At 44.0% G+C, this 115,343-nt stretch carries 105 protein-coding genes, 2 tRNA genes, 1 pseudogene and 3 other annotated features (2 of these 111 cut by a window edge); of the genes and pseudogenes, 15 read left to right on the forward strand and 93 right to left on the reverse strand.

The features are described 5' to 3' along the window. The 13 genes from F6X55_RS15855 to F6X55_RS15915 all read right to left on the reverse strand — a co-directional run. On the reverse strand, positions 1 to 384 hold the 5' portion of the coding sequence (locus F6X55_RS15855; RefSeq protein WP_035426671.1) for a hypothetical protein. It extends 225 nt beyond the left edge of the window; 384 of the gene's 609 nt are visible here — the first part of the coding sequence; it begins with the start codon at positions 382 to 384; its stop codon lies off the left edge, out of view. Continuing rightward, complete coding sequence (locus tag F6X55_RS15860) at positions 374 to 925, reverse strand: PilN domain-containing protein (protein ID WP_153464677.1); 552 nt, start codon at positions 923 to 925, stop codon at positions 374 to 376. The genes F6X55_RS15855 and F6X55_RS15860 overlap by 11 nt, the downstream gene beginning before the upstream one ends. Positions 926 to 950: 25 nt before the next feature. Then, on the reverse strand, positions 951 to 1,907 hold the full coding sequence (gene pilM, locus F6X55_RS15865; RefSeq protein ID WP_026569805.1) for a type IV pilus biogenesis protein PilM: 957 nt from the start codon (positions 1,905 to 1,907) through the stop codon (positions 951 to 953). 12 nt (positions 1,908 to 1,919) lie between these two features. Then, a complete protein-coding gene (locus F6X55_RS15870; RefSeq protein WP_153464680.1) occupies positions 1,920 to 2,675 on the reverse strand; it encodes a prepilin peptidase in 756 nt (251 codons plus the stop codon). A gap of 57 nt (positions 2,676 to 2,732) precedes the next feature. Beyond that, complete coding sequence (locus F6X55_RS15875; protein ID WP_153464682.1) at positions 2,733 to 3,098, reverse strand: prepilin-type N-terminal cleavage/methylation domain-containing protein; 366 nt, start codon at positions 3,096 to 3,098, stop codon at positions 2,733 to 2,735. 151 nt (positions 3,099 to 3,249) lie between these two features. Further along, a complete protein-coding gene (locus F6X55_RS15880; protein ID WP_153464684.1) occupies positions 3,250 to 4,452 on the reverse strand; it encodes a type II secretion system F family protein in 1,203 nt (400 codons plus the stop codon). Positions 4,453 to 4,458: 6 nt separating this feature from the next. Beyond that, positions 4,459 to 5,493, reverse strand: coding sequence for a type IV pilus twitching motility protein PilT (locus tag F6X55_RS15885; protein ID WP_026569802.1), 1,035 nt, complete (start codon positions 5,491 to 5,493; stop codon positions 4,459 to 4,461). 12 nt (positions 5,494 to 5,505) lie between these two features. After that, positions 5,506 to 7,137 (reverse strand): GspE/PulE family protein, encoded by a 1,632-nt coding sequence (locus F6X55_RS15890; protein ID WP_153464686.1) that lies wholly within the window; start codon positions 7,135 to 7,137, stop codon positions 5,506 to 5,508. Then, on the reverse strand, positions 7,121 to 8,605 hold the full coding sequence (locus tag F6X55_RS15895) for a pilus assembly PilX N-terminal domain-containing protein (protein ID WP_153464688.1): 1,485 nt from the start codon (positions 8,603 to 8,605) through the stop codon (positions 7,121 to 7,123). Before F6X55_RS15895 ends, F6X55_RS15890 begins: the two co-directional genes overlap by 17 nt. Before the next feature lie 7 nt (positions 8,606 to 8,612). After that, positions 8,613 to 9,026, reverse strand: a complete 414-nt coding sequence (locus tag F6X55_RS15900; RefSeq protein ID WP_161993100.1) for a prepilin-type N-terminal cleavage/methylation domain-containing protein — start codon at positions 9,024 to 9,026, stop codon at positions 8,613 to 8,615. Further along, a complete protein-coding gene (locus F6X55_RS15905) occupies positions 9,016 to 9,465 on the reverse strand; it encodes a type IV pilus modification PilV family protein (RefSeq protein WP_026771106.1) in 450 nt (149 codons plus the stop codon). The genes F6X55_RS15900 and F6X55_RS15905 overlap by 11 nt, the downstream gene beginning before the upstream one ends. A gap of 111 nt (positions 9,466 to 9,576) precedes the next feature. After that, on the reverse strand, positions 9,577 to 11,298 hold the full coding sequence (locus F6X55_RS15910) for a sensor domain-containing diguanylate cyclase (RefSeq protein WP_161993101.1): 1,722 nt from the start codon (positions 11,296 to 11,298) through the stop codon (positions 9,577 to 9,579). Between the two features lie 94 nt (positions 11,299 to 11,392). Further along, entirely contained in the window at positions 11,393 to 12,670 is a 1,278-nt protein-coding gene (locus F6X55_RS15915; RefSeq protein WP_161993102.1) for a bifunctional folylpolyglutamate synthase/dihydrofolate synthase, read from the reverse strand. A gap of 167 nt (positions 12,671 to 12,837) precedes the next feature. Between F6X55_RS15915 and F6X55_RS15920 the strand changes: the two genes are divergently transcribed. The 3 genes from F6X55_RS15920 to F6X55_RS15930 are packed head-to-tail and all read left to right on the forward strand — an operon-like array spanning position 12,838 to position 15,111. Beyond that, positions 12,838 to 13,734, forward strand: coding sequence for an ATP-grasp domain-containing protein (locus F6X55_RS15920; RefSeq protein WP_153464696.1), 897 nt, complete (start codon positions 12,838 to 12,840; stop codon positions 13,732 to 13,734). A 1-nt stretch (position 13,735) separates the two neighbouring features. Further along, positions 13,736 to 14,602 carry an ATP-grasp domain-containing protein gene (locus F6X55_RS15925; protein WP_153464698.1) on the forward strand — a complete coding sequence of 289 codons (867 nt, stop codon included), beginning with the start codon at positions 13,736 to 13,738 and terminating at the stop codon, positions 14,600 to 14,602. Next, a complete protein-coding gene (locus F6X55_RS15930; protein WP_161993103.1) occupies positions 14,602 to 15,111 on the forward strand; it encodes a GNAT family N-acetyltransferase in 510 nt (169 codons plus the stop codon). The genes F6X55_RS15925 and F6X55_RS15930 overlap by 1 nt, the downstream gene beginning before the upstream one ends. A 678-nt stretch (positions 15,112 to 15,789) precedes the next feature. On the opposite strand, the gene F6X55_RS15935 is transcribed toward F6X55_RS15930, so the two are convergent. Next, positions 15,790 to 18,441 carry a valine--tRNA ligase gene (locus F6X55_RS15935; RefSeq protein WP_153464702.1) on the reverse strand — a complete coding sequence of 884 codons (2,652 nt, stop codon included), beginning with the start codon at positions 18,439 to 18,441 and terminating at the stop codon, positions 15,790 to 15,792. A gap of 155 nt (positions 18,442 to 18,596) precedes the next feature. Further along, positions 18,597 to 18,827, reverse strand: a binding site (T-box leader). A 183-nt stretch (positions 18,828 to 19,010) separates the two neighbouring features. On the opposite strand from F6X55_RS15935, the gene F6X55_RS15940 reads away from it, so the two are divergent. Further along, on the forward strand, positions 19,011 to 19,199 hold the full coding sequence (locus F6X55_RS15940; RefSeq protein ID WP_026569791.1) for a hypothetical protein: 189 nt from the start codon (positions 19,011 to 19,013) through the stop codon (positions 19,197 to 19,199). Here the strand turns inward: F6X55_RS15940 and F6X55_RS15945 are convergent. The 8 genes from F6X55_RS15945 to hemA form a co-directional block, all read right to left on the reverse strand. Then, a complete protein-coding gene (locus F6X55_RS15945; protein WP_161993104.1) occupies positions 19,196 to 20,215 on the reverse strand; it encodes a phosphotransferase in 1,020 nt (339 codons plus the stop codon). The genes F6X55_RS15940 and F6X55_RS15945 overlap by 4 nt on opposite strands. A 146-nt stretch (positions 20,216 to 20,361) precedes the next feature. Beyond that, a complete protein-coding gene (gene spoVID / locus F6X55_RS15950) occupies positions 20,362 to 21,516 on the reverse strand; it encodes a stage VI sporulation protein D (protein WP_153464706.1) in 1,155 nt (384 codons plus the stop codon). A 616-nt stretch (positions 21,517 to 22,132) separates the two neighbouring features. Further along, positions 22,133 to 23,431: a glutamate-1-semialdehyde 2,1-aminomutase gene (gene hemL / locus F6X55_RS15955; protein ID WP_026569788.1), complete on the reverse strand. Its 1,299-nt coding sequence runs from the start codon at positions 23,429 to 23,431 to the stop codon at positions 22,133 to 22,135. Between the two features lie 19 nt (positions 23,432 to 23,450). After that, the gene (hemB, locus tag F6X55_RS15960; protein ID WP_026569787.1) at positions 23,451 to 24,428 is read right to left on the reverse strand and encodes a porphobilinogen synthase; all 978 of its coding nucleotides are present in this window, start codon (positions 24,426 to 24,428) and stop codon (positions 23,451 to 23,453) included. 9 nt (positions 24,429 to 24,437) lie between these two features. Further along, the gene (locus F6X55_RS15965; protein ID WP_153464708.1) at positions 24,438 to 25,229 is read right to left on the reverse strand and encodes a uroporphyrinogen-III synthase; all 792 of its coding nucleotides are present in this window, start codon (positions 25,227 to 25,229) and stop codon (positions 24,438 to 24,440) included. Continuing rightward, positions 25,229 to 26,158 (reverse strand): hydroxymethylbilane synthase, encoded by a 930-nt coding sequence (gene hemC / locus F6X55_RS15970; protein WP_153464710.1) that lies wholly within the window; start codon positions 26,156 to 26,158, stop codon positions 25,229 to 25,231. Before hemC ends, F6X55_RS15965 begins: the two co-directional genes overlap by 1 nt. Positions 26,159 to 26,215: 57 nt before the next feature. Further along, complete coding sequence (locus F6X55_RS15975; RefSeq protein ID WP_026569784.1) at positions 26,216 to 27,034, reverse strand: cytochrome C assembly family protein; 819 nt, start codon at positions 27,032 to 27,034, stop codon at positions 26,216 to 26,218. A 64-nt stretch (positions 27,035 to 27,098) separates the two neighbouring features. After that, positions 27,099 to 28,469: a glutamyl-tRNA reductase gene (gene hemA, locus F6X55_RS15980; RefSeq protein WP_026771101.1), complete on the reverse strand. Its 1,371-nt coding sequence runs from the start codon at positions 28,467 to 28,469 to the stop codon at positions 27,099 to 27,101. A gap of 304 nt (positions 28,470 to 28,773) precedes the next feature. Between hemA and F6X55_RS15985 the strand changes: the two genes are divergently transcribed. Further along, positions 28,774 to 29,256, forward strand: coding sequence for a LiaI-LiaF-like domain-containing protein (locus F6X55_RS15985; protein WP_026771100.1), 483 nt, complete (start codon positions 28,774 to 28,776; stop codon positions 29,254 to 29,256). 345 nt (positions 29,257 to 29,601) lie between these two features. Here F6X55_RS15985 and yihA read toward each other — a convergent pair whose 3' ends face one another. The 11 genes from yihA to F6X55_RS16040 all read right to left on the reverse strand — a co-directional run bounded on the left by yihA (position 29,602) and on the right by F6X55_RS16040 (position 40,919). Beyond that, entirely contained in the window at positions 29,602 to 30,183 is a 582-nt protein-coding gene (yihA, locus tag F6X55_RS15990) for a ribosome biogenesis GTP-binding protein YihA/YsxC (protein WP_026569781.1), read from the reverse strand. Continuing rightward, entirely contained in the window at positions 30,170 to 32,518 is a 2,349-nt protein-coding gene (gene lon, locus F6X55_RS15995) for an endopeptidase La (protein WP_037329105.1), read from the reverse strand. The genes yihA and lon overlap by 14 nt, the downstream gene beginning before the upstream one ends. A gap of 275 nt (positions 32,519 to 32,793) precedes the next feature. Beyond that, positions 32,794 to 34,074, reverse strand: coding sequence for an ATP-dependent protease ATP-binding subunit ClpX (clpX, locus tag F6X55_RS16000; RefSeq protein WP_026569779.1), 1,281 nt, complete (start codon positions 34,072 to 34,074; stop codon positions 32,794 to 32,796). A 444-nt stretch (positions 34,075 to 34,518) separates the two neighbouring features. Next, positions 34,519 to 35,805 carry a trigger factor gene (gene tig, locus F6X55_RS16005; protein WP_026771098.1) on the reverse strand — a complete coding sequence of 429 codons (1,287 nt, stop codon included), beginning with the start codon at positions 35,803 to 35,805 and terminating at the stop codon, positions 34,519 to 34,521. 178 nt (positions 35,806 to 35,983) lie between these two features. Further along, positions 35,984 to 36,979 carry a tetratricopeptide repeat protein gene (locus tag F6X55_RS16010; protein WP_026569777.1) on the reverse strand — a complete coding sequence of 332 codons (996 nt, stop codon included), beginning with the start codon at positions 36,977 to 36,979 and terminating at the stop codon, positions 35,984 to 35,986. A gap of 370 nt (positions 36,980 to 37,349) precedes the next feature. Next, positions 37,350 to 37,423: transfer RNA gene (locus F6X55_RS16015), tRNA-Arg, on the reverse strand. A 37-nt stretch (positions 37,424 to 37,460) separates the two neighbouring features. Beyond that, positions 37,461 to 37,534 (reverse strand) — tRNA-Gly (locus F6X55_RS16020). A gap of 186 nt (positions 37,535 to 37,720) precedes the next feature. After that, positions 37,721 to 38,239 carry a metallophosphoesterase family protein gene (locus F6X55_RS16025; protein ID WP_026771097.1) on the reverse strand — a complete coding sequence of 173 codons (519 nt, stop codon included), beginning with the start codon at positions 38,237 to 38,239 and terminating at the stop codon, positions 37,721 to 37,723. Between the two features lie 16 nt (positions 38,240 to 38,255). After that, the gene (locus F6X55_RS16030; protein ID WP_026771096.1) at positions 38,256 to 38,849 is read right to left on the reverse strand and encodes an XTP/dITP diphosphatase; all 594 of its coding nucleotides are present in this window, start codon (positions 38,847 to 38,849) and stop codon (positions 38,256 to 38,258) included. A gap of 20 nt (positions 38,850 to 38,869) precedes the next feature. Continuing rightward, on the reverse strand, positions 38,870 to 39,622 hold the full coding sequence (gene rph, locus F6X55_RS16035; protein WP_026569775.1) for a ribonuclease PH: 753 nt from the start codon (positions 39,620 to 39,622) through the stop codon (positions 38,870 to 38,872). Between the two features lie 181 nt (positions 39,623 to 39,803). Then, positions 39,804 to 40,919, reverse strand: a complete 1,116-nt coding sequence (locus tag F6X55_RS16040) for a GerMN domain-containing protein (RefSeq protein WP_153464712.1) — start codon at positions 40,917 to 40,919, stop codon at positions 39,804 to 39,806. A 233-nt stretch (positions 40,920 to 41,152) separates the two neighbouring features. On the opposite strand from F6X55_RS16040, the pseudogene F6X55_RS16045 reads away from it, so the two are divergent. Continuing rightward, a pseudogene (locus F6X55_RS16045) lies at positions 41,153 to 41,338 on the forward strand (hypothetical protein); the annotation flags it as partial. Between the two features lie 344 nt (positions 41,339 to 41,682). Here F6X55_RS16045 and racE read toward each other — a convergent pair. The 8 genes from racE to F6X55_RS16085 all read right to left on the reverse strand — a co-directional run bounded on the left by racE (position 41,683) and on the right by F6X55_RS16085 (position 48,836). Then, on the reverse strand, positions 41,683 to 42,486 hold the full coding sequence (racE, locus tag F6X55_RS16050) for a glutamate racemase (protein ID WP_026569773.1): 804 nt from the start codon (positions 42,484 to 42,486) through the stop codon (positions 41,683 to 41,685). Between the two features lie 17 nt (positions 42,487 to 42,503). Continuing rightward, positions 42,504 to 42,956: a MarR family winged helix-turn-helix transcriptional regulator gene (locus tag F6X55_RS16055; RefSeq protein WP_153464714.1), complete on the reverse strand. Its 453-nt coding sequence runs from the start codon at positions 42,954 to 42,956 to the stop codon at positions 42,504 to 42,506. Positions 42,957 to 43,029: 73 nt separating this feature from the next. Continuing rightward, positions 43,030 to 44,523: a potassium/proton antiporter gene (locus tag F6X55_RS16060; protein WP_051382005.1), complete on the reverse strand. Its 1,494-nt coding sequence runs from the start codon at positions 44,521 to 44,523 to the stop codon at positions 43,030 to 43,032. A 188-nt stretch (positions 44,524 to 44,711) separates the two neighbouring features. After that, complete coding sequence (locus F6X55_RS16065; protein WP_026569771.1) at positions 44,712 to 44,936, reverse strand: helix-turn-helix domain-containing protein; 225 nt, start codon at positions 44,934 to 44,936, stop codon at positions 44,712 to 44,714. A 138-nt stretch (positions 44,937 to 45,074) separates the two neighbouring features. Beyond that, entirely contained in the window at positions 45,075 to 45,524 is a 450-nt protein-coding gene (locus tag F6X55_RS16070) for an acyl-CoA thioesterase (protein ID WP_153464716.1), read from the reverse strand. Between the two features lie 109 nt (positions 45,525 to 45,633). After that, positions 45,634 to 46,395 carry a succinate dehydrogenase iron-sulfur subunit gene (gene sdhB / locus F6X55_RS16075; protein WP_026569769.1) on the reverse strand — a complete coding sequence of 254 codons (762 nt, stop codon included), beginning with the start codon at positions 46,393 to 46,395 and terminating at the stop codon, positions 45,634 to 45,636. Between the two features lie 17 nt (positions 46,396 to 46,412). Continuing rightward, positions 46,413 to 48,164 carry a succinate dehydrogenase flavoprotein subunit gene (sdhA, locus tag F6X55_RS16080; protein ID WP_026569768.1) on the reverse strand — a complete coding sequence of 584 codons (1,752 nt, stop codon included), beginning with the start codon at positions 48,162 to 48,164 and terminating at the stop codon, positions 46,413 to 46,415. 51 nt (positions 48,165 to 48,215) lie between these two features. Further along, on the reverse strand, positions 48,216 to 48,836 hold the full coding sequence (locus tag F6X55_RS16085) for a succinate dehydrogenase cytochrome b558 subunit (RefSeq protein ID WP_026569767.1): 621 nt from the start codon (positions 48,834 to 48,836) through the stop codon (positions 48,216 to 48,218). A gap of 279 nt (positions 48,837 to 49,115) precedes the next feature. Here F6X55_RS16085 and F6X55_RS16090 point away from each other — a divergent pair, with 279 nt between their 5' ends. Further along, positions 49,116 to 49,556 (forward strand): YslB family protein, encoded by a 441-nt coding sequence (locus F6X55_RS16090; protein WP_026569766.1) that lies wholly within the window; start codon positions 49,116 to 49,118, stop codon positions 49,554 to 49,556. 327 nt (positions 49,557 to 49,883) lie between these two features. On the opposite strand, the gene uvrC is transcribed toward F6X55_RS16090, so the two are convergent. The 12 genes from uvrC to zapA all read right to left on the reverse strand — a co-directional run bounded on the left by uvrC (position 49,884) and on the right by zapA (position 63,444). Beyond that, a complete protein-coding gene (gene uvrC, locus F6X55_RS16095; protein WP_026569765.1) occupies positions 49,884 to 51,677 on the reverse strand; it encodes an excinuclease ABC subunit UvrC in 1,794 nt (597 codons plus the stop codon). A 232-nt stretch (positions 51,678 to 51,909) separates the two neighbouring features. Beyond that, positions 51,910 to 52,224 (reverse strand): thioredoxin, encoded by a 315-nt coding sequence (gene trxA, locus F6X55_RS16100; protein WP_026771093.1) that lies wholly within the window; start codon positions 52,222 to 52,224, stop codon positions 51,910 to 51,912. Between the two features lie 313 nt (positions 52,225 to 52,537). Beyond that, on the reverse strand, positions 52,538 to 53,518 hold the full coding sequence (locus F6X55_RS16105) for an electron transfer flavoprotein subunit alpha/FixB family protein (RefSeq protein WP_026569764.1): 981 nt from the start codon (positions 53,516 to 53,518) through the stop codon (positions 52,538 to 52,540). Between the two features lie 26 nt (positions 53,519 to 53,544). After that, positions 53,545 to 54,318: an electron transfer flavoprotein subunit beta/FixA family protein gene (locus tag F6X55_RS16110; protein ID WP_026569763.1), complete on the reverse strand. Its 774-nt coding sequence runs from the start codon at positions 54,316 to 54,318 to the stop codon at positions 53,545 to 53,547. A gap of 13 nt (positions 54,319 to 54,331) precedes the next feature. Then, positions 54,332 to 55,105, reverse strand: a complete 774-nt coding sequence (locus tag F6X55_RS16115; protein ID WP_153464718.1) for an enoyl-CoA hydratase — start codon at positions 55,103 to 55,105, stop codon at positions 54,332 to 54,334. Between the two features lie 28 nt (positions 55,106 to 55,133). Next, positions 55,134 to 55,718: a TetR/AcrR family transcriptional regulator gene (locus F6X55_RS16120; RefSeq protein ID WP_026569761.1), complete on the reverse strand. Its 585-nt coding sequence runs from the start codon at positions 55,716 to 55,718 to the stop codon at positions 55,134 to 55,136. 148 nt (positions 55,719 to 55,866) lie between these two features. Further along, positions 55,867 to 57,564, reverse strand: a complete 1,698-nt coding sequence (locus F6X55_RS16125; RefSeq protein ID WP_153464720.1) for a long-chain-fatty-acid--CoA ligase — start codon at positions 57,562 to 57,564, stop codon at positions 55,867 to 55,869. A 209-nt stretch (positions 57,565 to 57,773) separates the two neighbouring features. Next, positions 57,774 to 58,181, reverse strand: coding sequence for a DUF350 domain-containing protein (locus F6X55_RS16130; RefSeq protein ID WP_026569759.1), 408 nt, complete (start codon positions 58,179 to 58,181; stop codon positions 57,774 to 57,776). 99 nt (positions 58,182 to 58,280) lie between these two features. Further along, positions 58,281 to 60,620, reverse strand: a complete 2,340-nt coding sequence (locus F6X55_RS16135; RefSeq protein ID WP_153464723.1) for an endonuclease MutS2 — start codon at positions 60,618 to 60,620, stop codon at positions 58,281 to 58,283. A 44-nt stretch (positions 60,621 to 60,664) separates the two neighbouring features. Then, on the reverse strand, positions 60,665 to 62,383 hold the full coding sequence (gene polX, locus F6X55_RS16140; protein WP_153464725.1) for a DNA polymerase/3'-5' exonuclease PolX: 1,719 nt from the start codon (positions 62,381 to 62,383) through the stop codon (positions 60,665 to 60,667). Between the two features lie 235 nt (positions 62,384 to 62,618). Then, complete coding sequence (locus tag F6X55_RS16145) at positions 62,619 to 63,176, reverse strand: CvpA family protein (RefSeq protein ID WP_026569756.1); 558 nt, start codon at positions 63,174 to 63,176, stop codon at positions 62,619 to 62,621. Continuing rightward, complete coding sequence (gene zapA, locus F6X55_RS16150) at positions 63,169 to 63,444, reverse strand: cell division protein ZapA (RefSeq protein ID WP_153464727.1); 276 nt, start codon at positions 63,442 to 63,444, stop codon at positions 63,169 to 63,171. The genes F6X55_RS16145 and zapA overlap by 8 nt, the downstream gene beginning before the upstream one ends. 267 nt (positions 63,445 to 63,711) lie before the next feature. On the opposite strand from zapA, the gene rnhC reads away from it, so the two are divergent. Continuing rightward, entirely contained in the window at positions 63,712 to 64,656 is a 945-nt protein-coding gene (gene rnhC / locus F6X55_RS16155; protein WP_153464729.1) for a ribonuclease HIII, read from the forward strand. 311 nt (positions 64,657 to 64,967) lie between these two features. Here rnhC and F6X55_RS16160 read toward each other — a convergent pair whose 3' ends face one another. The 4 genes from F6X55_RS16160 to F6X55_RS16175 form a co-directional block, all read right to left on the reverse strand. Next, entirely contained in the window at positions 64,968 to 65,228 is a 261-nt protein-coding gene (locus F6X55_RS16160) for a DUF6199 family natural product biosynthesis protein (RefSeq protein WP_051382004.1), read from the reverse strand. An 887-nt stretch (positions 65,229 to 66,115) separates the two neighbouring features. After that, entirely contained in the window at positions 66,116 to 68,545 is a 2,430-nt protein-coding gene (gene pheT, locus F6X55_RS16165; RefSeq protein WP_026569753.1) for a phenylalanine--tRNA ligase subunit beta, read from the reverse strand. A 16-nt stretch (positions 68,546 to 68,561) separates the two neighbouring features. Next, the gene (gene pheS, locus F6X55_RS16170) at positions 68,562 to 69,596 is read right to left on the reverse strand and encodes a phenylalanine--tRNA ligase subunit alpha (RefSeq protein WP_153464731.1); all 1,035 of its coding nucleotides are present in this window, start codon (positions 69,594 to 69,596) and stop codon (positions 68,562 to 68,564) included. 162 nt (positions 69,597 to 69,758) lie between these two features. Continuing rightward, positions 69,759 to 69,990, reverse strand: a binding site (T-box leader). A 64-nt stretch (positions 69,991 to 70,054) separates the two neighbouring features. Then, positions 70,055 to 70,807, reverse strand: coding sequence for a TrmH family RNA methyltransferase (locus F6X55_RS16175; protein WP_337189843.1), 753 nt, complete (start codon positions 70,805 to 70,807; stop codon positions 70,055 to 70,057). A gap of 99 nt (positions 70,808 to 70,906) precedes the next feature. Between F6X55_RS16175 and sspI the strand changes: the two genes are divergently transcribed. Further along, the gene (gene sspI / locus F6X55_RS16180) at positions 70,907 to 71,122 is read left to right on the forward strand and encodes a small acid-soluble spore protein SspI (RefSeq protein ID WP_026569751.1); all 216 of its coding nucleotides are present in this window, start codon (positions 70,907 to 70,909) and stop codon (positions 71,120 to 71,122) included. A 458-nt stretch (positions 71,123 to 71,580) separates the two neighbouring features. Then, entirely contained in the window at positions 71,581 to 72,210 is a 630-nt protein-coding gene (locus tag F6X55_RS16185) for a lytic transglycosylase domain-containing protein (RefSeq protein WP_026569750.1), read from the forward strand. 55 nt (positions 72,211 to 72,265) lie between these two features. Here F6X55_RS16185 and F6X55_RS16190 read toward each other — a convergent pair whose 3' ends face one another. Both F6X55_RS16190 and F6X55_RS16195 read right to left on the reverse strand, forming a co-directional pair. Further along, complete coding sequence (locus tag F6X55_RS16190) at positions 72,266 to 73,351, reverse strand: M42 family metallopeptidase (protein ID WP_026569749.1); 1,086 nt, start codon at positions 73,349 to 73,351, stop codon at positions 72,266 to 72,268. An 88-nt stretch (positions 73,352 to 73,439) separates the two neighbouring features. After that, positions 73,440 to 73,925 carry a dUTP diphosphatase gene (locus F6X55_RS16195; protein ID WP_026569748.1) on the reverse strand — a complete coding sequence of 162 codons (486 nt, stop codon included), beginning with the start codon at positions 73,923 to 73,925 and terminating at the stop codon, positions 73,440 to 73,442. Positions 73,926 to 74,046: 121 nt separating this feature from the next. Here F6X55_RS16195 and F6X55_RS16200 point away from each other — a divergent pair, with 121 nt between their 5' ends. Then, positions 74,047 to 74,433: a sigma-w pathway protein gene (locus F6X55_RS16200; RefSeq protein ID WP_026569747.1), complete on the forward strand. Its 387-nt coding sequence runs from the start codon at positions 74,047 to 74,049 to the stop codon at positions 74,431 to 74,433. A gap of 189 nt (positions 74,434 to 74,622) precedes the next feature. On the opposite strand, the gene F6X55_RS16205 is transcribed toward F6X55_RS16200, so the two are convergent. The 24 genes from F6X55_RS16205 to F6X55_RS16320 all read right to left on the reverse strand — a co-directional run bounded on the left by F6X55_RS16205 (position 74,623) and on the right by F6X55_RS16320 (position 99,615). After that, a complete protein-coding gene (locus tag F6X55_RS16205; protein WP_153464735.1) occupies positions 74,623 to 75,210 on the reverse strand; it encodes a TVP38/TMEM64 family protein in 588 nt (195 codons plus the stop codon). 111 nt (positions 75,211 to 75,321) lie between these two features. Further along, positions 75,322 to 75,588 (reverse strand): DUF1294 domain-containing protein, encoded by a 267-nt coding sequence (locus F6X55_RS16210; RefSeq protein WP_026569745.1) that lies wholly within the window; start codon positions 75,586 to 75,588, stop codon positions 75,322 to 75,324. 233 nt (positions 75,589 to 75,821) lie between these two features. Beyond that, the gene (gene rplT, locus F6X55_RS16215; RefSeq protein ID WP_026569744.1) at positions 75,822 to 76,178 is read right to left on the reverse strand and encodes a 50S ribosomal protein L20; all 357 of its coding nucleotides are present in this window, start codon (positions 76,176 to 76,178) and stop codon (positions 75,822 to 75,824) included. 46 nt (positions 76,179 to 76,224) lie between these two features. Beyond that, complete coding sequence (rpmI, locus tag F6X55_RS16220) at positions 76,225 to 76,422, reverse strand: 50S ribosomal protein L35 (protein ID WP_026771086.1); 198 nt, start codon at positions 76,420 to 76,422, stop codon at positions 76,225 to 76,227. 339 nt (positions 76,423 to 76,761) lie between these two features. Further along, entirely contained in the window at positions 76,762 to 77,265 is a 504-nt protein-coding gene (gene infC / locus F6X55_RS16225) for a translation initiation factor IF-3 (RefSeq protein ID WP_026569743.1), read from the reverse strand. 79 nt (positions 77,266 to 77,344) lie between these two features. Then, positions 77,345 to 77,465 (reverse strand) — a sequence feature (ribosomal protein L20 leader region). Between the two features lie 277 nt (positions 77,466 to 77,742). Beyond that, positions 77,743 to 79,686: a threonine--tRNA ligase gene (gene thrS, locus F6X55_RS16230; RefSeq protein WP_153464738.1), complete on the reverse strand. Its 1,944-nt coding sequence runs from the start codon at positions 79,684 to 79,686 to the stop codon at positions 77,743 to 77,745. A gap of 361 nt (positions 79,687 to 80,047) precedes the next feature. After that, the gene (gene ytxC, locus F6X55_RS16235) at positions 80,048 to 80,899 is read right to left on the reverse strand and encodes a putative sporulation protein YtxC (RefSeq protein ID WP_153464740.1); all 852 of its coding nucleotides are present in this window, start codon (positions 80,897 to 80,899) and stop codon (positions 80,048 to 80,050) included. A 316-nt stretch (positions 80,900 to 81,215) separates the two neighbouring features. Next, positions 81,216 to 82,148, reverse strand: a complete 933-nt coding sequence (gene dnaI, locus F6X55_RS16240) for a primosomal protein DnaI (protein WP_153464742.1) — start codon at positions 82,146 to 82,148, stop codon at positions 81,216 to 81,218. Positions 82,149 to 82,201: 53 nt separating this feature from the next. After that, complete coding sequence (locus F6X55_RS16245; protein ID WP_237648694.1) at positions 82,202 to 83,584, reverse strand: replication initiation and membrane attachment family protein; 1,383 nt, start codon at positions 83,582 to 83,584, stop codon at positions 82,202 to 82,204. 37 nt (positions 83,585 to 83,621) lie between these two features. Beyond that, a complete protein-coding gene (gene nrdR, locus F6X55_RS16250) occupies positions 83,622 to 84,083 on the reverse strand; it encodes a transcriptional regulator NrdR (RefSeq protein ID WP_026569739.1) in 462 nt (153 codons plus the stop codon). A gap of 35 nt (positions 84,084 to 84,118) precedes the next feature. Then, positions 84,119 to 84,526, reverse strand: a complete 408-nt coding sequence (locus F6X55_RS16255; RefSeq protein WP_026771085.1) for a hypothetical protein — start codon at positions 84,524 to 84,526, stop codon at positions 84,119 to 84,121. 184 nt (positions 84,527 to 84,710) lie between these two features. After that, positions 84,711 to 85,088: an adenosylmethionine decarboxylase gene (speD, locus tag F6X55_RS16260; protein ID WP_026569738.1), complete on the reverse strand. Its 378-nt coding sequence runs from the start codon at positions 85,086 to 85,088 to the stop codon at positions 84,711 to 84,713. A gap of 368 nt (positions 85,089 to 85,456) precedes the next feature. Further along, entirely contained in the window at positions 85,457 to 86,488 is a 1,032-nt protein-coding gene (locus F6X55_RS16265; protein ID WP_153464744.1) for a glyceraldehyde-3-phosphate dehydrogenase, read from the reverse strand. Between the two features lie 273 nt (positions 86,489 to 86,761). Further along, positions 86,762 to 87,364, reverse strand: a complete 603-nt coding sequence (gene coaE / locus F6X55_RS16270) for a dephospho-CoA kinase (protein ID WP_026771084.1) — start codon at positions 87,362 to 87,364, stop codon at positions 86,762 to 86,764. Positions 87,365 to 87,377: 13 nt separating this feature from the next. Next, positions 87,378 to 88,007 carry a sporulation membrane protein YtaF gene (gene ytaF, locus F6X55_RS16275; protein WP_026569736.1) on the reverse strand — a complete coding sequence of 210 codons (630 nt, stop codon included), beginning with the start codon at positions 88,005 to 88,007 and terminating at the stop codon, positions 87,378 to 87,380. 70 nt (positions 88,008 to 88,077) lie between these two features. Beyond that, complete coding sequence (gene mutM, locus F6X55_RS16280; protein ID WP_026569735.1) at positions 88,078 to 88,902, reverse strand: DNA-formamidopyrimidine glycosylase; 825 nt, start codon at positions 88,900 to 88,902, stop codon at positions 88,078 to 88,080. 17 nt (positions 88,903 to 88,919) lie between these two features. Beyond that, positions 88,920 to 91,559, reverse strand: coding sequence for a DNA polymerase I (gene polA, locus F6X55_RS16285; protein WP_153464746.1), 2,640 nt, complete (start codon positions 91,557 to 91,559; stop codon positions 88,920 to 88,922). Between the two features lie 348 nt (positions 91,560 to 91,907). Next, on the reverse strand, positions 91,908 to 93,296 hold the full coding sequence (gene pnpS / locus F6X55_RS16290) for a two-component system histidine kinase PnpS (RefSeq protein ID WP_153464748.1): 1,389 nt from the start codon (positions 93,294 to 93,296) through the stop codon (positions 91,908 to 91,910). Continuing rightward, positions 93,283 to 93,990, reverse strand: coding sequence for a response regulator transcription factor (locus F6X55_RS16295; protein ID WP_153464750.1), 708 nt, complete (start codon positions 93,988 to 93,990; stop codon positions 93,283 to 93,285). Before F6X55_RS16295 ends, pnpS begins: the two co-directional genes overlap by 14 nt. 156 nt (positions 93,991 to 94,146) lie before the next feature. Continuing rightward, positions 94,147 to 94,623, reverse strand: coding sequence for a MaoC/PaaZ C-terminal domain-containing protein (locus F6X55_RS16300; protein ID WP_026569732.1), 477 nt, complete (start codon positions 94,621 to 94,623; stop codon positions 94,147 to 94,149). A gap of 323 nt (positions 94,624 to 94,946) precedes the next feature. After that, positions 94,947 to 95,885 (reverse strand): malate dehydrogenase, encoded by a 939-nt coding sequence (gene mdh, locus F6X55_RS16305; RefSeq protein WP_153464752.1) that lies wholly within the window; start codon positions 95,883 to 95,885, stop codon positions 94,947 to 94,949. 25 nt (positions 95,886 to 95,910) lie between these two features. After that, a complete protein-coding gene (icd, locus tag F6X55_RS16310) occupies positions 95,911 to 97,182 on the reverse strand; it encodes an NADP-dependent isocitrate dehydrogenase (protein WP_026569730.1) in 1,272 nt (423 codons plus the stop codon). 114 nt (positions 97,183 to 97,296) lie between these two features. After that, positions 97,297 to 98,412 carry a citrate synthase gene (gene citZ / locus F6X55_RS16315; protein WP_153464754.1) on the reverse strand — a complete coding sequence of 372 codons (1,116 nt, stop codon included), beginning with the start codon at positions 98,410 to 98,412 and terminating at the stop codon, positions 97,297 to 97,299. A gap of 732 nt (positions 98,413 to 99,144) precedes the next feature. Then, the gene (locus F6X55_RS16320) at positions 99,145 to 99,615 is read right to left on the reverse strand and encodes a DUF441 domain-containing protein (protein ID WP_026569727.1); all 471 of its coding nucleotides are present in this window, start codon (positions 99,613 to 99,615) and stop codon (positions 99,145 to 99,147) included. A 145-nt stretch (positions 99,616 to 99,760) separates the two neighbouring features. On the opposite strand from F6X55_RS16320, the gene ytvI reads away from it, so the two are divergent. Beyond that, on the forward strand, positions 99,761 to 100,867 hold the full coding sequence (gene ytvI, locus F6X55_RS16325; protein WP_161993105.1) for a sporulation integral membrane protein YtvI: 1,107 nt from the start codon (positions 99,761 to 99,763) through the stop codon (positions 100,865 to 100,867). Between the two features lie 210 nt (positions 100,868 to 101,077). Here ytvI and F6X55_RS16330 read toward each other — a convergent pair whose 3' ends face one another. The 8 genes from F6X55_RS16330 to dnaE all read right to left on the reverse strand — a co-directional run bounded on the left by F6X55_RS16330 (position 101,078) and on the right by dnaE (position 111,888). Next, positions 101,078 to 101,470 carry an FxsA family protein gene (locus tag F6X55_RS16330; RefSeq protein ID WP_026569725.1) on the reverse strand — a complete coding sequence of 131 codons (393 nt, stop codon included), beginning with the start codon at positions 101,468 to 101,470 and terminating at the stop codon, positions 101,078 to 101,080. 94 nt (positions 101,471 to 101,564) lie between these two features. Continuing rightward, complete coding sequence (pyk, locus tag F6X55_RS16335; protein WP_153464758.1) at positions 101,565 to 103,325, reverse strand: pyruvate kinase; 1,761 nt, start codon at positions 103,323 to 103,325, stop codon at positions 101,565 to 101,567. A gap of 40 nt (positions 103,326 to 103,365) precedes the next feature. Further along, the gene (pfkA, locus tag F6X55_RS16340; protein WP_026569723.1) at positions 103,366 to 104,325 is read right to left on the reverse strand and encodes a 6-phosphofructokinase; all 960 of its coding nucleotides are present in this window, start codon (positions 104,323 to 104,325) and stop codon (positions 103,366 to 103,368) included. A gap of 191 nt (positions 104,326 to 104,516) precedes the next feature. After that, entirely contained in the window at positions 104,517 to 105,482 is a 966-nt protein-coding gene (gene accA / locus F6X55_RS16345; RefSeq protein WP_153464760.1) for an acetyl-CoA carboxylase carboxyl transferase subunit alpha, read from the reverse strand. Next, a complete protein-coding gene (accD, locus tag F6X55_RS16350) occupies positions 105,479 to 106,339 on the reverse strand; it encodes an acetyl-CoA carboxylase, carboxyltransferase subunit beta (protein ID WP_153464762.1) in 861 nt (286 codons plus the stop codon). The genes accA and accD overlap by 4 nt, the downstream gene beginning before the upstream one ends. Positions 106,340 to 106,386: 47 nt before the next feature. Then, complete coding sequence (locus F6X55_RS16355) at positions 106,387 to 107,049, reverse strand: FadR/GntR family transcriptional regulator (RefSeq protein WP_237648695.1); 663 nt, start codon at positions 107,047 to 107,049, stop codon at positions 106,387 to 106,389. A gap of 132 nt (positions 107,050 to 107,181) precedes the next feature. Continuing rightward, entirely contained in the window at positions 107,182 to 108,420 is a 1,239-nt protein-coding gene (ystJ, locus tag F6X55_RS16360) for an NADP-dependent malic enzyme (protein ID WP_026569719.1), read from the reverse strand. A gap of 144 nt (positions 108,421 to 108,564) precedes the next feature. Further along, positions 108,565 to 111,888, reverse strand: a complete 3,324-nt coding sequence (dnaE, locus tag F6X55_RS16365) for a DNA polymerase III subunit alpha (protein WP_026569718.1) — start codon at positions 111,886 to 111,888, stop codon at positions 108,565 to 108,567. 166 nt (positions 111,889 to 112,054) lie between these two features. Between dnaE and ytrH the strand changes: the two genes are divergently transcribed. Together ytrH and ytrI are read left to right on the forward strand one after the other, a co-directional pair. Then, positions 112,055 to 112,387 (forward strand): sporulation membrane protein YtrH, encoded by a 333-nt coding sequence (gene ytrH / locus F6X55_RS16370; RefSeq protein ID WP_026569717.1) that lies wholly within the window; start codon positions 112,055 to 112,057, stop codon positions 112,385 to 112,387. Continuing rightward, a complete protein-coding gene (ytrI, locus tag F6X55_RS16375; protein WP_026569716.1) occupies positions 112,388 to 112,891 on the forward strand; it encodes a sporulation membrane protein YtrI in 504 nt (167 codons plus the stop codon). It begins immediately after the preceding gene. 64 nt (positions 112,892 to 112,955) lie between these two features. Here the strand turns inward: ytrI and F6X55_RS16380 are convergent, their stop codons facing one another. Continuing rightward, positions 112,956 to 113,906: a DHH family phosphoesterase gene (locus tag F6X55_RS16380; protein WP_153464764.1), complete on the reverse strand. Its 951-nt coding sequence runs from the start codon at positions 113,904 to 113,906 to the stop codon at positions 112,956 to 112,958. A 102-nt stretch (positions 113,907 to 114,008) separates the two neighbouring features. Between F6X55_RS16380 and F6X55_RS16385 the strand changes: the two genes are divergently transcribed. After that, positions 114,009 to 114,299: a YtpI family protein gene (locus F6X55_RS16385; protein ID WP_026569714.1), complete on the forward strand. Its 291-nt coding sequence runs from the start codon at positions 114,009 to 114,011 to the stop codon at positions 114,297 to 114,299. Between the two features lie 65 nt (positions 114,300 to 114,364). Here the strand turns inward: F6X55_RS16385 and F6X55_RS16390 are convergent, their stop codons facing one another. Then, on the reverse strand, positions 114,365 to 115,343 hold the 3' portion of the coding sequence (locus F6X55_RS16390; RefSeq protein WP_026569713.1) for a DRTGG domain-containing protein. The gene runs 335 nt beyond the window's last position; the window shows 979 of its 1,314 coding nt (coding positions 336-1,314); its start codon lies off the right edge, out of view — the gene reads right to left on this strand; its stop codon occupies positions 114,365 to 114,367.

Here is a 115,343-nt window from a genome sequence, read left to right on the forward strand (position 1 = left end):
GGCAAAGCTATCAATCTCCGCCATCGCCTCTGATTCTCCCTGTCCTTCTGCGCTCTCTTCACTTTCTTGAATTTCGACCAGCTCTTTGAGCGTTACTCCAGTAGATTCAGCTATAGCTTCTAAGGTGACAAGGATTTGGTCCATTTCCTTGTCAATCGGAAGCTTCGATTGCAACGCGCCCGCTCCTTCTGGAAGGTTCGCTCCACTTGCTCCAGACTCAAGACTTCGCAAAGCCTGATCCTGTATTCGTATTTCTTCCTCCAGCTCGTTCTTTTTATCTTTTGCCGGAGCTACATAAAAATGATAACCAATAGCATAAAAACTCCCGATGGCAATGAAGGCTGCAAGGATTGTCACTGGAAGGAAACGGTGATTATCCGCCACCACTGATCACCTCCTTGAATCTCGCGGTATCCACTTGGAATCGGAAACTAGATTGATAGATTTGTCCATCTTTCGTTTTCTGGGGATAAACATCGACCAAACTTGCCTCCTCGACATACGGCTGATTAGTCAGTGCTTCTGAAAAAGCAGCAGCTCCTGAGAGCGAGTCGGATTCCATGGTCAGTTTCACACCTTCCATCGAATCATAAACAAAATTTGACAAATAGCCACTTTCCGGTAAAAGGCCGTTCATTTCCTCCATTAACGCCCTTGGTGAAAACAAGGATGACTCTACTATTTCCACCCGTTCAGCCAGTTCTTTCCGCTGTCGTTGAATATTGTGACTGCTCGTCCGATCACTGAGTGAGGAATTGTTTTTCTTCCACTGTACTTGCATATCATCCACCTGGCTATTTAAATAAGCATGCTGCCAATAAAGAAATCCGATACAGGCAAACAAAAAAACAAGCACCACGACAGCAATAAGAGAAACAAAACTTTTTTTCTTTTGTTGTGCAATAAAATTGATTTCGATTGTCATCGGCAGTCCCCACCTTGATTTACCATCACTTTTTTATCGATAATCCCAATACATCAGCAAATTTTCCCGGCATCTGCATGTTCTTTTCCAAATCATCCAGGATGATGATAGGCATCCGATAATTTTCCTTCAGGTTAGTCTCGACTTCCTCCAAAAAAGGAAAATCGCCGCAAAGCAGCAGTTTATTGATTTGTTTCTCTCCGTCCATTACAGAATACTGATAAAAATCTAAAAACCTTTCCAGCATTGTCAGCTGTTCGTCAATCGATTCGGCGATTTCTGTCTGGCTTCCATGCCAGATTATCTCTTCCGATTCCTCGTTTAACTCCCACGAATCCTGCGATAGGACAGATTTAATTTGACGGGTGAAAACGGGCTTGTTTTCGTTGAAAGCCGTCAGCACTGCTGCATCCCTTCCCCACTGTGCCAGCAGCAAATGATCGCCTTCCTCTGCATAGTCGAGCTCGTTATAAAGACGATACAGCGATAAAGAGGAAAGATCCGCCACCACCGGTACCAGCCCAGATTGCTTGAAAGCATACAAATATTCATTTATCCGTTCTTTCGGATAAGCAAATAATAGTATCTTCACTTGGTCATTTTCTTCACCTATGATGACAAAGTCAAAAACCGGGTCGGAAAAAGGGAGACGGATGTTTTCTTCTAATTCCATTTTGATAAAGCTTTTTATTTCCGCTTTTTTCAGTTGTTTTGGTACCAAATGCTCGCGGATGGTTACTGAAGCATCAGGTACACAAAAAGACAGCCGGTTATTTTTCCATTTTTTATTGGATACAAGCATACGCAAGACAGACGCAAAGCTTTCCGGTTCAGAAATTTTCCCGTCGATGATGACTCCGGCTTCCAGCTGTATCTCTCCATAATCGACTACCCCGGTGAGCGTCGGCTGACTTGTGACCATGTATCGAATCGCTCGATCTTTGATTATCAAATTGACTTGCTTTTTATTTTTCTGAAACATGATCCACCTACTTTAAAAAAATGAGGTTAAGTACCAGTTGAATAATTTATCACCAAAGAAATAGACCGTAATGCTTCCGAGTACGATAAAAGGACCGAAGGGAACTGGTTTTTCCCGTTCTATCCGTTTAAATGCAAGTAAAATCAGCGTGATCACCGCTCCATACACCGTCGAAATAAAAAATGCCAACAACACTTTTTTCCAGCCCAGTACTATTCCCAATACGCCGAATAGTTTCATATCCCCGCCGCCCATTCCGCCACGGCTGGCAAAGATGATGGCTGCGAGAAGCACGAGCCCGGTGAAACCGCCAATGATTGTTGTCCACCATGGATCAAGCGGACTAATGATTCTTCCCGCTAAGAAAAGCGGCAAAAAAAATAACAGTACACGATCAGGTATTTCCATATATCGCAAGTCTGATACCAGTATGATGGCGAGCATCGAGCTTAATAGCAAGGCGACTAAAAGTTCTGCTTGAAATCCAACATGCCAGAAGCATGCTGCAAACAACAGGCCGGTTCCCGACTCAGTCACAGGATATATCGGGGAAATGCAGCCGCGGCAATGACGGCAGCGGCCCTTTTGCCACAGATAGGACAGGACGGGAATCAGCTCATACCACTTTAAGAAATGACCGCAATGCGGGCAATAGGAGCGATTCTTTGCGAACAACTGCTGCCTGGGGACCCGCATGCCGACAACATTGAAAAACGAGCCAAAAATCAATCCGAGGATGAAAAAATAACAGAGGTAAAAGATTGTCATCATGTTCTCCTATATGCAGAGAGATCCCTCAGCGGGGATCCCTCGGTATTCTTCATTCTATTCCGTAGTAGTGGTGGTTGGTGTAAACTCGAAATTTTGTTCATCTGCACCTGGATTGCTCTTATACACAACTTTACCAGTAGGGAGCTCCGTACCGTCTTTCTCTTCCAGGTAATTTTTGGTTACCAGATCAGCAACTGTAATTTCCGTTTCGAATTCTTCGGCTGCATAAGCAATACGGGCAGCCTCGATAATCATATCGATTTCTGCCTCATCCGCTTTATGCTCTGTGTTTCCGATTATTCCACCGATAGCCGGCACCGCGATGGCCGCAATGATTCCTAAAATAACAATGACTGCGAGCAACTCGACCAACGTAAACCCTTTTTCTTCCTTGCACTTCTTCCATAATCTTCTTAACATCAATGATTCCTCCTTGACTATGTATTTTGTCGACAAGCCTGCGACTACCATGGTTTCCGGCGGTTCTCCCATTGTTCTCTCAACTAACCCTATTATACTATATAAACCGGCTTTGAACAGGACCTTTTTACTAGAATCCGTATATTTTCTGTTAAATACTTTCAAAAATAGAAAACATCGGTATGATGATAGCCAACACGATGGCGCCGACCATCACAGCCAAAAACACGATCATGATCGGTTCGATCAGCGATTTCAGTTTATCAGAAGCCTCATCCAACTCCTGTTCGTAAAAATCGGCGACTTTTTTCAGCATTTTGTCCAAAGAACCTGAACTTTCTCCGACGGCGATCATTTGGGTCACCAGCTTCGGAAAAGCCCAGTGTTCTTTCATCGGGCCTGCAAACGATTCCCCTTCTTCCAAAGCATCCCGACTTCTTTTCAACACTTGCTTGAACATCTTGTTGCCGATTACTCGTTCAGTAATACTGATAGCCTGCAAAATCGGAACCGAGCTGGCCAAAAGCGAGCTCAACGTCTGGGTCATCCGGGCTAATAAAGCTTTTTGTAAGAACTTGCCGAACAACGGAAGTTTTAGTTTAGCACGGTCCAACCGATCTGCGATATAAGTCTTTTTGCTTAAGTATGGGTAGAGGACGGAAAATAAAACAGCCAACATGACTATTACCCACCAATAACCTTGGGCCAAACTACTTATTTTTAATACGGCTGCCGTATAAGCAGGAATATCTTCTCCAAAAGAGGCAAACATTTCCGTAAAAATCGGAACAATGAAAACTAGCAGAAAAATGGAAACCAAAATAGAAATCGCGCCTACTGCCAATGGATAAGCAAGCGATGAAGCGATCTTCTGTTTCAGCCTATATTGCTTCTCGTAATAGGCCGCCATATTATCGAGAATGTCGTCCAGACTGCCGCTGATTTCCCCTGCATGGACCATACTGACCAATAATTCCGGAAATATTTTTGGATATTTCTCCATTGCATCAGTTAACGGGACACCTGTCTCCAAATCTTGTTTGACGTGTTCCAGAGCTGCTTTCAGGTATTTGTTATCAGCCTGTTCAGCCAGGATTGATGTGGCAGCAACCAGTGAAATGCCTGCATCGACCAAGGTAGCGAATTGCCGCAAAAACAAAACGAAATCACGGTTTTTCACCTGTCGTCCCAAATGAATATCTCTGTACAGGAAACTGTTGAGCTCTTCCACATCATAAACAACCACACCCTGACTCCTTAGGTAAGTCAGTGCTTCCTGCTTCGATTCGGCACTCACTTTTCCCGTCCTAGCCTTTCCTTCCTTGCTTCTCGCCCGGTATCGGTAATACGCCATTCAGCCTCACCCTCTTTCCTTGAGGTAAGGAAGGGCGAGTTCTTCGGAAATTTCTCTTGTTCGCAGCAATTTTTTTATATCCATTGTCATCGTGTGCATCCCTTGCTCGCGGGACACCTGCATGGTATTCGGAATTTGGTGCATCTTTTCGTTTCGGATCAAATTCTTTATCGCTGCAGTATTCCGCAAGATTTCTGTTGCTGCTTTCCGCCCCTGCTTATCAGGGGTCTGAAACAAACGCTGCGAAATGATCGCCTGCAGTACGTTTGCCAGTTGTATACGAATCTGTCCCTTTTGATGGGAAGGAAACACGTCGATGATTCTGTCCATCGTGGAGGAAGCATCGGTCGTATGCAAAGTTCCGAGGACAAGATGACCGGTCTCGGCGGCTGTGATAGCGGTCGCTATCGTTTCCAAATCGCGCATTTCTCCGACGAGTATGACGTCTGGGTCCTGCCGCAGGCAAGCACGCAAACCATTTTGGAAGTTTTGCGTGTCGAATCCTACTTCCCGTTGGTCAATAATGCAATTTCCGTGGGAATGTAAGTACTCAATCGGATCTTCCAACGTAATGATGTGTTTATGCATCGTCTTGTTCATATAATCAATCATGGCAGCAAGTGTCGTGCTTTTGCCACTTCCCGTCGGCCCTGTAACCAGCACCAGTCCCTGGGTGCTGGCAGCGATTTCTTTAATCACCCCGGGCAGTTGGAGCTCTTCCAGAGTGGGAATGACCTTGGGAACGACGCGTATAGCAAGCGAAAGACAATTCCGTTGATGAAAAATGTTCATCCTGAATCGTGATATTCCAGGTAGGCCATAAGACAAATCTATTTCTCTCTTCTCCTGCAGTCTATCCCATAACTTGTCATTTATCGCGGATTTGACCATATTCTCCGTATCCTCTGGTGTAAGCATTTCCTGTCCGAACGGCTTTAACTCCCCATGGATACGGAAAACCGGCGGCGTCCCTACTGTGAGATGAATATCAGAAGCATTTCGGGAAAAAGCTTCCTCCAATAAAGAATCCAATCGATTCATGTTGATTCCCCCTTACTCTTCAGTTGCAACACGTAAGACTTCTTCCAGGCTGGTGGTTCCTTGCATCACTTTTTCCAGACCGTCATCCATCAAAAACTTCATGCCTCTCTGCTTCAAGTACTTTTTCATTTCGGACATCGTGCTGTTTTCCATCATCATTTGCCGGACAGCGTCATCGATCACGAGCAGTTCCTGAATGGCTGTCCTGCCTTTATATCCGGTCTGTCTACAGCTGTTACAGCCTATTCCTTCATAAATCCTGTCTATTGCAATGTTATGTCTTTGGAAAATTTCTTTTTCCATTTCATTCAATTCCCTGCTTCTTTTACAGTTCTTGCACAGTTTTTTTACCAGTCGCTGTGCCATGATTCCGGATAGCGACGATACGACCAAATATGGTTCTACTTTCATATCAAACAGTCTCGGTATCGCAGCCATCGCACTATTCGTATGGAGGGTGCTGAACACCATATGTCCGGTGAGGGATGAGCGGACGGCTATTTCGGCAGTTTCTGTATCGCGGATTTCTCCTACCATGATGATATTGGGATCCTGTCGTAGTATCGACCGGAGTCCGGCGGCGAAGTCGAGACCGATTTTTGCATTCACTTGCACTTGGTTGATTCCTTCCAACTGATATTCCACTGGATCTTCCACTGTGATGATATTGACATCTTCCCGATTCAATTGATTGATTGAAGCATATAGAGTAGAAGTTTTTCCTGACCCAGTAGGTCCTGTCAATAGAATCAGTCCGGAGGGCTGCTGAATAAGCTTGTTATAAGCATGATGATTTTCTTCACTGAAATCCAGATCATTTAGCTTTTTAACAATATTGTTAAGGTCGAGGATCCGAATAACGATTTTTTCTCCGAAAACTGTCGGCAAAATCGAAATCCGTAAATCGATCGGCTTTTCGTCGATAATAACCCGGATTCTTCCATCCTGCGGAAGCCTCGTCTCGGTAATATTCAAGTTAGCCATGATTTTCACCCGGGCAGTCAGCGAGTTTTGCAACCGTTTCGGAATTGTTCTTTCCTTATGCAATACGCCGTCGACCCGATACCGGACCGATAGACTGTCTTCCGCCGGGTCAATATGGATGTCGCTCGCCTTTAAATGGACCCCTGTTTGAAGCAGTTGATCCATTAACCGGACTGCAGGAGCGTCATCAGCGAGGTCCGCTTCATCTTCTTCCAGGGTGAAATCCTCCAGATCGTAATACTTGTTGATCGCCTGCAAAATATCATCCTTCGAAGCGATCACCGGCTTGATATCGAACCCGGTCGACAACTCTAAATCATCGATTGAAAAGTAGTCGATCGGGTCATTCATCGCAACTGTCATGGTATTTTCTCTCAAATTCAAAGGCATCAACACGTTGCGCTGTGCCATTTCCTTTGGCACGAGCTCGGTAAGTTTTTGATCAATGGGATAGCGATATAACGACACACTTTGGATACCAAGCTGCAGCTCCAATACTTCAAGCAACTGCTGCTCGGTAATATAACCGTGTTCCAATAAGGCATCCCCGAGTTTCTGACCTTGTTTTTTTTGGTCGAGTGTTTCTACGATTTCCGTTTCCGTTAATACTCCCGCCTCTTTCAATAAGTCGCCCAGCTTCTTTTTATTGCGAATTGCCATGTTCTTCCTCCTGTTCGTCCGTTTCCCTGATTGGTTCTTTGGTGATGATTTCCTCTATATCCAACGTCCGGCCAGAAACAAACGGAAGCTCATCGAGATTGAATTCTTCATACTCAATCCTGCCGCCCCCATCTCCGGTCAGCGAGTCGGAAACAACCATCCCTTTCAATTGGCCGCCTCCTGTAAAATGAAAGTCTGCATTTGGAGCATATATAAGGTAAGCACTCCTTGCTCCACCATCAACTTTTACACTTGAGCCGCCAGTGAAAATATGTCCGGTGAAGCCCCCGCCGCCCGTTAACTCGATATTAGCCCGTTCCGCAAAAAGGGAGCCTTTTATCACTTGTGATCCGGCCAGTCTCACTTTATCCAACCCTTTGTAATATACACCGACAATTCCTGTCTCCCCTGCTCCATTCAACGTACTCCCCGAACCTAACGTGATTTTATCCCGAACATAAAACGTCAGCTTACCCGGGTTCTTCAATTCAATGTGGCCATTCTCTATATTTAAATGGTCAACGACTATAGAAAGATTGTTGCCATGCAAGTCTATGGTTAATTTATTGTTACTGCTGATTTTGATTTCTTTGAAAAAAGCGCTCCGTTCCAAGGACAGGGAATAATTTCCTCCGCCCCTGATTTTCAGCCTTCCTTCCTGGATGTATCCTGTTTCACCACCTTGCAACCGTCGGTCATCTACCTGCGGATATTCAGGAAATGCAGGAAACTCAGGCATTTCCATCGAACCTTTTGCTTGTCCTTGAAGACTTGGCAAGTTATCAAGCATCCATTTCGGAGCATCAAGTGCACGGTCTTCCAATCCAAAAGGTACATAGATGTTTCCTTCCACTGTGGCTCCCCCATCAAGACGGATGGAGCCATCCTGATCTGAATTCGTTTTGATGCCTCCCTTGATTGTCGCACCACCTGATAAATCGATACTCGTATTGGTATATACCGCTGTCCCGTCAGGTAAATCGACGCCTCCGCTGTCTTTAGGAATCCAGTTTACGGTGAACGGGCGTTCCACCGTTCTGGAACGCTGGCCGATTGTACCAGTGGAAACAAGTCTATACTGGATGGTTTGTCCATCGTCCGGCGAATCTACCTCGATTTGCACGATGGCTTCAGGCTGTTTTCCGTACGCCTGTTCAAAATTGTTGTATGTCCGTTCCGCTTGGACCAGTTCCTTTATTTCTGCTTCAGACCCTTCTTCCTCCTCATAATAACGTTCGATCGCTGTTTCGATTTCAGCATATTTCAAGGCAGCACCTGCTTCAGCGATATAATAGGCTGACTGATCGCTCCGTTCACTTGAGCTCAGCTTTGTATGGTTCACTATCACACCGAGCAAGCTCAACCCTAGCACCGAAAGAATGACGAGTACAATCAACGTGAAAATGAGAGCAGACCCTGACTGATTATTCCATTCACCTTTTCCGTTCCATTTTTTTCTCGGTATCATAATATCCCTACTCCCTGATATACAGAACGGTTGATACTTCGGACAATTGATGTGCGTCACTAGCACCCTTTATTTTCAGCTTCACACCAGTGCCTCGTTCCGTTGACTTAACTAGAAAATCCGCAATCCCTTCGGCAACCATTCGCCCGTCCCGTAATAGCAGACCGTCTTCCAACCGGTAAACAATCTCATCAAGTTCCAGTTGATTGTTCGTTACCGTTAAAGAATCGGCTTGACGCACGTCCTTGGTTATTTGCTTTAAGGCCAACCTGACTTCCGATTGCTGTTTTGTCTCCTCTAACTGGTTTGTATATTGTTTTTGCCCGAACCAGGAAACAGAGCCGGCAAGCGTGATTATCAAACCCAGCAAAGCCAGTACAGCCAGTAACTCTACCAGCGTAAAACCTTTGTTATTGGTCATCTTGCTGCACCTTCCAATCAATTGTCGTTTCCATTTGAGCTTCCAGTTGGGAAATATCAGATTCATAGACTTTGACCACCACATTTCCGATATTACTGTCCTCAATCAACGGTTTCAGCTCTATCCTCACCTGATAACCATCCGAAGTATCCGTGAAGATCCGATTATCTGCTCCATCTCCATATTCGTCGGCCAGTTTATTTTTGCATTCAGTGTAACCTGGACAGTCGACACTTATTTGATAAACTTCTTCCATGTAACTTTCAGCCACGTAAGTAGCAGTAACAATCGAGCCCGCATTTTTATTGGTCTTGGCTGCCTGAGCAAAAAAAGCGAAAAAACTCGTAATGATGATTGATAATATTGCAATGGAAACAACTACTTCAATAAGCGTCATGCCGTTTTCTTCCATCATAATCCGCTGCTTCCACCTGTTCACAAACACTCCCCCTCATTCCTCGTGATTCCGGCCCTATCAATCCGGAAAGGATAAGCTTCCACAAAAAAGCTGCGGCCGCTTCCCGGCAACAGCGAATTCTTAGAAAAGTTCCTATTTCTCATAAACGGCCACGCGGTTTCGGCCTTTTTGTTTTGCGCCAACGTACATTGCCCTGTCCGCATGCCGGATGAGTTCCATCGGTTCTTCACATTCATCAGGATAGGAAGCTATACCGATGCTTGCGGTCAGAGATACTTTTATCGTTTCTTCCCCGTCCATGATGTGGTCGGAAAGATAAAAAGGGTCTTCTGATATAGACTTGCGAATAACTTCTGCAAGGAACAATGCCGCCGATTTATCGGCATTGGGAAGAAAAATGATAAATTCCTCTCCACCATATCGGGCAGTTATCCCCTTCTGTCCGATTATCCTTGTAAGTCTTGCAGCAAGTTCCCGCAATATTTCATTTCCACTTTGATGGCCGTATGTATCGTTGAAAGCTTTGAAGTGATCGAGATCAAGCAATATCAAGGAGGATGGATCTGTGATACTTTCCGGCCGCTGTCTTGTAAAGTACCTATGCAAGTAATCTTCAAAATAACGGAAGTTGTATAAACGGGTAAGAGCGTCCCGTTCACTCCTCATTTTCGTCTCTTCGTAATTTTTCGCATTTTGCAACGATACCGCCAAATAATTAGTCAGAATAGAAAGCATCATGAACTGAGATTTTTCAAATGCCCGCTTTTGTTTCGAAATCAGTGTAATGACGCCGACAACTTCGTTATCCCTTTCCAAGGGTACAGACATCAAACTTTCTCCCGGCATCTCCAAGTGTTTGGCGACCATATCTGCCCACTGGCTCCTTCGATGATAATGGACTCCTTGTTTACTCGCCCAAACCCGACCGCTTACAGCTTCATTTTTAAAGAGCCGGTCATATTCCGGAAAGTCCATTCGTCTTTCCATGTCGATAAAGCGGACTAGCCGCATGCTGGATCCATCTTCCACCTCATAGACCATCGTATAATCCACGGGCAACAACTCATGTATTTGCCCATTGAAGAGATCGATGACCTCATTCACTTCCATTTGCGCTGTCAACTTATGACCAATTTCACTCGTTTTTTGCAAATGATAGTTGATTTTTTGGCTTGAATGAAACATCCGTAAAATATAACTAATACTCAGTAAAGGAAACCCGATGAACACAATTGCGGTCGTCCCATTTTGTACAAACAACAAATGCAGGATCAACCCGATCGGAATGACCAAAATCAGTGTATAAGCTTCCCAAATAAGCCCCCTGTCAAAAAAAGGAGCCTTTATGCCGTAAACAAATCGCTTGATTAAACGCAAGGAGAACTGATTGGTAAAAAAAGCAGTCAATACATATCCGGCAACAGGCAGGGCATTTTGCGGATCCCTCAGCACGCCCGCTCCATTGTTACCGCCCAACAACCAATAGACCAGAGCTGATATAATCGAAATGATCAAAAACATGAAAAGATTCATAGGAATGCGAAACCATTCCGCCCGCTTCAATCGAATACCGGCCAAAAGACAGAGGATGGACACCTGCGTCAGAATGACTTCGATGAAAAGACCGTAATATAAAAACACAGCCAGACTAAGCCCGTTCACGAAAAAGATGGGCGTTTGATTGATGATAATCGGAAACAGGGCGACACTGCACATGAGAAAACCGAATAATACTAAGTCATACCAGTTGACCGGGATATCAGGATTCCATTGCTGATAACTCCACCAAGTAAGGAGCGGCCATAGAATGAGCCATATAACTAAAAGAGCAATTTTTTTATTTTTACTTACCATTCTCAGCATCTCCCCGACTTATCTATCACTTTCAACTCATCACACTTAGGTCTTAAGCCTTATTTAATTTCCTAAATTTAAAATACCATACTTATCATGGTTTAACAAAGAATTTTCTGACTAATTCTATGAAATATAAGGAACCGGTGATGAATAAGATAGATTCTCCACTGGAGTCCAAGTGACGGCGGATGACCTTTTCCCATTCTACTATCTTGCTGTTTTTGGCCGGATAGTGTGACTGCAAGACTTCTGCTGAAGCTGCCCGTTCGTGCAGGAAAGTCGTAAAATGGACGCTTTGAAACTCATCTTCAAGCTGTGGAAGCATTTTTTGGAGAGGCTTGTCCTTAAAAGCGGCGAAAAGTAATTGTTTCTTCTTGTCTGGATAAAAGTGGTTCACCGTTTGTAAAAAGGCCGCCATCCCTTCAGGATTATGAGCTGCATCGACGATGATGCCCGGGTGGTCATGAATTTTTTCAAATCGGCCACTAGTCACAGCGTGTTGCAATCCCTTTAACGCTTTTGGCCACTCGAATGGAAAGCGGCCTTTCAAAAGCTTCACAGCCATAAGAGCCAGCGCTGCATTTTTCACTTGGTGACTGCCTGCCATCGCAATCACAGCTTCCTGTGACCATCCATTGCTTTCAAACGTGAATACCGTCTGGTCCGGATGTTCCGCTGCCACTTTCTTGATAGAAAAGTCCTTTGATATTTGGTAAACAGGTGCGTGAAACTCCTTTGCTTTATTTAAAATAACTGTGGCTGCCTCTCCTGAAACATCCCCGAGCACAAGCGGTACTCGCTGCTTTATGATGCCTGCCTTATGACCGGCAATAGCTGCAATGGTTTCTCCAAGCATAAGCTGGTGATCCAAACCGACATTGGTGATGATGGAAAGGAGCGGAGTAAAGCAATTGGTTGCATCCTCTGTGCCTCCCATTCCCGTTTCAATTACACTAATTTCTGCATGTTCACCCAAAAAGCAAAAAGCAGCTACAGTATGGATCTCGAATGCGGTCGGAGGATTTCCGCTTTCATCTAACATTTCAATGAAAGGCAGCATCCGATTGACCAATTCGACAGACTGGGTGTCTGTCATTGAACTTCCATCAATTTCGATTTCAGCTTTTAGTCCCGCGATGTGCGGTGTAGTGTATGTACCGACTTTCCAACCGCCGTTCATGAGCATTCCTTTGATGTAAGTGACCGTTGAACCTTTGCCATTCGTTCCAGCGACATGGATGGCTTGAATTGTTCGTTCCGGATGACCTAGCCTTTCCAGAAGAAAGCGGACACGTCCGAGTCCTGGTTTTACGCCGAGCTGTTTCCTTCCCTCCAGAAACGTGTTTACTTCCTGATAATTGCTGAACATGGTGCAACCCCCGTATCTTTCATTACACAAAACATTTCTGTTATGGTTTTGCTTTTCAAAAGTGTGAAAGCTTTTTAAAATATAATACAGCAATAAATAAATTGCTTGTTTATAGATTCGCATGCTTCATTATATACTATCACTAGCAGACGAAAAAGGAGAATGACATGTTAAAAAATGGATGGGTCATTTATAACGGACACCTGCCTGGCGAGAAATTCAAAGACTTCGCGGAATGGATACAGGAAGCAGCTGAAGAAAAGGGAATCGAACTGAAGTTAATCAAAAACAATGAGTTGCTCGCCCTACATCGACAGACAGGCGGCACTCTTTTGATGGAATATAACAAACGGCCTGATTTTGTGGTGTTTGGCGACAAAGATATACATCTGGCCAGGCAACTGGAATTAATGGGTATTCCCGTATTCAATAGTGCACAGGCAATCAGCCGGTGTGATGACAAAACAGCTACTTATCAAGCCTTGTCAGTCCATCATCTTCCTATCCCTGCAACCATTGCAGGTCCAAAGATTTTCCCTAACTCCAGGGCTTTGGAGACAGCAAACCTAATCGAAGCCGGAGAATTGCTCGGTTATCCATTGGTTGTAAAGGAAGCGTTTGGTTCTTTTGGCGAGCAAGTGTACTTAATAGAAACAGAACAGGGTTTGATAGACAAAATAGGAGAACTGCGAGACCGCCCATTTGTTTTGCAGGAATTTATTTCTTCCAGTTATGGGACGGATGTGCGATTGAACGTGGTCGGGGACAAAGTGGTTGCTGCGATGAAGCGCACTTCCCCGGATGATTTTCGAGCAAATGTAAGTGCAGGCGGATCAATGGAAGTTTATCAACCAACTAAACAGGAAGCAGAATTGGCAGTAGCTGCTTCCCATGCCGTCGGTACAGATTTTGCCGGCGTCGATCTTCTGTTTGGGCCGGAGGGGGCTCCCATTGTCTGTGAGGTAAACTCCAATGCCCACATCCGCAATATATTCGATTGTACTAACGTAAATGTTGCGGCATGGATCATCGATTATATCATAGAGAAGCTTCAGGAGGGATAAAATGCAAGTAACCGGATGGCTGATTTATAAGCGGGAAGATGCTGCTGTCAACACAGCTTATATTGATTGGTTCACCCAGGAGTGTGAAAAGCAGGACATCAAGCTTCTCCTCGTCTTTCGGGAAGAACTTACCATCGGTGTGTTTGCGGGAAAATTGACTGTTAAAACCGACGAAAACACGAGATTGCCCGACTTCTGTGTCGTCCGCACCATCGAACCATTGCTGAACAGGCAACTAGAAATACTCGGAATCCCTGTATTCAATTCTTCGGAAGTTTCTTACCTCTGCAACAATAAAGCAGTCACGCATCAAAGATTGTCAGCCTTGGGTATCCCGATGGTGGATACAATCTTTCTGAAAAAATATCTCCTGGGCGAACATTTGCCTGTTCCGGTACCATTCGTCGTAAAAGAAGCCACCGGAAGAGGCGGTCAACAAGTCTACAAAGTAAACAATCTCGATAACTGGCTTTCTGTAAGGAATGAACTGCAAGCTGAAGATATCCTTATACAAGGAAGCGCTGTACAGTCTGGGAAGGATTTGCGAGTGTTCGTAGTGGGGAAAGAAATTATCGGTGCCGTGCTGCGAAGAAATGAAAATGATTTTAGGGCCAATTATAAACTTGGCGGGACTGCTGAGTGGTACGAATTGTCTGAAGAAGAGATCCACTTGGTCCGTAGGATTGTCGATCATTTTTCGTTTTCCCTGGTAGGAATCGATTTTCTATTTTCAAGTACCGGTTCTTTGTTGTTGAATGAAATAGAAGATGTGGTTGGCAGCAGAACGTTAAGCAAAGTTAGTGAAATCAATCTTTTGGAAAAATACGTGAAATGGATCCGACATCAAATCTACAAGGAGGAAACTTGATGGTCATCAGAAGAGCTGGAAGAGACGATGCCGCAGAAATCGCCAAGGTCAGTGTCGATTCCTGGTTATCCACTTATCGAGGAATTATACCTGAGAAGATATTGAAAAAAATAACCTATAAACAACGTACGACAGCCTTCAAAAATCGGCTTGACGATCCACAGCACTGTCTATTTGCGGCCGAAACAGCAGATGGACAACTAGTCGGTTTCATTAATGGAGGTCGGGAAAGAAGCGGGGGTTATCCCTATGATGGAGAGATTTACAGCCTATACATACTCGATGAATATCACAACCTCCAAATCGGCAGAAAGCTTGTCCGAGTGATGGCTGAGCGGCTGCTAGAGGATGGACATGAATCCTTGTTGGTCTGGGTTCTGGAAGAGAACCCTGCCAAGGAATTCTACAAACACCTAGGGGCAGAACCAGTCGACCGTAAATACCTTGCGGAACTGGAAGCTTTTGAAACAGCTTTAGGCTGGACTTCGCTGAGAAAGTCGCTATTTTAATAGATGGTCGCTTTTGAACAAAAAATATAAACTGCGACATAGTTTGGATGCGTCTTTCTGACTTCTTACTTTTGTTGAGTTGGAATTCGACGCTGCGAAAATACCCTGCGCTTTCCGCGGGCGGCTGGTGAGCTTCCTCGAGCTGACGCTCTGCGGGATCTCACCGAGGCCTTTCCTCCCGCGGGAGTCTCCGGGTATTTTCTTCGCTAGGAACAGCATTTCTGTTTAGAAACACCTCGAAATTTTTTTATTCATAATACTCCATGCACCGTATCATCAAAAGACATTGCCAGGAAAACAAGCAGAAAGTCCAAGAACAGGAGAAAAGACGGGAACTCCAACTGTCCTTTATGAAAAGAAGTACACATTTCCAGACAAACGTTTTTAAGATGGCTCGTTGGTTCTCAAGGAAAAAGTCTATGCTTCCTTTAATCAGCATGCTTTTTAGCGCAGGTAGCATACGCAGACTCCTGCGGGAACAGCACGAGCTGAAGATCCACTTGGTAAAGCGGTTTTCTTTACCAAGTTAGCTGAAGCCGTGCCCGCGGAAAGCGAAGTATGCTACCGAAGCGATGGGTAACACGCTTTTTGAATAGGAATGAAACTCCACTATGAGGAATTCGTCCACGCAAAAAAACACAGGGGGCATGCAAATACCCCTGTGCTCTTCTACTTCTATCAAGATTGCAGTTCATCCAGTCTAGCCTGTACTTTTGCACGCTTCTCCAAATAATCTGCCTGTTTCTGTTTTTCTTCCTCGACTACACTTGCTGGAGCTTTGCTGACAAATCCTTGATTAGAAAGTTTCTTTTCCACTCGTTCCACTTCTTTATTCCACTTCTCAAGTTCTTTTTTGAGTCGCTCGATCTCTTTCTCAATATCGATCAACCCCTCGAGCGGCAGGAATAATTCTGCTCCAGTGACTACCGCGGACATTGCTTTTTCAGGTGCATCGATATTGTCTGAGATCTCCAGCTTGCTCGTATTACAGAATCGTTCTAAATAATGACGGTTTTTCTCCAGCTTTTCAGCGATGGATAGGTTTTCCGTCTGAATTAGCAGCTGGACCTGCTTTGACATCGGTGTATCGACCTCAGCCCGAATATTTCTTACGGACCGGATGATGGCAACCAGCTGTTGCATTTCCTGCGCAGCTTCTTCATTATGGAGTTCCCTTTTCACAAGCGGCCAGGCAGCTCTTGTAATTGATTCTCCTTCATGAGGCAGGTGCTGCCATATTTCCTCGGTAATGAATGGCATAAACGGATGGAGCATCCTCATCGTTTGATCAAGTACATATGCAAGGACAGACCTTGTCGTGTGTTTCGCCTGTTCATCCTCTCCATATAGCGGGAGCTTCGCCATTTCGATATACCAGTCACACAGTTCATCCCAAATAAAGTTGTAAAGGTGACGTCCCGCTTCGCCAAATTCATACTTATCCGCATTTTTGGTCACTTGCTCGATGGTCTCATTCAGTCGGGTCAAAATCCACTCATCGGCGACCGATTTTTTTCCGGTCAAATCTATTTGCTCATAACGCAAGTCCCCCATGTTCATCAAAGCGAATCGGGAAGCATTCCAAATTTTGTTGGCAAAATTCCAAGTGGATTCCACCTTTTCCCACTGAAACCTCAAATCCTGACCTGGAGTAGTACCCGTCAATAGGAAGTAACGCAGGGAGTCTGCACCATACTTATCGATTACATCCATCGGGTCGACACCATTGCCGAGCGACTTACTCATTTTCCTGCCATCGGCAGCACGAACAAGACCATGGATCAATACGTCTTTAAACGGACGTTTGCCGGTGAATTGCTTTGATTGAAAAATCATTCTTGAAACCCAGAAGAAGATAATATCGTATCCAGTGACAAGCGCATCCGTCGGAAAATAACGTTTGAAGTCCTCTGCTTCTGTATCCGGCCAGTTCATCGTCGAGAAGGGCCACAATGCAGATGAGAACCATGTATCTAGTACATCTTCATCCTGCTCCCAATTGTCGCTATCCTCCGGAGCTTGCTTGCCTACATATATTTCTCCGGTTTCCTTATGGTACCAGGCTGGTATCCGATGTCCCCACCATAGTTGACGGGAGATACACCAATCACGTATGTTTTCCATCCAATTCAGATAGGTCCGTTCAAACCGTTCTGGAACAAAATTCACTTTTTCTTTCTGATCGGACTGCAATTCGACAGCAGCATCAGCCAATGGCTGCATCTTGACAAACCATTGTGTCGACAAATATGGTTCGACTACAGCCCCACTGCGCTCTGAATGGCCGACTGAGTGCATATGCTCTTCTATTTTAAACAATACATCCTGATCCTGGAGGTCTTTGATCAGTTGCTTCCTGCATTCAAATCGATCCATGCCCTGGTAGCTTCCCGCGTTTTCATTCATCGTTCCGTCCTCATTCATCACCAGGATGCGCTCCAGATTATGGCGGTTCCCGATTTCAAAATCATTCGGGTCGTGGGCAGGTGTGATTTTAACAGCTCCGGAACCAAACTCCATATCGACATAATCATCTGCGACTATTTCGATTTCACGACCAACTACCGGCAAGACAACTTTTTTGCCGATCAAGTGCTGATACCGTTCATCTTTTGGATGGACAGCAACAGCAGTGTCGCCGAGCATCGTTTCCGGACGGGTAGTCGCTATCTCGATATGCCCGCTGCCATCCTTTAACGGGTACTTCATATGATAAAAATGGCCCTGGATTTCTTCGTGAATTACTTCGATGTCCGAGAGTGCTGTTTTGGTTGTCGGATCCCAGTTGATAATATACTCGCCGCGATAAATCAACCCTTTTTCATATAACGTGACAAAAACTTCTTTCACGGCTTCTGACAAGCCTTCATCCAGTGTGAACCGTTCACGTGAATAATCCAATCCAAGCCCCAGCTTAGCCCACTGGCGGCGGATGAAGGCAGCGTATTCTTCTTTCCACTCCCATGATTTTTCAAGGAACTTTTCGCGCCCTAAATCGTAACGGTTTTGTCCTTCTTCCTTGAGCTTTGCCTCGATTTTTGCCTGGGTGGCGATGCCTGCGTGATCCATACCAGGCAACCAGAGTACATCATATCCCTGCATCCTCTTCATTCTGGTAATCAAATCTTGCAGGGTTGTATCCCAGGCGTGGCCGATATGCAATTTTCCTGTGACATTCGGCGGGGGAATAACAATCGTGAAAGGCTGTTTTTTCTCATCACCGTCCGCTTCGAAATACTTCCCTTCCACCCAAAACCGATAACGATCGCTTTCGACTGCTTGTGGATCATACTTGGTCGGCAAAGATAACTCTTGTTTATTTTCATCCATTTCGTTTTTACCTCCTGCTCCCATAATTGCCGTGCAGATAAAATGAAAATGGTACCCTTGCAGCATTCACCGCCAGGGCAATCCTTCCCTGTTTGCGGAAAACCTTGCTCATGCACAATGTCGACTTTCACAACATAACAAAAGCCCTCCTCATCCTAAAGGACGAAAAGGGCTGTATTTCCGTGGTACCACCTTTGTTTACAGACGGACGCATCCAATCTGCACACTTGAATGTTTTAACGGCTGTAAACCGGCTACCTTTACTTTATTTCAAGGAAGCTGCATCCCGGGCGACCTTCCAAAACAATCATCCTGGAAAACCTCTCAGCTAATGGTTCCCCTCTCTAAAGGCATTGTATTGTACTCTTCCCGATCACGGCATTTATGGTGTTCAATTTATATTCCTTATTTTATCCAAATTTCAGCTGGCAAGTCAACAAAAAGATGATAAAAATAGCCAGGTGACAAAAATGCGGCTGATGGTGCCATTAATTTTCTCTTTTTAAGTACCATAATGACTTTTCCGTTCATAGGATACACCAAAAGGCAGCAAAAAGGAGTGAAAGCAATTGGCTCGTTATTATCGGTATAAACTCCCTCCATGGTGCAGGTACTGGCTTATCGTTTTGGAAAAGGCTACCTTGCCGATCATGATTTTTCAACTGATCCGTACTTTGTTTTTTCCCACTACAATGGACGTTTTCCTGCTTGGTTTGTTTGTCGGGGTTTTCGTTGCATTTTACCTGGAGTGGATTTAATCGTCTTCTTCCAGCTTTTCCAGGTACTCCTGTCGTTGGCCTTCAAGTATTTCCTGAAATTTCAGGCCATAGTACAACCTTCGATAAGTCCGTTCCAAATCTCTTATTTGAAATGGAAGCGGTCTGTCGTACGGCCTCCGGAGATGGTCTTCTACTGTATCCAGGTAATTAGAAGGATTGATAGATAAAATAGCCAAAAGGGATTTCTCACTGAGCAGCAATCGGTTCTGCTTTTCATATAACGGGAAAGACTGCAAAACCTCCTGAAAAGAGCAATCATGGAATTGCCATTCCTGCTGAAAATAAACGGATAAATCCTGTACCGGGTTGCCAGTAAAAGCATGTTCCCAGTTGATAAACTTGGCTTGTTCCTGACCAGTTAACAAATGAGATGTACGTAAATTGCCATGGCATAGACATGTTCTGCCTATTTTGTCTCTACGCAAATCTTCTATATACGACTCAAACCATGCAGAAGTTTTAGAGAAGGCAATTTCGATATCACGATAATGGGTGCATACCTCTAATTCATACGGTGACATAAAGCGTCTTGCCTCAAACTGTTCAACATATTCTAGTAAGTCTGCGCGACGGGATTCTAGCTTTTGTAATTCCTGAGCGACTATATCTTGCACCAGTTCCAGGTTGATCTCATGTTCTTCCATCGTCACAGCATGAATATTCGCCAATTCCCGGAAAAAACCTTCCAGTTCATGGACTGGTTCATCTCTCTCCAGTTTTTCCTGCCAAGGAGACAAATAATAAATATCATTTTCATAAGGAACGTATATTTGTCCTCTTTCAGTTAAATAGACAGGAACGATAGAAGATAGCCTGTGCAAATTGGCTATACGGAATACATTTTCCCAGTCAGCAAGGGCTTCTGACTGCATGCGAGACTTTTTTAGGGCGAATGTATGATCATATGTGTGTATTTTGTACAATCTGCTTGTTATCGGAACAATTTCTGCAGGTCCGATTTGGTATTCTTGCAAAACTGTTTGAATCCTTTCCACCGATCTCCCTCCTAAAAACTCACCGTTTCTTATTCTGATTTTACGAGGTCGAAGATATCTGCCAGAAGAATTCCTGTCGTAAAAGTTGTAACACAAGAAATCCCTTGACCGAATCATGGATGGCAAGGGATTTTCTCATATGCTCTTCACTTTTTGACAGGTATATATAGAATCTGTCCTTCTTCTATGTCATCGTCCCCTAAACGGTTGGATTTTGAAATGTGAAGTGGGGAAACCTTGTACTTTTCCGCCAATGATGCGAGTGTATCGCTTTCCTGTACGATGCACATTTTCAAGCGTGCATAGCGTTCTTCTTTGTTATCAAAGATATTCAATAAATAGCGAGTATCAGGGGTTTCTCCGTCCCTTCCTTCTGGAGATTCCTCACTCGACTCGACGGATTCTTCATACACATCAACTGCCTTTCCATCATCGCTTTCATATTCGACATGGCTCGATTCAGCTGATTCCTCCACTTCTTCCACTTTGCCGAAGAACTCTGCCAGTGACTGGGTTTTCTGTTTCCACCGGTCTTTTTCCTGTTCCTTTTCCTGTACTTTTTCCTGTTCCTTGTCGTTGGAGGCTGGAAGATCGTCGGCTGATTTTTGCTCTCGTTCGTGGTCTTCAGCGGGGGATTCTGCTTTTTCTTTTACGTCAAACCGGAATACTTCCTGCTCTTCTGTTTCCAACTCCGTCTCCTCTTTTACAACTTCCAATTGCGGTGTATCAGGAATCGTGTTGTCACGTGTTCCTTCTGCACCTTCAGGATCCGTTTCTTCCAGCAAACCTTCTGCTTCTTCCTCTAGTTCCGTTTGTTGAAGGGCGGCTGTTTCTGTTTCCTGAGTACTTTCCTGACGTTGTTCCGTAACACCGTGGATTGCCAAGGAAGCATTTAATTTCAATTGATTGGATGCAGGCAATTCATAATCAAACGACTCAATCCCGACCATGACTTCATCCAGTGAATTGACTCGATATTTTGGTATGGACACTTCGACTGGAAAATGATGAAAAAACTCATTCACCCCATCTTCATAAGCTTCTATTTGATCAACCAGCCGGTGGGATGGGTGCTCGCCGGAAAAGCCATCACTATTATCGGAATCCCCCAGACCTTTCACCTGAAAGTACTCCCCTTTCAACTCAATTACACCCCTGATGGATACAAACTCACCCATGTCTTGAATAGAAATTTCCGGATCCAGGGATATTCCCATCATTTCATCAACTTCCTGTCCTTTTTTAAACCAGATAGATTCATTCAAATCAAACGTAAACACGGATTGACCACCTTCTGCCAAAACTTACTCCTCCCTTCAAGATCCATAAAACCTCGAACACTCTCTCCCTTAAGATATATGACCATCCCTTGGAATTTATGCCAAAACCCAATAGGAAGACAGGAGAACCATCAGCTCAGACTTTGTATGGACAGCATAGTGAGGGGACAGCATAGTGAGGGGACAGCATAGTGAGGGGACAGCATAGTGAGGGGACAGCATAGTGAGGGGACAGCATAGTGAGGGGACAGCATAGTGAGGGGACAGCATAGTGAGGGGACAGTCCCCCTCATGGCAGGGGGACTGTCCCCGAATAGGGGGATGGCTTCCTCCCATCGGGCTGAAAAACCTTAGAAATAAGCATTCTTTATAATGAGGGTCAGACCCTCTCTCTTCGCACTTGATTTATTACTAGGGGGAATCAAATAAAAAGGGACTGACCCCGTTGGGTAGCGCGGGAAAGGCTCCACTGACTTGGGAATGAAAAGCATAAGGCTAGCCACAGCAATGCGATGGATTCATTAAATATCTGGATAAAAGGAATTCTATCCATGGAGCTTGCCTTATGACAAAACAAAAACCGAACGAATTCGTTCGGTTTTTGTTTTGATCACTATGCTGTTGTCCAAGCTTCCTTTTATGATTGATTTTCACTTATTTTGGCAAATGCGTTTCTGGCTGCAAGGATTGTCTTTTCTATGTCCTCGTCTGTATGTGCGACCGACAAGAAGATCCCTTCAAATTGAGACGGCGGCAGGAATATTCCCTGTTCGGCCATCGAGCGGTAATAACTTGAGAAATGATCCAGATTCGCTGACTTTGCTGTTTCATAATTAATGACATCTGCTTCTGTGAAAAAGATTCCAACCATGGATCCTGCCCGGTTGACACAAATCGGAACACCAAAATCTTCAGAAGCCTTTTTATATCCTTCGATAAGCTTGTCGACTTTATCGCTTATCAGATTATAGGCTTCCTGATCCATAAGACTTAAGGTTTCATATCCGGCTGTCATCGCCAAAGGGTTGCCAGATAGTGTACCAGCCTGATAAATATCGCCTGTCGGGGCTATGCGTTCCATAATCTCACGCTTTCCGCCGTAAGCACCTACCGGCAATCCACCGCCAATTACTTTTCCGAGACAAGTCAAATCCGGCGTTACACCAAAGTGACCTTGGGCACTGTTAAATCCGACGCGGAATCCGGTCATGACTTCGTCGAATATGAGCAGTGTACCATTGTCTTCTGTCAATTGACGCAAGTCCTGCAAAAAGTTCCCTTGCGGCGGAACAACCCCCATGTTGCCGGATACAGGTTCCACTATGACAGCCGCCAGGTCATCACCAAACTGTTCAAATACGTAGCGGACGCTTTCGGTATCATTGTATGGCACGGTAATGGTGTTCTGAGCTATCGACTCCGGCACACCCGGGCTATCAGGAAGACCGAGGGTCGCAACGCCTGATCCGGCTTTGATCAACAGTGAATCCCCGTGACCGTGATAATTGCCTTCGAATTTCAAAATCTTGTCTCTTCCCGTATAGCCGCGTGCAAGTCGCAGTGCACTCATGGTCGCTTCGGTTCCGGAATTGACCATTCGCACCATCTCGATCGAAGGTACCCGTTCAATCACCAGTTGTGCCAGTTTGTTTTCAATCTCGGTCGGAGCCCCGAAACTAGTACCCAGCTCGGTCACTTCCTTCAATCGACTGACCACTCTTTCGTTGGCATGCCCTAAAATCAACGGCCCCCAGCTCAGAACATAGTCGATATATTCATTGCCATCGATATCCCAAATTTTCGAGCCTTTCCCGCGTTCCATGAACAGCGGATTCATTCCTACTGATTTAAAGGCTCTGACAGGTGAGTTGACCCCTCCGGGCATTAAATCCACAGCTTCTTGATAAGCATGTTTCGAACGATCATAATTAGCCATTATCCACTACCTCCAACGATTATTCTTCTTTTAACCATTTAGCTACGTCTTTTGCAAAATAGGTGACGATCAAATCTGCGCCAGCGCGTTTCATCGAAGTCAGTTTTTCCATCACCAATTCCCTTTCGTTTATCCAGCCATTTTGGGCCGCTGCCTTCACCATTGCATATTCTCCACTGACATTGTAAGCGACCAATGGTGCATTAAAACGGTCCTTGACTTCCCGCATGATGTCCAAGTAAGACATAGCTGGCTTGACAATAAGAAAATCTGCCCCTTCTTCCATGTCGGAAGCCGCTTCTCGGAAAGCCTCCATTCGGTTGGACGGATCCATCTGGTATGTCTTTCTGTCACCGAATTGCGGTGTACTGTCCGCTGCATCTCGAAATGGTCCATAGTAAGCTGACGCATATTTTACCGCGTAAGACATGATCGGGATGTGTTTAAAGCCGGCATTATCCAAACCTTCCCGGATTGCAGCAACAAATCCGTCCATCATATTCGACGGAGCAATAATATCTGCTCCCGCTTTGGCCTGGCTGATCGCCGTTTCGACATGTAGCGGAAGAGAGGCATCGTTATCAACATCCCCGTCATGAATAACGCCGCAATGGCCGTGAGAGGTGTATTCACAGAGACAAGTATCCGCAATGGTAATCAACTCAGGAAATTCTTGTTTGATTTTTCTCAATGCTTGTTGAACTATACCTGTTTCACAGTAAGCCTGGGTTCCCTGCTCATCCTTCTCTTTTGGAATACCGAACAACAGGACAGAACGAATGCCCAGTTCCACAAGCTGATTCATTTCTTCCGACAGGTTGTCGAGCGAAACCTGATATACTCCAGGCATCGAAGGAACTTCACGTCTGATGCTGCTTTCCCCTTCTATAACAAAAATTGGATAAATCAAATCGTCAGTCGATAACTGTGTTTCCCTAACCAGCGCCCGCATGGCTGCTGTTGTTCTTAATCGTCGATGTCTTTTAAACTCATTCATAACGTTCACCTAGTTCCTTTCTGTATCATAGTGCCTGGCAAGCCGGCTGATCATGCCGTCCAGCGTGTATTCTTCCGGTACCAGAATATTGGTAAACCCTCGTTTTTGAGCCGCCTCTTTAGTAGTCGGTCCTATACAAACGGTCAACATTTCAGAAACAAGCTTTTCCTGTAAATCCGGTTCATGTGACGTTAACTTCATAAACGCTTTTACTGTCGATGGGCTGGTAAATGTGTAGACGTCCAATTCTCTCTTTCTGATGAAAGACAATAAATCTTCACGAGCCGCTGTATTTATCAGCGTATCATAAACCACCGCTTTCTGGAAACAAACCTGCTGCCTTTCAAGCTGTTGAGGAATCTCCTGTCTCGCCAATCCACCGCATACAAGCAGAACCCGACCTGGATCCGGATACTTTTTCATAAATTCCAAAGCCATCTGCTTCCCGGAATACTTTTGAGGAGTAAAGTCGACGGATAAACCTTGTTTATGTAAAGCCTGTTTCGTTTTTCTGCCGACTGCCGCTACCCTGCAATTGCCCAGTTGTCCCACATCAAGACCGAAGTCCTCTAATTGCTCGAAAAAAAACTTCACGCCATTGGCACTTGTGAAAAACACCCATGTGAACTCGTGAAGTTTGGAGAGGATTTTTTTGTTGGATGGTGCTTCCCGTTTTCGAAAACGAAGAAGCGGAACAATTTTCGGAACTGCTTCCGCTTCTTTCAATTTTCTTGCGAAATCCTCCGCCTGCTGCTCACTGCGGGTGATTAAGACTCTTTTGCCCTCAAGAGGCTTGTCCATTATTGGTCGAGCTCCTCTTTGGCGTCATCGACGATTTTCTGAGCTCCTCTTGCCTTCATCCGCTCAGCTGCTTCCCTGCCGACTTCCACAGGGTCTTTGCCTTTGACAACTTCCTTTAAAACCGTCTTTCCATCTGAGGTGGCAACAAGCGCGGTCAGGACAACCTCTTCTTCTTCCATATGAGCATATCCAGCTATCGGGATTTGGCATCCACCTTCCAACAGGTGCAGGAAGGTACGCTCAGCTGAGACTGTATGCGCCGTGTATTGATCATTGATTTTCTGAAGCAGTTCACGCAGCTCCTGATCATCCTCTCTGCATTCGATGGCCAATGCTCCCTGCCCGACGGCCGGAACACAAAGCTCAGGATCCAGGAATTCGGTTACGATTTCTTCTCCCCATCCCATGCGGATCAAGCCCGCAGCTGCAAGGACAATAGCATCGTAGTCCTCTTCCTTCAATTTCCGCAACCGTGTTTCGATATTGCCGCGTATGGATTTAATTTCAACATCCGGCCTTGCTGCCAGTACTTGAGCCGCCCTTCTCAAGCTGCTTGTACCGACAACCGCTCCCTCCGGCAGGTCTTTCAATGATACTTCATTATTGGAAACAAAAGCATCGCGGTGGTCTTCACGGCCAGGTATGGAAGAAATGACAAGTCCTTCAGGCAGCTGAGAAGGCATGTCCTTCATACTGTGCACAGCCATGTCGATTTCCTTGTCAAACATCGCCTGTTCTATTTCTTTGACGAACAGGCCCTTTCCGCCCACTTTTGAAAGCGTGACATCGAGGATTTTATCCCCTTTGGTCATAATCTTCTTGATTTCGAATTCATATGGCACCCCTGCTTTTTTCAGCTGGTCGATCACCCATTCTGTCTGGGTCAAAGCCAGGTTGCTTTTTCGGGAACCGATTACGATTTTGCGCATTGTTATCCTCCTGACATCATAAAAATAGAACGATTTTATTTAAAGCAAGTCATCTTTTCAAAAGTGAAAATTAGACAGCATGCTGAATAGAAAGAAATTAATCAACAGAAACAAAAATGCTCCTGCATTATACAAAGCTATTGTCCTGCCTTGATACCCTTTTACCAATCGTAATATCAAATGGACCATATAAACAATTAAAACGAACATTGATCCCATTGTTTTGAAATCATTCCAATAAAATTCCGCACCGGAGGAATACGCCCAAACGATCCCGAGGATGATGGAAATCATGAGTATGGGCACCCCAACCGTCACCGCTTGGAACGACAAGGTATCAAGCCGGTCGAGTCCTCCGAACCGACTAAGCCATTTATACCCTTTTTTCTCCTTCAGCAAGCGGTATTGCAGTAAGTACATAATAGAAAATAGGAAAGACACTGTAAAAAAACCATAGGATAAAAGCGCCAGGCTGATATGGGCGATCAACAACTCGCTGACAAGATGGACTCCCCGTTCGTTCCCCAGATTTTGTGCACTAGCCCCTACATGAAGAAGCATAATGAAAAACCCTAGCAGGTTCGTAAAAAAAACAATCAAATCGACCCGAAAAAAACGGTTGATCAACAGAGAAAATGTAACCAGTATCCAGGCATAAAAATAAAGCCCATCATAAATATTGAGCACCGGGAAGCTGTCTTCCAGCAACAGTTGATAAATTAAAAACAAGGTTTGTAAAACCCATACCAAACTAAGCAACCAGAAGGCAATCCGATTGGCCTTCCGGTTGTATTGAATAAAATCGATAAAGTATCCCATTACGCTAGCGCCGTATATGATAAGAATCAGTTCATAAAGCCACTTCATTTCCAGCATATGAGAAATCCTCTCATTTGTATAGCATTCAGCCCACTTCTTCCCCGTTTATCACCCATGGGGCTCAATTAGTGGAAGCTTTTTGTACAGCAGTCCTTTGCGGCACCTTTGCTCCTTGATCAAAACTGAAAACCTTGCTGCCGGCCTGTTTGTTCAATTCCTCTTGAACCATCTCTTCGATACCGAATATTTGCATGAACATTTGCAATGATTCTTCTGCCTGCGGCTTTCCCGCCATTTCCTTCGCTTGCAAAATCGGTTGTTTCAGCATTTGGTTGATGATACTTTTCGTATGCTTGTTCAACACCTTGCGCTCGCGATCGGACAAATCCGGCATTTTGCGCTCAATGCTTTTCATCGTTTCTGCCTGTATGGATAACGCTTTTTCCCTCAGAGCAGAAATGACCGGTACAACGCCCTTGGTTTGAAGCCATTCCTTGAAAGCAACGATTTCTCCCTCTATCATCAATTCGATTGCTTCCGCAGCTTGCTTCCTTGTTTCCAGGTTGGCATCGACAATACCTTGTAAATCATCGATATCATATAAAAACACGCTGTCAAGATCACCCAAGACTGGATCAATATCACGTGGAACCGCAATATCGACTAAGAAAAGGGGACGTCCCTTCCTTTGCTTATGAACAGGTGCCAGCAAGTCTTTGTCCAACACGTAATTGTTCGCCCCGGTTGAGCTAATCAATATATCTGCATCCTTCAAAACCTCGGGAAGACTCTCGGTTGTACGCGCTTGTCCGGAGAATTGCTCAGCCAGTGCTTCTGCTTTTGATAAGGTGCGGTTGATGACCGTCACTTTCTCCACACCAGAACCTTGCAAGTTTTTCGCAGCCAACTCCCCCATTTTTCCGGCACCAAGGATGACGACATGTTTGTTCAACAAATCGCCGAATATCTTCTTGGCAAGTTCCACTGCCGCATAACTGACCGATACCGCATGATCGCCGATTTCGGTTTCCTTATGGGCACGCTTTGCCAGCGTAACAGCTTGTTTGAAGAGTTCATTATAAATGGTGCCGGTTGTTCCCGATTCCTGTGCCAAAAGAAATGCCTGTTTCATTTGACCTAGAATTTGGGTTTCGCCCAGCACCATGGAATCAAGACCGCTCGTCACTTTGAACAAGTGTTCCACAGCTCCATCTGCTTCGTAAATAGCCAGATGTGGCGAGAAAAAGTCTTTGTCCATGTCGAACCATTCTGCAAGGAATTGCTTGATATAATAGCGTCCTGTATGGAGTTGATCGACCACTGCATAAATCTCTGTCCGGTTGCATGTGGAGATAATCACATTTTCCAGCACGCTTTTTTGTTGGTTCAATGACTTCATCGCCTGCGAAACATCTTGATTTTCAAAAGTAAGTTTTTCCCTAACTTCCACAGGGGCTGTTCTGTAGTTTATTCCGACAACTAAAATATGCACTTTATTCTACCCCCAATATTACGTATAAAAACTGGTGCAGCAAGGCAGCTGCATTCATTATTCAAACATGCCGGCCAGCGCTTTTCACTTTATTATTTTTATAAGTCCATCTTTCATTATAACACGCATGTCACCAGCGACTTATGAATTTTGTGAACAGATATTGAAACTATATGTTAGGATAATATCAGTACGTAGTTGTATCTTGCTGTTTTTCAATCCTTTTGTACTTTATCATATACACAGCACATAAGCAACTAATCAATACTATTTAATAATTATTATAATTTACGGAGGAACCTGCGTGAAGAAACAAAACATTTTCACCGGCTTTTTGTTGATCGGTATCGGCTGCTACTTTTTTCTCCAACAGTTCCAGATACCCTTTTTCACCGATTTCTATTCCTGGCCCACATTACTAATGATCATCGGCATTGTATTTCTGTTTCATAGTTACTTTTCCAAGGAGTATAAAAATTTATTCCCGGGTACCATTCTTCTTGGATTGGGCCTCCACTTTTTCGGTTTGCGCCATTATGGTTTTTGGATTGATCATTGGGGTGTTTACCCATTGATCATTGGCATTGCTTTTCTAATCCGGTTTCAAAAAACAAAAAGCGGATTGCTTCCCGGCCTGCTTTTATTGGGAATTGCTTTGTTCGCTATCTATTCGATTAACAAGCCGGGCTGGTTCAACTGGATAAACGAAACGGCTGCTTTGCTGGAAAGCTTTTGGCCGCTTGTTTTGATAGCTGTCGGTGGTTATCTTGTTTACCGGAAAAAGTAGCATAGCAAAAAGGAGAGATATTGCTTTCACCTCTGTAACAGAACGATGGGCCGGCAGCAAGTGAGAAACTTATGTTTCCTATGAAAGATGGCAAGGTGATTCGCTTTCCGTGCGTATGGATTCAGTTAACACGTCGAAGAAAAAGAAGCGTAATGTAGTCGTGCAAAAAGGATAAAAGGCAGCTGACGGGGGCATTGCCTGCTATCAACAATCAAAAAACCGAACGAATTCGAATGTTCAGCATTCGAATTCGTTCGGTTTTGTTTCGGCACCCATACATTCATTCCATCTGCTTTCAAGCCTTTTCTTTGATTCCGGCCAAGACCAGCAAAAAGACAGCCGGCTTTACAAAAAGCCTTGTAACACTTTCCAAGCCTCTTCTTTTCCTTCTGCCGTTTCAGCGGAAAAAGGAATAACGATGTCCTCGACGTCCGCTTGAAGGGTTTTAATCACTTTTTGCAGGTGTGCTGCCCGTTTGTTTTTCGAAATCTTGTCCAATTTTGTAGCGACTACAATGACAGGAAGTTCGAAATGCTTTAAAAAATCATACATCATCACATCATCTTCTGTCGGCTGGTGCCTGATATCTACAATAAGAACGGCAGCTTTCAGGTTTTCCCGCTGCATGAAGTATTCTTCCATCATCTTACCCCATTTTTCCCGCTCTTTCTTGGAGACTTTGGCATACCCATAGCCTGGTACATCCACAAAATAAAAACTTTGATTAATTTTATAGAAATTCAGTGTTTGGGTTTTCCCCGGTTTGGAAGAGGTTCTGGCAAGATTCTTCCGGTTGATCATTTTGTTGATGAAAGAAGATTTGCCGACGTTCGACCTTCCTGCCAACGCTATTTCTGGCAGCATGTCTCCCGGGTATTGCTTTTTCGATACTGCACTGATTACAATCTCCGCCTCAGTTACTTTCATGTTTCTCCTCCACTAATGCATGTTCCAGCACTTCATCTAAATGCTCGACAGGGATAAAAGTCAGCCCTTCCCTGACGCTTTCCGGAATATCATCCAAATCGCGCTTGTTATCTGCAGGGATAATGATCGTTGTCAAGCCTGCACGATGAGCACTAAGAGATTTTTCCTTTAAACCTCCGATCGGAAGCACTCTTCCCCTGAGTGTTATTTCTCCCGTCATACCTACTTCACGTTTCACTGCCCGGCCAGTCAGAGCTGAAACCAGCGCGGTAGCCATAGTAATCCCGGCTGAAGGTCCGTCTTTGGGTGTCGCGCCTTCCGGGACATGAATGTGAATGTCGTTTTTCTCATGAAATTCTCGATCGATTTTCAATTCTTCTGCCCGGGACCGAATATAGCTGAAAGCCGCGTGAGCAGATTCCTTCATGACATCTCCCAATTTCCCGGTAAGCGTCAATTTTCCTTTGCCCGGATATAAACTAACTTCAATCGATAAGGTATCTCCGCCAGCAGACGTATAAGCGAGCCCTGTCGCAGCACCCACTTGGTTCTCCTCTTCCATCCTTCCATACCGGAAGAGCGGCTTGCCAAGCAGTGACTCTAACTGTTTATCGGTTACTACGACACGCTTTTTATCTTCTGACACGATTATTTTTGCCGCTTTCCGGCATAAGGATGCAAGCTGCCTTTCCAGTCCTCGCACACCCGCTTCTCTTGTATACGTGCGGATCAATTTCGTCAATGCCTCATCACGAACTTGCAATTGCCCTTTGTTCAGCCCATTTTCTTTAATTTGTTTCGGCAAAAGGTGCTCTTTGGCAATGTGGAGTTTTTCCACTTCCGTATAACCGGCAATTGAAATCACTTCCATCCGGTCACGCAGCGGCCCTGGAATCGAAGCAAGATTGTTGGCCGTGGCGATGAACATCACATTGGATAAATCGTACGTTTCTTCAATGAAATGATCGCTGAAATTACTGTTTTGCTCTGGATCCAATACTTCGAGCATAGCTGCCGAAGGATCCCCACGGAAATCACTTGCCATTTTATCGATTTCATCCAGCAAAAAAATCGGATTGACCGTTTTAGCTTTTTTCATGCCTTGTATGATTCTGCCTGGCATTGCGCCGACATAAGTTCGGCGATGGCCGCGGATTTCCGCTTCGTCCCTGACTCCACCGAGGGAGATCCTCACAAAATTCCGATTTATTGCCCGGGCAATGGACTTCGCCAATGATGTCTTCCCAACACCCGGAGGTCCGGCTAAACACAATATCGGCCCTTTGATTGTTTTAGTAAGCTGCTGAACAGCCAAATATTCCAAAACTCGCTCTTTTACTTTTTCGAGTCCGTAATGGTCTTCATCCAATATTTTTTCAGCATGGTTGACATCAAGATTGTCCTCCGTCTTGTCCGTCCAGGGAATGGAAACCAGCCAATCGACATAATTACGGATAACCGAACTTTCCGCAGAGCTTTGTGGAACTTTTTCGTATCTATCCAATTCCTTATAGGCAATTTCCTGGATTCTTTCCGGCATATCTGAAGCTTCGATTCTTTCTTTGAGCTGATTTACTTCAGAAGCTTTGCCATCCTTATCTCCGAGCTCTGTCTGGATAGCTTTCATTTGTTCACGCAAGTAATATTCTTTTTGCGTTTTTTCCATCGACTTCTTGACCCGTTGCCCGATTTTTTTCTCTAAATCGAGCACTTCACGCTCATTTGTAATGAACGAAATCAAACGGTTCAACCGTTCTTTGACATTTTCCGTCTCCAGCAGTTCCTGTTTATCTTTGAGCTTTAAAGATAAGTGGGAAGTAATGATGTCAGCAAGTCTGCCTGGTTCATCAATGTCAGTAACCGTCGCTAGCGTTTCCTGACTTACCTTCTTTGATATCTTTATGTACTGCTCGAACTGTTCGATCAGAGACCGCATTAGTGCTTCTTCTTCGTTGTTGTCTCCATGGACTTCTTCAAATTCCTGGACTTCGACGATAAATTGGTCGTCTTCTTCAAGAAATTGAACAATCTCACCTCGATACAATCCTTCTACCAGCACACGGATTGTACCGTTTGGCAGTTTCAGCATTTGCTTTACTTTTGCCATCGTTCCCACTCTGTAAATATCATTTACAGCAGGCTCGTCCACGCCGCTTTCTTTTTGGGCAGCAAGAAAAATACTTTGATCGTCCATCATCGCTTTTTCCAATGCATTTACCGACTTTTCCCGCCCGACGTCCAAGTGTAAAACCATAGCGGGAAAGACCAATAGCCCGCGCAGCGGAAGCAGGGGGATTTGTACTTTGTTTTCTGCTGTCACAATTGGCACCTCCATATCTTCGCAAACCAGTCCATTCACGACATTGCTTCCATTTCCTTATTACTTCACTAATAAGGCGCATTTATACCATTTCACGAGAAGTTCGCTATGCAAGCTTTCTATTCGCCCCATTAGTTTATCATTACCTGGCATTTTCTAATCAAAACATCGATACCGTTCTAGAAACTTCCTTTTAACCATGTGTAAATCCCTTGTTATGCCATAACAAGGGATTTACATTGCAGGATAATGCGTGTCTGTTTTAACGAGACTGGTGTCCTGACGTTTTTTTAAGCACTTTCTTTCGGTGATTCTTTGTTTTCGTCTTTTACCGTGCCATCGCTTAGAACTAGCTTTGGACGGCCGTTTTCTAACAGGACGGTGTCTTTGGTTATGATACACTTTTCGATGTCGTCTCTCGATGGCAACTCAAACATGACGTCAAGCATAATTCCTTCGATAATGGAACGCAGCCCGCGTGCCCCCGTTTTTCGTTCAATGGCTTTTCGTGCAATTTCAATTAAAGCTTCCTCTTCCATTTCCAATTCGACATTATCGATTTGGAACAGCTTTTGATATTGCTTGACGAGCGCATTTTTCGGCTTTGTCAAAATTTCGACTAGCGCTTCTTCGTCTAATGGCTCTAAAGCTCCGATAACCGGGAGCCGCCCGATAAATTCAGGAATAAGGCCGAAACGAAGCATGTCTTCCGGAAGAACCTTAGAAAGCAGTTCTGCTTTGGTCAGGTCCTGATTCTCTTCATCCGCGCCAAAGCCAATCACCTTGTTGCCAAGACGGCGCTTAACGATTTGCTCGATGCCGTCAAAAGCCCCTCCGCAAATAAATAGTACATTGGTCGTATCGATTTGTATGAATTCCTGGTGAGGATGTTTTCTTCCACCCTGTGGAGGTACGCTTGCAACAGTACCTTCAAGAATCTTCAGCAATGCCTGCTGTACCCCTTCACCGGAAACGTCACGGGTGATGGACGGATTTTCTGATTTTCTCGCTACTTTATCGATTTCGTCGATATAGATAATCCCTTTTTCTGCTTTTTCCACATCATAGTCAGCAGCCTGGATCAGCTTCAGCAAGATGTTTTCCACATCCTCCCCTACATAGCCCGCTTCCGTAAGGGAAGTGGCATCCGCAATCGCAAATGGCACATTCAATATCCGTGCAAGTGTCTGTGCCAACAACGTTTTACCGCTTCCAGTCGGCCCGATCATCGCAATATTACTCTTGGACAGTTCCACGTCATCGGAAGCAGTCTTACCGGCATTGATCCGTTTGTAATGGTTATACACGGCCACCGACAGATTCTTCTTTGCCTTTTCTTGGCCAATCACGTAGTCATTCAGAATTTCACAGATCTCCTGAGGTTTCGGGATCTCCTTGAATTCCACTTCTTCTTCATTGCCTAATTCTTCTTCCACTATTTCTGTGCAAAGTTCAATACATTCATCGCATATATAAACGCCAGGGCCGGCTACTAATTTACGTACTTGATCTTGGCTTTTTCCGCAAAAAGAACATTTTAATTGGCCCTTTTCTTCATTAAATTTATACATCTAATTCACCCCTCAAGTAATAAGTATCTATTATGATATGAGATCATTTGAGTTTCAAACAAGTATTCCTTTCTTTAGCTCATAATATCAGATATACCGTTTTGAAAAAAGTAAAATACCTCAAATGGCCACATCCCATCTACGTGCCAGCTGTAAACAGTCCCATCAAAAGTCTTGCCATCAAACCGTCTGAATAAACCGATAGCAGTAAATATCAGCAGAACAGTTTGAACAAACAGTGTAAATCTTATTATGTAAGAAGATTCTAAAATGTCAACTAATATGTTATGTAAGTTTGTCTTTTATTTTATATTCAAGCCGCCGATTTTATGTTATGACTGACAGCTTTTTTACTATAACCCGCTCAGTGCATTTTTAATCAACATGTTTTTATAGAGAAAACAAGGCACGAACCAGAATCGCACCTTGTTTTCCCATTTTATATTATTTTGTTTTGCTATGCTCTGCCAGGAAGTCAATTGCTTTTTTGAATTTAAGATCTTCTTTGATGGCGTCTGTGTTACCACCGAGCATTTGTTTCAACTGATCGACCTCTGTTTGATACATCGAAGCCATCGACTCAAGCTCTTTATCGACATCTTCGTCCGTAACTTCGACCTCTTCTTGATTGGCAATTGCGTCAAGAGTCAAGTTGGTTTTGACACGCTTTTCAGCATCATCTTTCATTTGCTCTTTCAAGCCTGTTTCATCCGTACCGGAGAATTGGTAGTACATGTCCATGGTCATCCCTTGCATTTGCAAGCGCTGCTCGAACTCTTTCACCATTCTGTCAAGTTCTGTTTCTACCATTGCTTCCGGAATATCAACCTCTGCATTCTCAGATGCCTGTTCGATCAGAGATTCACGCATTTTATTGTCAGCATCCGTCTCTTTTTGTTCTTTCAGGCGCTCTTTTGTTTTGTTGCGAAGTTCTTCCAGTGTTTCGACATCTTCATCGACATCTTTTGCGAACTCGTCGTCAAGTTCCGGCAATTCTTTTCCTTTGATTTCATGGATCTTGACTTTAAAGGTAGCTTCCTTACCAGCAAGCTCTTCTGCATGGTATTCTTCAGGGAAAGTCACCTGTACTTCTGTGTCAGCTCCAGTTTCTTTTCCAATCAACTGTTCTTCAAACCCAGGAATGAAGGAACCTGAACCGATTTCCAATTGATGGTTTTCCGCCTGTCCGCCTTCAAATGCTTCCCCATCAACGAAACCTTCGAAATCGATAACGACCGTGTCGCCTTCTTCGACTGTTCCTTCTTCTTTGACGACTAACTCCGCTTGATGTTCCTGCATATGAGAAAGCTCATGCTCAACGTCTTCATCCGTTACTTCCGTATCTTCCTTTTCTACTTCCAGGCCTTTGTACTCTCCTAGTTTTACTTCAGGTTTAACAGTAACTTGTGCCGTAAATACAAGCGGCTTGCCTTTCTCGATTTGAGTCACATCCACTTCCGGTTGATCTACCGGCTCAATGCCTGTTTCTTCAACAGCATTTGTGTAAGCCTCAGGAAGAATGATATCGACCGCATCCTGGTATAATGATTCTACACCAAAACGCTGTTCAAATAGTCCTCTTGGCATTTTCCCTTTACGGAATCCAGGAACCTGTACTTGCTTAACCACTTTTTTGAAAGCTTGATCTAATGCTTTGTCGAACTTATCCGCATCAACTTCAATGGTTAAAGTCCCTTGATTTCCTTCTTGTTTTTCCCATTTTGCTGACATGTAATTCCCTCCAACATCTATAAATTCAGTATGTCTTGTTTGACGTTCATTCGGTGTATAATTAAATCATACGAAGGCGGAACGCAATTGCAACCACCTTATTATAACATAAACAGACCTGCTTTCAACAATTAGAACAGACTGGGAATTTGTGATAAAACACATTTCATCTTAGAACCTATTCCTCGATGATGGAGAAATAACTTTTTTCATTACGGGCTATTTCCTCCATATATGTATGAACGTCCAATTCTCCTGCTTGTTTTTTATATGTATGATAAAGACCTTCCAGCTGCAAATATTTCGCCCCCATTATTTTGATGGCATGGCTGACAGCGATTAGTTCTTCTTCTAAAGGCATGGATGGGTATCTTACATATAAATAACGATACAGCAGTTTTTCCAAAAGCTGATACAAAGTTGGATTATCCTGCTCTACTTCCCTTAAAAGCACCTTTATTTGCTTGGTAACAGGGTGGTCTTCCACACTTTTAAAATCTGCTGGGTTTACAGATAGCTCGGATCCTGCTTTTTCAACTACTACTTCCGAATCGACCTCCTGTGAAACAAGCCATTCCACTATTGCTGTTTTTACCACCGGGTCAATCCTGTCGTCTTTCAGCAATTGTTTCAGGTAACGCAAGTAAGGAGCCGGCTTCAAATTACTGCTTTGTACGATGATGCGCCACTGACGCAACGGATCCCCCTGTTTCACCGCTTTGCTCAGTTCATTAATGTGATCATTCGCCTCTTCTTGCATTTTATCCTGCAACAGCTTCCCGCTCATTTCCGCAAGTTGTTCCAGCTGGGCATTCATCGGTTCGGGCACCGTTTTACGGGCAAACACATCGTCAATGATTTCTATCAGTTGCTCATACTCGCTCATTTGAAACAACAACGTGGCGTATATATGCAAGTACTCAAAGAAGTACTCATCTTCAAGGGAAACAAGGTCGCGGCACAATGCTTCCGCTTCATCTGTGTCTCCTAGCTCCATCAAACAAATGATTTTCCCTGCGTAAATCTCGTGTGAATAAATTTCATGGTCAATGAGTTTATTCAACTTATGTAAAGCGTCCTCATACCGTTTTTCCTTTAGTGCCTGCAAGCTCTCTTCTTCCAAGGCTTCCTTCCACTTCGGAAAAATAATCACCTTATCTTGCTTTGTATTCATCCGCATCCTTCCTCACCTGTTGTATATGTATAATCATTATCTTATCTGTACCCTAAATCTGTGGATCGAAAACCGTCAGAAAAAAATTATTCACTAAATAGAAATTCAGCATCCGCTTGTCAGAAGCGAATGCCGATTAAGTCCATTTCATCTGTTCCGTAAAATTAAAAAAAGCGCACACCTGTTCAAATGAATACAAGCTGATTTTATCACTTCTATGGCAAGGCCCCCCGGTGGACATTCTTTTGCCCGAAAAATTTGCTTGAGGTCTCGGGAGCCAGCCAGGCGCTGGAGCTGGACATCTCTGAAATTAATACTATCTTATCTTGTGAAAAAGGGTTCAACTGGACAGTTGAACCCTCAATGATGACGTCCCAGGAGAGATTCGAACTCCCGACCCACAGCTTAGAAGGCTGTTGCTCTATCCTGCTGAGCTACTGGGACATGAAAATAGAGTATTAAATTAAACGAAGATTATGTATGGAGCGGGTGAAGGGAATCGAACCCTCATCATCAGCTTGGAAGGCTGAGGTTTTACCACTAAACTACACCCGCACAATCACTTAGCACTTATTCAACAGAGTGTGTGCTGCGGTTAATTTGCTTCGTCTTTAACGGACAAGATTCATTATATTAACTATCAACCCACTTGTCAACCGATTTTAAAACTTTTCCATTAAAATTTGGAGGGATTGACTGTAAACGGCCTTGCCTTGGCTTTCGGCCGTTTACAATCTTCCTTCAATTCAACGATGTATGAAAAACCATATCCTCGACTGTTTTCCCGTTCAAGTCTTTGAATTCGACCGTTATTTCAAGTTTGTCTCCCCAGCTCAATATAGCATACGTATGCTCAATTCGGCCGCGCGGCAATCTGATGCTGCCAGGATTAATAAACAATTGATTACCTACCCGCTCCGTTCCAGCCATATGGGTATGGCCAAAGCATACCACCTGCGCGCCTACTTCTTCTGCGCGGTAGGATAAAGGCATCAACGTGCTTTTTACTTGGTGCAGATGGCCATGCGTCACATAGAAATGCAAATCCTCTACAGAAAAATGAATCTCATCAGGCATTCGGCTGTCCATATCACAATTTCCGGCCACTTTCATGAAGTGCTCTAACTCGGGCGCATCAGCATCCAATTCAGAGTCACCACAATGGATGAACTGGTCTACTTCTTCTCTATGTCGATCACGGATTTTTGCCACTTCTTCTGTCCATCCATGACTGTCGCTCATGATTAGTACTTTCGGCATGACGGCTTCACCCCCTTTAAAGCTTTTGCAGCCACTCTTCCAGCTGGTTCATCGCGTTCTTTCGATGACTGATTTGATTCTTTTCTTCTGGAGTCATCTCAGCCATTGTTTTCGTTGATCCCTTAGGGTAGAATACGGGATCATAACCAAATCCATTTTCTCCTGTCGGCTGATCGGCAACCCTTCCCTCACACGTGCCACGCTTGAAAAGGGTCGGTTTTCCCGGCCTTGCAACCGCCAATACACAAACAAATCTCGCAGTGCGTTCTTCTTCCGGGATGGTTTTCAATTCTTCCAACAGCTTGTCGATATTTGCCTGATCGCTTTTTTCCAAACCAGCGTAACGGGCTGAATAAATCCCCGGCCTGCCGTCCAGCGCATCTACTTCCAGGCCGGAGTCGTCTGCCAATACTGGAAGCGAAAACCTTTCTGCAATCGTCTCAGCTTTTAAAGCCGCATTTTCTTCAAACGTTTCACCGGTTTCTTCAATATCCGGTATGCTTTCGTCAAAGTCCAGCAAAGATTTAATCGTAATATTATATTTTAAAAACAAGTTTCGAAAATCTTCAACTTTCCCTTTGTTTTTAGTAGCTATGATTAATTGCTCCATGACGATTCTCCCCACAGTTTTTATTTAGCCGTATGCTCACCGATAAAATCCGCCCATTTCCCAAGGGCTTGTTTTTGTATGGCAAAGATCTCCTGCAGCCCTTCATCGGCAAGCCCGAGCATCGTTTGCAACTGTTCCATCGAAAAGGTCGCTTCTTCTCCTGTTCCTTGTATCTCCACAAATTCACCAGATCCAGTCATGACGATGTTCATATCTACGTGTGCCTGGGAATCTTCTTCATATTGCAAATCAAGAATTTCTGTTCCATCTGGAAGGACCCCGACCGAGGTAGCTCCAAGGTAGTCAATTACCGGTATTTGTTTGAGAATGTTTTTTTCCACAAGGCTTCCGAAAGCAAGCACCACGGCGACAAAAGCACCGGTTATAGAAGCCGTCCTCGTTCCGCCATCTGCCTGGATCACATCACAATCGACCCAGACCGTCCGCTCACCTATTTTCTCCAAATCTACAACAGAGCGAAGCGAGCGGCCGATTAACCGTTGAATTTCCATCGTTCTTCCCGCCACTTTGCCTTTTGAGGATTCCCGGATGTTACGTTGCTCGGTCGCCCGCGGAAGCATCGCATACTCTGCTGTGATCCAGCCTTTTCCAGAGCCACGCATGAATGGAGGTACACGCTCCTCGATGCTTGCATTGCATATCACTTTCGTGTCGCCTACTGTTATGAGGACCGATCCTTCTGGATGTTTGACATAATCTACTTCCATATGTATTGGTCTTAATTCATTAACTTTTCTATCGTTATTTCTCATTGTAAGAATCCTCCTTCTAATCACTTATTAATCGTAACATATTTTTGCCAATTTATATAAGTTCATACTGTAAAACCAGGCAGATCGTCGTATCTCATGATGAACGCTTAAAACTCATCCCGTGCAAATAAAATAAGAGAACATGCCAAAGGGAGCCAGTCGTACCGGCTCCCTTCATTGATTACAAATTGCCCGTAGGCACAAACATGCTTTTCGTGACAGGTTCTGTGTAAGCCGTGCCTGCTTCGTTGTAAATTTCTTCCATATCTGCTACATTCACGTCAACAGCTTCCACTCCGGGTTGATCAGTCAAAGTCAATACCAAGGTTTCCATGACTTCATCCGCAATAGAGGCGTTCTCTACACTGTTCAATATATTTTCGTTAAAATCAAGTGTCAGCACCCCATCTTTGATGGTAGGTTCTGCAGTGAGACTTGTTCCCGCATTGAACACATTCAGCAAGTTCAAATCGAGTGACGGACCATCTACCAATGCTTGTACGATCGAAGCAAAATCCTCCGCATCTTCAGCCTCGACATGTTGGGTGACCGGCACGTGGTAAACCTGCTCTCCTTGCTGGGCCGGATAGTAAAGCGTCACTGCTTTACTATCCATCAAATCGATATTGTCGCCATTATAAATATTGATGCCATTTGCTCTGGAAACGCCTTTGCCGATCGGAGTGCCACTAACCGGCATCTCCTCTTTCGCTTTCCCGTTTATTTGCAGTTTTACCTTGTCTACATTTTCAAATTGAGTGAGGGTATAGGTCATGGATTGAAGAATCTTCTGTTCATCTTCTGCTTGATATTCGGCAAATTCCTCTGAAACGTCCACTGTCAATGTGCCTTCCTTAAGATTCAGGCTATTGATGGTCGTTCCGGCTGGTAATACTGCTTCGAAGCCATCCGGAAGAAGCTCTGTGACAGGGCCGTCCTTCACCAAATATTCCAGCGCCTGTTTTGCCACCTCTTTCGATTCCAGTTGCGGTAACTCCAATGTTTGCGGAACTACCATTCCATTAGCATCAAGTAAATACAATTGCCTTTCAACAGTTGTCGGCTCCGCTTCTTCTGTATCTGTTCCAGCCTCTGTCCCTTCCGTCTCCTGGCTATCCTCTTCTGCTTGTTGTCCCTCTTCTTCTGTCACCTCATCCAAGTTATCTGTAAGGGATGCTTCTTCCGGAGGAGTATCCATTTCCTTCAGAGTTTGCTCTCCCTGAAATACCCCACAACCTGTTAACCCGAAGGCTGCACTTACAATGCCCACAGTAATGATCAATGACCGCTTCCTCATGTTTTCCCCTCCTACGATGGTTTGTACTACTATATATACGGTCTGTATGAAAAATTAGACCAAGCATCAGAAATTTTGTCTGGACAAATCTTCTAGTATCGTAAACTTGGCCGCAAATTCTCCCGGGGAAACGAGGTTTATAAGAAAAATCGGACATGCCATGACTTTATCTTTAAACTTGATTGTGGATTCTTGCTGCGTGTCAAGAAAAACAGTGAAGGAAAAAATGCTTTAAAGAGTTTTTTCAGCTTAATAATGTTCGTTATCGTACTGGAAAACGTGCCAAGGTTCACTTTGACCTGGTGACGCTTGTTTTTCATGCATCAAAATTAGCTGCAGATCGTATTAATGCTCAGTTAAGAAAAGTCATGTTGCATAAGTTATTTAAAAGTGGTTTTTCTTATAGATCTACCTTTTGATTAAAAATAGGAACAACAAGATAATGACTGAGTAGCCCGAATACCCGTAGACTCCTGCGGGAAGCGGGAGATCGGCAAGACCCCACAGGGCTCTGCCCGAGAAGGCTTGCCACTCCCCCGCGGAAAGCGGAGGGTATTCGGGCTACGTACAGGCTAATGACAAAACGCTAGAAGGCGGCATTTTCAAAAACATGTTTATAAATTCTGCACAACTCTGCAAAAAAAGAGCAATGATGAAATTGATTCTTTATGTAAAAAAACAAGAATCAATCGAGTTCGAAACGTAAAGTTTCGAAGCACCAATCGATTCTTGGTTTCAGTCTATCTTTTGTACGACCCTTTTTTCAAACAGTTAGTGATATATTCGCTATTTCCGCTACAGGCTGATCAAGCCACGATTCAGCAATTCGTTCAAACACCGTGAGTTTTCCGGTAGTATACAACTTATGCTGCGGCCTGCGATCCCCATTGAACAGCTTGTTTTGATATTCCAGGATCGTGCTTACTTCTCTCGCTGTTTCTTCGCCTGAAGATATGATGGTCACCTTGTCACCGATCACTTCCTGTATCACTTCACGAAGAAGGGGATAATGGGTACAGCCCAATATCAACGTATCGATATGATTGCTCTTTTTCATAGGAATCAGGGTTTCGGAAACAATCCGGTATGTTTCTTCGCCCGCTAGTATTCCCTGTTCGACCATTGGAACAAAACGAGGACAGGCCAGGGCATTGATATGGATTTCCTCATTGATGCTTTTCAAAGCAGTAGGATATGCCTGGCTTTTAATGGTCCCTTCCGTACCTATGACTCCTATGTGAAGATTTTCTGTCGATTTTATCGCCGCCCTTGCTCCTGGTTGGATCACCCCTATAACCGGGATGGGCAATTCTTTTTGTAGCAGTTCAAGTGTGAAGGCTGTTGCTGTATTGCAGGCAATCACCAGCATTTTTATTCTTTTTCTCATTAAAAAGTTCACCAACTCTTTCGTGAACTGAATGACTTCCTGTTCTGGACGCGGTCCATATGGACAACGAAGGGTATCTCCTAAATAAATCAATTCCTCTCGCGGCAGCTGACGCATCAATTCGCGGGCAACTGTCAACCCTCCGACACCGGAATCTATTACACCAATTGGCTGATCCACCGTTCTCGCTCCTTTTCTTATTTTGTGCTGACTTTTTCCATCTGTAAGTGGAGCAGGTTCAATATACGTTCCAGTGTATCAACCTCTATATCCGAAACATTTTCTAATACCTCTCCCAAGTACTCCTGGCGTTTTTTAATGACTTCTTTTATGATCCTTTTCCCTTTATCAAGTAAATGGATCCGTACAACCCGACGGTCTTTGGAATCTTTCCGTCTCTCGACTAGTTGGTTTTTTTCCATCCTGTCTACTAAGTCGGTAGTGGTGCTAAAAGCCAGATTAATTTTATTGGACAGTTCGCCAATGGTCAAGTCCCCACTTTCGTTCAACCATTGCAAGGCGACAAACTGTGGAGCGGTAATCGGGTAATTGGTCAAGATTTCTCTACCTTTTTGTTTAATGATTGCTGCTATATACCGTAACCTTTTTTCGATTTCTGCGATCGTTGTTTCTTCTGAAGTGTTATGCAACTGCTAGCCCCCTTTCGGCAGGACACTTATATAAAATGTAATCATAAAATCCTAAAAGTGCAAGAGCAGCTGTTTAATCTGCGTCCGCTTCCGTAACGGATCCTGTTTTTAAATCGTCAGCTATTGCTCCCTGTAAATGTTGCTCTGCCAATATATAGAGTGAATCCCCTTCCTGGATCAATGCATCTCCATCCGGAGTGATTACCTTGCCATGGCGGACGATTGCGTTGATCAATGTATTTTTGGGAAGACGGATGTTTTTGATTTTTTTGCCATTTACCCAATCCTGTTTTTCAACTTTATATTGTACTATGTCAAGATTCTTTTGACCAACAGTGAGCACTTGGAGTTGTTCGAGATCGTGAGGTGGGAGCGGATTGACCAATCCAAGCTTTGTTGCCGCATACGGAATGGACGCCCCTTGGATCAGTGCAGAAGTCAACACAATAAAGAACACGGCATTGAAAAACAACTGACTATTCTCCATTTCGGCAAGCATGGGAAATAAAGCCAGTATAATCGGAACGGCACCTCTTAAGCCGGCCCACGATAAAAATGCCTTTTCCTTCAAGCTGTACTGCCAGGGAAGAAGGGAAATCCAGGTCGCGATCGGCCTTGCAACCAAAATCAAAATCCCTGATAACAAAAGGCCGTGGAGGATAATCCAATCAGAAAACAGACGCGAAGGGAATACAAATAGACCTAGAATGATGAACATCAATATTTGCGCCATCCAACTGAAACCCTCGTTAAACTTGTGAATCGATTCCCGGAACGATAAATCCAGGTTTCCGACCACAAGCGCCGTTATATATACCGCTAAAAACCCGCTGGCATTCACCAGGGAGGTAACACTATACGAAAAAAAGGCAAAAGCCAATCCAAACAACGGATATAACCCACCGGATGACAGTTTTATTTTGTTAAGAGAAACACTTGCCATTTTTCCGATAAAAAGTCCTAACAGCAATCCCCCTGCCATTTGCCAAAAAAATTGCAGTGCCAGTGACCATATCCCCGACCGATCTGTCGTAATCAATTCTATAAAGGAGATGGTCAGAAAGAAAGCCATCGGATCATTCGTCCCGGATTCCCCTTCAAGTGTTGCTTCAATTTTGTCATCGATGTTCTTATCCTTTAAGACGGCAAAAACTGCTGCAGCATCGGTTGAACCGACAAGCGAACCTAAAAGAAATGATTCCAGCCAGCTGAAACCGAATACCAATTTGGCCCCGACAGCTACAATAGTGGTCGTGAGCAGCACACCGATCGTAGCAAGCGAAACAGAAGGCAGCACCACCGGCTTGATGGTCTTCCAGTGCGTTTGAATTCCACCTTCATACAAAATCACAACCAGTGAAAAAACACCGATTGCCTCGGCTATTTGTACATTATTAAAATATAGCAATCCGAGTCCGTCTGAACCGACCACCATTCCCGCTCCTATAAACAGTACCAGCGATGGCAGGCCAAAGCGGTCCGACAACTTGGTTATCAAAATACTGAATAAAAGCAATAGTGAAGTGAGTAAAATGATTTTATCTGATTCTATGACTTCTTGTATCACAAAGTCCCCTCCCACGACGAAAAATGCAGCAACCGTTGAAAACGTTATGCCTAAACACATACCCGTTTTTCCCTTGCTTGTATCATGGTTTCTACCGTTTGCGATCATAACCGCCGTAAGGAGAGATTCTCTATCCCTTGAGAATGCAACTTAAAAAACCGACCTTCAAAAAGAAAGTCGGTTTCTTACTAGAGCTTAAGTTCCCCCATACGAAGGAGCTCTACGACTGCTTGTGAACGCCCCTTGACACCTAATTTTTGCATAGCATTTGATATGTGATTCCGAACAGTCTTTTGTGAAATAAACAGTTCCTGGGCTATTTCTTTTGTTGTTTTGTCCTGTACTAGAAGTTCAAATACTTCTTTCTCACGTTTGGTCAATAGTTGCTTCGGCTTGTAGTCACTATCATTCAAGTGTTAACCCCTCCTTGCTGTCTTTAAAGCCACATGGTGAAGGGTGTTTATTTAGTCAATGTATTTTATGTGAAAGTTGTATAACCCGTGAATTAGATTTGCTTAATTATGCGGATATTTTACGAATGAGGGAAGGTGTCACGGTCCTGAAGCAAGCCTTTTCTTCTCCTCTTCGGAGAATGGCGCCGGTTTGCCGGTGTAAACGTTTATCTGGACCAGTCTTCCCCTACCTGTGATACATAATTCTTCCTTTTGATTAACACCTAAGTAGTGTATGTCAATGGATGTATTACCGATTTGGTTCACTTTGACATACAGTTTCATTTGATCATTGAAATACATTTGGCGATGATAGTCACACTGCAAGTCTGCCACAATCGGAATGGTATCTGTATTTTGCATATCGTCCCGGAACAAACCCACTTCCTTTAAAAAAGCAATGCGAGCTTCTTCAAAGTAGATGAATGGTGAAACATTGTTCACATGGCCGAACATATCCGTTTCCGAAAAACGGATTTGGATAGGGATGAAAAATGCAAAACTTTTTTTCCAACTCTCAAAATCCTCTATGTAATTGACTGCTTTCATTTTCTGTCCGCCTTTCATCAAAAGTAAAGTAACCGCTTTCAAATCGAGGATAAAGAAGCCTTTACCCATCTGGGTAAAGGCAGTCTTTTCCTGACAGTTTCACTTATAATCAATAAACATGGTCGCTGCCAAAGAAGTTTTTAAATGCTTGAATATTGGTATCTCTGTTCATTGCGGCAATGGAAGTAGTCAATGGAATGCCTTTCGGACAAACCTGGACACAGTTCTGGGAGTTTCCACATCCATGGATACCTCCGTCTTCCATTAAAGCTTCCAGGCGTTCGCCTTTATTCATTTGTCCGGTTGGATGCGCATTGAACAAGCGGACTTGGGACAACGCAGCCGGCCCGATAAAGTCGGAATTGCTGTTTACGTTCGGGCAAGCTTCCAAACAAACGCCACAGGTCATACACTTGGACAATTCATAAGCCCACTGCCGTTTCTTTTCCGGCATACGCGGTCCTGGTCCTAAGTCATACGTTCCATCGATCGGAATCCAGGCCTTTACTTTCTTAAGCGAATCAAACATCCTGCTTCTGTCCACTGCCAAATCCCTGACCACAGGAAATGTAGACATCGGTTCCAGTCTGATAGGCTGTTCGAGCTGGTCGATAAGCGTGGCACAAGATTGTTTTGCTTGTCCGTTGATTACCATCGAACATGCTCCACACACTTCTTCCAAGCAATTCATTTCCCAAAAAACAGGAGTAGTATTTTCCCCATTGGCATTGACAGGATTTCTGCGGATCTCCATCAATGCAGATATGACATTCATATTCTCTCTGTAAGGTACTTTAAAGGTTTCCTCATAGGGAGAAGAGTCTGGACTGTCCTGTCGTGTAATGATCAAAGTTATCGTTTTATCAGCCATGATTACCTTGCCCCCCCTTATTTTTTCTTACTGTAGTCTCGTTTTCTTGGTTTAATCAATGACACATCGACATCTTCATATTCAAAGACCGGTTCATTGTTAACCGCATCATACGACGCCTTGGTCGTCTTCAACCATTCTTCGTCGTTTCGCTCCGGAAATGCAGGTTTATAGTGGGCACCACGGCTTTCGTTTCGATTATAAGCACCGATAGTGATGACCCTGGCTAGTTGCAGCATGTTCTTCAACTGCCGTGTAAACATGACACCCTGATTGCTCCAACGGGAAGTATCATTGATATTGATATTCTCCCAACGCTCCATCAATTCTTTAATTTTTTCATCTGTTTTCAATAGTTTTTCATTGTCCCGGACCACGGTGACGTTGTCGGTCATCCATTCTCCAAGCTCACGATGAATTTGATAGGCATTTTCTTCGCCGTTCATGCTCATCAATTTTTCAAAGGTTTCTTGCTCCTCTTTCAGCTTTTCATCATAAAGAGAGGAGGGGATGTCTTCTGTCGTTTTTTCCAGTCCTTCGATATATTTTATGGCATTCGGACCGGCAACCATGCCGCCAAAAATAGAAGACAGAAGTGAATTAGCCCCCAAGCGGTTTCCACCGTGCTGGGAATAATCGCACTCGCCGGCAGCAAAAACACCCGGGATATTGGTCATCTGATCATAATCGACCCAAAGACCGCCCATCGAATAATGGACCGCAGGGAAAATTTTCATCGGTACTTTACGCGGATCTTCACCGACAAACTTTTCGTAGATTTCGATAATTCCGCCCAGTTTAACATCCAGCTCTTTCGGATCTTTATGGGAAAGATCCAGGTAAACCATATTTTCTCCATTGATACCAAGTTTCTGGTTGACACAAACATCGAAAATCTCACGCGTCGCGATATCGCGAGGTACAAGATTTCCATATGCCGGATATTTTTCTTCAAGGAAATACCACGGTTCCCCATCCTTATAAGTCCAGACCCTTCCACCCTCGCCGCGGGCAGACTCACTCATCAAGCGGAGTTTGTCATCTCCGGGAATGGCTGTCGGATGGATTTGGATAAATTCCCCGTTTGCATAAATGGCACCTTGCTGATAAAGGGCACCTGCAGCAGAACCGGTATTGATGACCGAGTTAGTCGATTTTCCGAAAATGATCCCCGGACCTCCGGTTGCCAGGATTACTGCATCCGCTTTGTAAACCTTGATCTCATGATTTTGAATATGCTGGGCCACTATTCCACGACCTACGCCTTCTTCATCGATTACCGCAGAAAGAAACTCCCAGTTTTCATATTTGGTAACCAACCCTTCCACTTCGTAACGACGGACTTGTTCATCCAGTGCATATAGGAGCTGTTGTCCGGTTGTAGCACCGGCATATGCTGTCCGATGATGCTGGGTTCCGCCGAAACGACGGAAATCCAATAAGCCTTCCGGTGTTCTGTTGAACATTACCCCCATCCGATCGAGCATATGGATGATGCTTGGCGCTGCGTCACACATAGCTTTAACAGGAGGCTGGTTGGCAAGGAAATCGCCTCCGTAGACTGTGTCGTCAAAATGTTCCCATGGAGAGTCTCCTTCTCCTTTTGTATTAACCGCCCCGTTAATACCACCTTGCGCACAAACAGAGTGAGAACGTTTTACTGGTACGAGAGACAGCAAATCGACGTGAACTCCTGCTTCTGCTGCCTTTATTGTCGCCATTAAGCCGGCCAGACCGCCACCAACGACGACGACGTTAAGATTACTCATTTTTTGCTCACTCCCCTATTTCACTTAATACTCTTTATTTTCTGTTTAAATTTATGCCCCGTAGGCAAAAGCAAAGATCGCCCTTACACCTATATAGGTTACTATTAAGAAAACGACCAGCGTTGCGTATGTAGCCACTCTTTGAGAGCGTGGTGTGATCGTGAATCCCCATGTAACCAGGAAGCTCCATAAACCGTTCGCAAAATGGAACGTTGTAGAAACGACTCCGACAATGTAGAACCAGAACATAAACGGCTGTGTCAGGATGTTCTCCATTAAGCTGTAATTAAGTTCTGCATCCCCAAGGCCAATGGCAATCCGTGTTTCCCATACGTGCCAAGCGATAAAGATAAGCGTGATGATGCCGGAAACCCTTTGCAGCGTGAACATGATATTCCGGAAAAAGCTGTAACGCCTATTGTTGTACTTGACCGTAAAAACAATATAAACACCTAAAATTGCATGGAAAAGAATTGGAATGTAAATCACCACGAACTCGAGCACAATCCTGAACGGCAAGTCATGAATGAAACCGGCCGCTTGTTCAAAGCTTTCTCTCCCATACACGGCAAAATGATTGACCAGCAGGTGCTGTATCAAAAACACACCGATTGGAATTACCCCTAAAAGTGAATGTAGTCTGCGATAGAAAAAATCGCGATTCTCCGCCATGTGTACCCCCCTCACCAAAAATTCCTTATGATATGATCTGTGCATCTTTCCGGATAAAGCGCTTTACTTTCCAATAAATAGAAAACCAACCGCGTGAGATTTCTCGAAAAATGCACATTTTTGTGACACACTTATTGTACTTCTATCCTAGTGGAGCGTCAAGAAAACGATTCACAAAATCCTCCAGCGGGTAAGGAATTATAGCCTGTTTTTTCTAGTACGGGTTGCATGAATGACAAAATCGGGTAATAATAGTTTGGTAGGAAAGGAATGAATGACATGGGGAAAAACAGACAGCTTACCGACGGAACCACCCTTGATATTTTACATACATCCGGAGCCGGATATGATATACTGCGTTACGTTTGCCTGCCGGAATTGCTCGGAAAAGAAGCTCCGCCCATTCTATACATAATGGGTAAGAACCTGGCAAGAAAGATGGAAATCGGCAGCGTGGACGAAATCATCCATTTCTTTGAAAAAATGGGCTGGGGAAAATTGCAATTGATAAAAGAAAAGCGGCGAGAGATGATTTGGGAATTAACTGCTGAACAAATCAATGCCCGTCAGCAAGTACATCTGCCAGAAGTCGACTATCGTTTGGAAGCCGGGTTTCTTGCAGAGGCAATTCAACAAATAAAAGGACTTCCCTGCGAGGGTATTGAAGAGGTCAAACCAAAAAACAGTAGTGTCCATTTGAGTATCGTCTACACGAAATGACTGAAACACAAGCGGATGAGTCTACCCTCATCTCGATGGGAAGGCGCGGCCCCATTTTCGTCAGAACATTTTTTGTACGGGTAAGGCCTGCCCTCATTGAAAAAGGACCATGTTCTTTTGAGTTGACTCACTCTCCTTTAAACCAGCCTTTCAGGCGGGAATTCCATTGTATTCTGTCTTCGCTTACTATATTTCCTGACACACTGTAATGAAAATCTATTGCCAAGCGGATACTTCCATGTCCATGGCAAAAAACTCATATTTGTCACTTCAACAAAAAAACCGGATTGGCGAGCAATCAATTCAATTGCGCCGATCCGGTTTCACTTATTCCTCTGCTTTATTCTCATTCTCATTCAAGTGTTGAAGAATCGCATCTGCAGTAGGAGCAGGGAGCCCCAAACGGACCAAGTCCTCTTGACTGGCATTTTTTATCTCGGTAACCGATTTAAAATGCCTCAGCAGCAATCTTCGACGTTTTTCCCCTACTCCCGGGATGTTATCAAGTTCTGATTTGAACACGCTTTTCCCCCGAAGCTGACGATGGAATGTGATTGCAAACCGATGAACTTCATCCTGTATCCGCTGAATCAAATAAAATTCTTTCGAGTTCCGGTCCAAATCCACAACGGCAGGGGGAACTCCATAAAGTAACTCGCTTGTCCTGTGCTTATCGTCCTTGGCAAGTCCGCACAAAGGAATATCGAGGCCGAGTTCGTTTTCCAAGACATCGGAAGCAGCCTTCATCTGCCCTTTTCCTCCGTCGATTACAATCAAATCTGGAAGTGGAAGCCCCTCTTTCAACACTCTTGAGTAACGCCGCCTCACTACTTCACGCATCGTCTCGTAATCATCCGGCCCTTCCACACTGCGGATTTTATACTTCCGATATTGTTTCTTGTCCGGTTTCCCGTCTATGAAAACAATCATCGCCGACACAGGATCGGTTCCCTGGATATTCGAATTGTCAAAAGCCTCGATCCGATGCGGGGTTTCAATGTGAAGCTTTTCTCCTAAGTTTTCTACTGCAAGGATTGTCCGTTCTTCATTCTTTTCTATGATAGAGAATTTTTCTTCCAAAGCAATTTCCGCATTTTTTTCTGCCAATTCCACCAGCTCTTTTTTTCTTCCTCTGTATGGAACCGTAACATCCACTTCAAGCAGTTCTTTCAGCAAGTCTTTGTCAGTCGGGGCGGGAACCAACACCTGCTTCGGCTTCGGGTGATTTTGATGAAGATAAAACCTCCCGATAAAACTTAAAAAGGTATCAGCCGGATCGTCAAAAAAAGGAAAAATCGAGACATCCCGCTCAATCAATTTGCCTTGTCTTACAAAAAACACCTGGACACACATCCAGCCTTTGTCAAAGGAATAGCCGAACACATCTCTGTCCACTGTATCTTTAAGCGTCATTTTTTGCTGTTCCATCACTGCATCGATGTGCTGGATTTGGTCACGCAGCTCTTTGGCCCGTTCGAAATCGAGGTCCTCAGATGCCTTATACATTTTTGTTTTAAGTTCTTTTTTGATTTCCTTATGACCGCCACCCAGAAAAGAACTGATGCTTTGAACGATTTGCTTGTTCGTTTCTTGGGATACTGGAAACTGGCAAGGACCTAAACACTGGTTCATATGATAATATAAACAAACCCGGTCCGGCATTTTATCGCATTTTCGCAGAGGATACAGCCTGTCCAGCAGTTTTTTCGTCTCTCTGGCTGCAATCACATTCGGGTACGGACCGAAATATTTCCCCTTGTCTTTTTTTACTTTTCTTGTCACGATCAGCCGGGGATGCTCTTCCGCTGTTATTTTTAAATAGGGATATGTTTTATCGTCCTTCAACAAGACATTATATTTAGGATCATATTTTTTGATTAAATTCATTTCAAGAATAAGCGCTTCAATTTCAGAAGAGGTGACAATATATTCAAATTCCACAATCTCCTGCACCAATCTTTGTGTTTTTTGATCGTTTGCCCCGGTGAAATAGGAGCGGACACGGTTTTTCAATACTTTCGACTTTCCCACATAGATAATGGTGCCTTGTTTATCTTTCATCAGATAACAGCCTGGTTGAGCGGGCAGTACTGCAAGCTTCTCTTTTATACGTTCGTTCATGTGTTACTTCCCCCAAATGCGATATTGAGTCTAATGCCAATAAAGAAAAAGCACAACTACCTGTTTAAAGAAATACAGGTTATGTTCTCACTTTCTCTCTCAACGTCTGCATGGCCCACATCCTGCGGGCTTCTGAAAAGTTATCGGTGACATTAAAACAGTCCCTTGTCACGATCATGGCAACAAGGGACTGTTTGAGCATTTATCAGTACAACTGCAGTTGGCAGCACTTTTAGGAGTGCTTATTAATTAAATCTACCAATGCTTCTTTCGGTTGGAAGCCGATTACTTGATCCACTACTTCTCCATCTTTGAATAAAAGAAGTGTAGGAATGCTCATAACCCCGAACTTCCCGGCTGTTTCCTGGTTTTCATCGACATCAAGTTTGACGATTTTGACTTTGTCGCTCATCTCATCATCGATTTCTTCCAAAACTGGAGCGATCATTTTACACGGCCCGCACCAAGGTGCCCAAAAATCGGCCAGAACGACACCGTCTCCTGTTTCTGTTGAGAAGTTTTGATCGGTTGCAGTTACAATTGCCATTTATATTTCCTCCTCTTGAGTCCTTTTTTCCATCCATGGATGGAAGCTTTACTAATTATCATCCGATTCCGGATATGATTCATTAGTATAGCAGACATTTTTGTCAGGATAAATGTTAATTCGTCTTAGAGTATAGCATCCTTTTTTCCTTTAACGCTAATAGTTTGCTTACAATGTATCATTTCCAAGGTCGTTTCTTCCATTCAATTTTTCTTATTTCATTTATTCTTGATTCATCGTATTTCCACCATCATGAAAAAGTGCAAAAAAAGCGGCGACAGTGCCCCGTAAGCCCTCTGCCGCCTATTTGTCATCAGGCATTCACTTTTGCCTGTTTGATTTCTTCTATCAATTGAGGAATGATTTCAAATAAATCTCCTACAATTCCGTAATCAGCAATGTTGAAAATATTTGCTTCCGGATCTTTGTTGATGGCGACAATCACCTTAGAGTTGGACATACCTGCAAGATGCTGGATCGCCCCGGAAATGCCACAGGCAATATATAAATCCGGTGTAACCACTTTCCCTGTCTGGCCTATTTGCAGGGAATAGTCGCAATAGTCTGCATCACATGCACCCCTTGATGCACCAACAGCACCTCCCAATACTTCTGCCAGTTCGTACAAAGGATCGAACCCTTCCTTGCTTTTCACACCTCTGCCACCAGCGACGATTACCTTCGCTTCCGACAAGTCCACTCCGTCAGCAGTTTTCTTTATGACATCGGAAATAACCGTACGCAAGTCGTCAATTTCCACTTCCATTGCCGTTATATCTCCAGTACGAGATGTATCCTTTTCCAATGCCGCGACATTGTTAGGCCGGATTGTCACAAAAAGAATTCCATCGGTAATGATCTTCTTTTCAAATGCTTTCCCTGAGTATATAGGTCTGGTAAAGACAACATTGTCACCGGCTTCTTCCAACTCAGTCACATCGGATACTAAGCCGGTTTCAAAACGGGCGGCCAATTTCGGCGTCAAGTCTTTCCCTATCGCCGTATGGCCCATTACGATGGCATCGGGCTCCTCCTTTTCAATAATCCGCCCAACGGCCTGGGCAAATCCTTCCGATGTATACGTTTCCAATTTTGAATGTTCTACCACTACTGCTCGATCTGCTCCGTAATGGATCATTTCTTCAGCAAGTGACTTCAAACCAGCCCTCCCGCATACAAGGCCGACTATCTCTCCTCCATCGCTTATGGTTTCAGCTGCCGCTATTGCCTCAAAGGTTACGTTTCTTAAGACTCCGTCCCGCGTTTCACCTATTACCAGTACTTTTCTGCTCATGTCCATGCTCCTTCCCTTCTGCTTGTTTATAATACCTTGGCTTCTGTTTTAAGCAATGACACCAGTTCTTTTACCTGGTCATTGACTTCTCCTTCCAGCACTCTGCCCGCCGCTTTTTCTGGTGGAAGGAATACTTCGATTGTTTTCGTTTTCGGTTCCACGTCGTCCTCATCCAAGTCAAGATCATCTAGTTCCAGCTCTTCCAAAGGTTTTTTCTTTGCTTTCATGATGCCTGGAAGGGATGGGTACCGCGGCTCATTCAATCCTTGTTGACAAGTTACCAGAAGCGGCAGACTTGTTTGGACTTTTTCCACGTCCCCCTCGACATCCCTCTCTATGTCAGCGCTTTCTCCTTTGATCTCCAGATTGGTGATTGTTGTTACATAAGGCATCCCCAGTCTTTCTGCAAGTCTTGGGCCCACCTGACCGCTAGCTTCATCAATGGCAACATTTCCAGCCAATATTAGATCAGGCTGTTTACCCTCAAAGTAAGCTTCCAGTATTCTTGCGGTAGTGAACTGATCTCCTGCCTCCAAATCGTCTTCCGTATTGATCAGAACGGCCTTGTCCGCTCCCATCGCCAACGCAGTCCTCAATTGTTTTTCGGAATCCTCTTCCCCAATGGTCACTACAGTTACTTCACCGCCATGTTGATCGCGCTGGTTTATCGCTTCCTCTACGGCATATTCATCATACGGATTGATAATGAACTCCGCTCCGTCCTCATCGATCTTGCCTTGTTGAATGTTGATTTTTTCTTCCGTATCAAACGTTCTTTTTAAAAGCACATAGATATTCATCTTATCATCCTTTCTATTTGTCTCGAAAATTCGGCTTTCTCTTTTCTATGAAAGCACGTATTCCTTCGTTGGCATCTTCATTTCCGAAAATCTCCCCAAACGCTTCCGCCTCTGCTTCAATCCCTTCCTGAAAATTACTGTTTTTCGTGTAAGGAATCAGCTTCATCACACGATGGATGGTCGGCCCGCTTTTCGCTGCCACTTTTGCAGCAAGTTCTTCAGCCTTTTCAAACAATACTTCTTCGGGATAGCTATGATTGGCAAGTCCATATTCGGCAGCTTCGCTCCCGCTGATCGGTTCACCAGTCAAAATCATTTCATATGCTTTCGCGGCTCCTACATAAGCAGGCAAACGCTGCGTTCCGGCAAATCCGGGAATAATTCCGATTGTCAGTTCTGGAAGGCCAAGTTTTGCTTGTTCACTGACGAGCCGGATGTGACAGGCCATTGCCAATTCAAGCCCGCCACCTAAAGCCGCTCCATGAATAGCGGCAATAATAGGAATCTTGAACCCCTCCATCCGGTTAAACAGTACTTGCCCTTGTTTGGCCAGTGCTTTATAATCTTCCGCCTGTTGAAGGGAAGTGAACTCCTTTATGTCAGCTCCCGCCGAGAAAAATTTCCCTTCCCCTTTTAAAATAATCGCTTTGGTGTCTTGTGCTTGTTCCATCTCGTCTAATATGGATTCTAGTTTCTCCAAAATGGAACGGGACAAAGCATTGGCAGGCGGACTACTGATTGTGAGACTGGCCACCTGTCCCGACTTTTGATAGTGAATAGTACCCATTCTTTCTCCTCCTTGCCACCCTTAAAGGTTATCTTTTTGAGATTCCGTTGATCAGAAGCTCGTGAACTTCCTCAGCCTGATCCGCCAAACTGTATTTATGATCCTTCATCACCCAGTTGGTGACTGTCTCATCAATGGTTCCGAAAATCATCTGCCTGACCAACTTTTTATTCAAATCTTCCTGAAACAGTTTCTCTTCCACCCCTTCTTCGATGATACTGTCAATGACGGTTAAATAACGCTTCAATACTTCATTGATTTTTTTTCGCAGTTCGGGATTGGATTGGCGCAGCTCCAACTGGGTTACAATAGCCAAGGGAAGGTTGGCTCCAAGCTGACTGAAATGCAGCCGGATTAATTCAAGCAATTTTTCTTCGGCATTGCTCTTTTCCGCTATTTCCTGTTCGATTCTTTCGATGAATTGGCCCATTTTTTCTTGAAACAAGGAGACGAGGATATCCTCTTTATTTTTGAAATATAAATAAATGGTTCCGTCTGCCACCCCTGCTTTTTTTGCAATCTTGGACACTTGTGATGAATGATATCCATTCTTGGCTATAACCTCTACAGCTGCATCAATAATCTGGTTGAACTTTGGTTTGGTGTTTTTCATTGTTACATTCTCCTAGTGGAAATTCTTATAATGAATGAATAATCATTCACCTTTATTTTACAAGTGCCCACTTCTTCTGTCAACCATGTTGAGCTTGTCTATTAAAATTGCAACCTGGCTTTCGCCAAGTCTGGAACTCTCATGAGTATCAAACCGTTTTGGTTGCTTCCCGCACCAATTTCTTCTTATCTTCCTCGACCAGCTTCCTGCGCAATATTTTCCCAACGGCTGTTTTCGGCAGTTCATCCATGAATTCATAAATACGCGGAACCTTGTAAGCGGCTAAATGTTTGCGGCAAAATCGGTCCAACTCTTCTTCATCCAGCTGCACCCCAAGCTTCGGAACAATATAGGCCTTTACCGTTTCACCGCGATATTCGTCAGGTATCCCTGCAATGACTACCTCCTGCACTCCATTAAACTCATAAAGCACCTCTTCCACTTCTCTCGGATAAATGTTATATCCGCCGGCAATGATCATATCTTTTTTTCTATCGACCACATAAAAGTACCCTCGTTCATCCATATAGCCGATATCCCCTGTAAGGAGCCAGCCGTCTTTCAATACCTGTTCCGTTTCTTCTTCTCTGTTCCAATACCCTTTCATCACTTGGGGCCCCTTTACGGCAATTTCCCCTATGTCTCCGTATGGCAACTCCTGAAGCGACTCCATGTCGACTATCTTAACATCCGTGTCAGGCCAAGGCACACCGATACTGCCACTGACATTGTTACCGTTCAAGAAATTGGAATGGGTGACGGGAGATGATTCGGTCAATCCATAGCCCTCCACTAGATTTCCTTTCGTCACTTTTTGAAATTGTTGCTGCACTTCTGCCGGAAGTGGTGCCGACCCACTTAAACATGCTTCGATGGATGATAGATCGTACTGCTTGAGCCGTGGATGATGAAGCAGGGCGATATAAATAGTCGGAGCACCCGGAAAAACAGTTGGTTTTTGTTTTTCAATTGTTTTCAAGACATCCTCCGGTTCAAATTTCGGCATAAGGATCATTTTCGAACCAGTCATAATAGAATAGTTCATCACGGTTGTCATCCCATAAACATGAAAAAAAGGAAGTACTCCCATTACGATATCCCTTTTCTGTTTGCTTCCAAGCCAGGCTTTGGACATCAACCCGTTGGAGACAAGGTTATAATGGGTCAGCATGACGCCTTTCGGATATCCGGTTGTCCCTCCTGTGTATTGCAATAAAGCAAGGTCCTCTTTCGGATCAATGGCACAAGCTTCCAATCTCCGACCCGTTTCGGAAATCACCTGGCTCCAGAGATGCGTATCGGCGGACGCCTCCAGTTTTACAACCATATTGTACTGCTTTTTTTGGATAAAAGGGTAGAGCAAATTCTTAGGGAAAGGCAGGTATTCCTTGATTTGGGTCACTACTATGTGATCCAACGCCGTATTTTTCTTTACTTTGGAGACACGAGGAAGCAAAATGTCAAGGCATATGATAACTTTTGCCCCGGAATCCTGGAGTTGATATTCCAATTCACGTTCCTGGTAAAGGGGATTGGTTTGAACGACAATCCCTCCTGCCATCAGTACCGCATAATAGCCGATGACAGCCTGGGGAGTATTTGGCAGCATAATCGCAACGCGGTCCCCTTTTTTGATACCAAGAGATTGGAGGAATCCTGCCAATTTCAAAGCCTGCTCATAGACTTCTTCATACGTCATTTCCCTGCCCATGAAATAAAGCGCTTTCATTTTTGGGTTGTTCAGAGCGCTTTCCTCCAAGTATTCATGCAGAGGTTTCTCGTCATAGCGAATGCTCGTTGGGATATCGGCAGGATACTGTTTCAACCACGGTTTTTCATTGCCCATCCAACTACCTCCTTTTTTGTATTAAGTTCATTATAACTTTTTCAGCTGTTTTTTGAAATGTTTTTTATTTTTCCACCATTCCCGGAACTCCTGTGAAGTCCGCTCCTCAAGACACATTCACCATGTAGATGATTCCGACAATGAGAAATACGACAGCAACCACCACCAGGACCTTTGCCAATGTTTCCATGCAGTAACTCCCCCTCTATTTATCCGATACTTGCTCCGATGACAAAAGATAGACCGACCGAGATAACCATTGACACAAACCCCACCGCCCGGTTATCACTGGCAATTTCATCATCGATTTTATATGTAGGTGTCAAAAATTCAAAGATGAAGTATCCGATCAATAACAAAAAGAATCCGAACATCCCCCAACCGATACTTTGTAAAAGTGTATCATTATGTTCGATGGAATACCTGAAGATATTGGCTATACCGAATATTTTCCCGCCGGTAGCCATCGCTACTGACATGTTTCCGTTTTTGATTTCTTCCCAATTTTTATAAGAAGTGACGATTTCGAAAACAGCAAGAAACAAAACCAGACATAAAATAGAAACACTGTATCTTGCTGCAGTTTCGACGAGCGTATTTTCCCAAAACCCGGTCATGGTTACAACTCCCTTTTTGAATGCTGTGAGTCTTTATCCAATCTCAAGCGATTCGCTCCCGGGCATTTTCTCACCCGGGACCTGATTGATCGCTAAAAATTAAAATTCTAAAACCGTGACACCGCTCCCTCCTTCATTCATACCACCTGCACGATAATTGGTGATACGCGGGTGTCTTTTGGCGAATTCCTGTACCCCGTTTCTCAAGGCACCGGTTCCTTTCCCGTGGATGATCGACACTCGTGGATACCCGGCTAACAGGGCATCATCGACATATTTCTCCAGTTGCTGTAAGGCATCTTCATACCTTTCTCCCCGGAGATCCAGTTCTGTCTTGACACGATAGCTGGAACCTTTCACCGTTGCCATTGGTTTTTCGACCAAAGGTTGTTCCCGTTTAACAAATTGTAAGTCCTTTTGCTTTGCTTTCATTTTCATTATACCAATTTGGACGAGAAATTCCTTGTCATTCACTTTCTCTAAAATCGTCCCTTGCTGATTGATGGTTAAAAGTTTGACTTCATCACCTGGATGCAATTCCTGGTGTTCCTGTTTCTCTTCCTTTGACGTCGTCTGTCGCTTTTTCGCTAATTGTGGCTGTGCTTCGTCCAGCATTTTCCTCGCTTCGATCCACTCATGTTCTTTCAAACCGCTTTGCTTCATAGACCGAAGCTCGGAGACAATTGTCTCCGCCTCTTCGCGAGCTTTTTGCAAGGCTTTTTCTGCTTTTTCTTCAGCTTTTCTATATACCGATTCCCGTTTTTCTTCAAGGTCCCGCCATTGTTTTTCGAGATCCTGTTTTAAACGCTCTGCTTCATCGAGGGTCCTGCTGGCAGCTTCATAGTCTTGTTCTGCGCCACGCCTTGATTCTTCTAAAGAAGCAATCATGTTTTCAACACTTTTCGAATCTGTTCCTATATGGTTCCTGGCAATGCTGATGATTTCCTCATCAAGTCCAAGTCTCCGGGAAATTTCAAAGGCATTGCTTCGACCCGGCACGCCTATAAGCAACCGGTATGTCGGTTTAAGGGTTTGAACATCAAATTCAACAGATGCATTGATGACATTTTCCCTGTTATACCCATAAGCTTTCAATTCCGGATAATGTGTCGTGGCAACAATCCGAGCATCTTTCCTGATTACTTCGTCAAGGATCGCCATAGCGAGGGCAGCACCCTCTTGCGGGTCTGTGCCCGCTCCTAATTCATCAAACAATACAAGCGTTTGACTATCGACATGTTTCAGAATCTCGACGATGTTTGTCATATGAGAAGAAAAAGTACTCAAGCTTTGTTCTATCGATTGTTCATCTCCGATATCGGCAAACACATTGGAAAATACGGCAAGCTCACAACCGTCCATCGCCGGTATCTGTAATCCTGATTGAGCCATCAACGTACAAAGCCCGATCATTTTCAATGTGACTGTTTTTCCACCTGTATTCGGTCCTGTAATAACAATGGAGGTATAGGTCTCCCCAAGTTCCACATCGTTCGCAACCACTTCATCTTCTGGAATCAATGGATGCCGGGCCTGCTTCATCCTGATAATACCTTGATCATTCATGGTCGGCATAGCGGCACGCATTTGTTTACCGAGTTTTGCCCGTGCAAACATGAAATCAATTTGACCGAGGGATTCCACATTTTGATACAAAAATTCCTGATCTTCTGCAATTCGTTCCGACAAGCCGCGCAGGATACGTTCTATTTCATTTTTCTCCTCGGCCCTTGCCTCCGACAACTGATTGTTTAAATCAACCACTGCCTGCGGTTCAATAAACAAAGTGGCACCGGAGGAAGACTGATCATGCACAATACCTCCAATGGCTCCTCGGTATTCTTGTTTTACCGGTAAAACATAGCGCTCATTCCGTATCGTGACTATCGCATCGGACAGCATTTTCGATTTGGTTCTTGTGTAATTTTCCAGGCGATCACGTACACGGCTTTCATTCGTCCGGATTTTCGACCTGATGGTCCGCAATTTATCAGAAGCACCGTCCATCACATGGCCATGATCATCAATACAGCTCTTGATTTGTCGCTCCAATTCATTCAGTGGGACAATTTGATCGGTAAACTCCCGGATAATCGGCAGTTCCGGTTCTTCCATCTCGGCGATAAAAGATTTCATTTGCTTTCCGCCATAAATGGTGCTGGCAATATCAAGACATTCGCCAGGATTCAAAACGCCCCCGATAATCGTGCGCTGGATGCTTGGTTTAATATCAAAAATACCGCCCAGCGGAACATAACCTTTCAATCTCAGTACTTGAGCTGCTTCATCCGTTTCCGCTTGCAGCCGATTGACTCTCTCCAATTCGTGGGAGGGCTTCAAGGATGCAGCCAGTTCCTTTCCTAATGAAGAGGCTGCTTGATCTGTAAGCATGTCAATGATTTTCTTATATTCAAGTACCTGGTAAATTCTTTCGTTCATGAATATAAACTCCTTTTATTCGAAAGGCTTTTCCCTCAAGCCTTTTATTTGTTACGGTTAAACAAAGTCACTAATTCATCCTTCGTCCACGTGTTAATCACAGATTCAGGTCTCAACCAGCCTTTCCTTGCAGAGCCGACCCCCACATCCATAAACTCTAAAGTATGGTAGCTGTGCGCATCTGTATTGATTGCAATGTTTACTCCCTTCTCCTGGGCCTTCTGCAGCCACTTCCATGACAAATCGAGGCGATTCGGATTGGCATTCAGCTCTAAAACTGTTCCTGTTTCCCTGGCTTTGTCAATCAGCATGTCCACATCTGCCGCATAACCTTTACGCCGTCCAATCAACCTTCCTGTAGGGTGGGCAATGACATTGACATAAGGATTTTCAACAGCTGCCAGCAATCGGTTCATGATTTTTTCCTGAGATTGCGAAAAGCTGGAGTGAATTGCACCGATGACGTAGTCCATCTCCTTAAGAAAATCATCACTGAAGTCGAGTGAACCATCTGGCAGGATATCCATTTCCACTCCCGCAAAAATATGGATATCCGAATATTTATCATTCAACCGCGCTATTTCTTCTGCCTGTTTTTTCAACCGATCTTCATCTAATCCGTTGGCAACCCTAAGATATTTGGAATGATCCGTAATGGCAATGTACTCATAGCCGCGTTCTCTTGCTTTTCCCACCATCTCCTCGACGGACTGGGCACCATCGCTCCAAGTTGTGTGCATATGCAAATCTCCGCGTATATCAGCCGGTTCCACCAATCGTACAGAAGAACGGAATTCCTCTATTTCGCCCAGGTTTTCCCTGACTTCGGGCGGGATAAAGTGAAGGCCGAAATGTTCGAAAAATTGCTGTTCTGTTTCAAAAGTGATGATTTTTCCAGATTCACTGTTTTCAATGCCGTACTCGTTGATCTTTTCTCCTTGAGCTTTCGCAAGCTGCCGCATGGCGACGTTATGGTCCTTCGAGCCTGTAAAGTGATGGAGCGTCGTTGCGAATTCTTCAGGAGCTACAATCCGAAAATCCACATTTACATCATATCCTTCTTCAAGGACGACAGAAACCTTTGTATCTCCGGTAGCTATTTCTTCTTTTATGTTTTCCAGCTGTAACAAGGCATCCCTTACCTCTTCCGGTCGGTCGGCTGCAATGATAAAATCGAGATCCTTGATTGTTTCACTCATACGGCGGATACTTCCGGCCCGGGAAAAACGGAGGATCGGTTCTATTTGCTGCAAATACCCTTCAATTTTTTCTGCGATTGGCAGCATGAATGCAATCGGGAGACGTTCAGGCCGGTTGGTTGCCTCGTCCAGCGCTTTGACTATCTTTTCGGCTGATTTTTTCCCGAAACCGCTCAATGCCTCGACCTTGCCTGTTTCACATGCTTCTTTTAAACTGGCTGCATCCACTACACCCAGTTCTTGATAAAGCCTGGCGAGTTTTTTTCCACCCAAGCCAGGCAAATTCAGAAGCGGCACCAAGCCCTCCGGTACTTCTTCTTGCAGTTGTCTCAAGGTGTCCGATTCTCCATTGGCGATAAAAGAGTCGATGACAGTGGCTGTACCTTTTCCTATTCCAGTTATTTTCGTGAAATCATCGATTTCATTCAGCGAGCGGTCGTCTGTTTCCAAAGCTTGGGCTGCTTTTCGGTAGGCAGATATTTTGAAAGGATTCTCCCCTTTCAACTCCAGGTAAACAGCTATTTTTTCCAACAGTTTAATGACATCTTTTTTATTTATTTCCATCCTTGGCACCGTCCTTTTATTTGCTTTCATTCTAGAAGGGTTCCTATATAGATGATATCTCATTACCAGTCCCAGCGAGTAAAAAGAGACTACCCCCATTGACAGTTTGATATCTCCGCTCCACGGAGTGCACAGTAACTGGTTTCATCCAGCCACGCGCCATGCAGTGCAGTGTTAGGAGATAACTGCCTGTTGGAACAGCCTCTTCAGCCGGAGCGTAAATACCGGCATTCTATTATTTAGCCTGAAATAATCCAGCTACATGTTCGAACCATAGAGCTTTTAGCTGTCCCGAGATAAAAGGGGTATGTTCGATCATGAAGGAGGCAATCATTGATCGCTCCAGAATAGTCTGGACGAATTGAATCGGAAGCAGAGCTCCGATGTATAATAGCAGGAAAACCAGCAGGTATACCTCAACAAACCCGAGGATACCACCCAGTAAACCATTGATGGAACTCAAAATCGGCAAAGCTGCTACAAAATCCAGCATGGAAGCGATGATTTGAAGCGCAATCCGCACCGCAAAAAAGATGATAGCAAACGCTATGGCGTTATAAAAAGCTGTCTCCAACGGGAGGGAATCAAGAAAGATTCCCCACGAAGCATCATCCGGCATATCCGGGTAGGGAATCCAAAGTTTCAGCTTCGGTGCTAAATCGTCATAATAAGCCGCCGCTATGATAAAGGCGGCAATAAAACCAATCAAATGGAATAATTGCAAAATAAAACCTCGTTTAAGGCCTGTAAAAAAGCCAAAAATGAGAATGACAATCAAAATTAAATCAATCATTGTTATCTTGTTCCTTTTTCTGTTTAATTGAACCTAACAGTTCGGTATACTCTTCCTTCAATTTTAAATAATCGTTCATCGTGTTGACAGCTGTCAACACCGCAAGCCTTGTCGTATCCAGGCTTCGATTTGTTTCCTGTATTTCCCTCATTTGCTGATCGACAAGACTCGCCACCATCCTGACATGGTGAGCAGCCTCATCTCCTACAATTGTATAGGAACGATTGTGTATCTCTACTGTAGTACGTGTTTTGTCAGATTGGGACACGTTTTTCCCCCCTTGTTCTCATAGCTACCATATGTTCAATCAGCGTCGTCCGCTATTAGTTTGTTTTCACCAACTGCGTCTAACTTTCGCTTTAACATGGTTTTTCGGAAACCGGAACCATTTTACCGTTGAAGCATGATTGTGATAAAATCCTAAAGTTAATATTAACACGAAGATTGTCATTTAGGAAACTAATGTGACGTGATTATTCCATCCATCAGGAAACTGTTATAATTTATATATCCGAAAGGAAATGGGGAGATCGAATTGCCGCAAGTAGTTTTGAAATTGAATAATGAAATAATTGAAAAAATGAAAGCTTTTTATCAGGATCGAATGAAAACCGCTCCACCAGGTTCTGTCTTTGCTGCCAAAACCCCAGATTGTTCCATAACTGCATATAAGTCCGGAAAAGTCCTTTTTCAAGGCAAGGGTTCTGATAAGGAAGCAAGTAAGTGGGAGGACAAAAACGGAAAGAGTCCTTTAAAAACGAAACAGACAGCGAGAAAAAAACATGCTTATGCCCCGCCGGAGGGACTGTTCACAAGCTCCCATATCGGATCAGACGAAGCAGGTACTGGAGACTTTTTCGGTCCGATTACGGTTGCGGCAGTCTATGTTACTGCTGAGCAAATACCATTGTTGAAAGAACTGGGAGTAAAAGATTCCAAAAATCTGACGGACGAAAAAATCTCGGCAATTGCCAAGGCGCTGATTGCCCAGTCGATCCCTTATTCATTAGTCGTTCTTAGAAATGAGAAATACAATCGACTTCAGGCAAAAGGCTGGTCTCAAGGAAAGATGAAAACGATGCTGCACCATCATGCCCTTGAAAAGGTTTCTAAAAAAATCGCTCCCGAACGGCCTTCCGGGATTTTGATTGACCAATTTTCCGAGCCAGGCGTCTATATCAATCATTTAAAATCAGAAAGATCTGTTCTTCAAGACAATGTATACTTTATGACAAAGGCGGAAAGTCACTCTATTGCTGTGGCGGCGGGATCGATACTAGCCAGAGCCAGCTTTGTGAACGAGATGAATAAACTATCTAAAAAAATGGGGATCGAATTACCTAAAGGCGCATCCCAAAAAGTCGACCAGACTGCAGCAAGAATCATTCAAAGACATGGAAAGCAAGCATTGGGGGAAATTGCCAAGCTTCATTTCGCCAATACAAAAAAAGCGGAAGCATACACACAGAAGGACTTCTGATAGACCTGAGACACTTTTAATAAGCGAAAAATAGCATAGATGGTAAATATCCACACCGGCAAGGTACGTCGCTTTCCGCAGAGCAGGGCTTCAGCTCTCGCTATTCCCGTCGGAAATCTGCGCACCTTGCCTCCGTGGGTCGTCTTCGATTTATGGATATTGACACTACCTGAGCAAATTTCGCCTGGCTGGCAATTGTTGCCCGTTTTTTGCCGAGTGGCACACGAGTGGCACAGGAATAATTTTCTGCTGTCGGTTGATCCCCCCTCTTCATTACAGGAAGTATCTTTCATCGTACTTAGTCGATTAACTCAACGAACTATCCAGTCTATAAAAGATATCAATGTAATAATCAACATAATGATGGATAAAAGCCGAATCCAAAAGGCGCCTAATTCAGAAACCTTTGGTTCCCCATTGAACATCCAACGTCTGCCAAACAAATAGCTTTGATCAGGTTTTATAATCGACCAGACCAACAGTGCGACAAATGGTATGCCGAACACAATGATGAAGAACCACACCGCAAACGGATGGGGTGAAAAGTCCGGGACCGGCTGTTCCCTATACATATTTTCCCCCCTTCCTGAAACCATAAAATGGTGACTTGGAGTTGGTATATTTTTCCTTACCTTCCATGCAACCAACGAGCATGCAGACATTCTCCTTCAAACTACCGAAATAATAATCCAAACCCTTTACTAGTTGGGAAGGAATCAATTCGTTTAATAAGTTCTCATGTTTGATAAACTGGGACAGCTTTTTGCAGCAGCTGTTCCACCGCAACACTGGATTCCCTGTATATTCAATAGGTTTTACGCAGGCATATATTACAAAACACTTTCCTGAATCTGTTGGTCAAACATACAAAAAACAGAACCTGACTGGTTTAGGGAGGTGAAGTCCTCCTGTTCTTGCAATTGAAATGCACCATTATCAATGGTAACTGAAACGGAATCCTTTTGGGGAGCTTTTATTAAATCATGAACCTCCTGTATTGATAAGAAGATACGTCATCCTTTTCTTCCTTTATAAATCTCTATATCTAATTTAACATAAAATTACAATAATTATTGTTCTCCAGGATACATTCCTATCCACTACCCAACGCTTACTATATGACAACTGGCTATGATAAAAGCATAGCCAGGGACAAAGCGCAAGAGCCTGTATAAAGGAGTACAGGCTAGGCCGCCACGTCCTGTGGCAACGCCTGCATGACCCACATCGCCACATCGCGTGGGCCTCCGACAAGCTTAAGACAGCCTCGCCGTTGCACTTTCCGACACACAGAGGGTGGGCTTAAGACCTCGAGGGGGTAGGCGCTGGAGCTTTTCAGCCAATCATTATCTACAGACGATGAAATGTATATTCTCCAATACAACAATGAAAAAACCGAACGAATTGGAATCGTTCGGTTTTAAACTTGGCATTATGATTTTGTCACAGCTCCCTCTTTCTAACCCCGTAACTCTGCCTGGTGTTTTTCCTCTACTGCGGACAGAATTGTCTGGTAGGATGCTTCTACTTCCTCATCTTTCAATGTTCTGTCCGGATCCTGATAGAACAAGCTGAAGGCTATCGACTTTTTACCAGGCTGCAAGTGTTCACCTTGATAAACATCGAAAACTTGAACTTCTTTCAACAATGTGCCTCCTTGTTCTACAATCGTGTTTTTAATATCTCCGGCCGCGACTGCCTGATCGACCACCAAAGCGATATCCCTTGAAACGGAAGGGTAACGCGGAATCTTTGAAAAATCCGGTTCATTCTTTGTCTGCTCCAACAATGCATCCATATCCAGATCAAATACATAGGTATCCTTTAAATCATAGGATTGCTGTAAAGACGGATGAAGCTGGCCGATGAAACCAATCGATCGCTCCTCGATAAACACCTGCGCCGTCCTTCCAGGATGCATTCCTTCAATTTTAGCCTGTTTAAAGGCAGCTGCTATTCCCAGTTTCTCCAGTAAGCCTTCGACAACACCTTTCACCAGGAAAAAGTCAACTTGTTTCTTTTCCTGCTGCCAAGGATGGAGGAGCCAATCTCCTGTAATGGCACCGGAAACTCTTAGTAATTCGCCGGGCTGTTCAGACAGGTTTCCCGGGGTCGGTGACACGAAAACAGTCCCTACTTCGTAATAAGCGAGGTCGGCCTGTTTTCTGGCTGCATTATAAGAAAAAGACGCAAGTAGTTCCGGAAGAATGCTTAACCGCAAATTGCTGTGCTCTTCACTCATCGGCATCGATAAGCGGATGGATTCCATTGCATGCTCCCGGACTTCCGGGCTTACGAGTGTTTCAGCCCGCTCCTTACTTGTCAGGGAATAGGTGATTGCTTCCATTAAGCCAGCACCTTCCATATAACGCTTGATTTCACGTTTCAACAATTGGCGTGATGTCAGACCACCTGCTTGCCCTGCCCCACCAGGAAGGGTGAACGGTAAATTATCATAGCCGTATATACGTGCAATTTCTTCTACCATGTCCTCAAACAATGTGATATCCCCGCGCCTGGTCGGAATCGAAACAACAAATATGCCATCATTTGCTTTGAAATCGAAGTGAAGCTTCCGTAATATATCAGAAATTTCCTGGGTAGAGATGTCAGTTCCAAGTCGTTCATTGACTTTTTCGGTACTTACTTCTACCGTGGCTTCAGACCTGTCCAATTCCTCAAATTCTACCGGACCATCCAGTACAGTACCTTCCGCATATTTGCTCAACAGCCGGCACGCTCTCAATCCGGCCCTTCTCACCCTGTCAGGATCGACGCCTTTTTCAAACCGGGTACTGGATTCGCTCCTTAGCCCATGATCTTTCGAGCTTTGTCTGACTGCGGCAGGAGAAAAATAAGCAGCTTCCAGTAAAACTGTTGTCGTTTGTTCCGAAACCTCGGAATCCGCTCCGCCCATCACTCCTGCAATAGCTGTTGGCTCCTGGCCATTGGTGATGACTAAGTGATTGGATGAAAGTTCTCTTTCTTGATCATCTAACGTCGTAATGGTCTCTTTGTCGCGAGCTCTGCGCACGACAATTTCCTTCGATCCGAAACGGTCATAGTCGAAAGCATGTAACGGCTGCCCGTATTCCAACAAGACATAATTGGTGATATCGACCACATTGTTGATTGGTCTGATGCCGGCCGCAATCAAGTAATTTCTCATCCATAAAGGAGAGTTTTTGACTCTTACATTCTCGATCACAAACGCTCCATAATAGGGATTGAGCTCCGGTTCCTCCACTTTGACGGAAACATAATCCACCGCCTTTTGAGATGCAAAATCGATCGATTCATCCGGCAGTTTGACTGGTGTATCCAAAATGGCCGATGTTTCGTAAGCGACCCCGAGCATACTTAAAGCATCTGCACGGTTCGGTGTAAGTCCCAATTCTAAAATGGCATCGTCCAAGTTCAGCAACTTCAGTGCATCGGAGCCTACTTCCGCATCTTCCGGAAATACGAAGATGCCTTCTGCAAACTCCTTCGGTACAAATTTCTCCTCAATGCCTAATTCTTGCAGCGAGCAAATCATACCATGGGATTCAACACCGCGCAGCTTCGCTTTCTTAATCTTTACATTTCCGGGCAATACGGCGCCCGGTTTCGCAACAGCAACCTTTTGACCTTGAGCAATGTTGGGCGCTCCGCATATAATTTGCAGTTCTTCTTCTCCTGTATCCACTTGACACAAATTCAGCTTGTCAGCGTTGGGATGCTTTTCACAAGACCGTACATAGCCGACAACTACATCAGAACTTGTTTCGGCAACATATTCGATGCCTTCCACTTCTATTCCGGATTTTGTTATTTTTTCGGCCAGCTGTTCTGGCGAAATATTGTCTATATCTACATAATTTTTCAGCCAATTCAAAGAAACGAACATGTTTTTTCCTCCTGATTTACGCTTTATGGTACTGCTTTAAGAAACGGATATCATTCGTATAGAAATGCCGGATATCATCAACCCCGTATTTCAGCATAGCGATTCGTTCAGGACCCATACCGAAAGCAAAACCTGTATATTCCTTGGGGTCATAGCCCGCCATTTCCAACACCCTGGGATGAACCATGCCGCCACCCAGTATTTCGATCCAACCTGTTCCTTTACAAACGGAGCATCCTTCTCCATGACAGACTTTGCAGGATATGTCCATCTCTACAGACGGCTCTGTAAAGGGGAAGAAACTCGGACGCAGACGAATTTCTCTTCCCTCGCCGAACATTTGCTTGGCAAAGCGGTTCAGTACACCTTTCAAGTCGCTCATTCGAACATTCCGATCCACATACAAACCTTCTACCTGTGTGAACTGGTGGGAGTGGGTGGCGTCGTCCGTATCCCGGCGATACACTTTTCCAGGACATATCATTTTGACTGGTTTGCTTCCATGATATTTCCCCATCGTCCTAGCCTGTACCGGAGAGGTGTGCGTGCGCAACAGCAGTTCTTCCGTGATATAAAAAGAATCTTGCATATCGCGGGCTGGATGCCCCTTCGGCAGATTAAGCGCCTCAAAATTGTAGTAATCCGTTTCGACTTCAGGACCTTCCCGGACTTCGAATCCCATTCCGATAAACAAATCCTCGATTTCCTCGATAATGGAAGTGAGTAAGTGCGGTCCGCCTACAGTGACTGGACGGCCCGGCAACGTAACATCGATTGTTTCTTTTTCAAGTTTTTCCTCCAGCTCTTTTGTTTCGAGCCTCTCTTTTTTCGCATCAAGTTCACCTGCAATTGCTTCCCTTACTTTGTTTGCCAATTCACCGATGACAGGCCGCTCTTCTTTCGACAGCTTGCCCATTCCACGTAAAACTTCCGTGATCGGACCTTTTTTACCAAGATAAGCCACCCTTATCTCCTGAAGATCATTCAAGGTGTCTGCCTGTTCTACTTTGGTCAGCGCTTCCTCTTTTAGTTCTTGTAATCGTTCCCTCATGTGCAGGAACCTCCTTTTCGTCGTGAAATGATAAGTTAGCCGATTAACTATTCCTCGCCCGTCTTGTTTTCAATGCAATGAAATGCTAAGTGCTAGCCCCCGTTCCCACAGTTCGACCCCGCACCTGCTCATCACATAAAAAAGTCCCGTCCCCACTTATAAAGAAGGGACGAGACTTGTGTATCGCGGTACCACCCTTGTTGATGCATATGCATCCACTCGAGTTTGATAACGGAAAAAATCCGGGACACCGTTACTTGCCGGAAAACAAGGTCCAAGTGTCGGCTCCAGAGTGAAAATTCAATCATTACCACGATAGAAATGCTTCCAGTCTACGGCATTTCTTCCCTTAAATCGATTTGTAATCATCTACTGACTCTTTCTCGGCCTGTAAATATAATGAATGTTATTTTATTATTATAGAAAAAGCGTTCGTTTCTTGCAACCCTTAACAGCCATTACTTTTCAAGCGTGGCAAGATGATAAAGCAAAATGCCGGCAGCCACACTGACATTCAACGATTCTGCCTTGCCGAAGATAGGAATGTATACGAGGGTGTCCATCTTTTCCAATATAGACGGAGAAATCCCCGCACCCTCGTTTCCGACTACCAGTGCCGCTTTTTCCGGCACCGGTAAAGCTGTATATGGACGCGCATTTGCCAATGCAGCACCCCAAACTGCAAATTCCGCATCTTGCAGTCGGTCAATTACCGGCAGTAGATCGGTTTGAAAAATCGGCAAATGGAAAATGGATCCCTGAGTGGATCGCAAGACTTTGTCATTAAAAATATCCGCAGACCCGGAACCTACATAAATTGCATCGAATCCTGCGGCATCTGCCGTCCGGATCATGGTCCCAAGATTGCCTGGATCCTGGACATTGTCGACGAGCAGCAGCTTCTCAAAATCCTTATCCTCCGGCTGCTTTGCTTCCACCACGGCAGCTATTCCCTGGGGAGTTTTAGTATCGGTAATCGTTTTTAAGATATGGTCAGAAACAATGATTGTTTCCTGATTTTCCAGCCAGTCTGGGATTTCCGCCCCATCAGCCAGAATGACTTCTTTCACATGCCAATCACTTTTCCAAGCCTCTTCAATCATATGATAACCTTCTACTATAAAAAGGTTTGTTTTTACTCTTTCTTTCCGTTTTTTTAATTTTTGCCAGTTTTTTACCCTGCCGTTTTGCACTGAAGTTATCACGTTCATCATCCTTTTGGTGAAGTTCTTATCTATCATACATATTTCCATGTATCATGGTCAAACTATCTATCACATACTGAAATAAATAAGATATGAGGTGGAAAAATGGATTTGAATTTACGTAAAGCTATCCTTTCCAATGTAGCAGACAACAATACTGAACAATTGGAGGCAACCATACTGGATGCGATTGAAAGCGGAGAAGAAAAAATGCTGCCTGGTCTAGGTGTGTTGTTCGAGCTGATTTGGCAGCAATCGGACGAGTCCGATAAAGAAGAAATGTTGTCCGCTTTAGAAAAAGGAGTCCAGCAAGCACAGTAAACAAAAAGCGGATGTACCCGTTTAAAGCACGGCTTGCAGATCCGGATGAAAGCCCATGAATCCTTTGAAGACGTGGCCGGGACAAAAGCTTGGCCACCAAAACAAAAACGGAATGAATTTGAACTATCAATCAACTTCGTTCCGTTTTTACTATTTGTGTTCCTTAGTTAGACTTCTTATTATCCTGTTGTGTAATGCGTGCTTCGTATCACTACGGAAAGCTACTATGCTTTCCACGGGCACGGCTTCCACTTCCACGGAAAGCGTAGTAGCTTGCCGGAGTGGAATGTTGCTTTTTTTAAGGAAGGGTTAGAACGGTTTACTTGTTATAACTCAAAAACCGAGCGAAATGTATCGTGTTCGATCCATTTCGCTCGGTTTTTGTCGTTTTGGCCGTTGCTTGTCCAGGCAAAATCAGGTAATATGATAGTAACGAACTACCTATCGGAGGAACATGCATGGAAATCAGACAACTTCAAAACCTAATCCAAATGCAAGCAATGTCCATTTTAAGTGGAGGGAACGGTTCATCTAGTGATTCTGCCTTTCTAGAAACCGCTTTTCAACAAATACTTCAGCAACAAATGGGAACTGCCCGGACGTCCACTAGTACCTACAAGCCTGAAGCTTCTTCTATGGCTAACAGTACCCCGGTTATGCCGGTATATACGCCAGACATCGATTATACAGAAAGTAAATCAACCAGTCATTCCGGAGCGATTGATAATTATATCGAACAAGCCGCAGAAACATTTGGAGTCGACCCTAAATTGATCCGCTCCGTCATTCAAGCGGAATCAAACTTTAACGCCAATGCGGAAAGTGGTGCAGGTGCACAGGGCTTGATGCAACTAATGCCTTCCACGGCCCGTGGACTCGGCGTTCAAAATGCTTTTGATCCTTTGCAAAACATCATGGGCGGAACCAAGTATTTAAAACAAATGCTGGACCGCTACAGTGGAAACACTTCGCTGGCACTGGCTGCTTACAATGCCGGTCCGGGTAATGTGGATAAATATGATGGAATTCCACCCTTCCAGGAAACCCAAAACTATGTAGGTAAAATTATGGATTCTTATCGAGTTTAAAGTAGAAAGGAGCTGTTCTGAATGGACAGCTCCTTTTGCGTTTACGATATAAATTTCAACCAAATGTAATCTCTTTCACTTTCTCTTCATCCAACCCTTTGATGACTTCCACGATTAACTTGACCGCATTTTCAAAATCATCTTGGTGCAAAATTGCAGCATGAGTGTGGATATAGCGTGTGGCAACAGTGATGGATAAGGCAGGAACACCATTTGCCGTTAAGTGAATAGAACCTGTATCTGTTCCACCTGCAGCCATTGTCGCATATTGGTAAGGGATTTTCTTGTCATCGGCTGTGTCCAGCACGAAATCCCGCAACCCTTTATGAGAGATGGCAGAAGCATCGTAAAGAATGATTTGCGGGCCTTCTCCAATTTTACTATCCGCTTCCTTGTCGGAAATACCAGGTGTGTCGCCGGCAATACCAACATCGACGCCAAATCCGATATCCGGTTTGATTGTATGTGTGGCGGTGCGGGCACCACGGAGTCCTACCTCTTCCTGTACGGTACCGACTCCGTAAACTACATTCGGATGATTTTCACCCTTTAAACGCTTGAGTACTTCAATGGCGATTGCACAGCCAATCCGGTTATCCCATGCTTTAGCCAGAAGCAGCTTTTCATTGTTCATTTGGGTGAATTCGAAGTAAGGAACGACCGAATCTCCCGGGCGGACACCGAACTCTTCGGCTTCTTCCCGGCTGGATGCACCGATATCGATAAACATATCCTTTATTTCCACTGGCTTTTTACGTGCTTCTGCCGGCAAAATGTGAGGAGGTTTCGAACCGATGATTCCGGTAACATCTCCCTTTCTCGTCATAAGCGTCACACGCTGTGCAAGCATTACCTGACTCCACCAGCCACCGATTGTTTGGAAATAAACAAACCCTTTGTCATCAATGCGGGTGACCATAAAGCCCACTTCATCCAAGTGTCCAGCTACCATCACTTTAGGTCCGTTTTCTTTGCCGGTTTTCTTTGCAATCAAGCTTCCGATATTATCGGTGAACACTTCATCCGCATAAGGAGCTATATACTTTTCCATCACTTCTCTTGCTTCTTTTTCGTTGCCGGATATCCCTCTTGCATCCGTTAATTCCTTCAGCATGGTCACTGTTTCATTGTACTCTGCCATATGTAATTTCCTCCTTTTTAGGGTTCACCTTGAATTATAGCGGTTTTTTCCAGGATAGACAAAACATACCCTTCGTCTTTACACCGAATTAGTATCCTCGCAGTTGACGTTCATGATTCACCTCGTTTTTTTTGTTATATGCTTCCTGAATAGCTACTTCCGGAAAACCAAGCTGTGCACCCAATTGCAGGTACGTGGTAAATAACTGTGTGTAGTTTTCTTTACTGGGATCTTGCTTGAATGCTATGATTTGTTCATAGACTAGGAGAAACAACTGCGTGTCATCTAAACCAGTGGACCTTACTATCTCAGAATCATAGCGGTAGCCGGTATCAAGCCCTAAAGAAAGAATGAAATGCAAGCCATCCACGTATTCTTCAAGGATCACGCTCGATTCGCTTTTCGCCTTTTTGCTCCAAAACTTGAAACAGCGTGTTTCATTCGCTAATTCTCCGGTTTCCACTAATAGGGCTAACACTTTTCTTTCGAACAATTCCTCTGCTTTCACTTGGTTATTCGTTTGAATATGCTCATCCAATAATCGTTGTGTTTCAAATAATTGCTCCCAATGCATCTTTATGTTTCTCCTTTTTGAACTTTTTCTCGATTATAACATGCTTGATCGCAAATTGTTGAAACCTTGCCCTGGTTCTATTCGTAAAGGAGAGAAGACTCTAAAACAGGAGACGGTGTGTATGATTGTCCTACTATTTCGCTTGCTGATTTTTATCGCAATGGTGATGCTGCTTTATACGATATATAAATATTTGATCAACCCCAACAGAAAACTGGAAGTAGCCCGGGAAAAGAAAGATTTCTACTTTCTTGATGAGCCTGACAATATCAAAAAAAATTTTTTGATGACCTACAAAGGATTCATTTTCGAAGGAGAGAAGTACTTAGGGACGATTGAGGATTCGTTTGACGTCGTGAATATCAGTATCCATGCGCACTACCCAGGAGAATTAAAAGGACTGGAAAGAAAAGATTTGTACTTCATGGAAGAAGAAGTTTTGATAAGATATCCCTATGCGACAATTGAATGGAAACATCCGATTGATAAACTGCAGGTCAAAAAATGATAAGACAAACGAAGTGACCGGGACAAAAAATGGCCGCCAGAACAAAAACCGAATGAATCCGCTTTGGATTCGTTCGGTTTTTTGATTTATCAGGGCCTTAGAATGCAAAGCACCTTTCCTGAACAGGGATTTTAAACCATTTCACTAAAGACGAAGGCAGCCTTTTTGTATAAGTCACCTGTGTTTTTCTTACTGTTTGACTGTTGGAGTTTTTTCCGCAAAGAATTCCGTCCATTTTATCGTCATCTGTTTCTTCCGGAACAAATATAGAACCGGAAGCAATGTAAGAATCAGTGCGAACATGACCACCGGTGATAAACTCGATATCCATTTCCCGAACGATGTATAAAGGACGGCCAGAGGGATATTGGAGTAAAAAGAAGATCGAGCATACTCTTTGAAACTGGTAGAAATCTCTAAAATACATAATGACAATAAATGAAAATGAATAAAAGGGACAAGGCGTAAAACTGCGATTTGGGAGGTAGTGAACGTTGAACTTTTCCCCATCAATTTTTGCTTTACTTGCACCAGTTTAGACGACATGCCCGGCATCCACTGCACCAGTTTGTAGAACGTCATGCTTGATAAAGTAATACCGATGACAGAGTAAAAGGTTCCGGCTATCGCTCCGAATAATATCCCGCCGGTGATACAAATCAAGATAACAGGAAGGAAAAACAATGGACGAAGTAAATGAAAACCTATGAACAGCAGAGGCGCCAAAAATCCCCCTGTCTCGGCTGCGGTCAACAGATAGCTGCTGACATCCCCCATCTTCTTTGCCCCCTTTTTTCTTTCAGCTCATTCTATGACAAGAGACGAGCTGTTATGACAAGAAGCTTCCACCGGAGTTGTCCTATTTAGCCGATTACTGCACGGTAACGTCTACCCTTTCCACTGAATGATTAAATAAAGATGAATGAAAAATAGCAGAGGCATTCCCAATTTAAAGCTGAAGTGCCGTGTTTTGTGCCTGAAGATGTACATCCCTGCCAAACCTCCAGCCGCCCCACCAATCAAAGCCCCTATCCAAAGCGTTTTTTCCGGTATCCTCCATTGATGTTTGACAGCCCTCTGCTTATCAATTCCCATAAGGACCCACTCTGCGATATTTATTCCTATTATGTATAAAAGTAAAAATCCATTTGTCATGTTCCTACTCCAATCCGTTTAATCATCTAAAAAGCCTGCTTCCTAGATGATTGGTATTTTCAGACTTGTGTATACAATTCGACTTACTTAATTAAATGAATCACCAAAATTGCCATACCGGGCCAAAAGATGAGTTTAAAACTAACTTTGTAGAGCTCATTCAATATAGAATCCGAATAATGCAGAGTATAAAAGAAAAACCACCCCCGCTGAACGAGGATGGTAGTGTTTCATTATTTCAATGCATCTTTGGCTTTGTCAGCTAGTTGAGCGAATGCTTTTTCATCATTGATAGCCAAATCAGAAAGCATTTTACGGTTTACTTCGATACCCGCTTGTTTCAGACCGTGCATCAAACGGCTGTAAGACAGGTCGTTCAAACGTGCTGCAGCGTTGATACGTGCAATCCAAAGCTTACGGAATTCACGCTTTTTCTGTCTGCGGTCACGGTATGCATATTGACCTGACTTCATTACTTGTTGTTTAGCTGTTTTGAATAGGGCGTGTTTCGAGCCATAATATCCTTTAGCAAGCTTTAATACGCGCTTACGACGTCTGCGAGTAACTGTTCCACCTTTTACACGTGGCATAATAATTCCCTCCTAATATATATAACCGATAAATTCGGATCTCAGTTTATTTGTTTGGCAGCATTTGCTTGATACGTTTGTAGTCTCCAGCAGAAACGATATCACTTTTACGCAACTTGCGTTTTTGCTTTTGAGACTTGTTGGCAAACAAGTGACTAGTGTATGCATGAGAGCGTTTAAGCTTCCCAGAACCTGTTTTTTGGAAACGTTTTTGAGAACCTTTGTGGGTTTTCATTTTTGGCATGTTATGTTCCTCCTTGTAATGAATGTTCATACTTGCGGGAGAAAATCTCCGGCGTATCTCTGCGTCAGCTTGCCCCTCCGGTACGCACGTATCTTTTCATACGCTGTGTTCCTCGGTGCCGCGCTTCCTTGATCTACTTGGTTCTTTTCTTCCTCGTATGAACCATTATTTGCTTGCATGTTCATACTTGCGGGAGAAAATCTCCGGCGTATCTCTGCGTCAGCTTGCCCCTCCGGTACGCACGTATCTTTTCATACGCTGTGTTCCTCGGTACCGCGCTTCCTTGATCTACTTGGTTCTTTTCTTCCTCGTATGAACTGCAATGTGCTCTTACAAAACTTATTTTTCGTTGGTTGGCGCAAGCATCAGGAACATGCTGCGGCCTTCCATTTTCGGCTTCGTTTCTACAGTGGAAATATCTTTGCATTCCGCTGCCAATTTTTCAAGGACTTCCTGCCCTAACTCTTTATGCGTGATTGCACGACCACGGAACCGAATAGAAGCTTTCACTTTATCGCCTTTTTCAAGGAACTTTCTGGCATTGCGTAACTTCGTATTGAAGTCATGTTCTTCAATACCAGGGCTTAAGCGGACTTCTTTAACATTGATAACTTTTTGTTTCTTACGTGCTTCTTTTTCTTTCTTTTGCTGCTCAAAACGGTATTTGCCGTAATCCATAATCCGGCATACCGGTGGTTTTGCATTTGGAGCTACTAATACAAGGTCCAAATTTCTTGTTTGAGCAATGTCTAATGCTTCTTGGCGGGATTTAACCCCAAGTTGGTCTCCATTTGAATCAATGAGCCTGACTTCGCGAGCACGAATTTTCTCATTGACGTTCATATCTTTGCTAATAATGAGCCACCTCCATAGAGTTTGGAAAAACCATATAAGATCTTATCGACAAGTTGTTTTGAATGAAAGCATAAAAAAAGTGTCGGTACATACTGCACCCACACGTCTCCCAATACAATAAGGATGTTTAACCTGCCAACTGCAACATGCGTCAATCAGGTGAGAAGCGGGTGCTTCTGCTTGCCTCAGATCATTATTTAATTTCACCTATAAAATAATAGCATAAGGATGCTAAGATGTCAACAACCATGGTTGTGTTTCTATGAAAACGACTATTCCATCATACATAACTCAAAGAGAAAACACAAGAGGGATTTTTTTTAAACTTTGCAAGCATTTGATAAGGCCTGATTTGTATCTGAAAAAATGGTACGAAAGGGAAAAGCAATCTTGATAGGGAAAATCACCAGCGTTTCCACACTGATGATTTTCACTGTTAAGAGGGAGGCTTTCTTTGACCATCCCTTACTTCAATGTTTTTTCACGAATTTCCGCCTCGATTTGATCCATAAACATATCTAGAGGCTTTGTTTCCGAGTTTTTCTCGCCATAACGGCGTACATTGACGGCATTGTCTTCAATTTCTTTGTCACCCACTACAAGAGCGTAAGGGATTTTTTGCGTTTGCGCTTCCCGTATCTTATAGCCGATTTTCTCATCCCGCTCATCCACTTCTACGCGGACACCACGATATCGCAAATCCTCTTCCACTTTTTTAGCATAATCCAAATGAATTCCGGGCGAAACAGGTATTATCCGGGCTTGGACAGGTGCAAGCCATGTAGGAAATGCCCCTTTATACTCCTCGATAAGGAAGGCGACAAAACGTTCCATCGTAGATACAACACCGCGGTGGATGACAACAGGACGGTGTTCTTTGCCGTCTTCACCGATATAGGTCAAATCGAACCGTTCCGGCAAATGAAAGTCCAATTGAACAGTCGACAATGTTTCATCTTTTCCAAGGGCCGTTTTGACCTGCACGTCCAACTTAGGACCATAGAATGCCGCTTCACCTTCTGCTTCCACATATTCAAGCTCCATGTCTTCCATCGTCTCTTTCAACATTGCCTGGGCTTTTTCCCACATTTCATCGTTATCGACGTACTTTTCGGTATCCGCTGGATCCCGATAGGATAGACGGAAGTAGTAATCATCGATGCCAAAATCCTTATAAACTGCCTGAACCAATTGAACAACACGGATAAATTCGTCTTTCAGCTGATCTGGGCGTGCAAATATGTGGGCGTCATTCAATGTCATAGCCCGTACACGCTGCAAACCGGCAAGTGCACCAGACATTTCATGACGATGCATGGTGCCAAGTTCCGCAATGCGGACAGGAAGATTGCGATAGCTGTGCAGTTCATTTTTAAACACCATCATGTGATGCGGACAATTCATTGGGCGCAGGACAAGATCTTCGTTATCCATTTCCAATGTAGGGAACATATCGTCCTTGTAATGATCCCAGTGGCCGCTTGTTTTATATAAATCTACACTTCCCAAAACCGGTGTATATACGTGATCATAGCCAAGTCTTTCCTCCAAATCGACAATGTAACGTTCGATTGTCCGACGGATAGTGGCTCCTTTCGGCAGCCAAAGCGGCAAGCCCTGACCTACTTGTTGAGATACCGTAAACAAGTCCAATTCTTTTCCTAACTTTCGGTGGTCGCGTTCCTTAGCTTCTTCACGAATACGTAAATATTCATCAAGATTGCTCTTTTTCTCGAACGCAGTACCGTATATCCGTTGAAGCATTTTGTTGTTGCTGTCCCCCCGCCAATAGGCACCGGAAATGCTCAACAGTTTGACTACTTTGATTTTACTGGTGGACGGAACATGGATGCCTCGGCACAAATCAAAAAATTCACCTTGTTGATAAATAGACACCGTTTCTCCTTCGGGGATGGCATCAATCAATTCAAGCTTTAACTCATCGCCGATTTCCCGAAACATTTGCTTTGCCTCTTCGCGTGAAACCTCTTTGCGGACAATCTCTAAATTTTCGTCGATGATTTTTTGCATTTCTTTTTCTATTCTAGGTAAATCTTCCGGGGTTACAGATTCTTCCATATCAAAATCATAATAAAATCCATCTTCAATGACTGGTCCAACCCCGAATTGAACATTGTCGTACAATCGTTTGATCGCCTGCGCCATCAAATGGGCAGCAGAATGGCGCATAATTTCAATTCCTTCCTGCTGCTTATTCGTGATGATTTCGATCTCGCCGTCTCCCGGAAGCTCGCTGCGAAGATCATAAGGGATACCATCCAGTTTTACTGCCAGCGCCTGTTTCCTCAATCCAGGTGAAATCGAAGCTGCTATATCCTCTCCAGTCGTCCCCTGTGGGAATTCCTTTTGGGCTCCGTCTGGGAATGTAATGCGGATCATTTCTGCCATAAGTGATCTCTCCTTTGAAAGTTGGTTTATCGTGTAAACTAAAAAAGTGAAAAACGCCCGTCCCAATAGCTTAACAGCTAAGGGACGAGCGTCGGCCTCGTGGTTCCACCCTAATTCCCGCACATAATGTACGGCTCATTGGCATCTGTAACGTAGATGAAACGCTGTTACCTACTATCTCCGTTCAATAACAGGGTTCAAAGGCGGTAATCAGAATCACGGAAGTACAGGAAGCTTTCAGCCGAGCGGCTCCCCTCTCTAAAGTATTCCAGGCCGATTCGATCATGTCCTCATCAAAACCGATGTGTTAATCTTTTATGAACGTAATTATAGCGATACAGTAGTCAAAAATCAAGTATATTCAATGATTTCTTAAATAATTCGGGAAGGGGAACCGAGTGAAGGGTTCGAAAACCGCTTTCTCCTGGAACACATTGATCACGGTCAGCGTTTTCGGCTCAGAGGGATGGTCCCCGTAAATAACAACACGTTCAGGCGCCATGGCAAGCAGTGGTGTAATATTCAGCTCAGCTTCATCCAAACCGACTATGTAGAGCGGTTCCTGTTGAATCAGCATTTTAATTTCCATCTTGGAAAAAGGCTTCCCGTTCGCTTTATAAAATTTAAAGTTCCTGCCTTGCACCACATGGACAATTTGAAATTTTGACTTCTTTTTGGCTACATATTCCCGCAGCGACTGGACAAACGATTGATGATCTTCTTCCCGCTTGAATTCATCGATCGCCATCCCGATGATTTCGATAAGTTCCTCTTTGTAGGGCTGCAGGCGAAAATTCACCAATGAATCGAAATGAACCGCTTCTTCGGTACGGATATTCTCCTGAAAACATTTTTTCAATGTTTTCCGCAAATCGATATCCACCGGTATTGGAACATCCCCCGAATCATCGCCTGATAAAATAGAATGGGCAAGTTCTGAAATTCGATGTACTTCCTCCTTGTCTTTATAATAATAGACATTCTTGATTATATCGGCGACCCAGATGCTTTCTTTATGTCTTGTGAACACATATGCCATCGCCTCAGCAGTGTTAGCCAGTTGTTCCCCCATGGATCGGCTTTCCCGGATTTTGATATGGTTTCCCCACTTGTCATTGGTTTTCCAGTTCAATTCTACATCGAGGCCATACTGAACAATCCGATCACAAAATGTCATGGTTTCTGCTTTTGTCTCAAAATAAACCTCAAGCAATACTCATCACCCTCATCACGATCAAACTGTTACATTATATGGATCAATGCTTCAAAAAATGTGTGATGTATGGGAAGAATCCTGATAGTTTTTAAAATCGACCGGAATAAGCCCACACATACAAAGGACAACCGATAACCAGCGGCAAAATTATGGAATAGTTCTTTATGAAATAATCAAAATTGGAAGAACCCCCTTTCTTCGATCAGCTGTTTCAATGAAAATAACAAAAAAACGGACGAGCTCGAACTGTCCGTTTCCATTGCTTTTACCACTATATTTTTTTCAACAAGTATTCTCTAAGTTAGCCAGCTTCTTAATCCCTGCGGTTCGTTCCGAACAAAGGCACTTCTCTGCTGACCTGTTTGATCCGCTCAATGATCCTTCCAGCTTTGACTTTTTCAACATCTCCCCTGGTGGTAGTCGCTAAATGATTTTCCAATTGTTCCAGACTATAATTGGAGGTGAAAAAAACAGGTAATTTTTCCATCATTCTGTATTGCAGGATGGATCCTAAGATTTCGTCTCTGAACCAGGCTGATTGAGACTCTGCTCCTATGTCGTCCAGCATCAGTACCGGAATCGTTTTAAAGCGTTCCACTTTCTGATTCAGAGAGTCATCCTTCAAGGACGCCTTTATCTCCCTGACAAATTCAGGCATATAAATAATCATGCTTGCAATCCTTTTTTTCGCCAGTTCATTGGCGATAGCACCTAAGAAATGGGTTTTCCCCACGCCGAAAGGTCCATAAAAGTACATCCCTTTAGCTTCTTGTTCATCGGTCCCGACCGACTGAAGATAACGAACCGATTCTGTAATGGCTTGACGCCGTTTGTCGGTGTGATCCAAATCTGCAAAAGTGGCATGGAGTATTTCCCGAGGCATATAAAGGCTTTGAATTAGTGTTTTATGCTTCTCCTGCTCGTCATGTTGGATTTTTTTATAGCATTTTTCGTAGCTTATACGAACAGTCTTTCCGTCTACTTGCAAGTATGGCGTATAGCCTGGAAGGATGTTTTGGCATTCTTCCAGAACCGGACAGTCAGCACAATTTTTAGATTGTGAAATAAATTCATAGAGCTTCATCAAATTCCTGTCGATGTCATTTGTATCCAGCTGCGGATTGCTTAAGAGCAGCTGCTTGACCTGCGAATCATTTAAAATTGCGTTTCGCAAGTGAGTGAAATTCTTTTGGAAGTTCTTATTATCTTTCATCCATTTTTTCAAGGAAGCTTGAATAGGTTCCATCTTCGATCATCCTTATTCTTATACTTCTGTGCTCCATAAACAGAAACAGTGCCCTAGCTGCCATTATTCAAATAACTTTTTATCAATTCGCCGAGGTCTTCCTGGTTTTCTTCTTTATCGATGGCAGCCTCTGCCTCTTTTACTGTTTTTCCATTCTGCTGTGCTTTTCTTTCCTTAAACCAGTCAGGAATCACCTCTTTTTTGGCAGGTTTGCGATAACTTTGCTTTGCAGTACCAGAACCCCACTGTTGATACTTTTGATTTTCAGATTTGGCAAGAGCCATTGCCTGCTTCACTGTTTTCACATTTTTTCTGGCCCAGTGACTCGCGATTTTTTCCAAGTAAGCTTTGGAAAGTTTCATATCTGTCTTTAAAAGAACATAATGGACCAAAACATTCATGACACCTGGCGAGAGCCCCTGCTGGGTCATCACATCCCTGATTGTTTTTAAATCTTGCGCAGAGGCTTGATTACCACCGGATAAGTCCTCTAACAGCTGTTTGGGAGAAATTTCTTCCAGCATTTTCACAAACTGCTCTTCCTTGCTTACCGGTTCTTCTGCTGTATTCTCAGCCTTCACCCGGCCAGTCTGTTTTTCCACCAGTTTTATATCTGCCTTTCTTGCAGAAGCCTGAAATAAATCGTGGCAGGCAGATTTAAATTCCTTTGCGTCCAGTTGATTATCTTCATTTATAGCCCAAATCACGGCACTTTCCAAATCTTGGACAGGCAAATCGTACAACACAATCATTTGCCGAATCAATTTTTTGTTAGCTGCTGTCAAAACGGAACGGGAAGAAATCATTCTTTTTTGCAGCATTTGTTCAATCCAGCCGAAGTCAACTTCCTCGTCAAGGTGAGCAGGGCCTGCCTGGCTTTCCTGTTGTCTTTCTTCTCCCGGAGAAGCAGGAGCAGCAAAATGGGAGATATGCGTATCGAACACATCCGCGAATCCCATGGTGACATCTTCGCCTTTTAACTGACCCTGCCCCTCTATGTCAAACAAATGAACCAATTCCCCATGTTTCTTTTCGCCCAAGTGGTGATAGAGCAGCTGCGACAGCATTCCATCATTAAAAAAGTCGACTGGCAAAAATGGCGGGTTCAACTGATATGTATAAACATTTTTTTGTTTATGTTCAGTTTTATATGTGCTCATCAACCCAATGCCTTCCAGTTTCAGACGTGCCTGATATAACTTATCAAGCGGCAGAGACAAGTAATTCATCAAAGTGTGATGGGTTTGCAGCTCTTGATGGTGATTTCTTAATTGGCACTCACTCATAAGTGTTTGATATAAAGAAATGGCATCGCTGCCGACAAGCGGCTGATACAGATGGGTCAAAGATTGCAGACTTTCCATCGATAAGGCCGCTGTCGTCTTTATAGCAAATCCGTCGATCGGGAGTAATTTACCAATATGTTGATGATTCAAGATTTTGTCTCCTTCCTTTTGCTGAATAAGCCTCCATTTATTTATTGTCTGACCTGATTAAGTCCTTCAATTCATCCAAAAACACACTTATGTCTTTAAACTGTCTGTACACAGAAGCAAACCGGACATATGCTACTTCATCAACCGATGAGAGACGATCCATGACCATTTCACCTATTTCTTTGCTTTGTACCTCGGAAGTACCTCTATTTCGCAGTTCTTTCTCTACCTCTACAGCAATCGACTCAATTTGCTCCAATGCCACAGGCCGTTTCTCGCATGCTTTGATCAGCCCTCTCATCAACTTTTCACGGCTGTATTCCTCTCTTGTCCCTTCTTTTTTGACGACAATCAAAGGCACTTCTTCCAGCCTTTCGAAAGTTGTAAAACGGAAAGAACATTCTTCGCATTCTCTTCTTCTTCTGATAGACCGGCCTTCTTCTATCGGTCGCGAATCAAGCACTTTTGTACTTTTAAATTGGCAGTTAGGACATCTCATTATGTATCAACCCCATACTTTTATAGCAGTTTCCATTATAAATCAGCATTTTTCGTCATCGATGTTTCCAAAAAAGTGAGTTCTTTTTTTAGCTGGCTGTACAACTTGGGTATCAAGTTATGACTGAATCCGAAATCAAACGGCAAAATCGATTCAGTCGTCACCGAAAAATCGATTGCAGTTCGATATGGTTTCACCATAATGACCGTAGCAATAATGAAAGCTTTCCTTCCGCCGGTATAATTGACACTGATTTCACCATGTTCTTTCGATTGAGCTACTATCTCATAGGAATCTGATCGTTTAAAGTATTCCTCAACAGCCTGTAAACCTTTTTCTTTTGTTGTTTTAAAATAATGTGTCTGTAAATTTGCATCCCAATGATTTTCATTTGTTTCTGCATGATTGCCGAAATACTTTGTTATTGTTTGTCGAAAACTCATGACAGGCACCTCACAACTTTAGACAAAGTCTTTTTCTTTTTATTTTAACACGTTTTCAATGATTAAACGATGACCAAAGTCTTTTCTTTGTTTCACGGCAATCCATACTCAGGAATTTCGGTCACAAAATGGATGTCGCATAAAAAACCCTTGCCGTCTCCTCTGGCAAGGGTTTCCCGATTCATTATAAAGCTTTAAACTGGCTGACTTCCACAGGGCCCATCCCCCGCGGCACTTCCACTTTTTCGCTTCGATTCGATTCAAGTGATTCAGCAATATATTCCGCAGCTACGTTCGGATCGATAATATCCCCGCAAGTATAGACATCAATGCTTGCGTATCCATGTTCCGGGAAGCTGTGGATTGTTAAATGGGATTCAGAGATAATCACTACACCGCTCACGCCATAAGGAGCAAATTTGTGAAAAGCAACCTCGCGAATTTCGGCTCCGGCTTTTAAAGCAGCATTGACAAATATCTTTTCTATTAACCCCATATCATTCAGTTTATCTATATTACATTCCCATAATTCTGCAATCACGTGCCTGCCCATTGTATCCATTCAATTAATCCCCCTTTAAAAGTGAAAAAATCTCCTCAATAAAAGCATGGACCGCCATGGGGGAAAGTTAGTCCTAAGAGGTCCTAACCCTTAAAGCAGTATATATCCATACTCATGGTGAAGAAAGTTACCGGAAACCGGTTATGTTGAAACAGCGTTGTAGTATTTGGTATACCTCGCGTTGCCGAGGCATTAAACCAGAAATCTTTCTTGCGTACGTCAACCGTCGAGAAACGGATGATGTGCAAAAAAAGTATAAACGGTTTACCCTGGATTTGCAAGCATGTTCACCATTTTTTTCACGGAGAGAAGAAGGGGGCCTCGTCCCTCCATCTTATTATTGGGCAATCAGCAGGCACTTATCCGTATCAGGAATACTGATATTGTTCCTGTTTAACCGAGCCGTAGGATATAAACCGTGCAAGATCCACTACGCGGCAGGCATATCCCCATTCATTATCATACCATGCAATGATTTTCAGATTGTTATCGGCAACCACCATTGTGGATAAACCATCGACTACTGCTGAGAAATCAGAAGTTGTATAATCGATGGAAACTAGCGGTTGATCACTATATTGAATGATGCCTTTCATTTCTTTTTCGCTGGCTCTTCTAAAGCATTCGTTTACTTTATCTGGTGTAGCCGGTTTTTTCAGTTCGACGGTTAAATCGACCAACGAAACATTTGGGGTAGGTACACGCAAAGCCATTCCCTTTAGCTTTCCCTCCAAGGAAGGCATTACTTCCTTGATTGCTTCCGCCGCCCCTGTTGAAGTGGGGATAATCGACTGTGTACATCCACGCGCTCTTCGTAGATCTTTATGTGGGTTATCCAGGCTTTGCTGGTCATTTGTGAAAGCATGGACCGTGGTCAGCAAACCATGTTCTACACCGAATTCATGATGAAGAACTTTAAGCAATGGCGCTAGACAATTTGTTGTACAAGAAGCTGCAGATATCACCTGATGTTTTTCCGGCTGAAAATCCGTTTGATTCACTCCCATGACAATAGTGGCATCGACATTTTTGCCCGGCGCAGTTATGATCACTTGCTTAGCCCCGGCATCTAAATGCTGTCCGGCTGCTTCTTTTGTTTTGAATTTTCCAGTCGCTTCGATAACAAGGTCTATTCCCAACTGTCTCCACGGAAGCTCGCTCGGTGTCCGATTGGAGACAAGGAAAACTTTTTTTCCATTAACGAGCAAACCATCAGAAAGCGCTTTCACTTCTGTCGAAAATCTCCCATGAACGCTGTCATAATTGATCAAATGTGCTATCGTCTCAGCAGGGTAACTGGCATTGATGGCGACTATTTCTATATCTTTGTCGACAATTGCCCTTCTGAACACCATCCGCCCTATCCGGCCGAATCCATTGATTGCTATACGAGTAGTCATTAAAACGACCTCCTATTAAAGTGCATTTTTAACATCATTTCTACAATAGTATAGCACATTTATTTCAACAGTGTGTCATTTTTAAAGGGAACAAATGAAAAAGTCGCTACATAACAAACATGCTTTTTGGGGGAATCAAAAAAAACCGACCGAATCCGAATGCGTAGCAGTTTCGAATATCGTTCGGTTTTTGCTGTTGCTTCCATAATTTTGATTCAACTACTTTTTGCGAATTCGAAATCTTTAAATATTGTAGTTTTTCCGAAGTCCTGTTTACACCTGGATTGCCCATTTCTTCAAAATGGTTAGAAGTTGTTGCCGTGATGACTCTATCGTCCCATTATTATCGATTATTTCATCTGCCATCTTTGCTTTTTTATCTAAAGGCATCTGTGCGGTCATCCGTTCCGTTGCTTCTTCTTCAGAAAACCCATTGCGATTCATCAACCGCCGACGTTGTGTTTCTTCATCTACATAAACAACCAGTACTTTATCAACAAAATGAGTAAGGCTGCTTTCATATAGTAATGGGATATCCAACACGACAGCCTCTTCCCCTTTGGCTGCAAACGCATCACGTTGTTCCAGCATTTTTTCCCTTACTGCCGGGTGGACGATATCATTAAGTTGTTCTCTTTTCTCTTTGTCTCTGAAGATTAGCTTTCCCAATTTCCCGCGATCTAAATTCCCATCAGAAAGAAGCACTTCTTCTCCGAATACATCCACAATTCGCTCATATGCAGTTTCTCCCTTTTCTACTACCTGCCTGGAAATAATGTCTGCGTCTATAATAGGTATATTCCATTCGGCAAGAAAGCCAGCAATAGTGCTTTTCCCGCTGGCAATGCCTCCAGTAAGTCCGATTACAAGTGCCAAGTCTACCACACCTTCAGGTAATTTTTATGATTCCGATGACGATGAGAATTAAACCGGGAAGAAATGTCAGTCGCTGCAGCCAGCGCCAATAAGAAAATAAATAGCCGCTTTTCAAACCTCCAGCCAAAAAAATTCCTGTTGTTGCACCAATGCCGCCAGCTGCCAGCAATGGAGCGAATCCAAGCATGGCTGCACCAATCCCCGCACCAAAAGAATCGACAGACAACGCCAGACCAAGCAGCAAGGCTTCTATTCCGGTTATATTTCCAGACTTATCAAAGTCAGCCGCCATCGGTTTTTTTAATATTTCGATTACAATACCAAGCGACTTTATTTCAAATTTCAAGACGATCGGCTGCTCCCGCTGGGTATTATCGGTTCGAAAAAACTGATAAACGACCCAAATGCCGATCAATATGAGCACCGTTCCACCGATCATTTCAGCTACTGACGGTTCTAGAAAAGAAGCGATCACCGTGCCGATCAGCATGGAAAGATAAAATACAACAGCCGTTATGAAGGCGATTAGAAGGATAGTCCGAGATCTTATCGCCATTTTCCTCAGTCCATAGGTGAACCCGACCATAAAACTGTCCAGGCTGACAGCAAAAGCAAGCAGCACAAAGGTGGAGACATCAGCCATATCCTTAACTCCTTTATCCGTATACTTTTACGAGTTAGTATATGGATGAGGCATCCCTCTTGTGCTTAACCTATTTTTGGCAGGTTAAGCAAATATGTGTCCCTCTGCCTCCCACCTTGATCTTGGTTATCGGTCCGCCACAGCTTTTGCATGGTTCGTTTTCCTGTCCATAAACAAACAATTCCTGCTGGAACATGCCGATTTGGCCTTGGCTGTTTACGTACGATCGGATAGTAGTACCTCCCTGTTCAATCGCCTGTTCCAGGGTTTCCACAGCCTTTTGATGGATGATGGAAACATCTTGCTTAGACAAACTGGTTCCCTTTCTCTCCGGGTGGATGCCTGCTTTGAACAGCGACTCATCGACGTAAATGTTCCCCAATCCTGCAATCACCGTCTGATCCAGCAAAATGGACTTGATTGTCCGTTCGCTTTTATGGACCTTTTGATAAAAAACATCGAAATCAAACGCTGGGCTGAACGGGTCAGGACCGAGCTGACTTAAAGGTTTTTGCTGGTATGCTGTTCCCTTTTCCACCAAATGCATCGTACCGAATTTCCTTACATCTTTATAACGAAGCTCGCTGCCATCAGTGAAGGTGAAAATAACATGTGTATGGTTCAGTACAGGCTCATCCTGTTGATAGACACCATAATTTCCCTCCATACGCAAATGGGAAATCAATGTATAGTCATCCAGCTCGAAGAGTAAAAATTTCCCACGCCGATCAATATCAAGGATTTTTTGTCCGGTAAGCATTTGTTTAAATACATGAATATCCGTTGGCTGTTTAATTATTTTATTCCAAAATACCTTCACATCGGCAATTTGTTTATTTTGTACAAGCTCCAATAATGTTTTTCTAATTGTTTCCACTTCAGGCAATTCTGGCATTACCTATTCTCTCCCTGCTATTTTGCATCATACCAAGTCTTCCCATAAGCATAGTCCACTTTCAGCGGTACATTCAATTCAATCGCATCTTCCATCGCGGAAGGAACGATGGTTTTCAATTGATCGATTTCACTGCTAGGCGCTTCCAAAATCAACTCATCGTGTACTTGAAGCAACATTCTTGCTTCCACTTGTTCTTCCTTCAATTTTTGATGAAGATTTATCATCGCCAGCTTGATTATATCTGCAGCACTTCCTTGAATCGGTGTATTCATGGCTGTCCGCTCGGCGAAACTCCGTTTATTGAAATTTCGGCTGGTGATGTCAGGAAGGTATCTTCTCCGATTCATCATCGTAGAGACATAGCCTGTTTGCTTCGCCTCCTGAATGATTTCCTCCATATAATCTCTTACACCCAAATACGTATCCAAATAACGGTCGATAAATTTCTTTGCTTCTTTTCTGGTAATCCCAAGACTTTGCGACAAACCATAGTCACTTATTCCATAGACAATACCGAAGTTGACTGCTTTTGCCTGCCTTCGCATGTTCGGGGTTATTTCGTCTTCAGCAACATGAAAAACCTGCATAGCGGTTTGCGTATGAATGTCTTTGTTCTCATTGAAAGCTTCAATCAGTTTTTCATCGTTGGCGATATGTGCTAAGACACGCAGCTCGATTTGCGAATAATCGGCCGCGAATACAATCCAGTCCTCTTTGGAGGCTGTGAACGCTTGTCTGATTTTCCTTCCTTCTTCCAGGCGAATCGGGATGTTTTGCAAGTTCGGATCAGTCGAACTCAACCTGCCGGTTTGTGTAAGTGCCTGGTTGAAACGTGTGTGGATTTTTTGGTTGTCTCGATGAACCACCTTTAATAATCCTTCTATATAGGTAGACTGCAGTTTCCCTAACTGTCTGTACAACAACAAATTCGGGATGATATCATGCTGATCCTGTAACTGTTCCAAAATATCCGCTGAAGTGGAATAGCCGGTTTTCGTTTTTTTGATGACAGGCAATCCGAGTTTTTCAAATAAGATCGGCCCCAACTGTTTGGGTGAATTCAAGTTGAATTCCTCGCCAGCGAGCTTAAACACTTCTTCTTCGATTTCCTTTAGACGGCGCTGCAGTTCCGCACCCATTTCTTCCAGTTTGTTTATATCTACCCGCACCCCGGTGTGTTCCATTTCACCCAGGATAATGGCAAGCGGCATTTCTAATTCATCAAACAGTTCGAACTGCTGATTTTGTTTCAGTTGCTCCTCGACTTTGTTTTTCAGCTGATATATGAGTCGTGTTTTTCTAGTTACATGGTCTGCGAGTTGTTCCTGCCCTGGCACCTTCAGTTTCGCGCCTTTCCCATATACTTCCTCGTCATACAAAACCCCTTTTTCTCCCATCCGATGGCAAATTGCAGGGATATCGTGATGATTCTCGGAAGGATTGATTAGATAGGAAGCGAGCAACAAATCAAAATCGATCCCTTTTACCTCTATGCCCTTATTCAACAAAGCGACCGTAGTCTTCTTTGCATCGAAAACATACTTTTTCATGGCAGGGTCTTCTGCCCACCGTTTGAAAGCAGGAGACTCCACAGCTGCTTCGGTTGGAATAAAGTAGTTATGTCCGGCATTTACGATGCCGAATCCTTCTATCGGAGCTGAGTGGTAATTGTCCTGCAACATTTCTACCACCAAAGCTTCTTCACCTGTGAACAAATCATCGGTAATGTCTTCGAGGATGGTCACATCCAACTCCGGCAGTTCCTCCTTTGCTTCCGTCTCTTCTCCGTCCTCCCCATCGAGTCTGCTCAATAGGGATTGAAAACCCAATTCCTTGAATATCGCACTTACCTTATGTGCTTGATACCCTGGATATGGAAGATCCTCCAAGCCGATTTTCAGCGGAGCGTCACAAGATATCGTCACCAGTTCTTTGCTCATATAAGCATCCTGTTTATGGTTTTCGAGTTTTTCTTTTAACTTTTTCCCGCTCACTTCATCCAAATGGTTAAAAAGGTTATCGACTGTTTCATATTGCTTCAACAGTTTGACAGCCGTTTTTTGACCGATCCCCGGCACCCCGGGAATGTTGTCAGAACTGTCTCCCATCAAGGCTTTCATGTCAATGATTTGGTCTGGTCTCACTTCCATCTTTTCAAGCATGAAGGAAGGAGTATAAGCATCAATATCGCTAAGTCCTTTCTTCGTCAAGCTAACCGTAACGTTATCTGAAACGAGCTGAAGAAGGTCCTTATCCCCGGAAATCACATTTACTTCCCATTCCTTGCCTTCCCCCTGTTTTGCGAGGGTTCCGATGATATCGTCCGCCTCGTATTGGTCCAACTGGTAATGAGGAATACTGAAAGCATCCAGCAAGTCGCGGAGAAGCGGAAACTGTTCGGAAAGCTCAGGCGGCGTTTTTTGTCTGCCACCCTTGTACTCCTTGTATGTCTTATGACGAAAGGTGGTTTTCCCCGCATCAAAAGCGACCAGCATATGGGTCGGTTTTTCTGTCTCCAGTATTTTCAGCAGCATGTTGGTGAATCCATATATAGCGTTGGTATAAACACCTTTGTCATTGTTCAATAGCGGCAAGGCAAAAAAAGCCCGATAGGCAATACTATTGCCGTCAATAAGGATAAGTTTATTGGTCATCTTTCGTTCTCCTTTTCTTTTAGATAAGATTATGTATTTTCATATTTGCTTAGAGTTGTCCAAGTTTAACACCTTACTGCCATTCGTCCCATCTACCCTTGGCTTCTACTCTATCTTACCATGTTTGAAGAAAAGAAGAAAAAAGGAGGAACGATTGCCATCATTCCTTATCGAGTAACTCACTCTATGACAAGAACGATTTCTATATACAACCAATTTAGTTGAAGAGTCACGCATACAAAATCGGGGAGAGGAACGATACGAAAAAGCTGTCAGCCAGTCATAATCTCGACTAAGCGGACAGCCCGTTCCCCCTTTAAGTATGAAAAGATATAATAAGTTCCCTTTTTAATGCATATGCTTCGGTGTCAAAGGCAATTCAATCGTAAATACCGTTCCTTCATTTACTTTACTTTCCAGAAATATCGAACCTTTGTGCGCTTCGACAATATGCTTTACAATCGCCAAACCAAGCCCCGTACCACCGGTATTCCTGCTCCTAGCCCGGTCGACTCGGTAAAAACGTTCAAAAATCCGGCTTTGGGCCTTTTCTGGTATTCCGATTCCGGTATCTGAAACAGTAATCCTCCACTTGTCGCCATCTCCTGTGATGGCCAAGGTCACTTTTCCTTGTTCCGGGGTATAATTGACTGCATTGTTGAGCAGATTGATAAACACCTGTTTCAAACGTTCTCCATCAACCACAGCTACAAACTGATCGGGAAGATCGACAGTCAACTCAATCTGCTTTTTGTCGGCTTGCTGGCTGACCACAGGCAGTAAGTCATGGACCAATGAGGGTACATCCACCTCACTGTATTCCAATCTCAACTCATCTTTTTCCAATTTGGACAGTTCCAGTAAATCATGAATCAAGGCTTGAAGACGTCCACTTTCTTTCAAAATGATTTCCAAGAATTGCCGGCGGAGCTCTGTATCTTCCATCGCTCCTTCCAACAAAGTTTCAGCGAAACCTCTGATGGAGGTGATTGGTGTTTTTAACTCATGGGATACATTCGCAACAAAATCCTTACGCATTTCTTCCAGTCTCTTTAACTCCGTAATGTCATGAAAAACGAGTACTGCACCTTTCAATTCCCGTTTATCATTAAAAAGTGGGGCGCCGACTGCTTCTACCGATTTTCGTTCCAGGCCAGAGGAAATGGAAAAGGAGACCTTCACCTTTTCTTCGTAAAGAAAAGCTTCTTGCACGGCTTTATGTATTTTCTCCTTGTCCAGGACATCATAATACAGAAATCCCAGGTACTCTTTTTCGGTCGAACCAAATATAGATAAAAATTTACGGTTGACCATGTGGACATAGCCTTTTTCGTCTATCAGCATCAACCCGCTTTCCATATTGTCAATCACGGTGCTCATCTGATTTTCCTGCATTCTTTCCTGTAATGTGATCTGCTGCAAGCTTCTTGCCAGTACATTGATGGAATTACTCAGCTTGCCAGCCTCTCCGAAATAGCTGACATAGGTTCTCGCCTTGTAGTTTCCCTGGACTAATTCGTCCGCAACCCTGGCCGCTGACTGAATGGGTTTTATGTATTTTTCAAAAATATTCATGATTAAAACCAAAAAAACGATCAAGCCGCCAAGAAGGCTGCACAAGCCGATTATTCTTTCTGTAAACCCAAGAAGAGGAAGAATGATGATAGCCATTCCTGCAAAAATCAGCACAACCACAAAAAGGTAGCTTAGAAAGGGCCGTATATTAACCGATCCCATTTAAATGATCCTCCATTTTGTACCCCAGTCCCCTGATGGTTTTGATATAGACAGGGTGTTTTGTATCAGGCTCGATTTTCTCCCGCAAATGGCTGACATGAACATCTACAATGCGTGTGTCGCCGACAAAATCATAATTCCATACCGCACTCAGTAATTGATCCCTTGATAATACCTTACCTTTATGCTTGGCCAAATATAGTAAAAGTTCGAATTCTTTTCTTGTAAATAAAAGTGGTTCTCCCTTCATAACTGCTTCGTATTGTTCTGGATAAATCATTAAGTCGGCTATTTTCAGAAAAGATAACTCCGCTTCAGCAGGCTGCTTGTTCGTTCTTCGCAGTATCGCTTTGATCCGGGCGACGACTTCTTTCGGACTGAACGGCTTTGTAAGATAATCATCGGCCCCCAATTCAAGACCGAGGACTTTATCAAATTCATCATCCTTGGCAGTCAACATCAGTATGGGTGTATCGATCTGTTTTTGTCTGAGCAGTTTGCATACTTCCGTTCCATCTAATTCAGGGAGCATGATGTCCAGGACAATCATATCGAAATTCTCCTGGACAGCCTTTTGGACTGCTGTCTGTCCGTCATAAGCTATATCGGTTAGAAACCCTGCTTGTTCTATGTTGTATTTCAACAAAGTCACAATCGATTCCTCGTCATCCACTATTAAAACCCTTCGATTCATCCCAACACCCCATTGTCTCTTTATATAGTATGTCTATTCTCTTTTTTCATCATACAATGAAGGGGATAGTATGTGAATACAAGAAACCTCATAATCGTAAAAGTCGCCTGTAAAGATTTCTTTACAAACTTTACAATCGCCATCCAAAATCGTCTTTCAATAGAAATTTTCCAACGAGGAAGCGATCATCGATTCAGGCTCAAAAGCAGGACAGACGATTAAAGTACCCCGCAGCACCACTTTTTCCGTCGCATCCCTTCCTGTAACGCTTATTCTTATTTGATGCTTTTCATAATCTATAGAAGAAATTTGCAAATGGAAATCAAGCTTGCTTTCATGATAGACGGGTGACGGGTAAGAAAGCTGTTGCTCGATAATATGGCTTCCTGGTCCAGGAAGTTGCATCGAAACGATGGAAGAAACTACTCCGAACAAAACGACTGAAGGGACAATCGGCCGCTTATAAGGAGTTTGCGAGGCGTAATCATGTTGGAGATAAAGCGGATTGGCATCATTGGTAATACCCAAATACAACAATAAGTCCTGATCAGACAAATGATAACGATGTTGATAAGAATCTCCGACATTCAAGTCGGTAATTTTCTTTCCCAAAGGTCTTTTTTTAGCAAACATAGGAACATCCCCCTTTTATGTATGCGCTTTCTTTTCATTATAACGGAAGTATCCCCCCGTTGGAAAGGACATTGAAGAAATGAAAAGTGCAAGCAATTTATTAAAGAATAGAGGCTGGATTCCCCGTATCCTGTGACAACGCCAAACATGATCCGCAGTGTGCGTGACTCCCTACAGTTTTGAAGCGGAGGTATTTTGCCACGCAGATAATTGGCTTGAGCCCTGGTGTGTGGAAGCGAAGGACCAGACATCTCTGGAATAGATACTTTCTTATCTATTAAAAAAGCTTTATGAGGAATAGTATCCCCATAAAGCTTCTTCTATTACTTTAGAACATCTAAAACCTTTTTCACAGATTCTGCCGATTTATCCAGAGCGGCTCTTTCATCATCCAGTAAATCGAGTTCGATGATATCTTCCAAGCCATTGCCCCCGATTATGGAGGGAACGCCCAGAAATAAATCCGAGTAACCGTATTCCCCTTCCAAATAAGCAATCGATGGCAGGACTCGGCGCTGATCTTTCAAAATTGCTTCCGCCATCACTGTCAAGGAAGCAGCTGGCGCATAATAGGCACTACCATTTCCTAAAAGGTTTACGATTTCACCGCCACCCGTCCGGGTCCGAGCAACGATTTCATCTAATCGTTCCTTGGAAATCAGCTTTTCGAGCGGTATCCCGCCGGCATAGGAGTAACGGATCAATGGTACCATGTCATCACCATGTCCGCCGAGAACAAACCCGGTTATATCTTTAACCGACAGATTCAGTTCTTCAGCTATAAAGGTACGAAAACGCGCACTATCAAGTACTCCGGATTGACCAATGACCCGGTTTTTCGGAAATCCTGATTCTTTATATACCGTGTATGTCATCGCGTCCACGGGATTCGTCAACACAATGATGCAAGTATCCGGCGAATACTGGACGATTTCCTTTGTAACACTTTTCATGATCTTCGCGTTTGTGTTAACCAGGTCATCCCTGCTCATTCCCGGTTTTCTGGCAATGCCCGCTGTGATGATGACAAGATCGGATCCTTCCGTATCTTTATAATCAGCTGTACCAGTGATTTTCGCATCGAATCCTTGTACAGGGCCTGCTTCCAACATATCAAGCGCTTTTCCTTTTGTAGGATCTTCCATATCCGGTATATCGACCAAAACGACATCAGACAGTTCTTTTTGTGCAATCATAAGGGCTGTAGTGGCTCCAGTGAAGCCACCGCCTATTACAGATACTTTTTTTCTTTTAATGCCCATGCCACAAAACCCCTTTTCTGAAAGGTTAATCCATATTTTTGATCAATGCATCCCCAAATCCGGAAGTTTTGACTTCTTTTGCACCGTCCATCATTCTGGCGAAGTCATAAGTCACTTCCTTGGAAGCTATGGTCTTATCCATGGACTTCGTAATCAATTCTGCTGCTTCCCTCCACTCTAAGTGTTCAAGCATCAGGACTCCAGACAGAATGACTGATGACGGGTTCACCTTATCAAGTCCTGCATACTTTGGAGCTGTACCATGTGTTGCCTCGAATATAGCATGACCAGTTTCATAGTTGATATTGGCTCCAGGCGCAATGCCGATTCCGCCCACTTGTGCTGCCAAGGCATCAGAAACATAGTCACCGTTCAAGTTCATGGTTGCCACTACATCAAATTCACGCGGACGGGTAAGAATCTGTTGCAGAAAAATATCTGCAATGGCGTCTTTGACAATGATTTTGCCAGCTTTTTCTGCATCTTCCTGTGCTTTGTTTGCCGCCTCTTTACCTTGTTCTTCCACAATGCGATCGTATTCCCACCAGGTGAATACCTTATCGCCAAATTCTTCTTGTGCTACCTCATAGCCCCACGCTTTAAAAGCACCTTCTGTAAACTTCATGATGTTACCTTTGTGGACAAGCGTCACACTTTTACGGCCTTCATTGATTGCATACTCAATTGCCGCACGTACCAATCGCTTCGTCCCTTCTTCCGATACCGGCTTAATTCCGATGCCGGATGTTTCAGGGAAGCGGATGTTATGTACTCCCATTTCATTTCTCAAGAAATCAATGACTTTCTTGACTTCATCCGATCCTTTTTGCCATTCAATTCCAGCATAAATATCTTCGGTATTTTCCCGGAAGATAACCATATCCGTATCTTCAGGACGTTTAACCGGTGAAGGTACTCCTTCGAAATAACGGACAGGACGCAAACAAGTGAATAAGTCCAGTTCTTGTCGCAAAGCTACATTAAGAGAACGGATGCCTCCTCCAACAGGGGTCGTCAATGGCCCTTTGATTGCAATTTTGTATTCACGAATGGTGTCAAGTGTATCTTTTGGAAGCCACTCGCCGAAACGGTCATAAGCTTTCTGACCAGCGAAAACTTCCTTCCACTCAATCGATTTTTTTCCATTATATGCTTTTTCTACTGCTGCTTCGATGACCCTCTTCGCTGCAGCCCAAATGTCAGGGCCAGTTCCATCCCCTTCAATGAAAGGAATAACCGGGCGATCCGGTACATTCAATACCCCGTCATTTACTGTGATTTTTCCGCTTTGTGCCATAAGATGACCTCCTCTTAATTAATCAATCAGATAAATAGTATCATAAATCATAAACTTTTTTTATTTATTGCAAGCTATTTGGTCTAGTTTGGTTGAATCCTTCAAATTTCTTGATTAGCGCTCTTCAACCGATTTATACGTTTGATGTTTTGGTCCAACGTATTCCGCACGCGGACGGATAAGCCGATTGTTTTCATACTGCTCGAGTATATGAGCGAGCCAACCAGATACCCTGCTCACTGCAAAAATCGGAGTGAATAAATCGTGTTCAATTCCCAGGCTGTGGTAAACCGAAGCCGAATAAAAATCGACGTTGGCCGGCAACCCTTTGTTTTCTTTGATGTAATCTTCGATTTTCACTGACATCTCATACCATTTTGACTGACCTGTCAACTCTGTCAATTCGCGAGACATCTTTTTCAAATGCTTTGCTCTTGGATCACCGGTACGATATACACGGTGTCCCATTCCCATGACTTTTTCTTTATTATCCAGCATTTTTTTGATATAAGGAATAGCGTTGTCGACTTCCCCTATTTCTGTAAGCATTTTCATTACGCGTTCATTGGCACCGCCATGTAGGGGGCCTTTCAACGCACTGATTGCGGAAGTGACTCCGGAATATACATCCGACAATGTCGCCACACATACTCGGGCAGTAAATGTCGATGCGTTCAATTCATGATCCGCATGGAGAACCAATGCCTTGTTCACCGCTTCGACTTCTAAATCTTTCGGTTCTTCTCCGTTAAGCATGTAAAGAAAATTAGCTGCGTAGCTCAGCCCTTGCTTCGGCGCAACAGGATCCTTTCCCTGACGGATTCTCGCAAACGCTGCCACAACAGACGAGATTTTCGCCTGCAAGCTGACCGCTTTCCGCTTATTTGCTTCTTCATTCATCTCATCTGCTTCCGGATCGAAAAGACCAAGCATCGAAACAGCAGTCCTTAAAGCTGCCATTGGATGAACAGTGCTAAGATCATAAGATTTTAAATGCTGGATGATTTCTCCAGGCAGTTCCATATTAGAAAATAAATCTTTTGTTAAACGTTCCAATTCGTCTTTTGAAGGAAGTTTCTTATTCCAAAGCAAGAAAATGACTTCCTCAAAACTAGAATTTTCAGCTAAATCATCAATTTTGTATCCCGCGTAGGTCAACTGGTCATCAATAATGGAACTGATTGATGATTCTGTAGCTACAATTCCTTCCAACCCTTTCGTTGTTGACATTGCATCTCTCTCCTTTACCTGTATTTTCCATATGCAGCACCTGACCGACTATCATCGCTTTTTCGAAAATATCAGACATAAACCTAATCAGATATCAAGCAAAGTAACCCGGCATACCGAGCTGTCAGGCGCAGCAATCCAGCATTGCTGTATAAGGTCAGAAAGCGACAAAACTTTCCAAGCTTTGATTGATAGAAAATGCTTTCTATTCATCCCCATGTTCAATTATAAACAATAAAGATAACAAAGTGAAACGTTTTCTTTTCTAAATAAGAAGAAAGTGACCTTCGGGTTTGAGCTCCCTTGCATTGCTTCCTCAAACTATTAGAAGTCCTGTTGTTTTTCCGAATTGACCAGAAATTCGTCGAAACAGTGGTTCTGCAGGATAACTCCTTTGGTCGAATGGAACAAATTTTGCTATGTATTTTTATCTATACAACCCGATAAATATAGATTAACTACAATTGGTCCATTTTTCAAATAATTCACCCTGTTTGGCTGCTGTCAATCCCAGTTTCATTGTTTATTTTTCAACTTTTTTGCACTTTTAACCAGTTGCGGACGCGGCTGATGATAAACCCGGCTCCTGAATCGGTTATACGTCGCCCAGGAGCCGGGAGTAAAAAGTAGTTTCCAGGTAGCATCCGGGTTATATACAATCCGGATGCTGGCATAATTGATGCCTTCCCTCAATAAAATGTACAAGCAGGAAGATACAGGGCTCTGAAGCATTCATCCAAGTTTCAGCAAAAAGTCTACCAATTTCATCACCATGTAAGCAATTCCCGCTCCTATTAACGGACCGACTGCCACTCCATGAAAAAATACGACAGCTAAAATGGTCCCCATCACCAATGCAGTCGTCAGATGCGGATCATTTGCCAATAAATCCAAACCGTTCTTGGCAATCAAAGCGACAAATATACCTGCCGCCAAGGCAATCCATGCATAATAGGATTTTACGCTGGCCAGCAAATCCTGGAAGCCGATATCACCAGTGGCAATCGGAACTAGCACTGCGATTGTAATGACTGTCACGCCCAAGCTGATTCCTTTGTCTGCAAGATAAGGAAAAACCTTGTCATCCAACTTGAAAAGCTGTAAGCCCAATAAAACATAAACAGCTATCATGATCGATTGGTTTTTTCCAAGATATCCTAATAAAAACAAAATGAGTAAAAATATGGTCGATTGATTAAACATGCTGTTACCTCCACTCTGCATTTCCAAACCATTGTCAATCCTATCATATCAGGGGCTGGTGCAAAAGTTACATGGCTCCTATCCACTTGATCACAATCGGCCAAGAATCAACCTGTGAATGAAAGAATCCCCGGGAGGTGTAAACTTGAGCACTACGTTACTATATAGATGGCTTCGTTTTATTCTGGTGATCGCCTGTGCATTGGCCGGTGCCATTATCCTGTATTATGTCGCCAAGTATACCTATCCTTTTATAATAGCGGTTATCATAGCAATCATGCTTAATCCAGTCATTTCTTTTATAGAACGCCTGACAAGGCTTCCGCGCGCTGCTTCGGTCATGCTGGTGCTGGCAGGTTTTCTTGTCCTGGCTTCTGGACTGGTGGCCATTTTAATTGTGGAACTGATAAACGGTACAAGCTTTCTGGCAGCCAGGATTCCCGGACAATTCGTAGAGCTCATTCATTTTCTGGAGGAATTTGCTTCCTATTATTTGCATCCGGTTTATGAAAAAATGAATAATCTTGTCGATATGCTTGAACCTTCACAGCGGGATGTGGTAACAGGACAGTTAAAGCAACTCGGGGAGGATGTCGCTGCTGCCGGCGCTCTTGTTATACAGCACTTGTTACAGGCCCTATCCCAGTCAATGATCAAATTGCCAGGTTATTTTTCTATTTGGTTGTTTTCCTTATTGGGCACCTTTTTTATTTGCAAAGACTGGTACAAACTAAAGACTGCCTTCTTTCGCTTTTTACCTGCCCCCTTCACCACAAGTACCAAAACATTGTATCTTGGCTTGAGACAGGCGTTTATAGGTTATTTAAAGGCACAGCTGCTATTGATTTTCATTACGTTTTTATTAGTTTGGACGGGACTCCTGCTTTTAAATATCGACCATGCCCTGACCATTGCTTTGATTACAGCCTTTATCGATTTATTACCTTATGTGGGCACGGGACTTATCTTTGTTCCATGGATTGTGTATGTTTTTTTTACAGGGAATTACAGTCTGACCATCGGGTTGGCTGTACTATATGGCATTATACTAATACAGCGCCAAGTCAGCGAGCCGAAAATCTTGTCTGCCAACATCGGGGTCGACCCTTTGGCTATGCTTGTTTGCTTGTTTGTTGGATTTCAACTTTTCGGATTGTGGGGACTCATGGCAGGGCCAGTCGCCCTCGTGATAGTGACGACATTTATAAAAAGCGGCTTATTAAAACAGTTATGGGAATTTATTAAGGGGTAATATTAGGGAGGAGTCTATAAATGAAAAAAGCAAACTATCCTTCCTTTTTGCCTGTAACATAGTCTCTACCACCAATCATTGTAAAGTGACAGTCAAACAGTCGTTTATAAAGGAAAAGCCGAGCGGCGTTTCGAATGTGGAGTTTTCGAACCAGCGTTCGGCTATAATTTTTGGTCGCTATGCTTTTGTTCCTGCCACTTGTATATTGTTCTACCTGCGAAAAATGGTAATGGTTCCTCGGTCCATCATTCGGCGCAGCATAGTCAACATCCAGCGTTTAATTGGTTTCCTGGTAACAGGTAACAATAAAAGGAAACCAATTGCATCGGTGATAAATCCGGGTGTGAGCAACACGGCGGCACCAAGCAGGATACATATGCCGTCCATGATTTCTTCTCTGGGCGCCTGGCCGTATGACATGGCTTGTCTTGCTCTGGCCAATGTCTCCAATCCCTGCCGCTTTGCGAGCCATGCACCAATAACGCCGGTAAGAATGATCAGGAAAACTACCCACCAGGGACCGATCCTGTTACCAGACCATACCAGTACGCCAATTTCCAAAGCAGGAACAATTAATACAAACAACAATATCCAGCGAAACATTTATTATCCCCTTCCTCCTTTTATTCCCCTGTTCACTATCTTCTTCAACTAAAAGAAAGAAGAGGCCGAACAGAACCTCTTCTTTATCTTTCCTTTACAGGACACTGGCGTGTCCCTTGTATATATCGCCTTTGCTGGCATCTATGGTTATATCTTTTCCATCTTCCACTAACTCAGTAGCCTTGTCCACACCGACGATGACCGGGATTCCCAGACTAAGGCCGACTACTGCTGCATGAGAAGTAAGGCCGCCTTCCTGCGTGATCAATCCGCTTGCTTTTTCAATAGCAGGCATCATGTCTTTATCTGTTCCATACGTTATCAGAATGTCATCTTCTTTAACTTTTTCCAAGGCTTCAGCAGCATTTTTGGCTACAATTGCTCTTCCATACGTGCTGCCCTTACCGACGCCCTGTCCTTTTGCAAGAACGTCTCCGATAACGTGAACTTTCATCAAGTTCGTGGTGCCACTTTCACCTACTGGAACACCGGCGGTGATGATGACACGATTGCCACGCTGCAGCATACCCGAATTGATTCCACGGTCGATAGCTACATCCAGTACATCATCGGTGGAATGTGCCAGTTGTCCGACGATTGTCTGCACACCCCAAACCAGCGCAAGCCTGCGTTCAATCCGTTCATCGAAAGTCACGGCGATAATCGGTGCTTTCGGCCGATATTTCGAAATCATTCTGGCAGTATGTCCACTGACTGTAGGCGTCAATATGGCATCCACTTCCAAATTCATCGCTGAATGGTTAACTGACTGGCTGATCGCGTCAGTAATGGTCATATCACTATTTTTCGAACGCAAATCAAGGATTGCCTTGTGGTCAATAGCCGTCTCTGCCTTCATCGCAATATTGCTCATTGTCTGGACAGCTTCCGCAGGGTAATCACCCGCTGCAGTTTCTCCAGACAGCATGATTGCATCGGAACCGTCGAAGATCGCGTTAGCTACATCAGAAGCTTCTGCCCGCGTAGGCCGCGGGTTACGCTGCATGGAATCCAGCATCTGAGTTGCCGTGATAACCGGTTTTCCAGCAGTATTACATTTGCGAATCATGTCCTTTTGTACCAGCGGCACCTCTTCAGGAGGAATTTCAACCCCTAAATCTCCGCGAGCGACCATCAACCCATCACTGACCTGGAGAATATGGTCCAAATTGTCTACGCCTTCCTGGTTTTCAATCTTAGGAATGATTTGAATATGGCCGGCATCATGTTTTTCCAGCAAGTCACGAATTTCGAGAACATCCGTTGCCCGTCTCACAAAAGATGCAGCAATGAAGTCTACTCCCTGTTCAATGCCGAACTCGATATCGTTGGCATCCTTTTCAGTCATTCCCGGAAGATTCACGCTTACGTTTGGTACGTTGACACCTTTTTTGTTCTTAAGCAAACCCGAGTTAAGCGCTTTTGTCTTGAGCTCATTTTTTTCTTTGAGAATTTCTTGTACTTCCAGTTCAATCAAACCGTCGTCCAACAATAATTTAGAACCGACATGTACGTCATTGATTAAATCAGGATATGTTACAGAAATACGCTCCGCAGAACCTTCGATGTCTTCCATTGAAACATAAACAGTATCACCCTTGGTTAACTGGGCTTCGCCGCCATTCAATGTGCCTGTTCTGATTTCAGGTCCTTTTGTGTCCAAAAGGATGGCGACCGTTTTTCCTGTTTTCTCGGCGGCCTCTCTAATGTTTTTGATACGTTGTCCATGTTCTTCGAAATCTCCATGAGAAAAGTTCAACCGGGCAACATTCATACCCGCCTCCATCAATTTGGTCAGCATCTCTACCGACTCGGAAGCAGGCCCGATCGTACTTACTATTTTTGTTTTTCTCATTTGATTTCCTCCTTTCAATTCCTCTTCTGTCATTTCTTTCTTAGATGGAAAGTTGCTTGGAAAGCTCGTACATGTTGAAATCTACTTTATGCTCTTCATCCAATATTTCCAGAATGTCATGGTCCACCAGCTTGTTGTCCTGGATGCCGACTACTCTTCCGGCTTTCCCCTCAAGCAGTAAATCAACCGCTTTGGCGCCAAGTCGGCTGGCAAGGACACGATCTGACGCCGTGGGAGATCCACCGCGCTGTGTATGGCCGAGTACGGTTACCCTTGTTTCTAGATTGGTTGCATCCTTGATGCGCTGCCCGAAGTCCATTCCAGAACCGACTCCTTCGGCAAGAACAATGATACTATGTTTCTTACCTCTGTCTTTTCCCCTTTTCAGGCGTTCAATAACATCATCAAAGTCATCTGCATGTTCTGGAATCAAAATGCTTTCCGCACCGTCGGCAAGTCCTGCCCATAATGCTAAATCGCCGGCATGACGGCCCATCACTTCTACCACATATGTACGTTCATGCGATGTCGCTGTATCCCTGATTTTATCGATCGCCTCGATCACAGTGTTCAATGCCGTATCAAAACCAATCGTAAAGTCGGTCCCCGGGATGTCATTATCAATCGTACCAGGCACGCCGATACAAGGATATCCTTTTTGTGTCAGCTTTTCCGCCCCGCGGAAGGAGCCATCCCCTCCAATGACGATCAGTCCCTCGATTCCGAACTTATTCAGTTGAGCGATCGCTTTCTCTCTTCCCTCCTCGGAACGAAATTCATCACTCCGGGCAGTATAAAGGATAGTCCCGCCTCGCTGGATGATATCTCCGACTGAACCGATTTCCATTTTTTTAATATTGCCATCTATTAAACCTTGGTAACCGTTATAGATACCATATACTTCCATGTCATGGAAAATCGCTTTCCGGACTACCGCCCGAATAGCAGCGTTCATTCCTGGAGAGTCGCCGCCGCTTGTCAGCACTCCAATTTTCTTCATTGGTTATCACCTCTTATTATGATTATTCCTATTAATTCCTCTCCCCATTCCAAGATAATCCAAAACACTGATATTAGCAAATAAAATTATACATGAAAAGGGCGATGCGCGCACCAAACTTCCATCGACGAATGAATGACGGCATAGAAACAGCTGTCCTGACTGGCGCCGGGACAGCAAGTTCATTGAAACTATTCGGAATCTAATTCTGCATAATCTCCAATTTGTTTATACTTTTCCCATCGTTTTTCCAACAAGTCTTCCTTAGACAGATCTCCCAACTCATTTAAGGAATCTGTCAACACTTTTCCGATATACCCGGCCTGTTGTTTGACATCACGGTGAGCCCCGCCACGTACTTCCTGAATGATCTCATCAATGATATTCAATTCCTTCAAGTCATACGATGTGATTTTCATCGTCTCGACAGCTCGTTGAGCCTGACCGGAGTCCTTCCATAGCAATGCAGCTGCACCCTCAGGCGAAATGACGGAATAAGTGGAATTTTCGAGCATGTGGATCTTATCGCCGACTCCCAGTGCGAGTGCACCACCGCTTCCGCCTTCTCCAATCACGACACATATGATCGGTACTTGCAAACCTGCCATTTCCATCAAGTTTCTGGCAATCGCTTCACTTTGTCCTCTCTCTTCAGCTGCTTTTCCTGGATATGCCCCTTTCGTGTCGATAAAACAAATGATCGGACGGTGAAACTTCTCAGCCTGTTTCATGTGGCGAAGTGCTTTTCTGTATCCTTCAGGATGAGGCATACCGAAATTCCGCCGGATATTTTCTTTCGTTTCTTTTCCTCGCTGGTGACCGATCACCGTGACAGGCTTGCCATCGAATTTCGCTATTCCGGCGACCATCGCTTCGTCGTCGCCATACAACCTGTCCCCATGAAATTCCAAAAAATCGGTGAAGAGCAACTCGATATAATCCAGGGTCGTGGGTCTTTCCGAATGACGGGCAATCTGCACCCTGTCCCACGGTTTCAGATTTTCATAAATATCGTTCTCCAAATTTTCCAGGCGTTTTTCCATTGTAGAAATTTCATCTGTTAAATCGATTTCGCTATCCTCGGTATATGTCTTCAATTCGGCGATTTTTTCACGTAACTCCACCACTGGTTTTTCAAACTCCAAAACCTGCTTCATGACCTTTCCTCCCTTGCCTGATGGATATCAAGCAAAGTTGACAATGTTTGCTTGATGTCGTGTCTAGCAATCACCTTATCCAACTGGCCATGCTTCAATTGGAACTCTGCCGTCTGGAAATCGTCCGGAAGTTTCTCGCGGATTGTCTGTTCGATCACTCGTCTTCCTGCAAAACCGATCAGTGCCCCCGGCTCGGCAAAGTTATAATCCCCCAACGAAGCAAAGCTGGCCGAAACCCCTCCTGTGGTAGGGTTGGTCATAATAGAAACCATCAAACCGCCACCTGCACTGAAACGCTGGATTGCTACAGAGGTTTTGCTCATTTGCATGAGGCTGAGTACACCTTCCTGCATTCTCGCTCCACCCGAAGCTGTAAATATGATGAACGGAAGCGAATGCTCTCCCGCTTTCTCGATGGCTCTCGCTATTTTTTCTCCTACGACGGAACCCATACTTCCCATCCGGAACCTTGAATCCATGACTGCCACAGACGCTTTTTTTCCGTCAATTTCTCCTGCTCCTGTCACGACCGCCTCGTTCAATTCTGTTTTCTGGCGGTCTTTCTCCAGCTTATCTTCATAATCGGGAAAACGAAGAGGGTTAGCTGATGTCAACTCTTTGTCCCATTCCTCGAACGTTCCTTCATCAAATAAAGAAGCTATCCTGTCATAAGCAGGCATTTGGTGATGATAACCGCAATTAGGGCAGACATTCAAGTTTTTTATCAATTCTTTTCGGTAAAATATTTTTTGACAGTTTTTACATTTCTGCATTAAGCCTTGAGGAATATCTTGCTTCGCTTCCTCTCTCGGTATAGATGCATACTTTCTTTTCTTGCTAAAAAAGTCTTTAAGCAAGGATGATCCCTCCTTTTAACTCTCGTTTGAAACCTTCTCCACACGTTTCATTCGGCTTTTGATATTGCCTCCCGCTGCAAACTGCTGAAAAGTGTTTCAATATCTTCATATTTACCATCCATATATATATGTACAAGCAGATGATAAAATTGCTTGTCATAGGAAACATTCTCCGCTGCATAAGAAAAATCATTCAATAAGTGCCATATTTTTTGCAGCAGAAAGTTTTCCCCGCTATTGAAAATGATCAAGAAAAACTGATAATGAGCCTGCTCTGCAGTTAATTGCTCCCTTTCCAGGACATGCTGCAGCTCTTTCGTTTCTTCTTCGGATAGGTGGCTGTACGCCAGTTTGGCTGCTTCCTTTTCAATAATCCGCTTTGACAAAACGATATCCTGTTTTGTGTTAGAATCCCGTAAAATGAACGACGACAACAGCTCTACTGTATGATACGGTTGGTACATTTTCAAAAAGGTTCCCTCTCCTCTTCTCGTTTCAATTAACCCTAGCAATTCAATAGCACGGAGTGCCTCTCTGACGGACGATCTGCCAGCACCTAAATGCTCTGTCAACTCTCTTTCAGAAGGCAGCTTGTCCCCCGGCGACAAATCATTTCCCTCAATGTAATCGCGGATTTCATTGAGCACTTCTTCATAAACCTTCATTTTCTCCGGCTTCGAAACGATAAGAACCCCCCTTCCAAAAAACAAACTCCCTGTTCAAAGCTTCCGGACCGTGCAGCTCGTATAAGGTCAACAAGGAGAGCCTTGGTGTTTGACGCCAAGGCTTTCCTTTCACATGGAGCTTCGCTCATCGCAGCGCAGGCTGCAGCATGCTTTTATTTACTTTTCGTCGATCATTGTAAGTCTGCGGGTTTTTTCAGCAACCTGCTCCGGATCCACTTGAATCCTTGCCACACCGGACTCCATAGCAGCCTTTGCTACACTAGCCGCCACTGCGGGAGCTACGCGAGAATCGAAAGGAGCAGGGATGACATAATCAGCGTTCAACTCATCTTCAGTAATCAAAGCTGCAATAGCTTCTGCAGCTGCAATTTTCATTTTTTCATTGATTCGAGTCGCCCGCACATCGAGGGCTCCTCTGAATATTCCAGGAAACGCCAGCACATTGTTCACCTGATTCGGAAAGTCTGACCGGCCTGTACCAATGACCCTTGCTCCTGCAGCTTTGGCATCTTCCGGCATGATTTCGGGATCTGGATTAGCCATTGCAAAGATGATCGGATCATCATTCATACTTTCCACCATCTCTTTGGAAAGCAATCCACCGACAGAAACACCGATGAACACGTCTGCTCCCGCCATGACTTCTTCCAGCTTTCCTTCCTCGCGTTCCTTATTGGTGATTTTCGCTACTTCATCTTTGACGCCATTCATCCCATAGTTTCTTCCTTCAAAGATGGCCCCTTTGGAATCACACATAATAATATCTCTGACACCGAGATTATGCAAGAGCTTGATAATTGCGATACCGGCAGCTCCGGCCCCATTGGCCACCACTTTTATATCAGAAAACTTCTTATCTACCAATTTTAAAGCATTCAATAGACCGGCAACCGTCACAATCGCTGTGCCATGCTGATCATCATGAAAAATCGGGATGTTCGTTTCTTTTTTCAATCTTTCTTCGATAATGAAACAATTGGGTGCCGCAATATCCTCCAGGTTCACTCCACCAAAGGTCGGTTCCATCAGTTTCACTGTTTGAATAATTTCTTCCACATCATGGGTATCAAGACAAATCGGAAAGGAATCTACACCGGCAAAGCTTTTAAACAGGACCGATTTCCCTTCCATAACCGGAAGTGCAGCTTCCGGGCCTATATTCCCGAGTCCAAGGACTGCTGAACCATCGCTGACAACGGCTACCATATTGCCTTTCATTGTGTATTCGTAAACCGCTTCTTTCCGATCATAAATCTCTTTGCAAGGTTCCGCCACTCCCGGCGAATAAGCTAAACTGAGATCTTTGGCATTTCTCACCGGAATTTTTGTCTGCGTTGTCAACTTCCCTTGATTTTCCCGATGGATATGTAATGCCTCATCCCTTAAATTAGACATCTCCGATCCGCTCCTTTTATCGTTCCGGCCGTTTTTCAACTGATTCAAATTGGTCTGACCACTTAACTACTCTATTATAACAAAAGCTATATCGGTGTAAAGGTTGACTTTATTACACCGTGAAACTCCGCCGATTCCCTTTCCTTACTTCCGGACCACTACGTTTTCTTTACCGAGCAATTGATAAAGGTTATCCAGGCTTTTCTTGTTGATCTGCATGCAGTAGCTGCTTGACAACTGATACGTTTTTTTGCGTCCCGCATGATAAATGATGACCGGACTGCTTCCCGGAAATATGTCGGCTACTTTTCGTATTTGCGATAAAACTTGTTCTTCATTGTGCTCCTCCACTTTCAAAAACAATCTCCTTTGGCCGCTTACTTCCAATTGTTCTTCGTCGAACGGAAGGATTTCGGACAGGAGCCACTGCCAACGATCATTTCGTAGTTCAACTTTTCCTTTGACGAGGATTATAGACTCTTCCTCCAGCCAGGGGCTGACCTGACGATACAGTTCTGGAAAAATGACGGCTTCCATCTGCGCCTTTTCATCCCCCATCGTCATAAAGGCCATCGGATCGCCTCGCTTGGTTCTGATTTTTTTCAGTTCCTGGACGACCGCCCCTGCTTTAAGATTGTTTTTCCCCGCGAAATCCACCGAGTCTTCGAGAAGCATATACCCTGCACTCCTCAGTTTTTCCCTGTACTTTGCCAAAGGATGACTCGATATATAGATCCCGAGCACTTCCTTCTCAAAGGTTAGTTTTTGCATATCAGAGAAGTCTTCTGTTTCCTTGTAGGTGACATCCAATTCCAGACTGTTCTGAAAGAGTGAAGGCTGGTCACCGAACTCACCGAACAATTCCGCCTGCTCCATCGCCTGGTCGACTGTCCCGAGCAGGCTTGCCCGGTTGGCATTGCTTTCATCAAAGGCCCCTGCCAAGATAAGAGATTCTATGACAGAACGATTCACGGTTTTCAAAGAGACACGCATGCAAAAATCAAAAAGATTTTTGTAGGGGCCGTTGTTTTTTCTTCCTTGCACTATTTCCCTTACTGCTTGACCGCCTACCCCTTTTATCGACAACATTCCCATACGAATATGGCTGTTCTCGACATGGAATCTGCCGAAGCTTCTATTGATCGAAGGTGGCAACACTTTGATTCCCAACTGCTTGGCTTCATTTATATATAGTTGGATTTTTTCCTGATGTCCTGCAGCCGCACCCATGATTTCCGCCATGAAATGAGCAGGAAAGTGGGCCTTCAAATAAGCAAGCTGGTAAGAAATCATACTATATGCCACCGCATGGCTCCGGTTGAAGCCGTAATTGGAAAAGCGGACGATCCAGTCAAAAATCTGGCGTGCAGCTTTTTGATCATAACCATTGGCAAGACACCCTTTGAGGAAAGCTTGCTCTTGTTCCTGCATGATACCATGCTGTTTTTTGCTTACAGCTCTCCGCAAAATGTCTGCCTGTCCCAACGAAAATCCAGCCATTTTATTGGCAATCTGCATAATTTGTTCTTGATAAACAAGCACTCCGTATGTTTTTTCCAAAATCGGCTTCAAATCAGGATGGGGGTATTCTATGCTTTCGCGGTTATGTTTGCGGTTGACATATACCGATATATATTGCATGGGACCCGGTCTGTACAATGCGTTAACTGCCACAACATCCTCAAACGATGTCGGTTGCAGGTCCAGCAGCACACTTTGCATTCCTTTCGACTCCAATTGGAATATCCCATTGGTTTGTCCCCGGCGTAGCAATTGAAACGCTGCTTCATCATCCAGAGGGATATCTTTCAAGTCGATTTCCAGCTTTTCCTTCCGCTCGATTGATTCGGTTATTCGTTCGAGCAGCGACAAGTTCCGCAAACCTAAAAAGTCCATTTTCAGCAAACCAATTGCCTCTAACTCCTTCATCGCAAATTGTGTCAATGCCACTCCGTTATGACCAGCTATTAACGGGACATGTCGGACCAACGGTTCTTCACTGATCACTATCCCCGCAGCATGAGTCGAAATATGGCGAGGCAGGCCTTCCAGCCGTGATGCAACCTTGAACAGCACCTGCAGTTTCGGCGACTGTTTGGCATAATTCACTATCGGTTCGCTGGCCTTGACGATGTCACTGATCGATTGTGAAGTATGTTGCGGAATCTCCTTTAATATAAAGGCCGCATCCTGTTGATCAATTTGCAATGTTTTGATCAGCTCCCTGATCAGAGAACGTGCCGCAAATGTTCCATAGGTGATGATTTGCGCAACATGATCAGGCCCATACTTGTTTTTTACATACTGGATAACTTCTTCTCTTCTGGTATCGGAAAAATCGATATCGATATCGGGCATCGATACGCGTTCCGGATTCAAAAAACGTTCAAACAGCAAGTCGTATTTGACTGGATCCACTTCCGTTATCCCCAACACATATGCAACAAGTGAACCTGCAGCAGATCCACGGCCAGGCCCGACCATGATTCCATTTTGTTTGGCAAAGCGGATGAAATCCCAAACGATTAGGAAGTAATCGCTGAATTGCATCGAATTGATCACTTCTAACTCGTAGTCCAGGCGTTGTTTAACCTGCTCAGACACATGTCCGTATTTATCAAAAATAAAATCATAGCACAATTTAGTTAAATATTCATCTGCCGAGCCTTCTCCGGGAACCGGATAAGACGGCAGCATCCTCCCGTCAAGCTGAAGCTCGACATTGCATTCAGCCGCTATTTCACCGGTTTTCTCCAGTGCCTCCGGCCAGAATTGAAACGCATTCCGCAATTCTTGTTTTGATTTCAGAAAATCGGCTGTATCGTCGTGTTTTGTTTCAGGTGCCCATTTCTCGCCATTTCTCATTGATAGAAGAACGTCATACGCATGGCGGTCGCCTTCACGTAAATAACGTACATTACTAACAGCTACCGCCGGAATGGTGGTCGTTTTGCTGAACATTTTCCAATCTTCCAAGTGAGCAGATTCCCCGATGCTGCAATCGATTCCCAAATAAAAGGCGTCCTGACTGAACAATTGTTGACACTGTTTGAATAAACCTGCCAATCGTTCGAAAGGAAAGCTTTCCAGACAGTTTTTCGTTATAGGAATGATGCCTGTCACATCTTCAACAAAGCCATCCAATTGTTCCATCGTTGTCGACTGTGTCTCTTCCAACTGAAGCGCCGTGCTCAGCTTCAACAATTGTTGATAGCCCTGATTATTCTGAGCCAGCAGGATGCAGGGCAACCGCTCGTCTTCCAGTTCCACCGCCATACCCAAAATGGGCTTGATTCCCTTGGCAACACAAGCCTGGTAAAATGGCACAGCCCCATGAAACACTGCATCATCCGTCAATGCGAGAGACTCATAACCCAATTCTCCCGCTTTTTCCACCAACTGACTTATATGTATGGTGCTTTTCATTAAACTGTAGCCGCTTCGCACTTGTAAATGTGAGAAATCCATATATAATACCTTCCTTTACCTTACTATCCTATTATAGCCGATAGGTTTGCCAGATTAAATGATAACCGCTTATCATAACTTGTCTTTTCTCCTCATAAACTGAAAAGAGAACCCGCACACCGATTGTCATTCGGATGTTAAAAGGTTGAGAGGGGAGGAAAGGAGTATGGAGGAAAGGTTTGTGTTCTCCCTGATCCACTGCTATTTCATCGCTTTAGGGGTGATCATGGGGGGATCGATCATAGGCAGTATCGGTTATTTGGCCACGGGTGATCCGCCTTTGACATCGGTCACAACTGTCGCAAGAAAATTGAGGATATGGGCTATCGTAGCTGCTATCGGGGGGACGTTCGATGCCATTTCCAATTTTGAAAAGGGGATTTTTCAAGGTTCCACCCTGGACATCGTAAAGCAAGTATTGCTCATTGTGACAGCCATGGGAGGCGTGCAAACTTCCATCCTCGTCATCGAGTGGTTCACGCAGGAGGATATAGAATAAATGCACATACCTCCCTATTATAAAAAAGAAAGCTGGCAGCGATTTTTTGCAGGAGGATTTTTTGGCGCCATTGTTGCCTTTATCATTTACTTATATATGTACGGTCAATATTATGAAAAATGGCTGGAAGATAATATGAATTTACGATCACAAATAGCAGAACTGGAGAAACAAAATGAAGCACTGTTGGAAAACGAAAAGGAATTGGATGAAAAAACAAAGGAAAAAGTGGTAGTGAAGTCGATTGTGGTCGAAATCGACAACGCCGAGCAACTAAAACTCGACAGGCTAATTGTCCACCAGTTGCAGGATGCTATAAAAGAAGAGATTGCCAGCGTGGTCGGCCAGGACATCGCAAGTTTGTCCGAAAATGATCAATTACTGATTTCCACGCTCGAAAACACCGTCTATCGTGTCGAGGATATCGACTATACAGCGAGCATCAACCAACTCGTTATCGCTCCAACCCTGAAATTACACCTTTCTCTTGATTTCTCCACATAAATAAAATCAGGACTCATCGCTGCCTTCATGGCAAGAGCAGTCCTGATTTCAGATGTTCGGCCCATTAATCGAATTTATAGCTCGCGCACACATTCTCCATATCACTTATAACGTTTTCTGTTTCTTCCCAGTTTGTTACGGTAGCACCTGCAGCCATCGGATGGCCTCCGCCATTGTATTTCGCAGCAATTTCATTCACTACCGGTCCTTTTGAACGAAGTCGGACACGAATAATATCCTCCTCTTCCACGAAGAAAGCCCATGCTTTGATTCCTTCCATGTCTCCAAGGATTCCCACGAACTGGCTCGTTTCAAGAGAGGTGACTCCAAATTCTTCCAAAGTTTTCCGAGGGATTTTTACATTGCAAAAACCGGCCTCGCTGATTTTAAAGTGCTGGAGGATATACCCTTTCAGCCTTGCTACATTTGGTTTGGTATTATAAAGAGCATCGTAAAGCTTTGGCCGGTCAAACTCATACGTGACCAGTTCAGAGGCATATTGAAAGGTCTTCTTGGTAGCGCTCGGGAATAAGAACCTTCCAGTATCCCCTACTATTCCTGCATAAATTAACCGAGCCGCCTTATCATTGAAAGCAAACCCCATATCTCTTCCTTCTACATACAACTCATATATCATTTCACTGGTAGAGCTGGCCTTTGTTTCCACCCAGGCATAGTCGCCATACGGGTCCACATCAGGATGATGGTCGATCTTGATCAGCTCTTTGCCTTTCTTGTAACGTTGATCTGCGATCCGTGCCTGGTTGGCGGTATCACATACTATGACTAGTGCTGCTTCATATAATTCATCTGTCACTGTATCCATTTTTGCCAAAAAACTGAGAGAAGGGTCCTCATCACCTACGAGATAGACAGCTTTTTCGGGAAAAGAATGCTTGATCAACTCGCCCAATCCGGCTTGGGAACCGAAGGCATCCGGGTCGGGCCTCACGTGCCTATGAATAATGATTGTCTGGTATTGCTTGATTTTTTCTAGTATTTCCTTGTTTTTCATCGAAACACTCCCTTTGGAATAATCTTATTTTAGTCCTAGCAAAACGAGTGAAAAAAAGCTACAATGGAGACGTTGTAAAATAAGGTTAGGAGTAGATTTTTCATGGTAATTTTCCCTATCATCATTATGGTTTCCTTAATTTTGTACGTCTATTATAAGGTAGCAATTCTCAGAAGTAACGATACATTGAATCAATTGTATATGAATGCCAAAGGAAAAATCTGCTTAGGCATCTTTGTTGTGTTCTTCGGTGTAAACCAATACCTGTATTACCAGACACAGCTCGCCCTATACATCGGGATTGTCTTTTTCCTGCTGGGTGCCATGCAATTGGTGGATGGTTATAAACGTGCACGCCATTACCGGAAAGAACAAAAAAGGCTTTCAAGATAATATATGTATATGAAGAAGCAGGAGCAGCCTGCTTGGAGCCGGCCCTCTGCGGCCGGCGTCTCACTCTATCTGTCGATCAGTTGGGCAAGCAACAAGGCCTTTCCGACTAACACTTTCTCGTTGAAAACTTCGATGTCCACCTTTGCGAATTTTCTTCCGGCCTCAAGCAGCCTAGGCCGAATCTCCAGCATACTTTCCAATTGCACCGGCTTGATAAAGTAAATCGATAGATTTTCCACTACTAAATCGCCTTTTTTATACTGTCGCAGGAGCCTGCTCGAAGCTTCGGTGACAAAGGAAGTGAACACACCGTAGGATAATGTGCCAAGCTGGTTTGTCATTTGTGGAGTGACCACCGAGCGGTAAATGGCCGGGCTGTCCCCATCCTCCACAACGTCCAGCCTGCTTGTAACAAGATCGTCGATTGTCTCTCCAACATGTGGTTGTCGCTGTATGTGCTGTAACGCTTTTAGCACATCCTGTCTGGAAACAAGCCCCTCCAACTTTTGAGAGGGTCCGACAACAGGCATGATTTCGATTCCTTCCCATACCATCATATGGGCAGCATAAGTCAACGATGTTTCCTTTTGCACAGTCATCGGATTCCTGGTCATCACTTTTTCTACAGAAATAGACTTGTCTTTTCCTATTATATCCTTGGATGTCACCATGCCGATGACACGATTGTTTTCATCGACAACCGGATAGCGACTGTGTGTTGTTTGTTCATTCAATTGATACCATTTTGCCAGTTTGTCCTTCGCTGTCATTAAAACGACCTCGTTTTTCGAAGTATAGATATCTCCGACAAGGACAATTTCTTTTTTTATCAATTGGTCATAAATCGCTCTGTTGATCATGGCTGCAACGGTAAAGGTATCATAACTGGTCGATATAATCGGGAGTTTTTTTTCATCTGCCAGCCGTTTTACATGTTCATCTGTATCAAAACCACCGGTTATCAGTACGGCCGCCCCCTCCTGGATTGCCAGTTCATGGGCACCCACCCTGTTGCCGACGATCAACAAAGAGTCTCTTTCGGTG

Origin of the sequence: Sediminibacillus terrae (assembly GCF_009602435.1) — a bacterium.
GTDB lineage: Bacteria > Bacillota > Bacilli > Bacillales > Amphibacillaceae > Sediminibacillus > Sediminibacillus terrae.

What these genes read in the sequence shown, in the direction of transcription:
- F6X55_RS15860 (WP_153464677.1), bottom strand. Translation starts at nt 925, where the DNA reads ATGACAATCGAAATCAATTTTATTGCACAACAAAAGAAAAAAAGTTTT.
- pilM (WP_026569805.1), bottom strand. Translation starts at nt 1,907, where the DNA reads ATGTTTCAGAAAAATAAAAAGCAAGTCAATTTGATAATCAAAGATCGA.
- F6X55_RS15870 (WP_153464680.1), bottom strand. Translation starts at nt 2,675, where the DNA reads ATGACAATCTTTTACCTCTGTTATTTTTTCATCCTCGGATTGATTTTT.
- F6X55_RS15875 (WP_153464682.1), bottom strand. Translation starts at nt 3,098, where the DNA reads ATGTTAAGAAGATTATGGAAGAAGTGCAAGGAAGAAAAAGGGTTTACG.
- F6X55_RS15880 (WP_153464684.1), bottom strand. Translation starts at nt 4,452, where the DNA reads ATGGCGTATTACCGATACCGGGCGAGAAGCAAGGAAGGAAAGGCTAGG.
- F6X55_RS15885 (WP_026569802.1), bottom strand. Translation starts at nt 5,493, where the DNA reads ATGAATCGATTGGATTCTTTATTGGAGGAAGCTTTTTCCCGAAATGCT.
- F6X55_RS15890 (WP_153464686.1), bottom strand. Translation starts at nt 7,137, where the DNA reads ATGGCAATTCGCAATAAAAAGAAGCTGGGCGACTTATTGAAAGAGGCG.
- F6X55_RS15895 (WP_153464688.1), bottom strand. Translation starts at nt 8,605, where the DNA reads ATGATACCGAGAAAAAAATGGAACGGAAAAGGTGAATGGAATAATCAG.
- F6X55_RS15900 (WP_161993100.1), bottom strand. Translation starts at nt 9,026, where the DNA reads ATGACCAATAACAAAGGTTTTACGCTGGTAGAGTTACTGGCTGTACTG.
- F6X55_RS15910 (WP_161993101.1), bottom strand. Translation starts at nt 11,298, where the DNA reads ATGGTAAGTAAAAATAAAAAAATTGCTCTTTTAGTTATATGGCTCATT.
- F6X55_RS15915 (WP_161993102.1), bottom strand. Translation starts at nt 12,670, where the DNA reads ATGTTCAGCAATTATCAGGAAGTAAACACGTTTCTGGAGGGAAGGAAA.
- F6X55_RS15920 (WP_153464696.1), top strand. Translation starts at nt 12,838, where the DNA reads ATGTTAAAAAATGGATGGGTCATTTATAACGGACACCTGCCTGGCGAG.
- F6X55_RS15925 (WP_153464698.1), top strand. Translation starts at nt 13,736, where the DNA reads ATGCAAGTAACCGGATGGCTGATTTATAAGCGGGAAGATGCTGCTGTC.
- F6X55_RS15930 (WP_161993103.1), top strand. Translation starts at nt 14,602, where the DNA reads ATGGTCATCAGAAGAGCTGGAAGAGACGATGCCGCAGAAATCGCCAAG.
- F6X55_RS15935 (WP_153464702.1), bottom strand. Translation starts at nt 18,441, where the DNA reads ATGGATGAAAATAAACAAGAGTTATCTTTGCCGACCAAGTATGATCCA.
- hemL (WP_026569788.1), bottom strand. Translation starts at nt 23,431, where the DNA reads ATGGCTAATTATGATCGTTCGAAACATGCTTATCAAGAAGCTGTGGAT.
- hemB (WP_026569787.1), bottom strand. Translation starts at nt 24,428, where the DNA reads ATGAATGAGTTTAAAAGACATCGACGATTAAGAACAACAGCAGCCATG.
- F6X55_RS15965 (WP_153464708.1), bottom strand. Translation starts at nt 25,229, where the DNA reads ATGGACAAGCCTCTTGAGGGCAAAAGAGTCTTAATCACCCGCAGTGAG.
- hemC (WP_153464710.1), bottom strand. Translation starts at nt 26,158, where the DNA reads ATGCGCAAAATCGTAATCGGTTCCCGAAAAAGCAACCTGGCTTTGACC.
- F6X55_RS15975 (WP_026569784.1), bottom strand. Translation starts at nt 27,034, where the DNA reads ATGCTGGAAATGAAGTGGCTTTATGAACTGATTCTTATCATATACGGC.
- yihA (WP_026569781.1), bottom strand. Translation starts at nt 30,183, where the DNA reads ATGAAAGTAACTGAGGCGGAGATTGTAATCAGTGCAGTATCGAAAAAG.
- lon (WP_037329105.1), bottom strand. Translation starts at nt 32,518, where the DNA reads ATGGAGGTGCCAATTGTGACAGCAGAAAACAAAGTACAAATCCCCCTG.
- clpX (WP_026569779.1), bottom strand. Translation starts at nt 34,074, where the DNA reads ATGTATAAATTTAATGAAGAAAAGGGCCAATTAAAATGTTCTTTTTGC.
- tig (WP_026771098.1), bottom strand. Translation starts at nt 35,805, where the DNA reads ATGTCAGCAAAATGGGAAAAACAAGAAGGAAATCAAGGGACTTTAACC.
- F6X55_RS16010 (WP_026569777.1), bottom strand. Translation starts at nt 36,979, where the DNA reads ATGAATACAAAGCAAGATAAGGTGATTATTTTTCCGAAGTGGAAGGAA.
- F6X55_RS16025 (WP_026771097.1), bottom strand. Translation starts at nt 38,239, where the DNA reads ATGCCGAAAGTACTAATCATGAGCGACAGTCATGGATGGACAGAAGAA.
- F6X55_RS16030 (WP_026771096.1), bottom strand. Translation starts at nt 38,849, where the DNA reads ATGGAGCAATTAATCATAGCTACTAAAAACAAAGGGAAAGTTGAAGAT.
- rph (WP_026569775.1), bottom strand. Translation starts at nt 39,622, where the DNA reads ATGAGAAATAACGATAGAAAAGTTAATGAATTAAGACCAATACATATG.
- F6X55_RS16040 (WP_153464712.1), bottom strand. Translation starts at nt 40,919, where the DNA reads ATGAGGAAGCGGTCATTGATCATTACTGTGGGCATTGTAAGTGCAGCC.
- F6X55_RS16070 (WP_153464716.1), bottom strand. Translation starts at nt 45,524, where the DNA reads ATGAAAGCAGTCAATTACATAGAGGATTTTGAGAGTTGGAAAAAAAGT.
- sdhB (WP_026569769.1), bottom strand. Translation starts at nt 46,395, where the DNA reads ATGGCTGATAAAACGATAACTTTGATCATTACACGACAGGACAGTCCA.
- sdhA (WP_026569768.1), bottom strand. Translation starts at nt 48,164, where the DNA reads ATGAGTAATCTTAACGTCGTCGTCGTTGGTGGCGGTCTGGCCGGCTTA.
- F6X55_RS16085 (WP_026569767.1), bottom strand. Translation starts at nt 48,836, where the DNA reads ATGGCGGAGAATCGCGATTTTTTCTATCGCAGACTACATTCACTTTTA.
- F6X55_RS16090 (WP_026569766.1), top strand. Translation starts at nt 49,116, where the DNA reads ATGGGGAAAAACAGACAGCTTACCGACGGAACCACCCTTGATATTTTA.
- uvrC (WP_026569765.1), bottom strand. Translation starts at nt 51,677, where the DNA reads ATGAACGAACGTATAAAAGAGAAGCTTGCAGTACTGCCCGCTCAACCA.
- trxA (WP_026771093.1), bottom strand. Translation starts at nt 52,224, where the DNA reads ATGGCAATTGTAACTGCAACCGATCAAAACTTCTCAACAGAAACAGGA.
- F6X55_RS16105 (WP_026569764.1), bottom strand. Translation starts at nt 53,518, where the DNA reads ATGAGCAGAAAAGTACTGGTAATAGGTGAAACGCGGGACGGAGTCTTA.
- F6X55_RS16110 (WP_026569763.1), bottom strand. Translation starts at nt 54,318, where the DNA reads ATGAATATCTATGTGCTTTTAAAAAGAACGTTTGATACGGAAGAAAAA.
- F6X55_RS16115 (WP_153464718.1), bottom strand. Translation starts at nt 55,105, where the DNA reads ATGGGTACTATTCACTATCAAAAGTCGGGACAGGTGGCCAGTCTCACA.
- F6X55_RS16120 (WP_026569761.1), bottom strand. Translation starts at nt 55,718, where the DNA reads ATGAAAAACACCAAACCAAAGTTCAACCAGATTATTGATGCAGCTGTA.
- F6X55_RS16125 (WP_153464720.1), bottom strand. Translation starts at nt 57,564, where the DNA reads ATGGGCAATGAAAAACCGTGGTTGAAACAGTATCCTGCCGATATCCCA.
- F6X55_RS16130 (WP_026569759.1), bottom strand. Translation starts at nt 58,181, where the DNA reads ATGACCGGGTTTTGGGAAAATACGCTCGTCGAAACTGCAGCAAGATAC.
- F6X55_RS16135 (WP_153464723.1), bottom strand. Translation starts at nt 60,620, where the DNA reads ATGAACGAAAGAATTTACCAGGTACTTGAATATAAGAAAATCATTGAC.
- polX (WP_153464725.1), bottom strand. Translation starts at nt 62,383, where the DNA reads ATGGAAATAAATAAAAAAGATGTCATTAAACTGTTGGAAAAAATAGCT.
- F6X55_RS16145 (WP_026569756.1), bottom strand. Translation starts at nt 63,176, where the DNA reads ATGATTGATTTAATTTTGATTGTCATTCTCATTTTTGGCTTTTTTACA.
- F6X55_RS16160 (WP_051382004.1), bottom strand. Translation starts at nt 65,228, where the DNA reads ATGTATAGGGAACAGCCGGTCCCGGACTTTTCACCCCATCCGTTTGCG.
- pheT (WP_026569753.1), bottom strand. Translation starts at nt 68,545, where the DNA reads ATGTTCGTTTCTTTGAATTGGCTGAAAAATTATGTAGATATAGACAAT.
- pheS (WP_153464731.1), bottom strand. Translation starts at nt 69,596, where the DNA reads ATGAGGGAACGATTACAAGAACTAAAAGAGGAAGCGCTGACCAAAGTA.
- F6X55_RS16175 (WP_337189843.1), bottom strand. Translation starts at nt 70,807, where the DNA reads ATGAACGTGATAACTTCAGTGCAAAACGGCAGGGTAAAAAACTGGCAA.
- sspI (WP_026569751.1), top strand. Translation starts at nt 70,907, where the DNA reads ATGGATTTGAATTTACGTAAAGCTATCCTTTCCAATGTAGCAGACAAC.
- F6X55_RS16185 (WP_026569750.1), top strand. Translation starts at nt 71,581, where the DNA reads ATGGAAATCAGACAACTTCAAAACCTAATCCAAATGCAAGCAATGTCC.
- F6X55_RS16190 (WP_026569749.1), bottom strand. Translation starts at nt 73,351, where the DNA reads ATGGCAGAGTACAATGAAACAGTGACCATGCTGAAGGAATTAACGGAT.
- F6X55_RS16195 (WP_026569748.1), bottom strand. Translation starts at nt 73,925, where the DNA reads ATGCATTGGGAGCAATTATTTGAAACACAACGATTATTGGATGAGCAT.
- F6X55_RS16200 (WP_026569747.1), top strand. Translation starts at nt 74,047, where the DNA reads ATGATTGTCCTACTATTTCGCTTGCTGATTTTTATCGCAATGGTGATG.
- F6X55_RS16205 (WP_153464735.1), bottom strand. Translation starts at nt 75,210, where the DNA reads ATGGGGGATGTCAGCAGCTATCTGTTGACCGCAGCCGAGACAGGGGGA.
- F6X55_RS16210 (WP_026569745.1), bottom strand. Translation starts at nt 75,588, where the DNA reads ATGACAAATGGATTTTTACTTTTATACATAATAGGAATAAATATCGCA.
- rplT (WP_026569744.1), bottom strand. Translation starts at nt 76,178, where the DNA reads ATGCCACGTGTAAAAGGTGGAACAGTTACTCGCAGACGTCGTAAGCGC.
- rpmI (WP_026771086.1), bottom strand. Translation starts at nt 76,422, where the DNA reads ATGCCAAAAATGAAAACCCACAAAGGTTCTCAAAAACGTTTCCAAAAA.
- infC (WP_026569743.1), bottom strand. Translation starts at nt 77,265, where the DNA reads ATGAACGTCAATGAGAAAATTCGTGCTCGCGAAGTCAGGCTCATTGAT.
- thrS (WP_153464738.1), bottom strand. Translation starts at nt 79,686, where the DNA reads ATGGCAGAAATGATCCGCATTACATTCCCAGACGGAGCCCAAAAGGAA.
- dnaI (WP_153464742.1), bottom strand. Translation starts at nt 82,148, where the DNA reads ATGGAACCTATTCAAGCTTCCTTGAAAAAATGGATGAAAGATAATAAG.
- nrdR (WP_026569739.1), bottom strand. Translation starts at nt 84,083, where the DNA reads ATGAGATGTCCTAACTGCCAATTTAAAAGTACAAAAGTGCTTGATTCG.
- F6X55_RS16255 (WP_026771085.1), bottom strand. Translation starts at nt 84,526, where the DNA reads ATGAGTTTTCGACAAACAATAACAAAGTATTTCGGCAATCATGCAGAA.
- speD (WP_026569738.1), bottom strand. Translation starts at nt 85,088, where the DNA reads ATGGATACAATGGGCAGGCACGTGATTGCAGAATTATGGGAATGTAAT.
- F6X55_RS16265 (WP_153464744.1), bottom strand. Translation starts at nt 86,488, where the DNA reads ATGACTACTCGTATAGCAATCAATGGATTCGGCCGGATAGGGCGGATG.
- ytaF (WP_026569736.1), bottom strand. Translation starts at nt 88,007, where the DNA reads ATGGCTGATGTCTCCACCTTTGTGCTGCTTGCTTTTGCTGTCAGCCTG.
- mutM (WP_026569735.1), bottom strand. Translation starts at nt 88,902, where the DNA reads ATGCCAGAATTGCCTGAAGTGGAAACAATTAGAAAAACATTATTGGAG.
- polA (WP_153464746.1), bottom strand. Translation starts at nt 91,559, where the DNA reads ATGACCAATAAACTTATCCTTATTGACGGCAATAGTATTGCCTATCGG.
- pnpS (WP_153464748.1), bottom strand. Translation starts at nt 93,296, where the DNA reads ATGGGATCGGTTAATATACGGCCCTTTCTAAGCTACCTTTTTGTGGTT.
- F6X55_RS16295 (WP_153464750.1), bottom strand. Translation starts at nt 93,990, where the DNA reads ATGAATCGAAGGGTTTTAATAGTGGATGACGAGGAATCGATTGTGACT.
- F6X55_RS16300 (WP_026569732.1), bottom strand. Translation starts at nt 94,623, where the DNA reads ATGTTTGCTAAAAAAAGACCTTTGGGAAAGAAAATTACCGACTTGAAT.
- mdh (WP_153464752.1), bottom strand. Translation starts at nt 95,885, where the DNA reads ATGGGCATTAAAAGAAAAAAAGTATCTGTAATAGGCGGTGGCTTCACT.
- icd (WP_026569730.1), bottom strand. Translation starts at nt 97,182, where the DNA reads ATGGCACAAAGCGGAAAAATCACAGTAAATGACGGGGTATTGAATGTA.
- citZ (WP_153464754.1), bottom strand. Translation starts at nt 98,412, where the DNA reads ATGTCAACAACGAAAGGGTTGGAAGGAATTGTAGCTACAGAATCATCA.
- F6X55_RS16320 (WP_026569727.1), bottom strand. Translation starts at nt 99,615, where the DNA reads ATGTTTAATCAATCGACCATATTTTTACTCATTTTGTTTTTATTAGGA.
- F6X55_RS16330 (WP_026569725.1), bottom strand. Translation starts at nt 101,470, where the DNA reads ATGTTTCGCTGGATATTGTTGTTTGTATTAATTGTTCCTGCTTTGGAA.
- pyk (WP_153464758.1), bottom strand. Translation starts at nt 103,325, where the DNA reads ATGAGAAAAACAAAAATAGTAAGTACGATCGGGCCTGCTTCCGAGTCG.
- pfkA (WP_026569723.1), bottom strand. Translation starts at nt 104,325, where the DNA reads ATGAAGAAAATTGGAGTGCTGACAAGCGGCGGCGACTCTCCAGGAATG.
- accA (WP_153464760.1), bottom strand. Translation starts at nt 105,482, where the DNA reads ATGAAGCAGGTTTTGGAGTTTGAAAAACCAGTGGTGGAGTTACGTGAA.
- ystJ (WP_026569719.1), bottom strand. Translation starts at nt 108,420, where the DNA reads ATGTCTAATTTAAGGGATGAGGCATTACATATCCATCGGGAAAATCAA.
- dnaE (WP_026569718.1), bottom strand. Translation starts at nt 111,888, where the DNA reads ATGGATTTCTCACATTTACAAGTGCGAAGCGGCTACAGTTTAATGAAA.
- ytrH (WP_026569717.1), top strand. Translation starts at nt 112,055, where the DNA reads ATGGAGGAAAGGTTTGTGTTCTCCCTGATCCACTGCTATTTCATCGCT.
- ytrI (WP_026569716.1), top strand. Translation starts at nt 112,388, where the DNA reads ATGCACATACCTCCCTATTATAAAAAAGAAAGCTGGCAGCGATTTTTT.
- F6X55_RS16380 (WP_153464764.1), bottom strand. Translation starts at nt 113,906, where the DNA reads ATGAAAAACAAGGAAATACTAGAAAAAATCAAGCAATACCAGACAATC.
- F6X55_RS16385 (WP_026569714.1), top strand. Translation starts at nt 114,009, where the DNA reads ATGGTAATTTTCCCTATCATCATTATGGTTTCCTTAATTTTGTACGTC.